The sequence below is a fragment of the Azotobacter beijerinckii genome (genome assembly GCF_900110885.1).
Lineage (GTDB): Bacteria > Pseudomonadota > Gammaproteobacteria > Pseudomonadales > Pseudomonadaceae > Azotobacter > Azotobacter beijerinckii.
The window spans coordinates 1-113,929 of record NZ_FOFJ01000006.1; the positions used below are offsets into that span (position 1 = coordinate 1).

The 113,929-nt window shown below is 68.1% G+C and carries 97 protein-coding genes (1 of these 97 cut by a window edge); 64 read left to right on the plus strand and 33 right to left on the minus strand.

Going from position 1 to position 113,929, the window contains the following annotated elements:
* The 3 genes from BMY22_RS04515 to BMY22_RS04525 all read left to right on the plus strand — a co-directional run.
* A partial coding sequence (locus BMY22_RS04515; RefSeq protein WP_244158797.1) for an OprD family porin occupies positions 1-1,344 on the plus strand: 1,344 nt, incomplete at its 5' end.
* A 640-nt stretch (positions 1,345-1,984) separates the two neighbouring features.
* Positions 1,985-3,316, plus strand: a complete 1,332-nt coding sequence (locus tag BMY22_RS04520; RefSeq protein WP_090619913.1) for a ferredoxin reductase family protein — start codon at positions 1,985-1,987, stop codon at positions 3,314-3,316.
* An 880-nt stretch (positions 3,317-4,196) separates the two neighbouring features.
* Entirely contained in the window at positions 4,197-5,555 is a 1,359-nt protein-coding gene (locus BMY22_RS04525; RefSeq protein WP_090619915.1) for an OprD family porin, read from the plus strand.
* 91 nt (positions 5,556-5,646) lie between these two features.
* Here BMY22_RS04525 and BMY22_RS04530 read toward each other — a convergent pair whose 3' ends face one another.
* Positions 5,647-6,771 carry a glycerol dehydrogenase gene (locus tag BMY22_RS04530; RefSeq protein WP_090619916.1) on the minus strand — a complete coding sequence of 375 codons (1,125 nt, stop codon included), beginning with the start codon at positions 6,769-6,771 and terminating at the stop codon, positions 5,647-5,649.
* Between the two features lie 280 nt (positions 6,772-7,051).
* Between BMY22_RS04530 and BMY22_RS04535 the strand changes: the two genes are divergently transcribed.
* Positions 7,052-9,754, plus strand: coding sequence for a winged helix-turn-helix domain-containing protein (locus BMY22_RS04535; RefSeq protein ID WP_090619918.1), 2,703 nt, complete (start codon positions 7,052-7,054; stop codon positions 9,752-9,754).
* Positions 9,755-10,158: 404 nt separating this feature from the next.
* Positions 10,159-10,752, plus strand: a complete 594-nt coding sequence (locus BMY22_RS04540; RefSeq protein ID WP_208599229.1) for a hypothetical protein — start codon at positions 10,159-10,161, stop codon at positions 10,750-10,752.
* Positions 10,753-10,858: 106 nt separating this feature from the next.
* Here the strand turns inward: BMY22_RS04540 and BMY22_RS04545 are convergent, their stop codons facing one another.
* The gene (locus tag BMY22_RS04545; RefSeq protein ID WP_090619919.1) at positions 10,859-12,178 is read right to left on the minus strand and encodes a TldD/PmbA family protein; all 1,320 of its coding nucleotides are present in this window, start codon (positions 12,176-12,178) and stop codon (positions 10,859-10,861) included.
* Complete coding sequence (locus tag BMY22_RS04550) at positions 12,178-13,620, minus strand: TldD/PmbA family protein (protein WP_090619921.1); 1,443 nt, start codon at positions 13,618-13,620, stop codon at positions 12,178-12,180. Before BMY22_RS04550 ends, BMY22_RS04545 begins: the two co-directional genes overlap by 1 nt.
* Before the next feature lie 257 nt (positions 13,621-13,877).
* On the opposite strand from BMY22_RS04550, the gene BMY22_RS04555 reads away from it, so the two are divergent.
* Positions 13,878-14,246: a calcium-binding protein gene (locus BMY22_RS04555; protein ID WP_090619922.1), complete on the plus strand. Its 369-nt coding sequence runs from the start codon at positions 13,878-13,880 to the stop codon at positions 14,244-14,246.
* A gap of 85 nt (positions 14,247-14,331) precedes the next feature.
* On the opposite strand, the gene BMY22_RS04560 is transcribed toward BMY22_RS04555, so the two are convergent.
* From BMY22_RS04560 to BMY22_RS04580, 5 genes are all read right to left on the minus strand, one after another.
* On the minus strand, positions 14,332-15,156 hold the full coding sequence (locus BMY22_RS04560) for a peptidoglycan DD-metalloendopeptidase family protein (protein WP_090619924.1): 825 nt from the start codon (positions 15,154-15,156) through the stop codon (positions 14,332-14,334).
* Positions 15,157-15,177: 21 nt separating this feature from the next.
* The gene (locus BMY22_RS04565; protein ID WP_090619925.1) at positions 15,178-15,942 is read right to left on the minus strand and encodes a M15 family metallopeptidase; all 765 of its coding nucleotides are present in this window, start codon (positions 15,940-15,942) and stop codon (positions 15,178-15,180) included.
* 4 nt (positions 15,943-15,946) lie between these two features.
* Complete coding sequence (xseA, locus tag BMY22_RS04570) at positions 15,947-17,317, minus strand: exodeoxyribonuclease VII large subunit (protein WP_090620115.1); 1,371 nt, start codon at positions 17,315-17,317, stop codon at positions 15,947-15,949.
* 72 nt (positions 17,318-17,389) lie between these two features.
* Positions 17,390-18,262: a DMT family transporter gene (locus tag BMY22_RS04575; RefSeq protein WP_090619927.1), complete on the minus strand. Its 873-nt coding sequence runs from the start codon at positions 18,260-18,262 to the stop codon at positions 17,390-17,392.
* Between the two features lie 88 nt (positions 18,263-18,350).
* Positions 18,351-19,328: a D-2-hydroxyacid dehydrogenase family protein gene (locus BMY22_RS04580; protein WP_090619929.1), complete on the minus strand. Its 978-nt coding sequence runs from the start codon at positions 19,326-19,328 to the stop codon at positions 18,351-18,353.
* A gap of 194 nt (positions 19,329-19,522) precedes the next feature.
* Here BMY22_RS04580 and BMY22_RS04585 point away from each other — a divergent pair, with 194 nt between their 5' ends.
* From BMY22_RS04585 to tadA, 6 genes are all read left to right on the plus strand, one after another.
* The gene (locus BMY22_RS04585) at positions 19,523-21,349 is read left to right on the plus strand and encodes a DEAD/DEAH box helicase (RefSeq protein ID WP_090619931.1); all 1,827 of its coding nucleotides are present in this window, start codon (positions 19,523-19,525) and stop codon (positions 21,347-21,349) included.
* A 63-nt stretch (positions 21,350-21,412) separates the two neighbouring features.
* A complete protein-coding gene (gene guaB / locus BMY22_RS04590) occupies positions 21,413-22,882 on the plus strand; it encodes an IMP dehydrogenase (RefSeq protein WP_090619933.1) in 1,470 nt (489 codons plus the stop codon).
* A gap of 93 nt (positions 22,883-22,975) precedes the next feature.
* Positions 22,976-24,556: a glutamine-hydrolyzing GMP synthase gene (guaA, locus tag BMY22_RS04595; protein ID WP_090619934.1), complete on the plus strand. Its 1,581-nt coding sequence runs from the start codon at positions 22,976-22,978 to the stop codon at positions 24,554-24,556.
* Positions 24,557-25,038: 482 nt separating this feature from the next.
* Complete coding sequence (locus tag BMY22_RS04600) at positions 25,039-25,407, plus strand: 2Fe-2S iron-sulfur cluster-binding protein (RefSeq protein WP_090619936.1); 369 nt, start codon at positions 25,039-25,041, stop codon at positions 25,405-25,407.
* 276 nt (positions 25,408-25,683) lie between these two features.
* Complete coding sequence (locus BMY22_RS04605) at positions 25,684-27,054, plus strand: multicopper oxidase family protein (RefSeq protein WP_090619937.1); 1,371 nt, start codon at positions 25,684-25,686, stop codon at positions 27,052-27,054.
* Positions 27,055-27,097: 43 nt separating this feature from the next.
* Positions 27,098-27,574 carry a tRNA adenosine(34) deaminase TadA gene (gene tadA / locus BMY22_RS04610; protein WP_090619939.1) on the plus strand — a complete coding sequence of 159 codons (477 nt, stop codon included), beginning with the start codon at positions 27,098-27,100 and terminating at the stop codon, positions 27,572-27,574.
* A gap of 12 nt (positions 27,575-27,586) precedes the next feature.
* On the opposite strand, the gene mltF is transcribed toward tadA, so the two are convergent.
* Entirely contained in the window at positions 27,587-29,053 is a 1,467-nt protein-coding gene (mltF, locus tag BMY22_RS04615; RefSeq protein ID WP_090619940.1) for a membrane-bound lytic murein transglycosylase MltF, read from the minus strand.
* A gap of 149 nt (positions 29,054-29,202) precedes the next feature.
* Between mltF and purL the strand changes: the two genes are divergently transcribed.
* Positions 29,203-33,099, plus strand: coding sequence for a phosphoribosylformylglycinamidine synthase (gene purL / locus BMY22_RS04620; RefSeq protein ID WP_090619942.1), 3,897 nt, complete (start codon positions 29,203-29,205; stop codon positions 33,097-33,099).
* A 116-nt stretch (positions 33,100-33,215) separates the two neighbouring features.
* On the plus strand, positions 33,216-33,533 hold the full coding sequence (cutA, locus tag BMY22_RS04625; RefSeq protein ID WP_090619943.1) for a divalent cation tolerance protein CutA: 318 nt from the start codon (positions 33,216-33,218) through the stop codon (positions 33,531-33,533).
* A 64-nt stretch (positions 33,534-33,597) separates the two neighbouring features.
* Here the strand turns inward: cutA and BMY22_RS04630 are convergent, their stop codons facing one another.
* Both BMY22_RS04630 and BMY22_RS04635 read right to left on the minus strand, forming a co-directional pair.
* Positions 33,598-34,101, minus strand: a complete 504-nt coding sequence (locus tag BMY22_RS04630) for a L,D-transpeptidase family protein (protein WP_090619945.1) — start codon at positions 34,099-34,101, stop codon at positions 33,598-33,600.
* A 24-nt stretch (positions 34,102-34,125) separates the two neighbouring features.
* On the minus strand, positions 34,126-34,692 hold the full coding sequence (locus BMY22_RS04635) for an NUDIX hydrolase (protein WP_090619946.1): 567 nt from the start codon (positions 34,690-34,692) through the stop codon (positions 34,126-34,128).
* 110 nt (positions 34,693-34,802) lie between these two features.
* Here BMY22_RS04635 and BMY22_RS04640 point away from each other — a divergent pair, with 110 nt between their 5' ends.
* The 3 genes from BMY22_RS04640 to purT all read left to right on the plus strand — a co-directional run bounded on the left by BMY22_RS04640 (position 34,803) and on the right by purT (position 36,902).
* Positions 34,803-35,405: a CoA pyrophosphatase gene (locus BMY22_RS04640; RefSeq protein ID WP_090619948.1), complete on the plus strand. Its 603-nt coding sequence runs from the start codon at positions 34,803-34,805 to the stop codon at positions 35,403-35,405.
* A gap of 75 nt (positions 35,406-35,480) precedes the next feature.
* On the plus strand, positions 35,481-35,669 hold the full coding sequence (locus tag BMY22_RS04645; protein WP_090619949.1) for a DUF1289 domain-containing protein: 189 nt from the start codon (positions 35,481-35,483) through the stop codon (positions 35,667-35,669).
* Positions 35,670-35,720: 51 nt separating this feature from the next.
* The gene (gene purT, locus BMY22_RS04650; RefSeq protein WP_090619951.1) at positions 35,721-36,902 is read left to right on the plus strand and encodes a formate-dependent phosphoribosylglycinamide formyltransferase; all 1,182 of its coding nucleotides are present in this window, start codon (positions 35,721-35,723) and stop codon (positions 36,900-36,902) included.
* Between the two features lie 249 nt (positions 36,903-37,151).
* Here the strand turns inward: purT and BMY22_RS04655 are convergent, their stop codons facing one another.
* Complete coding sequence (locus tag BMY22_RS04655; RefSeq protein ID WP_090619952.1) at positions 37,152-37,952, minus strand: cytochrome C assembly family protein; 801 nt, start codon at positions 37,950-37,952, stop codon at positions 37,152-37,154.
* Positions 37,953-38,108: 156 nt separating this feature from the next.
* On the opposite strand from BMY22_RS04655, the gene ffh reads away from it, so the two are divergent.
* The 11 genes from ffh (at position 38,109) to BMY22_RS04710 (ending at position 47,469) form a co-directional block, all read left to right on the plus strand.
* A complete protein-coding gene (gene ffh / locus BMY22_RS04660) occupies positions 38,109-39,485 on the plus strand; it encodes a signal recognition particle protein (RefSeq protein ID WP_090619954.1) in 1,377 nt (458 codons plus the stop codon).
* 194 nt (positions 39,486-39,679) lie between these two features.
* Positions 39,680-39,931, plus strand: a complete 252-nt coding sequence (gene rpsP / locus BMY22_RS04665) for a 30S ribosomal protein S16 (RefSeq protein ID WP_090619955.1) — start codon at positions 39,680-39,682, stop codon at positions 39,929-39,931.
* Positions 39,932-39,938: 7 nt separating this feature from the next.
* Positions 39,939-40,475: a ribosome maturation factor RimM gene (gene rimM / locus BMY22_RS04670; RefSeq protein ID WP_090619957.1), complete on the plus strand. Its 537-nt coding sequence runs from the start codon at positions 39,939-39,941 to the stop codon at positions 40,473-40,475.
* A 2-nt stretch (positions 40,476-40,477) separates the two neighbouring features.
* Entirely contained in the window at positions 40,478-41,221 is a 744-nt protein-coding gene (trmD, locus tag BMY22_RS04675) for a tRNA (guanosine(37)-N1)-methyltransferase TrmD (RefSeq protein ID WP_090619959.1), read from the plus strand.
* 42 nt (positions 41,222-41,263) lie between these two features.
* Positions 41,264-41,614: a 50S ribosomal protein L19 gene (gene rplS / locus BMY22_RS04680; RefSeq protein WP_090619960.1), complete on the plus strand. Its 351-nt coding sequence runs from the start codon at positions 41,264-41,266 to the stop codon at positions 41,612-41,614.
* Between the two features lie 146 nt (positions 41,615-41,760).
* Positions 41,761-42,192, plus strand: coding sequence for an acyl-CoA thioesterase (locus tag BMY22_RS04685; RefSeq protein ID WP_090619962.1), 432 nt, complete (start codon positions 41,761-41,763; stop codon positions 42,190-42,192).
* Positions 42,193-42,265: 73 nt separating this feature from the next.
* Complete coding sequence (xerD, locus tag BMY22_RS04690; protein WP_090619964.1) at positions 42,266-43,162, plus strand: site-specific tyrosine recombinase XerD; 897 nt, start codon at positions 42,266-42,268, stop codon at positions 43,160-43,162.
* A 67-nt stretch (positions 43,163-43,229) separates the two neighbouring features.
* Positions 43,230-43,970: a disulfide isomerase DsbC N-terminal domain-containing protein gene (locus BMY22_RS04695; protein ID WP_090619965.1), complete on the plus strand. Its 741-nt coding sequence runs from the start codon at positions 43,230-43,232 to the stop codon at positions 43,968-43,970.
* Between the two features lie 146 nt (positions 43,971-44,116).
* Positions 44,117-45,421 carry a homoserine dehydrogenase gene (locus BMY22_RS04700; protein WP_090619967.1) on the plus strand — a complete coding sequence of 435 codons (1,305 nt, stop codon included), beginning with the start codon at positions 44,117-44,119 and terminating at the stop codon, positions 45,419-45,421.
* An 86-nt stretch (positions 45,422-45,507) separates the two neighbouring features.
* A complete protein-coding gene (gene thrC / locus BMY22_RS04705; RefSeq protein WP_090619969.1) occupies positions 45,508-46,917 on the plus strand; it encodes a threonine synthase in 1,410 nt (469 codons plus the stop codon).
* A gap of 267 nt (positions 46,918-47,184) precedes the next feature.
* Positions 47,185-47,469 carry a DUF3509 domain-containing protein gene (locus BMY22_RS04710; RefSeq protein ID WP_090619970.1) on the plus strand — a complete coding sequence of 95 codons (285 nt, stop codon included), beginning with the start codon at positions 47,185-47,187 and terminating at the stop codon, positions 47,467-47,469.
* An 82-nt stretch (positions 47,470-47,551) separates the two neighbouring features.
* On the opposite strand, the gene BMY22_RS04715 is transcribed toward BMY22_RS04710, so the two are convergent.
* Positions 47,552-48,751, minus strand: coding sequence for a CaiB/BaiF CoA transferase family protein (locus BMY22_RS04715; RefSeq protein ID WP_090619972.1), 1,200 nt, complete (start codon positions 48,749-48,751; stop codon positions 47,552-47,554).
* Positions 48,752-48,892: 141 nt separating this feature from the next.
* Between BMY22_RS04715 and BMY22_RS04720 the strand changes: the two genes are divergently transcribed.
* From BMY22_RS04720 to BMY22_RS04775, 12 genes are all read left to right on the plus strand, one after another.
* The gene (locus BMY22_RS04720) at positions 48,893-50,038 is read left to right on the plus strand and encodes a GGDEF domain-containing protein (RefSeq protein ID WP_090619973.1); all 1,146 of its coding nucleotides are present in this window, start codon (positions 48,893-48,895) and stop codon (positions 50,036-50,038) included.
* Between the two features lie 67 nt (positions 50,039-50,105).
* Positions 50,106-50,645, plus strand: a complete 540-nt coding sequence (locus tag BMY22_RS04725; RefSeq protein WP_090619975.1) for a YaeQ family protein — start codon at positions 50,106-50,108, stop codon at positions 50,643-50,645.
* Positions 50,646-50,736: 91 nt separating this feature from the next.
* The gene (recJ, locus tag BMY22_RS04730) at positions 50,737-52,452 is read left to right on the plus strand and encodes a single-stranded-DNA-specific exonuclease RecJ (RefSeq protein WP_090619976.1); all 1,716 of its coding nucleotides are present in this window, start codon (positions 50,737-50,739) and stop codon (positions 52,450-52,452) included.
* Positions 52,453-52,523: 71 nt separating this feature from the next.
* On the plus strand, positions 52,524-53,624 hold the full coding sequence (locus tag BMY22_RS04735) for an NADH:flavin oxidoreductase/NADH oxidase (RefSeq protein ID WP_090619977.1): 1,101 nt from the start codon (positions 52,524-52,526) through the stop codon (positions 53,622-53,624).
* A gap of 90 nt (positions 53,625-53,714) precedes the next feature.
* Positions 53,715-54,810, plus strand: a protein-coding gene (prfB, locus tag BMY22_RS04740; RefSeq protein ID WP_143068455.1) for a peptide chain release factor 2 whose coding sequence is annotated in 2 segments (ribosomal slippage) — positions 53,715-53,786 and positions 53,788-54,810 — 1,095 coding nt in all. Because the reading frame shifts where the segments join, the coding sequence is not laid out codon by codon here.
* Positions 54,811-54,960: 150 nt separating this feature from the next.
* Positions 54,961-56,463 (plus strand): lysine--tRNA ligase, encoded by a 1,503-nt coding sequence (lysS, locus tag BMY22_RS04745; protein ID WP_090619979.1) that lies wholly within the window; start codon positions 54,961-54,963, stop codon positions 56,461-56,463.
* 184 nt (positions 56,464-56,647) lie between these two features.
* Complete coding sequence (locus BMY22_RS04750) at positions 56,648-57,361, plus strand: TetR/AcrR family transcriptional regulator (protein WP_090619980.1); 714 nt, start codon at positions 56,648-56,650, stop codon at positions 57,359-57,361.
* A 217-nt stretch (positions 57,362-57,578) separates the two neighbouring features.
* The gene (locus BMY22_RS04755; RefSeq protein WP_090619981.1) at positions 57,579-58,877 is read left to right on the plus strand and encodes a flavohemoglobin expression-modulating QEGLA motif protein; all 1,299 of its coding nucleotides are present in this window, start codon (positions 57,579-57,581) and stop codon (positions 58,875-58,877) included.
* A gap of 95 nt (positions 58,878-58,972) precedes the next feature.
* Positions 58,973-59,719: a TIGR00266 family protein gene (locus BMY22_RS04760; RefSeq protein ID WP_090619983.1), complete on the plus strand. Its 747-nt coding sequence runs from the start codon at positions 58,973-58,975 to the stop codon at positions 59,717-59,719.
* Positions 59,719-60,609 carry an alpha/beta hydrolase gene (locus BMY22_RS04765; protein ID WP_090619984.1) on the plus strand — a complete coding sequence of 297 codons (891 nt, stop codon included), beginning with the start codon at positions 59,719-59,721 and terminating at the stop codon, positions 60,607-60,609. The genes BMY22_RS04760 and BMY22_RS04765 overlap by 1 nt, the downstream gene beginning before the upstream one ends.
* Complete coding sequence (locus BMY22_RS04770) at positions 60,606-60,929, plus strand: PA3694 family proteiin (protein ID WP_090619986.1); 324 nt, start codon at positions 60,606-60,608, stop codon at positions 60,927-60,929. Before BMY22_RS04765 ends, BMY22_RS04770 begins: the two co-directional genes overlap by 4 nt.
* Positions 60,926-61,429 (plus strand): O-acetyl-ADP-ribose deacetylase, encoded by a 504-nt coding sequence (locus BMY22_RS04775; protein ID WP_090619987.1) that lies wholly within the window; start codon positions 60,926-60,928, stop codon positions 61,427-61,429. The genes BMY22_RS04770 and BMY22_RS04775 overlap by 4 nt, the downstream gene beginning before the upstream one ends.
* Positions 61,430-61,432: 3 nt before the next feature.
* Here BMY22_RS04775 and BMY22_RS04780 read toward each other — a convergent pair whose 3' ends face one another.
* The gene (locus tag BMY22_RS04780) at positions 61,433-61,777 is read right to left on the minus strand and encodes a pilin assembly protein (RefSeq protein WP_090619989.1); all 345 of its coding nucleotides are present in this window, start codon (positions 61,775-61,777) and stop codon (positions 61,433-61,435) included.
* A 211-nt stretch (positions 61,778-61,988) separates the two neighbouring features.
* Here BMY22_RS04780 and ppc point away from each other — a divergent pair, with 211 nt between their 5' ends.
* From ppc to BMY22_RS04805, 5 genes are all read left to right on the plus strand, one after another.
* Positions 61,989-64,625: a phosphoenolpyruvate carboxylase gene (gene ppc, locus BMY22_RS04785; RefSeq protein ID WP_090619990.1), complete on the plus strand. Its 2,637-nt coding sequence runs from the start codon at positions 61,989-61,991 to the stop codon at positions 64,623-64,625.
* A 240-nt stretch (positions 64,626-64,865) separates the two neighbouring features.
* Positions 64,866-65,513, plus strand: coding sequence for an adenylate kinase (adk, locus tag BMY22_RS04790; protein WP_090619992.1), 648 nt, complete (start codon positions 64,866-64,868; stop codon positions 65,511-65,513).
* A gap of 109 nt (positions 65,514-65,622) precedes the next feature.
* Positions 65,623-66,300: a tRNA (adenosine(37)-N6)-threonylcarbamoyltransferase complex dimerization subunit type 1 TsaB gene (tsaB, locus tag BMY22_RS04795; RefSeq protein ID WP_090619993.1), complete on the plus strand. Its 678-nt coding sequence runs from the start codon at positions 65,623-65,625 to the stop codon at positions 66,298-66,300.
* Positions 66,301-66,307: 7 nt separating this feature from the next.
* Complete coding sequence (locus BMY22_RS04800; RefSeq protein WP_090619995.1) at positions 66,308-67,153, plus strand: DUF72 domain-containing protein; 846 nt, start codon at positions 66,308-66,310, stop codon at positions 67,151-67,153.
* A 62-nt stretch (positions 67,154-67,215) separates the two neighbouring features.
* Positions 67,216-67,995, plus strand: coding sequence for a class I SAM-dependent methyltransferase (locus BMY22_RS04805; protein ID WP_090619997.1), 780 nt, complete (start codon positions 67,216-67,218; stop codon positions 67,993-67,995).
* Positions 67,996-68,004: 9 nt separating this feature from the next.
* Here the strand turns inward: BMY22_RS04805 and BMY22_RS04810 are convergent, their stop codons facing one another.
* The gene (locus BMY22_RS04810) at positions 68,005-68,682 is read right to left on the minus strand and encodes a DUF4197 domain-containing protein (protein WP_090619998.1); all 678 of its coding nucleotides are present in this window, start codon (positions 68,680-68,682) and stop codon (positions 68,005-68,007) included.
* Positions 68,683-68,997: 315 nt separating this feature from the next.
* Here BMY22_RS04810 and BMY22_RS04815 point away from each other — a divergent pair, with 315 nt between their 5' ends.
* The 4 genes from BMY22_RS04815 (at position 68,998) to BMY22_RS04835 (ending at position 72,972) form a co-directional block, all read left to right on the plus strand.
* Positions 68,998-69,918 carry an ABC transporter ATP-binding protein gene (locus BMY22_RS04815; RefSeq protein WP_090620000.1) on the plus strand — a complete coding sequence of 307 codons (921 nt, stop codon included), beginning with the start codon at positions 68,998-69,000 and terminating at the stop codon, positions 69,916-69,918.
* The gene (locus tag BMY22_RS04820; protein ID WP_090620001.1) at positions 69,915-70,649 is read left to right on the plus strand and encodes an ABC transporter permease subunit; all 735 of its coding nucleotides are present in this window, start codon (positions 69,915-69,917) and stop codon (positions 70,647-70,649) included. Before BMY22_RS04815 ends, BMY22_RS04820 begins: the two co-directional genes overlap by 4 nt.
* Position 70,650: 1 nt before the next feature.
* The gene (locus BMY22_RS04825) at positions 70,651-72,486 is read left to right on the plus strand and encodes a Gldg family protein (RefSeq protein WP_090620003.1); all 1,836 of its coding nucleotides are present in this window, start codon (positions 70,651-70,653) and stop codon (positions 72,484-72,486) included.
* 276 nt (positions 72,487-72,762) lie between these two features.
* A complete protein-coding gene (locus BMY22_RS04835; RefSeq protein ID WP_090620004.1) occupies positions 72,763-72,972 on the plus strand; it encodes a cold shock domain-containing protein in 210 nt (69 codons plus the stop codon).
* A 70-nt stretch (positions 72,973-73,042) separates the two neighbouring features.
* Here the strand turns inward: BMY22_RS04835 and BMY22_RS04840 are convergent, their stop codons facing one another.
* From BMY22_RS04840 to BMY22_RS04855, 4 genes are all read right to left on the minus strand, one after another.
* Complete coding sequence (locus BMY22_RS04840) at positions 73,043-73,417, minus strand: hypothetical protein (RefSeq protein ID WP_090620005.1); 375 nt, start codon at positions 73,415-73,417, stop codon at positions 73,043-73,045.
* A gap of 17 nt (positions 73,418-73,434) precedes the next feature.
* Positions 73,435-74,238 carry a putative RNA methyltransferase gene (locus tag BMY22_RS04845; RefSeq protein ID WP_090620006.1) on the minus strand — a complete coding sequence of 268 codons (804 nt, stop codon included), beginning with the start codon at positions 74,236-74,238 and terminating at the stop codon, positions 73,435-73,437.
* A complete protein-coding gene (gene dapE / locus BMY22_RS04850) occupies positions 74,232-75,389 on the minus strand; it encodes a succinyl-diaminopimelate desuccinylase (protein ID WP_090620007.1) in 1,158 nt (385 codons plus the stop codon). Before dapE ends, BMY22_RS04845 begins: the two co-directional genes overlap by 7 nt.
* Positions 75,390-75,508: 119 nt before the next feature.
* Entirely contained in the window at positions 75,509-78,100 is a 2,592-nt protein-coding gene (locus BMY22_RS04855) for a glycosyltransferase (protein ID WP_090620008.1), read from the minus strand.
* A gap of 244 nt (positions 78,101-78,344) precedes the next feature.
* On the opposite strand from BMY22_RS04855, the gene tcdA reads away from it, so the two are divergent.
* Entirely contained in the window at positions 78,345-79,157 is an 813-nt protein-coding gene (gene tcdA / locus BMY22_RS04860) for a tRNA cyclic N6-threonylcarbamoyladenosine(37) synthase TcdA (protein ID WP_090620009.1), read from the plus strand.
* 4 nt (positions 79,158-79,161) lie between these two features.
* On the opposite strand, the gene kdpE is transcribed toward tcdA, so the two are convergent.
* From kdpE to kdpF, 7 genes are all read right to left on the minus strand, one after another.
* Complete coding sequence (kdpE, locus tag BMY22_RS04865; protein WP_090620010.1) at positions 79,162-79,857, minus strand: two-component system response regulator KdpE; 696 nt, start codon at positions 79,855-79,857, stop codon at positions 79,162-79,164.
* Positions 79,858-79,863: 6 nt separating this feature from the next.
* The gene (kdpD, locus tag BMY22_RS04870) at positions 79,864-82,584 is read right to left on the minus strand and encodes a two-component system sensor histidine kinase KdpD (protein WP_090620012.1); all 2,721 of its coding nucleotides are present in this window, start codon (positions 82,582-82,584) and stop codon (positions 79,864-79,866) included.
* Between the two features lie 147 nt (positions 82,585-82,731).
* Positions 82,732-83,514 carry a transporter gene (locus BMY22_RS04875; protein ID WP_090620014.1) on the minus strand — a complete coding sequence of 261 codons (783 nt, stop codon included), beginning with the start codon at positions 83,512-83,514 and terminating at the stop codon, positions 82,732-82,734.
* A gap of 169 nt (positions 83,515-83,683) precedes the next feature.
* Positions 83,684-84,262 (minus strand): potassium-transporting ATPase subunit KdpC, encoded by a 579-nt coding sequence (kdpC, locus tag BMY22_RS04880; protein WP_090620015.1) that lies wholly within the window; start codon positions 84,260-84,262, stop codon positions 83,684-83,686.
* A 15-nt stretch (positions 84,263-84,277) separates the two neighbouring features.
* The gene (gene kdpB, locus BMY22_RS04885) at positions 84,278-86,356 is read right to left on the minus strand and encodes a potassium-transporting ATPase subunit KdpB (protein ID WP_090620017.1); all 2,079 of its coding nucleotides are present in this window, start codon (positions 86,354-86,356) and stop codon (positions 84,278-84,280) included.
* Between the two features lie 10 nt (positions 86,357-86,366).
* Complete coding sequence (gene kdpA / locus BMY22_RS04890) at positions 86,367-88,085, minus strand: potassium-transporting ATPase subunit KdpA (RefSeq protein ID WP_090620018.1); 1,719 nt, start codon at positions 88,083-88,085, stop codon at positions 86,367-86,369.
* Positions 88,082-88,174, minus strand: coding sequence for a K(+)-transporting ATPase subunit F (gene kdpF, locus BMY22_RS04895; RefSeq protein WP_090620020.1), 93 nt, complete (start codon positions 88,172-88,174; stop codon positions 88,082-88,084). Before kdpF ends, kdpA begins: the two co-directional genes overlap by 4 nt.
* A 312-nt stretch (positions 88,175-88,486) precedes the next feature.
* Between kdpF and BMY22_RS25195 the strand changes: the two genes are divergently transcribed.
* A complete protein-coding gene (locus BMY22_RS25195) occupies positions 88,487-89,710 on the plus strand; it encodes an alpha/beta hydrolase (RefSeq protein WP_090620021.1) in 1,224 nt (407 codons plus the stop codon).
* A 252-nt stretch (positions 89,711-89,962) separates the two neighbouring features.
* Here BMY22_RS25195 and BMY22_RS04905 read toward each other — a convergent pair whose 3' ends face one another.
* The 4 genes from BMY22_RS04905 to BMY22_RS04920 all read right to left on the minus strand — a co-directional run bounded on the left by BMY22_RS04905 (position 89,963) and on the right by BMY22_RS04920 (position 93,169).
* Positions 89,963-90,382, minus strand: a complete 420-nt coding sequence (locus tag BMY22_RS04905; RefSeq protein WP_090620023.1) for a SufE family protein — start codon at positions 90,380-90,382, stop codon at positions 89,963-89,965.
* The gene (locus BMY22_RS04910) at positions 90,379-91,584 is read right to left on the minus strand and encodes an aminotransferase class V-fold PLP-dependent enzyme (RefSeq protein WP_090620025.1); all 1,206 of its coding nucleotides are present in this window, start codon (positions 91,582-91,584) and stop codon (positions 90,379-90,381) included. The genes BMY22_RS04905 and BMY22_RS04910 overlap by 4 nt, the downstream gene beginning before the upstream one ends.
* Positions 91,585-91,738: 154 nt before the next feature.
* A complete protein-coding gene (dapD, locus tag BMY22_RS04915; RefSeq protein ID WP_090620026.1) occupies positions 91,739-92,773 on the minus strand; it encodes a 2,3,4,5-tetrahydropyridine-2,6-dicarboxylate N-succinyltransferase in 1,035 nt (344 codons plus the stop codon).
* Between the two features lie 39 nt (positions 92,774-92,812).
* Positions 92,813-93,169, minus strand: coding sequence for an ArsC family reductase (locus tag BMY22_RS04920; protein ID WP_090620028.1), 357 nt, complete (start codon positions 93,167-93,169; stop codon positions 92,813-92,815).
* A gap of 196 nt (positions 93,170-93,365) precedes the next feature.
* Here BMY22_RS04920 and BMY22_RS04925 point away from each other — a divergent pair, with 196 nt between their 5' ends.
* From BMY22_RS04925 to BMY22_RS04945, 5 genes are all read left to right on the plus strand, one after another.
* Entirely contained in the window at positions 93,366-97,040 is a 3,675-nt protein-coding gene (locus tag BMY22_RS04925; RefSeq protein WP_090620030.1) for an ATP-binding protein, read from the plus strand.
* Positions 97,040-97,681 carry a hypothetical protein gene (locus tag BMY22_RS04930; RefSeq protein ID WP_090620031.1) on the plus strand — a complete coding sequence of 214 codons (642 nt, stop codon included), beginning with the start codon at positions 97,040-97,042 and terminating at the stop codon, positions 97,679-97,681. The genes BMY22_RS04925 and BMY22_RS04930 overlap by 1 nt, the downstream gene beginning before the upstream one ends.
* Complete coding sequence (locus tag BMY22_RS04935; RefSeq protein WP_090620033.1) at positions 97,678-98,895, plus strand: phosphoenolpyruvate carboxylase; 1,218 nt, start codon at positions 97,678-97,680, stop codon at positions 98,893-98,895. The genes BMY22_RS04930 and BMY22_RS04935 overlap by 4 nt, the downstream gene beginning before the upstream one ends.
* Positions 98,883-99,710 carry a DUF7281 domain-containing protein gene (locus BMY22_RS04940; protein ID WP_090620034.1) on the plus strand — a complete coding sequence of 276 codons (828 nt, stop codon included), beginning with the start codon at positions 98,883-98,885 and terminating at the stop codon, positions 99,708-99,710. Before BMY22_RS04935 ends, BMY22_RS04940 begins: the two co-directional genes overlap by 13 nt.
* Positions 99,711-99,801: 91 nt before the next feature.
* Positions 99,802-101,436, plus strand: coding sequence for a Na+/H+ antiporter (locus BMY22_RS04945; protein WP_090620036.1), 1,635 nt, complete (start codon positions 99,802-99,804; stop codon positions 101,434-101,436).
* A gap of 42 nt (positions 101,437-101,478) precedes the next feature.
* Here the strand turns inward: BMY22_RS04945 and dapC are convergent, their stop codons facing one another.
* The 3 genes from dapC to map form a co-directional block, all read right to left on the minus strand.
* The gene (gene dapC / locus BMY22_RS04950) at positions 101,479-102,675 is read right to left on the minus strand and encodes a succinyldiaminopimelate transaminase (protein WP_090620037.1); all 1,197 of its coding nucleotides are present in this window, start codon (positions 102,673-102,675) and stop codon (positions 101,479-101,481) included.
* A gap of 69 nt (positions 102,676-102,744) precedes the next feature.
* Positions 102,745-105,444: a [protein-PII] uridylyltransferase gene (locus tag BMY22_RS04955; RefSeq protein ID WP_090620039.1), complete on the minus strand. Its 2,700-nt coding sequence runs from the start codon at positions 105,442-105,444 to the stop codon at positions 102,745-102,747.
* Positions 105,445-105,494: 50 nt separating this feature from the next.
* Positions 105,495-106,307: a type I methionyl aminopeptidase gene (map, locus tag BMY22_RS04960; RefSeq protein ID WP_279626345.1), complete on the minus strand. Its 813-nt coding sequence runs from the start codon at positions 106,305-106,307 to the stop codon at positions 105,495-105,497.
* Positions 106,308-106,563: 256 nt separating this feature from the next.
* Here map and rpsB point away from each other — a divergent pair, with 256 nt between their 5' ends.
* The 8 genes from rpsB to rseP all read left to right on the plus strand — a co-directional run.
* Positions 106,564-107,310 (plus strand): 30S ribosomal protein S2, encoded by a 747-nt coding sequence (gene rpsB / locus BMY22_RS04965; RefSeq protein ID WP_090620042.1) that lies wholly within the window; start codon positions 106,564-106,566, stop codon positions 107,308-107,310.
* A gap of 126 nt (positions 107,311-107,436) precedes the next feature.
* Entirely contained in the window at positions 107,437-108,306 is an 870-nt protein-coding gene (gene tsf / locus BMY22_RS04970; protein WP_090620043.1) for a translation elongation factor Ts, read from the plus strand.
* Between the two features lie 295 nt (positions 108,307-108,601).
* Complete coding sequence (gene pyrH / locus BMY22_RS04975; RefSeq protein ID WP_090620045.1) at positions 108,602-109,351, plus strand: UMP kinase; 750 nt, start codon at positions 108,602-108,604, stop codon at positions 109,349-109,351.
* The gene (frr, locus tag BMY22_RS04980; RefSeq protein WP_090620046.1) at positions 109,341-109,898 is read left to right on the plus strand and encodes a ribosome recycling factor; all 558 of its coding nucleotides are present in this window, start codon (positions 109,341-109,343) and stop codon (positions 109,896-109,898) included. Before pyrH ends, frr begins: the two co-directional genes overlap by 11 nt.
* Before the next feature lie 23 nt (positions 109,899-109,921).
* The gene (uppS, locus tag BMY22_RS04985) at positions 109,922-110,677 is read left to right on the plus strand and encodes a polyprenyl diphosphate synthase (RefSeq protein ID WP_090620117.1); all 756 of its coding nucleotides are present in this window, start codon (positions 109,922-109,924) and stop codon (positions 110,675-110,677) included.
* Positions 110,677-111,492 (plus strand): phosphatidate cytidylyltransferase, encoded by an 816-nt coding sequence (locus tag BMY22_RS04990; protein ID WP_090620048.1) that lies wholly within the window; start codon positions 110,677-110,679, stop codon positions 111,490-111,492. The genes uppS and BMY22_RS04990 overlap by 1 nt, the downstream gene beginning before the upstream one ends.
* Positions 111,486-112,676, plus strand: coding sequence for a 1-deoxy-D-xylulose-5-phosphate reductoisomerase (ispC, locus tag BMY22_RS04995; protein WP_090620118.1), 1,191 nt, complete (start codon positions 111,486-111,488; stop codon positions 112,674-112,676). Before BMY22_RS04990 ends, ispC begins: the two co-directional genes overlap by 7 nt.
* A gap of 129 nt (positions 112,677-112,805) precedes the next feature.
* Positions 112,806-113,929: the 5' portion of a sigma E protease regulator RseP gene (gene rseP / locus BMY22_RS05000; protein ID WP_090620049.1), read on the plus strand. Its footprint extends 229 nt past the window's final position; 1,124 of the gene's 1,353 nt are visible here — the first part of the coding sequence; its start codon is at positions 112,806-112,808; its stop codon lies beyond the right edge, outside the window.

Here is a 113,929-nt window from a genome sequence, read left to right on the forward strand (position 1 = left end):
AAGAAGAATCCAGCCTGTGCCGCGTCCCTGACCCTTGTCCTGGCGATCCCGGCCGTCGCCGCCGACGGAGAGGGCTTTCTCGAGGGGGCGACCGTGAATGTGCTCAACCGCAACATCTACTTCAGCCAGGACTTCCGCCATGGCGACACCTTCAACAACCCGCAGACCGGCGAGAAGAAGCACCTGCGCGCCGAGTGGGCGCACGGCGTGATCGCCAACTTCGAGTCCGGCTTCACGCCCGGGGTGGTGGGTTTCGGCCTGGACGTGCGCGGCCAGTTCGGCTTCAAGATGGACGGCGGCGACGGGCGGGTCGGCAACGGCATGGCGGGTAACGGCATCATCCCGCGGCGCGGCTACGACTTCGACGGCAAGCCCAAGAGCCAGTTCGGCCGTACCGACGTCGCGCTGAAGGTGCGCTTGTTCGACGATACCGTGCTGCGCTACGGCGACGTCCGCCCGCTCACCCCGGTGGTCAACACCAGCGACATCCGCCTGCTGCCGCAGAGCTTTCGCGGCGGCAACGTGATGAACACCTCGATCAAGGGCCTGACCCTGCAGGCCGGCAAGCTGGAATCCAGTGCCGACCGTACCGCCACCGCCCACGGGGGCGACCTGGGGACCGCCTACGGCGGACGTTTCAAGGACGCCAACGATTTCGTCTATTTCGGCGCCGACTACCAGGCCAACGACCGGCTGCTCCTGCGGGCGCACCACGGCCGGCTCGACGACGTCTGGAACCAGTTGTTCCTCGGCTTCGACTTGAAGCAGCCGCTGCGCGAGGGGCTGACCGCCAGGGCCGGCGCCAAGTACTACCGCACCCGCGACACCGGCCAGTCGCTGATGGGCGACATCAACAACGACTCCTGGAGCGCCCATGTCGGCCTCGATGTCGGCGCCCACCGCTTCACCGTGGCGCGCACCGAAATCCACGGCGACACGCCCTTCGACTACGTGTGGAACACCTGGGACTTCTACCTGGACACCTTCTCCCAGTCCTCCGACTTCAACAGTCCCAACGAGCGGGTGTGGATGGGCCGCTACGACTACGATTTCGCCGGCCTCGGGATTCCCGGCCTGACCTTCACCACCCGCTACATGCGAGGCACCAAGATCGACGGCACCGATGCCGGGTCGCACTATGCCGCCTACCAGAACACCAGCCACGGCCGCGAGTGGGAGAACGACATCTGGGTCGGCTACGTGGTGCAGAGCGGTCCGGCCAGGGATCTCAACTTTCGCGTCTGGCACGCCACCCACCGGGTCGGCGGCGACAACAGCGCCTCGGCCAACCTCAACGAGCTGCGCCTGATCTTCGAATACCCCCTCGACTTCAACCTGCTCTGAGCAGGCCCTTGCTCCTGCCGGCTGATCCCCTGCAGGAGACTTTTTCCCCAGGACTGCCGTTCGACCGAGCGAAGCCAGGGCCTGGGCATCGGCCCCATTCCGTCCCTACTTTGGGCGCGTGAAGTTTTCGGTATCGCCAGGCTTGCCAATCCCTTTTTCTGGGCTAAGTTGAAATCAGAGGGTTTGCCCCGTGTAGGGGGAATCCCATGTGCAAGTTAGATACGGAGATCTAAGCCATGCGCAATCTTTACCAGCCCGGAAGCGATTCAATCTCTGACGAAGAGTACGGATTTCAAGTCGAGGAGGAAGAGGAGGTGGAGGACGATCTTTTCTATCCCGATCTCGACTGTATAGCAAGGCTTAGCGATAACTAGAAAAGAAGGCCGCTTTTAGCGGCCTTCTTCATTGTTGTTACCCTCGTTTTCGAGGCACCTTCCGGGGCGGTAAGAGTTCGCGGCCCCTCGCGTCGCCGGCATTCGCTCCGGCGATCCCATCGAACATCCCATGCGACCGATGCGGCGACGAGAAGCCGGATGGCTCCGCTTGAGTCAATCGGCCGCACGGCCCGGCGGCGTCCCGTTCCCCCTATCATGACGACTTGGAATCGTATCCCGCGTCGAGGGAGAGGACTGCTGCCACCATGAAAAACATCCGGATCACCTGTCTTGCCCTGTTCGGCGGCCTCAGCCTGCTCTGGCTGCTGGCCGACAACCTGCTGGGCGCCCCCTACGAATTCTTCGCCCTGCGTCGCGCGCTGGTGAACTACACCGGCATTCTGGCGGTGGGCGCGATGAGCGTCGGGATCTTCCTGGCGATCCGCCCGGGGTTTCTGGAGTCCTTCCTCGGCGGGCTGGACAAGGGCTACCGCCTGCACAAGTGGCTGGGTATCTCGGCGCTGGCGCTGTCCGTCGTCCATTGGCTGTGGATCAAGGTGCCGAAGTGGATGGTCGGCTGGGGCTGGCTGGAGCGGCCGGCGCGCAAGGCGGCCGGCAGCGAGGAGGTGGGCGTGCTGGTGGGCTTTCTGCGCAGCCAGCGCGGGCTGGCCGAGCAGGTCGGCGAGTGGGCCTTCTACGCCGCCGTGGTGCTGATCCTGCTGGCCCTGTTCAAGCGCTTTCCCTACCGCTATTTCTTCAAGACCCACCGCCTGCTGGCCGTCGTCTATCTGACGCTGGTCTTCCACTCGGTGGTGCTGATGAACACGGCCTACTGGGCGTCGCCGCTCGGCGCCGCGATGGCCGCGCTGCTGCTCGCCGGCACCCTGGCCGCCGGCATCTCCCTGCTGCGCCGGGTTGGCGATAGCCGCCGCGCGCTCGGCCACATCGAGGCGCTGGAGCTGCACCGCGACAACCGGGTGCTGGGCGTCGACGTCCGCCTGCAGGATCGCTGGGCAGGCCACCAGGCCGGGCAGTTCGCCTTCGTCACCTTCGACCCGGCCGAAGGGCCGCATCCTTTCACCATTTCCTCCGCCTGGCAGGGCGACGGCCGCCTGCGCTTCCACATCAAGGGCATCGGCGACTACACCGAAACCCTGCCGCAGACCCTCAAGGTCGGCGATCCGCTCACCGTGGAGGGGCCCTACGGGCGTTTCGACTTCGCCGGCGGAAAAACGCGGCAGATCTGGGTCGCCGGCGGCATCGGCATCACCCCGTTCATCGCCCGCCTGCAGGCCCTGGCGCGCCAGCCGGACAGCCGCAGCATCGACCTGTTCTACAGCACCGCAGCGCCGGACCAGACGTTCATCGAGCGCCTGCAGCAACTGGCCGGGCAGGCCGGGGTACGCCTGCATGTGTTGGTCAGCGGTCGCGACGAGCGCCTGAGCGGCGAGCGCTTGCGCGAGCGGATGCCCGAATGGCACGCGGCCGATGTCTGGTTCTGCGGCCCAGCGGGCTTCGGCCGGGCGCTACGCGAGAGCCTGATCGGCAGCGGCCTGGCGGCGGCGGACTTCCACCAGGAGCTGTTCGAGATGCGCTAGGGCCTGTTAACACTACTCCACGCGGCCGCGACGGAGCCTGTTTTTGCGCGGGGTTAGGCGCGAGGAGAGAAGTTTGGTCATTCCACACGAACGACAAGCAACGACACACCGCGCAAAAACAGGCCCGTCCCTGCGGGTTGCGCGGCAAATGGCGCCATGCGTCGTTGCGGGACTTGGCAAGGGGATGCCATTCCCTGCGTCCCGCGCCTCGCCTGGCGCCATTTGGCGCGGCAACGCGGCTCGCGGAGAGTAGTGTTAACAGGCCCTGGGGCCTGTGCGGTTGGTTGACTCATCGAACCGATCAAACAGGCCCACTCACGAGACCGGCACCGGGACACGCGGGACGTCCGTCGAGACAGGGCGTCTCAGCGTCTCGCTGGTGCATCCGGCCGGGCGAGACGCAACGTCTCGCCGGCATTTCTGCCAACCCCCCGCAACTTTCCGCAAACCGCTCTGCAACGGGCGTTTCGTCCATCGTCAGGAGTCTGGCACCGACCTTGCTCTGGCTCGATGGCAGGGCGGCAGACCTCGCCAGCCCCCGCCAATAACAACAAGCAGAGGTGCGAAATGTCCGCGTCATTCCTTTCCGAATTCTTCCTGTCCGCAAGCGCCGCCTGGAATGCCGGCGACGGGTCCGGGCCCGGCGGCGTTTTGCGCTAGCCGCCGGGCGCGGCCGGCTCGACAGCAGGGATCGACGATCCCGGCCGCCGCGTCCCGCCCGCCCGGACTGAGCCGCCACGCCAGCAGCGTCGGCGCCTCCGCCCAAGACCTCGATCAGCACCTGCCGTGCAGCCACCGCAGGAGGCGGCCGCACTCTGCCCGTGCGCCGCCCGGCCGACGCCAGGGATGGTCGTCATGCTCCAGCAACGGGAATGAATCCATGCGTTTCGACAACAAGAAGAATCCAGCCTGTATCGCGTCCTTGTCCGCCCTCCTGGCCTTGCCGCTCGCCGCCCTTGGCGAGGAAGGCTTTCTCGAGGGCTCCCGCTTCCAGGTGCTCAACCGCAACTTCCATTTCAGCCAGGATTTTCGCAACGGCGACCGCGCCACCAACCCGCAGACTGGCGAGAAGAAGGGCATCCGTTCCGAATGGGCGCACGGGCTGATCGCCACCTTCGAGTCCGGCTTCACCCCGGGCGCGGTCGGTTTCGGCCTGGACGTGCGTGGCCTCTACGGCATCAAGCTGGACGGCGGCGACGGCCGGGTCGGCGACGGCAACGGCGGTCCCGGCCTGATCCCGCGGCGCGGCTACAACTTCGACGGCAAGCCCAAGGACGAGTTCGGCCGGGTCGACGTCGAGCTGAAGATGCGCCTGTTCGACGACACCGAGTTGCGCTACGGCGACGTCCGCCCCCTCAGCCCGGTGCTCAACACCAGCGACATCCGCCTGCTGCCGCAGAGCTTTCGCGGTACGACGGTCAAGAACACCTCGATCACGGGCCTCACCGTGCAGGGCGGCAAGCTGGACTCCAGTGCCGACCGCACCGCCACCGCCCACGGGGGCGACCTGGGCACCGCCTACGGTGGGCGCTTCAAGGAGGCCGACGATTTCATCTATGCCGGCGCCGACTACAACCTCGACGACCGCTTTCTCTTCCGCCTGCACCATGGCCGGCTCGACGACGTCTGGAACCAGTCGGCCTTCTATGCCGACTGGAAGCAGCCGCTGGGCGAGGGGCTGAGCCTCAATGCCGCCTTCCGCTACTACCGCACCCGCGACACCGGCCAGTCGCTGCTCGGCGATCTCCACAACGACTCCTGGAGCCTCCAGACCGGCCTCACCGTCGGCGCCCACGCCTTCACCGTGGCCCACACCCGGATCGACGACGATTCGCCCTTCGACTACGTGTGGCACACCTGGGATTTTTTCCTGAACACCAACTCGCAGGTCTCCGACTTCAACAATCCCAACGAGCGGGTGTGGATGGCGCGCTACGACTACGATTTCGCTGCCTTGGGGATTCCCGGCCTGGCGCTGATCACCCGCTACGTGCGCGGCACCGATATCGACGGCAGCAAGGTCGGGCCGGGCTATGCCGCCTACCAGGGCATCCGCGACGGCCGCCACTGGGAGCGCGACTTCTGGATCAGCTACGTGGTGCAGAACGGGCCGGCCCGGGACCTGAGCTTCCGGCTCCTGCAGGCCACCCACCGGGTGAACGGCGACCATACCGCCGAGTCCGACATCGACGAGCTGCGGATAATTCTTGAGTTTCCTCTCGACCTGCGCATGTTCTGAGCAGGCGTTGCCCCTGCGGTACTGACCGTCTCTTGCAGGGGCTTTTTTATTCCGGGGCGGCTGCTCAAGGCGGCCGCCCCTTTCCCGCCGTTCAGCCGAGGGCTGCCGCCCGGCACTCTCCGGCGCGGGTCCCGGCCAGGGCATCGGCCTCGCGGATGGCCCGGTAGACGTCGTCCGGCGCGACGGCGAAGGGCATGTTGCCCATGCTGTCGTGCTTCGCGCAGGCCCGTTCCGCGACCCGCCGCCACTGCGCTTCGGCGAAGGCCTTGACGCCGAGGTCCTGCAGGGTCAGCGGCAGGCCGACCGCCTGGATGAAGTCGAGCACCATCGCGATTTCCTCGGCTGGCGCCTTTTCCATCGCCAGCTGCGCGAGCAGGGCGAAGGCCATCTTCTCGCCGTGGCGGGCGTGCTGCAGGGCGGGCACCGCGAGCATGCCGTTGTGGATGGCGTGGGCCGCGGCGCGGCCGCCGCTGTCGGCGCTCACCCCGCTGAGGTAGACGACCGCCTCCAGCACCGCCTCCAGCGCCGGCGTGGAGCGCTGGCGCTCCAGGTCGAGGCGGGCCTGGGCGGCGTTCTCGAGCAGGCTGTCGAGGCAGCGGCGGGCGGTGGCCAGGGCGATCCGCGCGGCGCGGGTCGGCGCCCCGTGGTCGGCCTTCGCCCGGTAGCAGGCGCGCACCTCGAAGTAGGTCGCCAGGGCCTTGCCGATGCCGGCGACGAACAGCCGCGCCGGCGCCGCGGCGAGGATTTCGGTGTCGGCGAGGACGATCTCCGGGCTGCTGGTCAGCAGCATGCAGCTGTCGAACTCGCTGTTCAGGGTATAGATCAGCGCGCGGGCGGTGCAGGCCGCGTCGCTGGAAGCGGTGGTCGGGACGGTCAGCACCGGCAGCCGCTCCTGGCAGGCGACCGCCTTGGCGGTGTCCAGGGTCTTGCCGCCGCCGATGCCGACGATCAGGTCGGCCTTGACGCTGCGCGCCAGCTCGCGGTTGCGGTTGATCTCGATGCGCGTGCATTCGTGGCGGAACTTGCTGAACACCGCCTTGCCGCGGTCCTCGAACGACGGACCGGCCTCGGCGATCGCCCGCTCGAGGATGAACTTGTCGCAGATCACGTAGGCGTTGCTGCCGAAGGCCTGCGCATAGCTGCCCAGGTCGGCGAGCAGTCCCTTGCCGATGAAGAACTTGCCTGGGGGGGTGATGGAGAGTGCGCCGTTCGGCATGCTGGGTAGCCCTTCTTGTCGGATCTTGTAGGCGGGTTGCGCACGCCGGGTCCCGGGCCGGGGAGGGCATTCATCCAGGGTGAAGCGGGTGCGGAGGCTACGGTAGGGAAAGCCCGGGAGTCGGAATAACTACCCGGATGGGGGGCGCGGACGGACGGGATAGGGCATTATCCTTGGCGGGCGACGAGCCGCGCGGCTTCCGGCCCGTTCCGGGCGCTGCGCGGGCTGCGTCGGTGACAACAAGAACAGGTCGGAACAGACCGGCTTCGAGGTATGAAAGATGGATCGACGCCATTCCGAGCGCCGCTTCGCGCCCGTCTACAGCCAGGGCACCTGCGGCCTGCCGCTGATCGCCACCAAGTTCGTCCCGCCGCGCTCGCCCGGCGTGCTGCTGGTCCGCCCGCGTCTGCTGGCGCGCCTCGAACCGCTGGCCGAGCGCAGCCTGGCGCTGGTCTGCGCTGGCGCCGGCTTCGGCAAGACCACGCTGCTCGCCCAGTGGCGCAGCCAGCTCCAGGAGCGCGGCGAGGCCGTCGCCTGGCTGAGCCTGGACGAGGGCGACGACGTCCCCGAGTACTTCTGCCACTACCTGCTCGACGCCCTGCTGCCGCTGCACCCCGGCCTCGGCTGGCGGCTGGGCTTTCTCGCTGCCGGGCTGCCCTCCATCGACCGCGTGTTCGGCCACCTGATCAACGCGGTGCAGGCGGTGGAGGCGCCGCTCTACCTGATCGTCGACGACTACCACACGATCCGCGACCCGGCGATCCACCGCGCCTTCGCCTACCTGCTCGAACATGCGCCGGCCAACTTCCATGTGCTGCTCGGCAGCCGCAGCCTGCCGCCGCTGCCGCTGAGCCGCCTGCGCTCGCGCCACCAACTGATCGAGGTCGACACCAACGACCTGCGCTTCAACCTTTGCGAGGCGCGCCACTATTTCGCCGACTCCGCCGCCCTGGCCCTGAGCAACGCCCAGACCCAGCGCCTGCTGGAAGTGACCGAAGGCTGGATTACCGGCATGCAGATGGCCACCCTGTCGCCGTCGATCAAGGACAACCCGGCGCAGGTCATCGACAGCCTGAGCCACGGTGGCCGGCTGGTCGGCCGCTACCTCGAGGACGTGGTGTTCGAGCCGCTGCCGGCGGCGGTCGACGATTTTTTGATGCGCACCTCGATCCTCGACCGTTTCTGCGCCGAACTGTGCGACGCGGTCACCGGGCGCCACGACGGCCACGCCATGCTCGACTGGATCGAGCGGCACAACCTGTTCGTCGCCGCGCTGGACGACCACGGCCAGTGGTTCCGCTACCACCACCTGTTCGCCGAGACCCTGCAGACCCGCCTGCGCCGGCGTACCGACCTGGACATCGCGACCCTCCACGAGCGCGCCGGCAACTGGTTCGCCGGGCAGAGCCTGTGGGCCGAAGCGACCCGCCACGCGCTGGCCGCCGGCAAGGTGGAGAGCGCGCCGGGCCGCGCCGGGCTGGGCGCCCAGTCGCTGGCCGAGCGCGGCGACATCGACACCCTGCTGGGCTGGCTGCAGCAGCTGCCGATCACCGCCGACGAGCACCGCATCAGCCTGCAGCTCAACCTCGCCTGGGCGCTGGCCCACCGCTTCCGCTTCGACGAGTCGCGGCGCCTGCTCGGCGAGCTGCGCCGCTGGTTCGCCGTGCACCCGGCGCGTCGCGATCTGCGGGTCAAACTGGACGCGGTGGCGGCGATCTGCGAGGCCTTCGCCGAGAACGTCCAGACCGGCATCGCCCTGGCCGAGCCGCTGCTGGCGCAGATTCCCTGCGGCGACAGCTGGGTCGACGGCCTGGTCTGCAACGTCCTCAGCTACTGCCATCTGGTCCTCGGCCAGCACGAGCAGGCGCAGGCGGTGCAGCGCCACACCCTCTATCCGGGCGCGCCCACCGAGAACCTCTTCGTCACCGTCCACCGCGCCTTCATCCTCGGCCAGAGCCACCTGCGCCAGGGCGATTTGCGCACCGCCGAGGCCTGCTTCCTGCAGGCGATGGAGTCCGCCGACCGGCTCACCGGGCCGCAGTCCAGCGGCAGCGCCACCCTCGCCGCGTCGCTGGCCGAACTGGCCTACGAGCGCGGCGACTGGGAGCGGCTGGATGCGCTGGTCCGCCAGCGCGGCCTGCAGATCGACCGCGTGGCGCCCCTCGACGGCGTGCTGGCGGTCTACCGCGCGCTATGCCGGCGGGCGTTGGCCGAGGACGACGGGGTGCAGGCGCGCCTGCTGCTCCAGCACGCCCAGGAGATCGCCGGCCAGCGCCGCTGGAACCGCCTGCAGGCGGCGCTGCTCGCCGAACAGGTGCGCCTGCAACTGCAGCGCGACGACCTGGCCGGCGCCGAGCACATGCTGCGCCGCATCGAGCTGCTGAAGAGCGACGAGGGCGCGATTCCGGGCTGCCGCCACTACGCGCGGATCGCCCGCGCCCGGCTGCTGCTCGCCCAGGGCCTGGGCCTGGCGGCGGCCGACTGCCTGGCCGGGGTGGTGGCCGAGTTCGAGGCGCGCGGCCAACTGCTCGAAGCCGTGCGCCTGCGCCCGCTGTGGGCCATCGCCCTCTGGCAGGGCGACGAGCGCGACGCCGCCGCCGACGCCCTGCTGCCGGCGCTGCAGCTGGGCCTGCGGGAGAACCTGCTGTGCAGCCTGACCGACGCCGGCCCCGCGCTGCTGCCGCTGCTGACCCGTTGCGCCGCAGTGGAGGCGGGCAGCGGCGACCTGCCGGGCTACATCGCCCTCCTGCGCGAACGCCTCGGCGGCGAAGACTGCGTCGAACCGCCGTTCAGCCTCAGCGAACGGGAAAGCCAGACCCTGCGCCTGGTCGCCGCCGGCCAGTCCAACAAGGAAATCGCCCGCAGCCTGGACATCTCCGTGGAAACGGTGAAATGGCACCTGAAGAACCTCTACGGCAAGCTCCAGGTCACCAGCCGGACGCGGGCGATGAGCCGGGCGCGGGAGTTGAGTCTGTTGGAGTGAGGGTCCTGCTCGCCGGGCGGAAAATTGCGCAGCATTTTCCGCCGAAGCTCCACTGCGGAAGACGGGCCCTTGCGCTGTCGGCCTGCACTCGCTGAGTACCTTTCTTCCCGCCCCTGCTTGCGGTCGGGCCGATGGCGGGCCGCTTGCCCTAATCCGGGCGGCGCAGCAGATCGACGCGCATCGGTATGACAAAACGTGCAAACCCTCGAATTTTTCGCGCACGCTGTCGCAGTAGTTCCGGGCTCAGGCGCTGCTGCGTGTGGGTGACGCCAAGGATGCGGCGTTCGACTTCGAAGCGATTGCGGGGGTTGAATAAATATTGTCCTGCCAACTCCAGCGTACCCTGCTCGACCGCTTTTGCACGCAGGCGGCTCTCACCTTGTAACGTGTTGGACCCAATTATTGTGAGCCTGGAGAAAACCTTGGAGTCTTGGAGCGAAACGGCTTCCGCAGACTGGCGGCCCGTTACGGGGGCGGCGGTTATTGGATTGGCCTTATTGGTCGGCTATATCGTTTGGCAGCATTACTTCACCCCCGACCGGTGGGTGTTTCTGCTCGACAATACCAACCTGGCCATCCATGAGGCGGGGCATCCCATCGTTGGCGTGTTGGTGCCGGGGTGGGCGGTTTATGGCGGTACCCTTTTCCAGCTCCTGTTCCCGGCGATGTTTGCCGGTCATTTCTGGCGACAACGGCATGGCCTGGGCTGGTCGGTGGCACTGGTGTGGTTCGGCGAGAGCCTACTGAACGTCGGGCGTTACATGGCCGATGCCCGCGCCCATGAGTTGCCGCTGGTCGGCGGTGGCGATCACGACTGGACGGAGATTTTCAATCGTTGGGGGGTGTTGAGCGGGGATACCGGCATCGCCGGGGCGACCCGGTTGATCGGGCTCTGCGTGATGCTCTATGCCCTGTTCTGGTTGTGGAAACGCTGGCGCAGCGCTCGTGTTCCCTCGACAGCACGATTGATCCGTAGGTCGGGCGGCGGCAGGTCCTGAGCGCACGGGGGCGTTATCCCCGGATTTTGTCGCCGCCCTCTCGGTCGCCGGTGCGGATCGGCAAGAGCGGGGTGGCCGGCTTCGGTCGTGGGTTCCGGGGGCTTTTTCACAGCGTCAGGGTAAATCGTCCCAGCAACGCCCCCGGCAGCGTCCTGGAGCCGCTCTGCCGCGCGCCGTAGGTTCCTGTCGGCAGGATCGTCTCGGGCGCGCGGGTGAGGGCTTCCAGGTGCGGGCCGAGGAAGCCGAACACCGAGTCGTCGAAGCGCATGGTGTTGACCGGGGCCTGGAGGCGGCCATTTTCCACCCAGAAGGTGGCGAAGCGGGTCATGCCGGTCAGGCGGCCGGCCGGGCGGTCGGAGAAGTTGAGGTACCAGAGGTTGCCGATGTACAGGCCGGTGTCCAGGCGGCTGAGGATGTCGCCCTCGTCCAGGTCGCCGCCCGTCACCACCGGGGACAGCGGGTATTCGTGAGCGCCCGCGCCGTTGGCGGTCAGGCCGTATTCGGCGGCGCTGCGCGAGCCGACCAGGCGTTCGCCCGGAAGGCCTCCTGCGAGCAGGCGCAGGTCCCGGCGCGGGCCCTCGCCGGTGAAGGCCGGGGCCAGGCCGCCGGCGATCCGCTCGTCGAGGGTCAGCAGCGGGCTGAGCCGGGCCGAACCGGCGAACAGGCGTTGCAGCGGGCTGCCGCCGCTGGCCAGGGCCTGGGCCGAGAAGCCGCCGCTGAGCAGGTCGAAGATCTCGTCCAGCGCCGCCGGGGCCAGATAGGCCCGGTAGTCGCCCGGCGCCAGGGTCAGCGCCGGGCGGCCCAGGTATTCCAGTTGCTCGCGCGCCGCGCCCATGCGTCGGGCGAAGGCCTGGGCGTCCCAGCGCTGGCCGGCATAGGCGCTCTTGACCGCCTGGCCGTTGGCGTGGAACAGGCTCCAGTCGAAGTTGAAGCTGCTCGCCGCGTGCCAGCCAAGGGCACCCCAGGAACTGGCGAATCCCTGGTATTGCGGACCGGCGGCGTAGATGCCGGCCAGATCGAGGCCCGCGGCGGCGGCGACGATCTGCCCGATGACGGCCGTGTTGTCCGGCATCGTTCCCGGCTCGGCGCTCTCGCTTCGCCAGGGCTCCCGGTTGAGGCGCAGGTAGGGGTCGGGGACCAGCGCCGGCACCACCGCGCGCAGCCGTTCCAGGGCATGGCGCAGGCGCGTGCGGTCTTCCCCGGCCGTGCCGGTCAGGCCCAGCTCGAAGCGGGCGTGGCGCTCGCCGAGGTACAGGGCGAGGGTAGCGTACGCCTGCTGCACCTGCCCGGCCTGGCGCACCCGCGCCCGGTTGAAGCGTACGAACTCCGAGGCCTCGGCGCGGTAGTCGAGGGTGAAGCCTTCGTCGGCGTGCAGCAGTGGCCGCAGGCTGTCGAGCAGGGCGTGGAAATGCTCGCGGGCGTTCATCAGGCGGCCCCTCCGAATACGTCGATATTCTTGAATACGCAGGCCGGCGAGGCGTGCCCGACGCGCACCGCCTGGTTCGGCTCGCCCTTGCCGCAATAGGGCGTGCCGAGTACCTCGACGGTGGAGGCGTCGCCCACCGCGGCGAGGTTGCGCCAGAAGTGCGCGGAAATCCCGCGGTAGTTGGGGTTCTTCACCACGCCCTTGAGTTCGCCGTTCTCGATCAGCCGGCCCCATTCGCAGCCGAACTGGAACTTGTTGCGGGCATCGTCGATCGACCAGGAGCGGTTGGTGCTCATCAGGATGCCGAGCTCGATGCCGCCGATCAGCTGCGCGAGGCTCCGGTCGCCCGGTTCGACGTTGAGGTTGGCCATGCGGTCGATGGGCGCGCGGTTCCAGCTGCAGGCGCGGCTGTTGGCCACCCCCGGCAGGCCGCTGCGCAGCTGCGACAGGGCACCGCCCAGCGGGCGCTGCAGGATGCCGCGGCGGATCAGGTATTCGCGCTGCGCCGGGGTGCCATCGTCGTCGTGGCGGTAGCTGGCCAGTTCCTCGGGGCAGCCGGGGTCGAAAGTGACGTCGAGCAGCGGCGAGCCGTACTGGTAGCGGCCGAAGTCCTCCAGGCGGACGAAGCTGGTGCCGGCATAGTTGCGCTCGTCGCCGAGGATGCGGTCCAGCTCCAGCGGATGGCCGATGGATTCGTGGATCTGCAGCACCATCTGGTCGGGCATCAGCAGCAGGTCGAGGGGGCCGCTGGGGGTGTTGGGGGCGAGCAGCAGTTGCAGCGCCTCGTCCGCGATGCGCGGGGCCGCGCCCACCAGGCCGAGGCGGTCGACGACCTCGGCGCCGCCCTGCTGGCCGAAGTTGAAGCCGCCGAGGCTGCGGGTCTGGCTGTCGTGGCCGTCGCTGGCGGTCACGCTCAGGGCCGGGTAGACGAAGCGCTGAGCGCGCCGCAGGCAGGCGCCGGCGCTGTTGAGGTAGATCTGTTCCACACAGTGGACGCCGAGTCCGGCGCTCCAGTCCACCAGCCGCGCATCCCGGGGTACCCGCGTCGACTCGGCGCCCAGCACTTCGAACCAGTGCGACGGGCCGGCCAGCGGCTGCTCGTAGCCGGGGGCCACGTCGTCCGCCGTGCCGGTCGGCACCGGCAGCGCGCCCACCTCCAGCAGCGCGTGCCCGGCCAGGGCGCGGGCCATGCACTCGGCCCGCTCCAGGGCCGCCTGCAGCCCGGCCTGGGTGAGATCGCTGGTGGCCGCATAGGCTTCGACGCCGGCGATGCGTACCGTCAGCATGGCGCCGCTGTCCTCGCCGAAGGCGGGCGGCAGGGCGACGCTGCGGCGCACCCGGTAATGTTCGCTGACTTCACGGACATGCCGCAGCGACCAGAAATCGGCGCTGCTGCGCAGGGCGGCGAAGTGGTGCGACAGCTCGGGGGCGGATTCGAACATGCCAAGGGTCCTGTCTGGGCGGAGGGTAGCCGCATTGTAACGAGCCGGGGCGGCGAGGCGGGTATGGGAATGGGGCAGAATGCGCCGGCAGCCTTCGAGTTTCGGCTGTTCGCGGGGTGCTGGAGGCCGCTCGAGTCCGCATGGGTGCGCCGTTGTGTTCGGCTGCAGGCGACAGCTGTCCGTTCAGAGCTTTTCGAGTCCTGTTACAGTGATTCTCCGATGAAATCGTTTGGACAGCCGGTTCCCAAGGAGTATCCATGACGCAGACACCAGAGCAACCCGATCGCGAAAGACGCATTTCCGACGAAATTGTCGTGGATGCCTATGACGAAGTTGAATGCGCGATAGGCTGGCATTGCTACTTGCAGGACCGGCTGCACGTGCCGTTCGAGGCCTACTGCACGACGAAGCGCACGATTTCGCCGCTGAAGGTCGGCGAAGCGGTGCAGGTCGTCGGCATGGCGGAAGCGGACGACTGCATGTCCGAAATCTTCGTTCTCGTGCGGTACGGCGATTCCGAACTCGCGGTGCCTCTCGGCCAGCTGGAGTGCCAGTCGGGCGACGAGACGACCTGCGAGGCGGTTGCCGACTGGCACTACTGGCTCGCGCGCGGATACCGCTACTGAGTGGCTGGAGGACGCGCGACGCCTCTGGATCGCTCCGTAGTCCGTGCAGCAGGGCCGGGGATTCGCTCGATTGCCGCGTCCGCACTCACTTCTCGAACTTCCCGATGAAGATCGCCGGATCGACCCGCGCGTCGTTGAGGCTGACGTTCCAGTGCAGGTGTGGCCCGGTGGCCCGGCCGGTGGCGCCGACCCGGCCGAGCACGGCGCCGCGGGGCAGTTCGTCGCCGGCCTTCACCTCGACCCTGGAGAGGTGGCAGAACATGCTCACCAGCCCCTGGCCGTGGTCGACGAACACCGTTTGGCCGTTGAAGAAATAGTCGCCGACCAGCGTCACCCGGCCGGCCGCCGGGGCCTTGACCGGGGTGCCGGCCGGCACGGCGAAGTCCAGCCCGGAGTGGGGGTTACGTTCTTCGCCGTTGAAGAAGCGGCGCAGGCCGAAGGGGCTGGAGAGGGGACCGGCGACCGGCTTGTCGAACAGCAGGTTGCTCGGCGGGCGCGGCTCGAAGCGCCGGTAGGCGTCGGTCTGCTCGGCCAGCTCGCGCTCGATGCGCCGGAGGTCCTCCGGGTTCGGGTCGACCTGACGCTGGTTCTTCAGGGTGATGCGCTGCTCGCGGTAGTGGCGGGGCTCGACCCGGAAGCTGAGGCTGCGGCCGTCCGCCTCGATCCGCTGCTCGCCCGGCTTGACCGTCAGCGGGATGCCGACGATGGCGAGCCAGCGCTTGCCGTCCTCGCGGACCGTCAGTACCGGCTTGTCCTGGTAGGTCGCCTTTGGCGGCGTGGGGCCGTCGCCCAGGTCGACCACCGCCACGCCGCCGGGCACCGGCTTGTCCAGCAGGCGGGAGATGAAGCCGTCGGCGTGGACGGGCAGGGCGAGGAGCAGGGCGCAGCAGGCGGCGAACAGGCGTGGCATGGCGGATTCCGGCGGTCGGGTTCAGGTCGGGCGGGCGAAGCGTTCGGCCAGTTGCTGCTGCCACAGGCCTTCGAGGCTGGGCGGTGCGGTCGGGCCGTAGAGCGCCGCCGGCTGGCCGCGATACCAGGCCCACAGCTGGTCGCCGTAGTCGTAGTGCCACCACTCGCTCGGCAGGTTGCTGAAGCCAGCCTCGAGCATGGCGTTGTGCAGCAGGCGGCGGCGGTCGCGGATCGCCAGCGCAACTCTGTCGTCGGCGGCCGCGGTTTCGTAGTGGGCACTGAACGAGCGCGGGCCGACTTCGTCGAAGCGCGAGCCCATGTCCAGCCAGCGGCCCTGGGCGTCGCACAGGGTCACGTCCACCGCGCCGCCGGTCAGGTGTGGGCTCGGCGCCTGCGGATCGCAGCTGGGCGGCGAGACGAACTGGCGGGTCAGGCGCTGCAGGGCCGCCGCGTCGGCCTGCGGATGGTGGCGGGCCATGGCCGCTTCCAGGGTGCGGTACAGGTGCTGCTGCACAACCATCGGCCGCCAGCCGTCGAGCACCACCAGCACCAGGCCGGCGGGCAGGCACTCGGCGGCGCGCAAGAGGCGCTCGAAGACCTCCTGGCGCACCTGGCAGTCGTCGACCGCCTCGGGGATGCCGAGGTGGCGGTAGGCCGGGTAGACCCGCAGCGCGGGGGCCAGGCGCAGGCTGCTCAGCGCCTCGCCGCAGTCGGCCACGGGGATGCGGGCGACCTGCGCCCAGTCGGGTTCGGCGAAGGCCGGGATCGCCCGGTTCGGCTCGTTCATCGGTTCAGTCCGGCTGTGGCAGGGGGGAAGAAGGGGCTTCGACCCGCAAGTCCAGCCCGCCTTCGGCGAGGCGTGCGTGCAGGCGCTGGCCGGGAGCGGTCTGGGCAGCGGTGCGGATCGCCCGGCCCCGGTCGTCGAGGAGGATCGCATAGCCGCGGCTGAGGGTCGCCAGCGGGCTGACCGCCTGCAGGGTCTGCGCGGCGGCTTCGAGACGCTGGCGCCGCTCGCGCAGGGCGCCCTGCATGGCGCGCGGCAGGCGCTCGCCGAGGTGCTCCAGGCGCTGGCGCAGGAGGCCGAGCAGGCGTTCGGGATGCTGGGCGGCGAGGCGGGTGTCGAGGCGCGCCAGGCGCTCGGCGCTATCCTGCAGACGGCGCTGCATGGCACGCCTGAGGCGCAGCTCCAGGTCGTCGAGGCGCTGGGCCTGCTGTTGCAGGCGCTCGCCGGGATGGCGCAGGCGCCGGCGCAGGCCGTCGAGCTGCAGATGGCGGGCGGCGAGCAGGTGCTGCATGCGCAGCTGCAGGCGGCGCTGCAGGCTCTCGAGGCGGCGTGCGAGGTCGCTGCTGTCGGGGGCCAGCAGTTCGGCGGCGGCCGAGGGGGTCGGCGCGCGCAGGTCGGCGACGAAGTCGGCGATGGTCACGTCGGTCTCGTGGCCGACCGCGCTGACCACCGGCGTCGCGCAGGCGGCGACGGCGCGGGCCACGGCTTCCTCGTTGAAGCACCAGAGGTCCTCCAGCGAGCCGCCGCCGCGGGCCAGGATCAGCGCGTCGAAGCCCTGGCGGTCGGCCAGTTCGAGGGCGTGGACGATCTGCGCCACCGCCTCGCGGCCCTGCACCGCGGTGGGCACCAGGGTCAGCTCGACCTGCGGCGCGCGGCGGCGGAACACCGAGACGATGTCGCGGATCACCGCGCCGGTCGGCGAGCTGACGATGCCGATGCGCTGCGGGTGGGCCGGCAGCGGGCGCTTGCGCTCGGCGGCGAACAGGCCCTCGGCGGCGAGCCGCTCCTTGAGCGCCTCGAAGGCCAGGCGCAGGGCGCCGTCGCCGGCCGGCTCGAGCAGATCGAGGATCAGCTGGAAGTCGCCGCGGCCCTCGTACAGCGAGACCTTGCCGCGCACCCGCACCGCCAGCCCGTCGCGCAGCGCCTCGCGCACGCGCAGGGCGTTCTGCCGGAACAGCGCGCAGCGCACCTGGGCCTGGCGGTCCTTGAGGGTGAAGTAGAGGTGGCCGGAGGCCGGGCGGGCGAGGTTGGAGATCTCGCCCTCGACCCAGACCTGAGCGAACACGTCTTCCAGCAGCACGCGGGCGCGGCCGTTGAGCTGGCTGACGGTGAGGATTTCCCGGTCGAGGCCGAGACGCTGGAAGGGATCGTTGAGCATGGCCGGCATGATAAGCCGCCACGGCGGCGGCGGGAACCGCGCCGGCACCTGCGTTCCGGCCGGGCCGCGGCCTCACTCGAGGTCGTCGGCCCGCGGGGTGTGCCGGCTCAGGCGGGCGGAAAGCACCGTGGCCAGCAGGATCAGCGTGCCGCCGGCGAGCATCCGTAGTCCGGGCCGCTCGTCGAACAGCCACCAGGCGAAGCCGATCCCGTAGACCGGCTCCAGGGCGAACACCACCGAGGCGCTGCGCGCGTTGAGCACGCGCAGGCTGGCGACGAACAGGCTGTGCGCCAGGGCCGTGCAGAGCAGGCCGAGCAGGGCGATCCACAGCCAGTCGAGGGCGCGTACCGCCGGCAGCTGCGGCCAGGCCAGCGGCAAGCTGCAGGCGAGGATGGCGAGGTTCTGCCAGAGCGCGGCCTGCGCCGGCTTCACGCCGGGGGTGGTGGCGCGGTTGGACACCGACACCAGGGCGAACAGCAGGCCCGAGAGCACCGCCCAGGCCAGGCCGAGGGTGGCCTGGCTGCCAAGCTCCAGGCTCGGGCTGACCAGCACCAGGCCGAGGCTGACCAGCGCGACCACGGCCCATTCGGCCGCGCGCACTCGCTCGCGGAACAGCAGTCCTTCGAGCAGCACGGTGAAGGCCGGGAAGCTGGCGAAGCCCAGGGTGGCCACCGCCACGCCGGACACCTTCACCGCGACGAAGAAGCTCCACCAGTGCCCGCCCAGCAGCAGGCCGGCGCCGGCCAGCGCCAGGCGGTGGCGCCAGCTGGGGCGCAGCCCGTTTCCGTCCGTGCGGGCGAACGGGAGCAGGGCGGCCACGGCGAACAGCGCGCGACCGCAGACGATCGCCAGCGGCGCGGCCAGGGCCAGCTTGCCGAAGATGCCGGACAGGCCGAAGAGCAGGGCGCCCAGATGCAGGGCGAGCAGGGCGGAGCGGTGTCGCATGGGGATTCCACAGGAGAGTGGGCGGGGATGCTGCGGTGTGCGCAGAGCGTCGGCTCCTGTCTCTCACGACAAAAGCCGGGCCGGTCTTTTAGTGGTCTGCCAGCACCTGCGGATTGGCCAGATTGAGTGGCTCACCGGCGAAGAACGCCAGCAGGTTGTCGAAGGCGTCGCCGAAATACAGCTCGTAGCCGTGCTTCTCGACGTAGCCCAGGTGCGGGGTGCAGAGCAGCCGCGGGTGGTTCAGCAGCGGGTGGCCGGGGTCGAGGATCGGTTCCTGCTCGAACACGTCGAGGGCGGCGAAGCCGGGACGGCCGGCGTCCAGGGCGCGGAGCAGGGCGCCGGGGGCGATCAGTTCGGCGCGGCTGACGTTGACCAAGAGGGCGTCGGGCTTCATCCGCGCCAGGTCGTCGAAGCCGACGATGTGCCGGGTGGCGGGCGCCAGGCGCAGGTTGAGGGTGAGCACGTCGGCCTCGGCAAAGAAGGCCTCGCGGGAGGCGGCGGCGCGGTGGCCGTGGGCGAGCGCGGCCTGGCGCGAGGCCTCGCTGCCCCAGACCAGCACCGGCATCTCGAAGGCCTCGGCGTAGCGGGCCAGGCGCTGGCCGATCTTGCCGTAGCCCCAGATGCCGAGGGTCAGCCCGGCCAGGCGCTCGCCGAGGTTGGTTTGCCAGCGGCCTTCGTGGAAGGCGGCGATGGCCGGCAGCAGCCGGCGGCGGGCGTTGAGGATCAGCGCCCAGGCCAGTTCCGCCGGGGCGACCGGCGAGCCGCGCCCCTCGGCCACGGCGACGCCGTGGCGGGTGCAGGCGTCGAGGTCGAGATGGCCGGCGATCTTGCCGGTCTGGCTGATCAGCCTGAGCCGGGGCAGGCGGGCCAGCAGGGCGTCGTCGATGCGCGTGCGCTCGCGGGTCAGCACCAGCGCGTCGGCGTCGGCAAAGCGCGCGGCGAGGCGCTGCGGATCGCTCTCGGCATCGTGGAAGATCTCGACGCTGTGGCCGGAGTCGCGCAGCCGGGCGAAGCAGTCGAGTGTGCGGATGACGTCCTGGTAATCGTCGGGGATGACGATGTGCATGGCGGTGGTTCCTTGGCGGGTGGGGCCGATTTCTAGCAGAGATCGGCCGGGTCCGTCACGGTTGGGAAGGCGTTCAGTCCGGCTCGACCCCCGTGTTGAAGTGAGACGGTCGTGCGGAAAATCCTCTACCATTTGCGACCCCCGTCCTGCTTCGCCAGGGCGGCATTCGTCGCAACTGGACACCGGGAGCCCCCATGGCCGTACTCATTCCGCCGCTCGGCACCTGTCTTTCCCGCATGACGGCGGGGCAGCGGCGGGTCGCCCACGTGCTGCAGGATTGTCTGGAGGACGACTGCCTGGTTTGGTTCGACCTGCTCCCCGGCAGGACGCGCCGCCATCCCGACTTCATCGTCCTGCATTCCGAGCGCGGCCTGCTGTTCCTCGAGGTGCGCGGCTGGACGGCGGGCAGCCTCAAGCGGATCTCCCTCGCCACCTGCACCCTGGAAACCGCCGAGGGCCGCCGGGAGGTCGAGCATCCCCTGACGCAGGCGCGGCAGTTCGCCGGGCAGGCGGCGCAGGATCTGTTGTGCCTGGACGCCACCGGCAGGCCGGTCTGCCCGGTTGGCTGGGGCGTGGTCTTCAGTGGCATCGGTCGCGCCCAGATGGAGCAGGGCATGCCGCCCGAGGTGCGCGAGCGGCTGTTGCCGGAGCAACGGGTGCTCTACCGGGACGATTTGCACGAGGCCGAGCCGGAGGCCTTCCGCCAGCGCCTGTGGCGGATGGCCGAACCGGGCTTGCCCGGCCGGCTGACGCGAGCACAGATCGACGGCATCCGCTGGCAGCTGTTTCCCGAGCTGCGCATCGGCGACGACGGCCTGACCGCGCCGCCCGGACAGGCGACGGCCGGTGCGCCGCTGCCGGGGGGCGTGCGGGTCATGGACCTGCGCCAGGAGGTCCTCGCCCGCAGCCTGGGCGGGGGGCATCGGGTCATCCACGGGGTGGCCGGCTCGGGTAAGACGCTGATCCTCGGCTACCGCTGCCTGCAGCTGGCCGGGACGCTGGAGAAGCCGATCCAGGTGCTGTGTTTCAACGCCACCCTGGCGGCCGAGCTGCGCCGCTTCGCCGCCTCGCGCGGCATTGGCGAGCGGGTGCAGGTCCAGCATTTCCACGCCTGGTGCGAGCAGCAGCTCGAGACCTGGGGGCTCGAGGTGCTGGAGGGCGAGGACGAGTACTACTGGCGCGTCGCCGACTCGGTGATCGCTGGGCTGGCGCGCGGGCAGATTCCCGGCGGCCAGTACGGCGCGCTGCTGATCGACGAGGGCCACGACTTCGAGCCGGAATGGCTGCGCCTGCTCACCCGGCTGGTCGATCCCGAGAGCGGTTCGCTGTTGCTGCTCTACGACGACGCCCAATCGATCTACAAGAAGCGCTCGGCGCTGGGCTTCAGCCTGGCCAGCGTGGGCATCCAGGCCCGCGGCCGCAGCAGCGTGCTCCGTCGCAACTACCGCAACAGCCGGGCAATCCTCGAATTCGCCGCGCGTCTGGCCGGGGAGCATCTGCAGGCCGGCGAGGGCGACATTCCGCTGGTCGAGCCGCAGGCCGCCGGCGGTTCGGGGCCGCTGCCGATGCTGCGCCGTTTCGAGCGGCTGGCCGGCGAGCTGGCCCATGCCGCCGAGTGTCTGCGGCAATGGCACGCCGAAGGCATGTCCTGGAAGGACATGGCCGTGCTCTACCCGGCGGGCGGTGCCGGCCAGGCGATGGCCGAGACCTTGGCCGGGTTGGGCATTCCCCACCTCTGGCTGGACGAGCGCGCGGTCCGCGAGCGCTACTGCGCCGAGACGGATCAGGTGGCGATCATGCCCATCCAGGGCAGCAAGGGGCTGGAGTTTTCGGCGGTGGTGCTGCTCGACGCCTCCTTCGTGGCACCGGGCGAGGTGGCGGAAAGCGCGCTGCCCGAGCGGGTGCGGCTGCTCCATGTCGGCATCACTCGGGCGCGGCAGCGCTTGCTGATCGGCTTCCACCGCAACAACGCGGTCGCCCGGGCGCTGAGCGGAGACGATCTGCGTCCTTACGCTCATTGAGCCGGGGAGGGTGGCTGGGTATAATGTCGCGCTTCCATTTTTTCCCGCCTGGGAGCCCCCGCCATGCTGCGTATCAGTCAAGAAGCCCTGACTTTTGACGACGTTCTTCTCATCCCTGGATATTCCGACGTACTGCCCAAGGATGTCAGCCTCAAGACGCGCCTGACCCGCGGCATCGAGCTCAACATTCCGCTGGTGTCCGCCGCCATGGATACCGTCACCGAGGCCCGCCTGGCCATCGCCATGGCCCAGGAAGGCGGCATCGGCATCATCCACAAGAACATGACCATCGAGCAGCAGGCCGCCGAGGTGCGCAAGGTCAAGCGCTTCGAGGCCGGGGTGGTCAAGGACCCGATCACCATCGACGCCGACGCCACCGTCCGCGACCTCTTCGAGCTGACCCGCCAGCACAACATCTCCGGTGTGCCGGTGCTCTCCCAGGGTGATCTGGTGGGCATCGTCACCTCCCGCGACGTGCGCTTCGAGAGCCGCCTGGATGCCCGGGTGCGCGAGGTGATGACGCCGAAGGAGCGCCTGGTCACCGTCCGCGAGGGCGCCGACAAGGACGAAGCCCGCCTGCTGCTGCACAAGCACCGCATCGAGCGCGTGCTGATCGTCGACGAGGCCTTCCGCCTGAAGGGCATGATGACCGTCAACGACATCGAGAAGGCCAAGGCCTATCCGCTGGCCAGCAAGGACGATCAGGGCCGCCTGCGCGTCGGCGCCGCGGTGGGCACCGGCGCCGAGACGCCGGACCGGGTGGCCGCGCTGGTCGCCGCCGGGGTCGACGTGGTGGTGGTGGATACCGCCCACGGCCACTCCAAGGGGGTGATCGAGCGGGTGCGCTGGGTCAAGCAGAACTTCCCCGAGGTCCAGGTGATCGGCGGCAACATCGCCACCGGCGAAGCCGCCAAGGCGCTGGCCGAGGCCGGCGCGGACGGCGTCAAGGTGGGCATCGGGCCGGGCTCGATCTGCACCACCCGGATCGTCGCCGGGGTCGGCGTGCCGCAGATCAGCGCCATCGCCAACGTCGCCGCGGCGCTGGAGGGCAGCGGCGTGCCGCTGATCGCCGACGGCGGCATCCGCTTCTCCGGCGATCTGTCCAAGGCCATCGTCGCCGGCGCCTACTGCGTGATGATGGGCTCGATGTTCGCCGGCACCGAGGAGGCGCCGGGCGAGGTCGAACTGTTCCAGGGCCGCTCCTACAAGGCCTATCGCGGCATGGGGTCGCTGGGTGCCATGGCGCAGAGCCAGGGCTCGTCCGACCGCTACTTCCAGGACTCCTCGGCCGGCGCCGAGAAGCTGGTGCCGGAAGGCATCGAGGGGCGCGTGCCGTACAAGGGCGCGCTGGCGGCGATCATCCACCAACTGATGGGCGGCCTGCGTGCCTCCATGGGGTATACCGGCAGCGCCGACATCGAAACGATGCGCACCAAGCCGGAGTTCGTGCGCATCACCGGCGCCGGCATGGCCGAGTCGCACGTGCACGACGTGCAGATCACCAAGGAAGCGCCGAACTACCGGGTAGGTTGATTCCGCGCTTCGATCCTCGACACGGGGCTGCTGCTGTTGCGAAAAGACGGGGCAGCCCCGCGTCGTTTGTGAATTCCGTTACGAGAGACGGCCATGGCCCACCAAGACATCCACGCCCACCGCATCCTGATCCTGGATTTCGGTTCCCAGTACACCCAACTGATCGCCCGCCGGGTGCGCGAGATCGGCGTCTATTGCGAGCTGCACCCGTTCGACATGAGCAGCGAGGATATCCGCGCCTTCGCCCCGCGCGGCATCATCCTCGCGGGTGGGCCGGAGTCGGTGCATGAGGCCGACAGCCCGCGCGCGCCGCAGGCGGTGTTCGACCTCGGCGTGCCGCTTTTCGGCATCTGCTACGGCATGCAGACCATGGCCGAGCAACTCGGCGGCAAGGTGCAGGGCTCGGACCTGCGCGAGTTCGGCTACGCCCGCGTCGACGTGGTCGGCAAGGCGCGCCTGCTCGACGGCATCGAGGACCATGTGGACGACGATGGCGTGCTCGGCCTCGACGTGTGGATGAGCCACGGCGACAAGGTCACCGGGATTCCCCAAGGCTTCCACGTGCTGGCCAGCACTCCGAGCTGCCCGATCGCCGCCATGGCCGACGACAAGCGCGGCTACTACGGCGTGCAGTTCCACCCGGAGGTGACCCACACCAAGCAGGGCGGGCGCATCCTCACCCGCTTCGTGCGCGAGATCTGCGGTTGCGAGGCGTTGTGGACGCCCTCCAACATCGTCGACGACGCCATCGCCCAGGTGCGCGCCCAGATCGGCGGCGCCAACGTGCTGCTCGGCCTTTCCGGCGGCGTCGACTCCTCGGTGGTCGCCGCGCTGCTGCATCGCGCCATCGGCGACCGGCTGACCTGCGTGTTCGTCGACAACGGCCTGCTGCGCCTGCACGAGGGCGACCAGGTGATGGCGATGTTCGCCGAGAACATGGGCGTCAAGGTGATCCGCGCCGACGCCGAGGCGCAGTTCCTCGCCAACCTGGCCGGCGTTTCCGACCCGGAGCAGAAGCGCAAGATCATCGGCCGCACCTTCATCGAGGTGTTCGACGCCGAAGCCGCCAAGCTCGAGAACATCAAGTTCCTCGCCCAGGGCACCATCTACCCGGACGTGATCGAGTCGGCCGGCGCCAAGACCGGCAAGGCCCACGTGATCAAGTCCCACCACAACGTCGGCGGTCTGCCCGAGGACATGAACCTCAAGCTGGTCGAGCCGCTGCGCGAGCTGTTCAAGGACGAGGTGCGCAAGATCGGCCTGGAGCTGGGCCTGCCCTACGACATGGTCTACCGCCACCCGTTCCCCGGCCCGGGCCTGGGCGTGCGCATTCTTGGCGAGGTGAATAAGGAGTACGCCGACCTGCTGCGGCGCGCCGACCACATCTTCATCGAGGAGCTGCGCAACTTCGACTGGTACCACAAGACCAGCCAGGCCTTCGTGGTGTTCCAGCCGGTGAAGTCGGTCGGCGTGGTCGGCGACGGCCGCCGCTACGCCTGGGTGGTCGCCCTGCGTGCGGTGGAAACCGTCGACTTCATGACCGCACGCTGGGCGCACCTGCCCTACGAGTTGCTGGAGAAGGTCTCCAACCGGATCATCAACGAGATCGACGGCATCTCCCGCGTCACCTACGACGTCTCGAGCAAGCCGCCGGCGACCATCGAGTGGGAGTGAGGCGTCGGCCCGTGTGGCCGACGTCTGCCTGCTTCCCGTGCACTCTGCGCCATCCTGCCGCCGACCTCCTTCCGGACGTCGGCCGGCGGTTTCTTGTCGTTCGGAAAAGCCGGCCGGGCCGGCTTGCGTTTCTCCGGTGTGGTCGACATCGCGGGATGATGATGTTCGATATATCGTTCTCATTTGAGAATTTGATGCAATTAAGAAGTGTGTAGGAAGTTCCGCCGAGTCGGATGCAAGTTTGTTTTGATGTCTTGCTAATGATTTGGGTGGAAACTTTTCCGAAACTTTCTCGTGATTAAAATCATTGTGCTGGTGGAGTTTCGTAAGTACTATCGTCCTCACAGTCCCACCGTAAGGGGTTGTCTCTACAGTACTTTACAACTTCGCAAAGTTACTGTTTGTTGTTCGTGCATATTTGCAGTTATTGCGATATAGGCACGCGAGTTGGTTTGGTAATTAATTACAGAAAGGATTTTTGTATGGCTACGATCTATTTCTCCTCGCCGCTCATGCCGCACAACAAGAAAGTCGAAGCAGTCGCCGGCAAGCGCTCCACATTGCTGGGTGTGGCTCAGGAAAACGGCATCAAGATTCCTTTCGAGTGTCAGGATGGTAATTGTGGCTCCTGTCTGGTCAAGATCACCCACCTCGATGGCGAGCGTGTCAAGGCCATGATGCTGACCGACAAGGAGCGGAACGTGCTCAAGTCCGTCGGCAAGCTGCCGAAGTCCGAAGAGGAGCGCGCCAACGTGCGCGATATCCCGCCGACCTACCGTCTGGCCTGCCAGACCATCGTCACCGACGAAGACCTGCTGGTCGAGTTCACCGGAGAGCCGGGCGGCGCCTGATCGCTACCGCTTTCACCAACACCCCGGAACCCCATGGCCACGACGGCCATGGGGTTTTCGTTTTTCTGTCGGCCCCGATTTCGCCAGTCGGTGCGGGTTGTTCGCAGTTGCCCCGCCGTGCATCCGGCTCGTTGCCGGAAACGTTGTTCGGCACGGAATGCTTGATGCGGCGATGGTTGATCCCGATGGATAATGAGAAAATATTTCATCAATGGCGGGATGTCGTGCCGACGATCGACCGCCCGATGGCTGTGCCATGGGCAGGAGACTGACTCCATGAATTTTACCCGCAGACAGATCCTTGCCGGCTTGGCCGGCGTTTCCGTGCTCGGCCTGGGCGCCGGCGGTGCGCGCTATTGGCTGGGCCGGCCGGACGAGGCGAAAACCCACGACTACGAGTTGATCGCCGCGCCGCTGGACGTGGAGCTGGTGCCCGGGCATCGGACGTCCGTCTGGGCCTACGGCGGCCAGGCGCCGGGGTTGGAGTTGCGGGCGCGGCAGGGCGACTGGCTGCGGGTGCGTTTCGTCAACCGCCTGCCCGAGCCGAGCACCATCCACTGGCACGGCATCCGTCTGCCGCTGGAGATGGACGGCGTGCCCTATGTGTCGCAGTTGCCGGTGTTGCCGGGTGAGTATTTCGACTACCGTTTCCGGGTGCCGGACGCCGGCAGCTTCTGGTACCACCCGCACACCGCCAGCGGTGAGCAGCTCGGCCGCGGGCTGGTCGGTCCGCTGATCGTCGAGGAGCGCGAGCCGGCGGGGTTTCGGCACGAGCGCACGCTGACCTTGAAGAGCTGGCATGTCGATGCGCAGGGTGCCTTCGGCGCGTTCAGCGTGCCGCGCGAAGCGGCCCGCGGCGGTACGCCGGGGCGGCTGACCACGGTCAACGGCGAGGCGGTGCCGACCCTCGAGCTGCCGGCCGGGCAGATCGTGCGCCTGCGAATTCTCAACCTCGACAATACCCTCACCTATCGCTTCGGCCTGCCGGACGGCGAGGCGCGTATCTACGCGCTGGACGGCCATCCCGTCGCGCCGCGTCCGTTGGGCGAGGAGTACTGGCTGGGGCCGGGCATGCGCCTCGAGCTGGGCCTGCGGGTGCCGGCGGCAGGGGTGGAACTGTCCTTGCGCAACGGCCCGCTGCGCCTGGCGACCCTGAAGAGCGTGACCAGCGGCGAGGTGCCCGGCGACTGGCCGGCGGCCCTGCCGGCCAACCCCCCCGCCGAGCCCGATCTGGCGCAGGCCGAAACCCTGCGCTTCAACGTCGAGTGGGCCGGGGCCTTGTCGGAGAGCGTGACGCCGGGGGGGACCTTCAAGTTCTGGCAGATCAACGGCCAGGCCTGGGACATCGGCGACCGGAGCTGCGCCGAACGGCCCATCGCGACCCTGCGGCAGGGTCGCAGCTACCTCTTCGAGCTGCGCAACGTCAGCCAGTACCAGCACCCGATCCACCTGCACGGGATGGCCTTCAAGGTGCTGGACTCCAACCGCCGGACGATCGTCCCCTATTTCACCGACACCTACCTGCTGGGGCGCAACGAGACGGCGCGGGTCGCCCTGGTGGCCGACAATCCCGGAGTGTGGATGTTCCACTGCCACGTCGTCGACCACATGGAGACGGGGCTGATGGCGGCGATCAAGGTGGCATAGGGCGGCAGCCCCGGTTTTCTCATTCCCGACCCGATCCTTATCCATGAAGAACCTGCAGATCATCGACCGTAGCCAGGACGAACGTTTCATGCGCGAGGCACTGGTCCTGGCCGCCGAAGGGGCCGGACTGGGCGAGGTGCCGGTGGGCGCCGTGCTGGTGCGAGCGGGCGAGATCGTCGGGCGCGGCTTCAATTGCCCGATCTCCCGCCGAGACCCCAGTGCCCATGCCGAGATGGTGGCGATTCGCGCCGCCGCTGCCGCGCTGGACAACTACCGGCTGCCCGGCAGCACCCTGTACGTGACGCTGGAGCCCTGCAGCATGTGCGCGGGGCTGATCGTCCATGCGCGCATCGCCCGGGTGGTGTTCGGCGCCGCCGAGCCGCGTGCCGGGGTGGCGGTCAGTCGCGGGGAGTTCTTCGCCCAGGATTTTCTCAATCATCGGGCGCTGATCGAGGGGGGGCTGCTGGCGGAGGAGTGCGGGGCGATCCTCAAGGCCTTCTTCAAGGCGCGGCGCGGTTGAGGCGGGCGGGGACTACAGCTGCGGCTTGGCGGCCGGCGGCTCGCCCTTCGGCAGGCCGGGCACGTGCAGACCGCTTTCGGCAATGCGCGAGCCTTCCATCTGCGGCTGGGTCACCCAGGTGAGGATGTCGTAGTAGCGGCGGATGTTGGCGACGAAGTGCACGGGTTCGCCACCGCGGGCATAGCCGTAGCGAGTCTTGCCATACCATTTCTTTTCCGCCAGGCGCGGCAGCATCTTCTTCACGTCCAGCCACTTGTCGGGATTCAGGCCCTCGGCCTTGGCCAGCTTGCGGGCGTCGTCGAGATGGCCGTTGCCGACGTTGTAGGCGGCCAGGGCGAACCAGCTGCGGTCGGGCTCCTGGATGCTCTCCGGCAGGCTCTGGAGGACATGGATGAAGTACTTGGCGCCGCCGTGGATGCTCTGCTTGGGGTCCAGGCGGTTGGCCACGCCCATGGCCTCGGCCGTCCGCTGGGTGAGCATCATCAGGCCGCGGACCCCGGTCTTGGAGGTGACGCTGGCCTGCCACTGGGATTCCTGGTAGCCGATGGCTGCCAGCAGGCGCCAGTCGACTCCCTGTTTCTTCGCCGCCTCGCGAAAGTGCTGTTCGTAGCGCGGCAGGCGCTGCTGCAGATGCTGGGCGAAGGTGTAGGCGCCGACATAGCCGAGCACCTCGACATGCCCGTAGTAGCGCTCCTTCAGCTGCTGCAGGATGCCCTTCTTCTGGGCCTGGGCGAGGAAGGTGTCGACCTTCTCCAGCAGGCTGCGGTCGCTGCCGGCGGCCACCGCCCAGCTCAGCGCGCGGGCATCGCCCAGGTCGAAGGCCACGCGCACGTTGGGGAAGTACACCTGGTTCATCGCCAGCTCGTTGGAGTCGACCAGGGTCAGGTCGATCTGGCCTTCGTCGACCATGTTCAGCAGGTCGGCGATCTCCAGTTCGGCGGTTTCCTCGTATTTCAGCTCCGGCAGCTGCTGTTTGATCTCCGCCAACTGGTCGGCATGGCTGCTGCCCTTGAGAACCAGGATGCGCTTGCCGACCAAGTCCTGCGGGCGGGTGGGGCGGCGTTGGCCGTTGCGGTAGACGACCTGGGGAGTGATCTCCATGTAGGGCCGGGAAAACAGCACCAGGCGACTCTGTGCCTTGCCGGGGATCAGGCCGGGAGTGGCCAGTTCCGGGCCCTTGGGCTGGTTGAGCAAAAGGAAGATGGCCTCGAGGTTGTCCGCGGTCTCGATTTGCAGGCCGACGCCCAACTCGTCGGCGAAGCGCTTGACCAGTTCGTATTCGAAGCCGGTCTCGCCGTTGCGGTCCTGGAAATAGGTGGCCGGGCTGTTGCGGGTGACGACCCGCAACACGCCTTCCTCCTGGACGCGTTCGAGGGTCGACGGCCGGGGGGACTCGCTGCAACCCATGAGCGTCAGGAAAAGTAAGGTCGGCAGTAGCCGGTGGGCGCGGCGCCCGCGGAGCGCGGTTCGGTCGGTCATGGACGTAGTATACGCAAATCGGTAGGCGAATGGCGTGGCCGTCGGCGCGCGCTCCTGCGCGGCTTGCCGGCCTGGCGTCCTTAGCGTCCGGCGCCTCCATGGAGTAGAATGGACCGCTTCAATGCTCCCCCTTCGAGGCTGTTCCGACGATGTTGATCCTGCGCGGCGCTCCCGCCCTTTCCACCTTCCGTCACGGCAAGCTGCTCGATCGGTTGACCCAGAAGGTCCCCACCGTCAGCGGAGTGTATGCCGAGTTTGCCCACTTCGCCGAGGTGACCGCTGCCCTCGAGGGCGACGACGAGAAGGTGCTGGCCCGCCTGCTCCGGTACGGTCCCAGCGTGCCGGTGCAGGAACCCGTGGGGCGGCTGTTTCTGGTCCTGCCGCGTTTCGGCACCATCTCGCCCTGGTCGAGCAAGGCCACCGACATCGCCCGCAACTGCGGCCTGGACAAGATCCAGCGTCTGGAGCGCGGCATCGCCTACTATGTCGCCGGCGAGTTTTCCGAGACCGACGCCCAACTGATAGCCTCGCTGCTGCACGATCGCATGACCCAGCTGGTGCTGGACAGCCTGGAGCAGGCGGCCGGCCTGTTCAGCCATGCCCAGCCCAAGCCGCTGACCGTGGTCGACGTGCTGGGCGGCGGCCGCGCTGCGCTGGCAGCCGCCAACACCGGGCTGGGCCTGGCCCTGGCCGAGGACGAGATCGACTACCTGGTGAAGAGCTTCGGCGAGCTGGGGCGCAATCCCCACGATGTCGAGCTGATGATGTTTGCCCAGGCCAACTCCGAGCACTGCCGGCACAAGATCTTCAACGCCAGCTGGGACATCGACGGGCAGGCGCAGGAGAAGTCCCTGTTCGGCATGATCAAGAACACCTACGAGATGCATCGCGAAGGCGTATTGAGCGCCTACAAGGACAACGCCTCGGTGATTGAGGGCTTCACCGCCGGGCGCTTCTTCCCGCAGCCGGGTACCGGCGAGTACGCCGCCAGCCAGGAAGCGGTGCACATCCTGATGAAGGTGGAGACCCACAACCACCCGACCGCCATCGCCCCGTTCCCCGGCGCCTCCACCGGCTCCGGCGGCGAGATCCGCGACGAGGGCGCCACCGGGCGCGGCGCCAAGCCCAAGGCCGGGCTGGTCGGCTTCACCGTCTCCAACCTGCAGATTCCCGGTTTCGAGCAGCCGTGGGAGAAGGCCTATGGCAAGCCCGAGCGGATCGTCAGCGCGCTGGACATCATGATCGAGGGGCCGCTGGGCGGCGCCGCGTTCAACAACGAGTTCGGCCGTCCGGCCCTGACCGGCTACTTCCGCACCTTCGAGCAGGCCATCGACACTCCGCGTGGCGAGGAAGTGCGCGGCTACCACAAGCCGATCATGCTCGCCGGCGGCCTCGGCAACATCCGTGCCGAGCACGTGCAGAAGGGCGAGATCTCGGTCGGCGCCAAGCTGATCGTGCTCGGCGGCCCGGCGATGCTGATCGGCCTGGGCGGCGGTGCCGCCTCGTCGATGGCCACCGGCGCGAGTTCGGCCGATCTGGATTTCGCCTCGGTGCAGCGCGAGAACCCGGAAATGGAGCGCCGCTGCCAGGAAGTCATCGACCGTTGCTGGCAGCTGGGCGAGCAGAATCCGATCAAGTTCATCCACGACGTCGGTGCCGGCGGCCTGTCCAACGCCTTGCCCGAACTGATCAACGACGGTGGCCGCGGCGGTCGCTTCGAGCTGCGCAACGTGCCCAACGACGAGCCGGGCATGAGCCCGCTGGAAATCTGGTGCAACGAGTCGCAGGAGCGCTATGTGCTTTCCGTCGACGCCGCCGACTTCGAGACCTTCAAGGCCATTTGCGAGCGCGAGCGCTGCCCGTTCGCGGTGGTCGGCGAGGCCACGGAGGAGCGTCAGCTCACCGTGGGCGACAGCCACTTCGGCAACAAGCCGGTGGACATGCCGCTCGAAGTGCTGCTCGGCAAGCCGCCGCGCATGCACCGTTCGGTGAGTCGCGAGACCGAGCTGGGCGACGACTTCAGCGCCGCCGGCCTCGCGCTGGACGAAGCGGTCGAGCGCGTGCTGCATCACCCGGCGGTGGCCAGCAAGAGCTTCCTGATCACCATCGGCGACCGTTCGATCACCGGCCTGGTGGCCCGCGACCAGTTCGTCGGCCCGTGGCAGGTGCCGGTGGCCGACTGCGCCGTGACCGCCACCAGCTTCGACGTCTACACCGGCGAAGCCATGGCGATGGGCGAGCGCACCCCGTTGGCCCTGCTGGATGCCCCGGCCTCCGGGCGCATGGCGATCGGCGAGACCCTCACCAACCTGGCGGCGGCGAGCATCGCGACGATCTCCGACATCAAGCTGTCGGCCAACTGGATGGCCGCCGCCGGCCACCCGGGCGAGGACGCCCGTCTGTACGACACCGTCAGGGCCGTGGGCATGGAGCTGTGCCCGGCGCTGGGCATCGCTATCCCGGTGGGCAAGGACTCCATGTCGATGAAGACCCGCTGGCAGGAGGCGGGCGAGGACAAGAGCGTCACCGCGCCACTGTCGCTGATCGTCTCCGGCTTTGCTCCGGTACGGGATGTGCGCCGCACCCTGACGCCGCAGCTGCGTCTGGACAAGGGCGAGACCGACCTGATCCTGATCGACCTGGGGCGCGGCCGGAACCGCCTGGGCGGTTCGATCCTCGCCCAGGTGTACGGCAAGCTCGGTCGCGAGGTGCCGGACGTCGACGATGCCGAGGACCTCAAGGCCTTCTTTGCGGTGATCCAGGGGCTGAACGCCGACGGTCATCTGCTGGCCTACCACGACCGCTCCGACGGCGGCCTTCTGGCTACCGTGCTGGAGATGGCCTTCGCCGGTCACTGCGGTCTGGATCTCTGCCTCGATGCCCTGGCCGACGGCCGCGACGAGCTGGCCGGCGTGCTGTTCAGCGAGGAGCTGGGGGCGGTGATCCAGGTACGCCAGGACGTCACCCCGGAAGTGCTGGCGCAGTTCAGCGCTGCCGGTCTGGGCGACTGCGTGGCGGCGATCGGCCGGCCGGTCAACGGTGCCGAGGTGGCCATCGGCTTCGATGGCGAGACGGTGTTCGCCGCCGCGCGCCGCGTGCTGCAGCGCCAGTGGAGCGAGACCAGCTACCAGATCCAGCGCCTGCGCGACAATGCCGAGTGCGCCGGTCAGGAGTTCGATGTCCTCCTTGAGGAAGACAACCCCGGACTGTCGGTGAAGCTCTCCTTCGACGTCGAGCAGGACATCGCCGCGCCCTATATCAAGAAGGGCGTTCGCCCGCAGGTGGCGATCCTCCGCGAGCAGGGGGTCAACGGCCAGGTGGAGATGGCGGCGGCCTTCGACCGTGCCGGCTTCGCCGCGGTCGACGTGCACATGAGCGACATCCTCGCCGGGCGCGTCGATCTCGCCGAGTTCAAGGGGTTGGCGGCCTGCGGCGGCTTCTCCTATGGCGACGTGCTCGGCGCCGGCGAGGGCTGGGCCAAGTCGATCCTGTTCAACACCCGCGCCCGCGACGCCTTCCAGGCCTTCTTCGAGCGCAAGGACAGCTTCGCCCTTGGCGTGTGCAACGGTTGCCAGATGATGTCCAACCTCCACGAGCTGATCCCCGGCACCGAGTTCTGGCCGCACTTCGTGCGCAACCGCTCGGAGCAGTTCGAGGCGCGGGTGGCCATGGTCCAGGTGCAGGAGTCCGCCTCGATCTTCCTGCAGGGCATGGCCGGCTCGCGCCTGCCGATCGCTATCGCCCACGGCGAGGGGTATGCCGAGTTCGAGAGCGAGGAGGCCCTGCTCGAAGCCGACCTGTCCGGCTGCGTGGCGCTGCGCTTCGTCAACAACCACGGCAAGGTCACCGAGCGCTATCCGGCCAACCCCAACGGCTCGCCGCGGGGGATCACCGGGCTGTCCAGTCGCGACGGCCGGGTGACCATCATGATGCCGCACCCGGAGCGGGTGTTCCGCGCCGTGCAGAACTCCTGGCATCCGGAGGCCTGGCAGGAAGATGCCGGCTGGCTGCGGATGTTCCGCAACGCCCGGGTCTGGGTGGACTGACCGGGCGGCGACGCCGTTTTCCGGGGTGCGGTCGCCGAGCGCTGCACCTTTCAACCTGGGGGCAGTGCGCGAGACTGTGTCGGCAGCGGAGCCTGCCCCGCCTTCGGGAGATGCCGATGTACAAGCTGTGCTTTTTCGTACCGGAGAGTCATGTGGAAACGGTCAAGGATGCGGTGTTCGCCGCCGGAGGCGGGCGCATCGGGGCTTACGACCGTTGCTGCTGGCAGGCTCTGGGGCAGGGGCAGTATCGTCCGCTGGAGGGCAGCCAGCCGTATCAGGGGCAGGCCGGCGAGCTGGAGCAGGTGGAGGAGTGGAAAGTGGAAATGGCGGTCGCCGACGAGCGGATTCATGACGCCGTCAAGGCGCTGAAGAAGAGCCATCCCTACGAAACACCGGCCTTCGAGGTGTGGCGGCTGTCCGACATGCAGTTCTGAGTCCCTTCCGGGCACGAACGAAGCCCCGGCTCGTCAGCGGCGAGTCGGGGCTTGTCTTTTGTGCTCAGGGGCGGATTTCGATCAGGGTACCGTCTCTGACCAGGCTCCAGACCTCGCGGATGTCGTCGTTGCGCATGGCGATGCAGCCGTTGGTCCAGTCGAGTCCGCTGAAGTACCACTCGGGATACTGCTCATCCAGGGGCGTGCCATGGAGCATGATCATGCTGCCGGGCGGCACCCCCTCGGCCTCGGCGCGGGTCAGGTCGCGGATGTTGGGGTAGGAAATGTGCATGGACAGGTTGAACTTGTCGCTGGTCTTGCGCCAGTCGATCCAGTAGATCCCCTCCGGGGTGCGCAGGTCGCCTTCGCGCAGCTTGGGTCCCCTGGGCTGCTTGCCCAGGGACACCTTGTAGGATTTGAGAGGCTGCCCCTTGCTGAGCAGGAGCAGCTTGCGTTCGGATTTCACTACCAGCACCTTGTCGACGATTCGCTCGTCGCCGGCAGGGGGGACACTGGCCTGCGAGAGGCCGGCCAGAAACAGGCAAAGGAATGCAAGTAACCAGCGCATCGAAAGTTCCATATAAGTCAGCGGTCAGGTTTGTTTCAGGGGAGTTGTTGGGATTGCGCGCAAGGGCGCAAGTGGCTCGTTGCGCACCGGGTAGAGCTGGTGGAGCCGATCCTTGAAGAAATATTCTAGGGTATGACCGACGGTCGGGAAAGCCAGCTCCGGCCAGGGTATTTCGGCTTCGTGAAACAGTTGCACCTCGAGGCTTTCCTCGCCGACGGCGAAGTTCGCGTCGACCATGCGGGCGCGGAAGAATACATGCACCTGATGGATGTGTGGCAGGTCGAACAGGGTGTATAGCTCGAGTCCTTCCACTCGCGTGCAGGCTTCCTCCAGGGTTTCCCGGGCCGCCGCCTGTTCCATGGTCTCGTCGTTCTCCATGAACCCGCCGGGCAGGGTCCAGAGGCCGCGGCGCGGTTCGATGGCGCGCCGGCACAGCAGGACCTGCTCGCCCCAGAGCGGCAGGCAGCCGGCGACTATCCTGGGGTTCTGATAATGCACGGTGTGGCAGGCCGGGCAGACGAAGCGCGGACGATGGTCGCCGCTGGGCGTCTGCCAGTTCACCGGATGGCCGCATTGGCTGCAGAATTTCATAGGTTTTCCCGGGTGTCGTTGCCGGCCCGTCGCCGTAGGCGGGACTGGGGTTGGGAGGATTGTGCGGTTCGTGCCATGATGTTTTTATGGAGTAAAGATAGAGAATGACGATGCAGGAAGACCTACTCCGACGCGTGCGCAACTATTCGCCCCGCCCCCTGGATGCCGGCGGACGCTTTCCCGAAGCCGCGGTGCTGGTGCCGATTACCCGCAGCGACGACCCCGAGCTGGTGCTGACCCTGCGGGCCAGCGGCTTGTCCACCCATGGCGGCGAAGTGGCCTTTCCCGGCGGGCGCCGCGATCCGGAGGATTCCGATCTGGTCCGTACCGCCCTGCGCGAAGCGGAGGAGGAGGTCGGTCTGCCGCCGGGGCTGGTCGAGGTGCTCGGTCCGCTCAGTCCGCTGGTGTCGCGCCACGGCATCCGGGTGACGCCCTACGTGGCGTTGGTGCCCGACGATGTCGAATACCGGCCCAACGACGGGGAGATCGCCGCAGTCTTCTCGGTACCCCTGGCATTTTTCTGCGAGGACCCGCGTGAAACCACCCATCGCATCGATCACGAGGGGCACAGCTACTATGTGCCCTGTTACCGCTATGGCCCCTACAAGATCTGGGGGCTGACGGCGATGATGGTGGTCGAGCTGGTGAATCTACTGTTCGATGCGGGGATCGAAACCGGGCGGCAACCGGCGAGCTTCGTCGAGCTGAGCTGAGGATACCGCGATGAAACACCCTCTGCCGGGCACCCGGTGCGTGCGGAGTGTCCGGGATTTCGAGCCGGAAAATCGATGAGCGACGAACGGCCCGTCCCTTCGCCGTGCGTGCAATTGTGCGCCCTGGATGACGACGATATCTGCCTCGCCTGCCAGCGTACGGCGGATGAGATCAGGCGCTGGCGACGATCGGACAATGCCGAGCGTCGCCGAATACTGGCATTGTGCGCCGAGCGGGCCCGTGCCAAGGGCCTGCTCTCCTAGGCTGTCCCTGCCCGCGAATGCGGACAGGCCCCTCATGTTGAAGGAAAACTCATGTCCCGTATTGGAACTCCGCTGTCGCCGAGTGCGACCCGTGTATTGCTGTGTGGCTCAGGCGAACTGGGCAAGGAGGTGGTGATCGAGCTGCAGCGCTTCGGTGTGGAGGTGATCGCCGTGGATCGCTATGCCGACGCGCCGGCCATGCAGGTCGCCCACCGCAGCCATGTCATCAACATGCTCGATGGCGCCGCCCTGCGCGCGGTGATCGAGCGGGAGCAACCCCATTACATCGTGCCGGAAATCGAGGCCATCGCCACCGCGACCCTGGTCGAACTGGAGAGCGAAGGTTTCACGGTGATCCCCAGTGCGCGCGCTGCCCATCTGACCATGAACCGCGAGGGCATCCGCCGTCTGGCGGCGGAGGAACTGGGGTTGCCGACCTCGCCTTACCGGTTCGCCGACAGTTTCGAGGAGTACCGTGCGGCGGTGGAGACGCTCGGTTTTCCTTGTGTGGTCAAGCCGATCATGAGTTCCTCCGGCAAGGGGCAGAGTCTGGTCAAGGGGGCGGAGCAGCTGCAGGCTGCCTGGGACTATGCCCAGGAGGGCGGGCGTGCCGGCAAGGGGCGGGTGATTGTCGAGGGCTTCATCGACTTCGACTACGAAATCACCCTGCTCACCGTACGCCACGCAGGCGGCACCACCTTCTGCGCACCCATCGGCCACCGCCAGGAGAAGGGCGACTATCAGGAGTCCTGGCAGCCGCAGGCGATGACCCCCGAGGCGCAGGCCGAATCCGAGCGCATTGCCAGGACAGTCACCGAGGCGCTGGGCGGGCGTGGCCTGTTCGGTGTCGAACTGTTCGTCAAGGGTGATCGGGTGTGGTTCAGCGAGGTCTCGCCGCGCCCCCACGATACCGGCCTGGTGACGCTGATTTCCCAGGATCTCTCCGAGTTCGCCCTGCATGCGCGGGCCATTCTCGGCCTGCCGATTCCGGCAGTTCGCCAGTTCGGCCCGGCCGCTTCGGCGGTGATCCTGGTCGAGGGCCACTCCCGTCAGGCGAGCTTCGCCAATCTGGATGGAGCGCTCGCCGAGCCAGACACCGCTCTGCGGCTGTTCGGCAAGCCGGAGGTGGCGGGGCAGCGGCGGATGGGGGTGGCCCTGGCGCGGGACGCCTCGGTGGAGGCCGCGCGGCAGAGAGCGACGCGTGCCGCGCAGGCCGTCGAGGTGCAGTTGTAATGACTCCGGCCGCTCGGCTCATTCGGCCTCCGGTGCCGTCGATGATCCGGGCGCCGTTTTCCGGCGGCTGGTTGTCCGTACCCGAGCACGGCAGCGGGAAGACCGGCAGGTTCATCGGGAAAGCGGGGGTAGGTCTTTCGCAGGGTGCCTGGGGTCTGTCAGGGCAATGATGGGCGAGGCGCTTTGTCCTGCGGCCTTGCTTGAGGATGGGCGCTGTCCGCCCATGTCCGGACGATCTCGCGATCGGGGTTAGACATGCAGGATGAATTCGCGGACCAGTTTGCTGCCGAAGTAGGCGAGCATGAGCAGGCAGAAGCCGCTCAGGGTCCAGCGGACGGCCGTATGCCCGCGCCAGCCGAGCCGGTGGCGGCCGACCAGTAGGGCTGAAAAGACCAGCCAGGCCAGGCAGGCGAGCAGGGTCTTGTGTACCAGATGCTGGGCGAACAGGTCGTCGAGGAACAGCCAGCCGGAGAGCAGCGACAGCGAGAGCAGACCCCAGCCGGCCCAGAGAAAGCCGAACAGCAGGCTCTCCATGGTTTGGAGCGGCGGAAAGTTGCGGGTCAGGCCGGAAGGATGCTTGTGCTTCAGTTGATGGTCCTGCAGCAGGAGCAGCAGGGACTGGACCATGGCGATGGTGAGCATGCCGTAGGCAAGGATCGACAGCAGGATGTGGGCGAGAATTCCAGGCTCTTCGTCGATCCCGTGCAGGGTTCCGACTGGCATGAACTGGGCCAGCAGCACGGTGAGCGTGCTCAGCGGCAGCAATAGCAGCAGCAGGTTTTCCACCGGCATGTAGCAGCTGGCGAGCAGGGTCAGGGCCACCACCGCGGCAGCGATCAGGCTGGAGGCATTGAAGAAGTGCAGGGTCAGCCCGTTCGGTCCCAGCAGCTGCGGGACCAGGCTGAAGCCGTGGGCGACCAAGGCCAGGATGCCCAGCAGGATCAGCAGGCGCTTGTCCGGCAGGCTGCGTTTCGCCAGGCGCATGCCCTGGTAGAACGTGGCGGAGGCGTATAGACCGGCGGCGGCGAGGCTGGGCAGCAGTGGGTGCATGGGTCCGTGTCTGGCGGGGCCTAAAGCCCGGAGTTTGGCATATAACGGGCTTCTCACGAAAGTCTGCCGGCGGTGTCGGCTCGAGGCCCCTTCGTTTATAATCGGCGACCCGCTGCAAGCCCACCCTGGGTTCTCCAGAGCCTGAAAGGAACGCGCATGTTCGAAAACCTTACCGACCGTCTCTCCCAGACCCTTCGCCACGTCACCGGCAAGGCCCGGCTGACCGAGGACAACATCAAGGACACCCTGCGCGAGGTGCGCATGGCTCTGCTCGAGGCCGATGTCGTGTTGCCGGTGGTCAAGGAGTTCGTCAATCGGATCAAGGAGCGTGCTGTCGGCACCGAAGTCTCGAAGAGCCTGACCCCGGGGCAGGCCTTCGTGAAGATCGTCCGCGCCGAGCTGGAAGAGCTGATGGGGGCGGCCAACGAGGATCTGGCGCTGAATGCGGCACCGCCGGCGGTGGTGCTGATGGCCGGTCTGCAGGGGGCGGGCAAGACCACCACGGTGGGCAAGCTGGCACGCTTCCTCAAGGAGCGCCGGAAGAAGTCGGTCCTGGTGGTCTCCGCCGATATCTATCGTCCGGCGGCGATCAAGCAGCTGGAAACCTTGGCCGGGGAGGTCGGCGTCACCTTCTTCCCGTCCGATGCCAGCCAGAAGCCGGTGGATATTGCCCAGGCGGCGATCCGCGAAGCCCGGCTCAAATTCATCGACGTGGTGTTGCTGGATACCGCCGGCCGCCTGCATGTCGACGCCGAGATGATGGAGGAGATCAGGCTCCTGCATGCCGCCGTCAAGCCGGTCGAGACCTTGTTCGTGGTCGACGCGATGACCGGCCAGGATGCCGCCAACACCGCCAAGGCTTTCGGCGACGCCCTGCCGTTGACCGGCGTGGTGCTGACCAAGGTGGACGGCGATGCCCGCGGCGGCGCGGCCCTGTCGGTCCGCTACATCACCGGCAAGCCGATCAAGTTCATCGGCATGGGCGAGAAGAGCGAGGCGCTGGAGCCCTTCCATCCGGATCGCATGGCTTCGCGCATTCTCGGCATGGGCGACGTGCTCAGTCTGATCGAGGAAGCCGAGCACAAGCTCGACCGCGAGAAAGCCGAAAAGCTCAGCAGCAAGCTGAAGAAGGGCAAGGGCTTCGATCTGGAGGACTTTCGCGACCAACTGCAGCAGATGAAGAGCATGGGCGGGCTGGGCGGGCTGATGGATAAACTGCCGGCTATCGGCGGCATCAACCTGGCGCAGATGGGCAGCGCCCAGGGTGTGGCGGAGAAGCAGCTGATGCAGATGGAGGCGATCATCAACTCCATGACCCCGGCCGAGCGCCGCGATCCGGAGCTGATCAGCGGCTCGCGCAAGCGCCGCATCGCGCTCGGCTCCGGCACCCAGGTGCAGGATGTCGGCCGGTTGATCAAGCAGCACAAGCAGATGCAGAAGATGATGAAGAAGTTCACCGCCAAGGGAGGCATGGCCAAGATGATGCGCGGCATGAGCGGCATGTTCCCGGGAGGGCGGACGCCCAAGCTCTGATGGCGGGCTTGGTCGGCTCGATCGAGCCGTCGGTCGCGCCGACCATTGGGTGGCTCGGGGCGACGTTCGTCAAGCAACGGCCGAAAAGCCGTTTGCAAAACGCCGCATAACCTTTAGAATATGCGGCCTTTCGGGCTATGAGCCCAGTGCGCAATCTGGTTTTGCAGCACACCGACTACAGGAACGATGTTCACATGGTAACCATCCGTCTTGCCCGTGGCGGCTCCAAGAAGCGCCCCTTCTACCACCTGACCGTGACCAACAGCCGCAACGCCCGTGACGGTCGTTTTGTCGAGCGTATCGGTTTCTTCAATCCGATCGCTTCGGGTGCCGAAGCGAAGCTGTCCGTGGATCAGGATCGTGCCGCCTACTGGCTGAGCCAGGGTGCCCAGCCGTCCGAGCGCGTTGCCCAGCTGCTCAAGGAAGCTGCCAAGGCGACCGCCTGAGTCCGATATGGAAGCGACGCCAGCATCCGCCGATGAGCTGATCGTTCTCGGCAAAATCACCTCGGTGCATGGCGTTCGCGGGGACGTGAAGGTCTATTCCTTCACCGATCCGATCGACAACCTGCTGGAATATCGTCGCTGGACGCTCAGACACGGCGATGAACTGCGGCAGGTAGAGCTGGTCCGGGGGCGCCTGCAGGGCAAGGTTCTGGTGGCCAAGCTGAAAGGGATCGATGATCGCGACGAGGCGCGAGCCTTGGCGGATTACGAGATCTGTGTCCCTCTCGCTCAACTGCCCGATCTAGAAGAGGGCGAGTACTACTGGCGTCAGCTGGAAGGCTTGCGAGTGATCGATCAGGCGGGCCGGTTGCTCGGCAGGATCGACCATCTGCTGGAGACCGGCGCGAACGATGTGCTGGTGGTCAAGCCTTGCAGCGGCAGTCTGGACGCTCGCGAGCGCCTGTTGCCCTATACGGAGCAGTGCGTGTTGCAGGTCGATCTGGCGGCCGGCGAGATGCGGGTGGACTGGGATGCGGATTTCTGACCGTGCACGTCGAAGTCATCAGCATCTTTCCGGAAATGTTCGCCGCGATTCGCGATTACGGCATCACCAGCCGTGCGGTGAAGCAGGGGCGGCTCGAACTCAATTGCTGGAATCCGCGCAGTTTCACCGAGGACCGCCACCAGACGGTGGATGATCGTCCGTTCGGCGGCGGGCCCGGCATGGTGATGAAAATCCAGCCTCTGGAGCGTGCCTTGGCCGCCGCCAGGCAGGCGACCGGGGGGCGGGCGAAGGTGATCTACCTGTCGCCCCAGGGCCGTCCGCTGACGCAGCAGGCGGTGCGCGAACTGGCTCGCGAGGAGGCGCTGATCCTCATCGCCGGCCGCTACGAGGGCATCGACGAGCGTTTCATCGAGGCCCACGTCGACGAGGAGTGGTCGATCGGCGACTACGTGCTTTCCGGCGGGGAGCTGCCGGCGATGGTGCTGATCGATGCGGTGACGCGGTTGTTGCCTGGAGCGTTGGGGCACGCGGATTCCGCCGAGGAGGACTCGTTCAGCGACGGCCTGCTCGACTGCCCGCACTACACCCGCCCGGAGGTGTATGAGGGCAAAGGTGTTCCTGAGGTGCTGCTCAGCGGTAATCATGAACACATCCGGCGCTGGCGTTTGCAGCAGTCCCTTGGGCGGACCTGGGAGCGTCGCGCCGATCTTCTGGATAGCCGCTCGCTTTCTGGAGAAGAGCAAAAGCTGTTGGCGGAATATCTTCGCCAGCGGGACGATAGTTAACGTATCGATGGCAGGCCAGGAGCTTGCCTTAGGAGCATTCAGATGACCAACAAGATCATTCAGCAGCTCGAAGCCGAGCAGATGAGCAAAGAAATTCCGGCCTTCGCCCCGGGCGACACCGTGATCGTGCAAGTCAAGGTGAAGGAAGGCGATCGCCAGCGTCTGCAGGCTTTCGAGGGTGTGGTCATCGGCAAGCGCAACCGCGGCCTGAACAGCGCCTTCACCGTGCGCAAGATCTCCAGCGGCGTGGGCGTCGAGCGTACTTTCCAGACCTACAGCCCGCTGGTCGAGAGCATCTCCGTCAAGCGCCGCGGTGACGTGCGCAAGGCCAAGCTGTATTATCTCCGCGACCTGTCCGGCAAGGCGGCTCGTATCAAGGAAAAGCTTTCCTGATCGATGCTTTCTCAACGAAGAAGCAGCCGCAAGGCTGCTTTTTCGTTTGTACGCCTATCGATGGGCAGGTTAGTTCTGCCTTGCAGCGCACAACAACAACATCCCGCCAGTGGCAGCCATCTATTCTTTCATCGGGAAGTAGTGGCATGACCCCTAGAGAGCAAGAAATCCAGCGTCGGATCGAGTTGTCCGAAACCCGCATCACCAAAGCGGTCTTTCCGTTCACCACCAACCACCACAACACCCTGTTCGGCGGCACCGCGCTGGGCTGGATGGACGAGATCTCGTTCATCACCGCAACGCGCTTCTGCCGGCTGCCGACCGTCACGGTTTCCTCGGACCGGGTCGATTTCAAACACCCGATCCCAGGCGGCTCGATCGTCGAACTGGTCGGCCGGGTGGTGAAGGTCGGCAACACCAGTTGCAAGGTCGAGGTGGAAATCTTCGTCGAGGGAATGTATTGCGGTACCCGCGAGAAGGCGATTACCGGCGTGTTCAGCTTTGTCGCCATCGACGAGGAAAAGCGGCCGCGGGCGATACTGCCCGACTTTCCCGTGGGAAGGGACGAGGCGGCCTGACCGGGCTACCGCCGCCAGCGGGTCGTTAGGCTCCGCGGGCGGCGCTCTTTTGTTCGTGTTTGCAAGGATCAGCATGCCTGCCGTCGAACATCCGCAGATCGAGTGTTTCCTCGAATCCCTCTGGCTGGAGAAGGGGCTTTCGGCGCATACCCGTGCGGCCTATCGCAGCGATCTCGAGCTGTTCAACGGTTGGCTGGGCGAACGCGGTCTGGGGCTGGTCGAGGTGGGGCGCGAGCCGATCCTCGATCACCTGGCCTGGCGTGTCGATGCCGGCTACAAGGCCCGCTCCACGGCGCGCTTCCTCTCCGGCCTGCGCGGTTTCTTCCGCTACCTGCTGCGCGAGGGGGTGATCGCCAGCGATCCGACCTTGCAGGTGGATCTGCCGCAGCTGGGTCGGCCCCTGCCCAAATCCCTCTCCGAAGCCGATGTCGAAGCACTGCTGGCCGCGCCGGAAAGCGGCGATCCGCTCGGTCTGCGCGACCGGGCCATGCTCGAGGTGCTCTATGCCTGCGGGCTGCGCGTCAGCGAGCTGGTCGGCTTGCGCCTGGAGCAGCTGAACCTGCGCCAGGGGGTGGTGCGGGTGCTCGGCAAGGGCAGCAAGGAACGCCTGGTGCCGCTGGGCGAGGAGGCCATCGCCTGGCTTGAACGGCATCTGGCCGAGGCTCGGCCGCTGCTGCTGGGGGGCAGGCCGAGCGACGTGCTTTTCCCCAGTCTGCGCGGCGAGCAGATGACCCGGCAGACCTTTTGGCACCGCATCAAGCATCATGCTCAAGTGGCGGGAATCGGCAAGAGCCTGTCGCCGCATACCCTGCGCCATGCTTTCGCCACCCACCTGCTCAACCATGGCGCCGACTTGCGCGTAGTGCAGATGCTCCTCGGCCATAGCGACCTGTCGACCACCCAGATCTACACCCATGTCGCCCGGGCACGCCTGCAGGAGCTGCACGCGCGGCATCATCCGCGCGGCTGAGGGGCCGTCCGCCAGGCCCTGCCTGTGATAGGCTCTGCCCCATTCGCACCGTCCCTCCGGAGTACCCATGCGTGTTTCCTCCCTTTTCGCTGCCGCGGCGCTCGGCCTGGCAAGCACTCTGGCCCTGGCCGCCGACCCCGATCAGGCCATTCGCAAGGCCCTGCAGCAGATGCAACCGGGACTGCCGATCGAGGCCATCGCCGAAAGTCCGATGGCGGGGCTCTACCAGGTTCAGCTGAAGGGCGGACGGATGCTCTATGCCAGTGCCGACGGTCAGTTCGTCATGCAGGGTTACCTGTATCAGTTCAAGGACGGCAAGCCGCTCAACCTCACCGAGCAGGCAGAAAGCCAGGCCGTGGCGAAGACCATCAATGGCATACCGGCCAGCGAGATGGTGATCTTCGCGCCCCAGGAGCCGAAGACCCATATCACCGTCTTCACCGACACCGACACCGACTGCGGCTACTGCCAGAAGCTGCACAGCGAGGTGCCCGAGCTGAACCGGCTCGGCGTCGAGGTGCGCTATGTGGCCTTCCCGCGCCAGGGCGTCGGCTCCCATGGCTACGGGGATCTGGTCAGCGTCTGGTGCGCCAAGGACCGCCAGGCGGCAATGAACAAGGCCAAGGCGCGCGAGAAGGTGCCGACCGCCACCTGCGACAACCCGGTGGCCAGGCAGTTCGAGCTGGGCCAGATGATCGGCGTGCAGGGCACCCCTGCCGTGGTGCTGGCCAACGGGCAGATGATCCCCGGCTACCAGCCGGCGGCGCAGCTGGCCAAGCAGGCGCTGGCTGCCCAGGCGACCAACTGACCGGCCGGCCGCCAGGCCGCGATGCCGGTGCTCTGCGGGCGTCGCGCCAATTGACTAAAGTCTGAGCGCTTCGTAAGGTGCGGCTCTTTTCTCTGCGGCCGGGGTATGCTCGGCCGTTTTCTGCGGTGAAGATGGGGAGTTTCAGCGTGAAACCGGTCAAAGTAGGCATCTGTGGACTGGGTACCGTCGGTGGCGGCACCTTCAATGTGCTCAAACGCAATGCCGAGGAGATCGCCCGCCGCGCCGGGCGTGAAATCGAGATTGCCCAGATTGCCATGCGCAGCGCCAACCCGAAATGCGACATCGCCGGCACCCCCATCGCCGCCGACGTTTTCGAGCTGGTCGACAACCCGGAGATCGAGGTCGTCGTCGAGCTGATCGGTGGTTGCAGCCTGGCCCGCGAGCTGGTGCTCAAGGCCATCGGCAACGGCAAGCACGTGGTCACCGCGAACAAGGCGCTGATTGCCGTGCACGGCGACGAGATCTTCGCCAAGGCCCGCGAGAAGGGCGTGATCGTCGCCTTCGAGGCGGCGGTGGCCGGCGGCATCCCGGTAATCAAGGCGATCCGCGAGGGGCTGGCCGGCAACCGCATCAACTGGGTGGCCGGCATCATCAACGGCACCGGCAACTTCATCCTCAGCGAAATGCGCGAGAAGGGCCGGGCCTTCGCCGACGTCCTCAAGGAAGCCCAGGCGCTGGGCTATGCCGAGGCCGACCCGACCTTCGACGTGGAGGGCATCGATGCCGCCCACAAGCTGACCATTCTCGCCTCGATCGCCTTCGGCATTCCGCTGCAGTTCGACAAGGCCTACACCGAAGGCATCTCCCGGCTGACCAGCGCCGACGTCAACTATGCCGAGGCGCTGGGCTACCGCATCAAGCACCTGGGCATCGCGCGGCGCACCGCCGAGGGCTTCGAGCTGCGCGTGCATCCCACGCTGATTCCCGCCGACCGGCTGATCGCCAACGTCAACGGCGTGATGAACGCGGTGATGGTCAACGGCGATGCGGTGGGTTCGACCCTGTTCTGCGGCGCCGGTGCCGGCATGGAGCCGACCGCCTCGGCGGTGGTGGCCGATCTGGTGGACGTGGTCCGCGCGATGACCTCCGACCCGGAGAACCGCGTGCCGCACCTGGCCTTCCAGCCCGACTCGCTGTCGGCCCACCCGGTCCTGCCGATCGGCCAGTGCGAGAGCGCCTACTACCTGCGTATCCAGGCCCAGGACCATCCGGGCGTGCTGGCCCAGGTGGCGAGCATCCTGTCCGAGCGCGGGATCAACATCGAGTCCATCATGCAGAAGGAAGCCGAGGAGCAAGACGGTCTGGTGCCGATGATCCTGGTCACCCACCGGGTCCGGGAGTTCTGCATCGATGAGGCCATCGCCGCGATGGAGGCCCTCGAGGGCGTGGCCGGAAAGGTCGTCCGCATCCGCGTCGAACAGCTCAACTAAGTCAGCTACCAGCCGCCCGCCGCCCGCCGCAGGTATCCGAGTCGCTGCGGTCCGGGGCCTGCGGCTCGAACCGAAGGTTTGCACACATGCGCTACATCAGCACCCGCGGCCAGGCCCCGGCCCTGAATTTCGAAGACGTGCTGCTGGCGGGTCTTGCCAGCGACGGCGGCCTCTACGTGCCGGAGAACCTGCCGCGCTTCACCGTCGAGGAGATTGCCTCCTGGGCCGGCCTGCCGTACCACGAGCTGGCCTTCCGGGTGATGCGCCCGTTCGTCGCCGGCTCGATTGCCGACGCCGACTTCAAGGCGATCCTCGAGGACACCTACGGCGCCTTCGCCCACGGCGCGGTGGCACCGCTGCGCCAGCTGGACGGCAACGAGTGGGTGCTCGAGCTGTTCCACGGTCCGACCCTGGCGTTCAAGGACTTCGCCCTGCAACTGCTCGGCCGCCTGCTCGACCATGTGCTGACCAAGCGCGGCGAGCGCGTGGTGATCATAGGCGCCACCTCCGGCGACACCGGCTCGGCGGCCATCGAGGGTTGCCGCCGCTGCGAGAACGTCGACATCTTCATCCTCCATCCGCACCAGCGGGTATCCGAGGTGCAGCGCCGGCAGATGACGACCATCCTCGGCGAAAACATCCACAACATCGCCATCGAGGGCAACTTCGACGACTGCCAGGAGATGGTCAAGGCCAGCTTCGCCGACCAGGGCTTCCTCAAGGGCACCCGGCTGGTAGCGGTCAACTCGATCAACTGGGCGCGGATCATGGCCCAGATCGTCTATTACTTCCATGCCGCCATCCAGCTCGGCGCGCCGCATCGTTCGGTGGCTTTCTCGGTACCGACCGGCAACTTCGGCGACATTTTCGCCGGTTACCTGGCGCGCAACATGGGCCTGCCGGTCAACCAGTTGATCGTCGCCACCAACCGCAACGACATCCTGCACCGTTTCATGTCCGGCAACCGCTACGACAAGGACACCTTGCATCCGACCTTGTCGCCGTCCATGGATATCATGGTGTCGTCCAACTTCGAGCGCCTGCTGTTCGACCTGCACGGCCGTAACGGCGCCGCCGTCGCCGCGCTGCTCGACACCTTCAAGACGACCGGCAAGCTGGTGGTGGAAGACGACCGCTGGACCGAGGCGCGCCGGCTGTTCGACTCCCTGGCGGTGGACGATGAGGCCACCTGCCGGACCATCGCCGAGGTGTACGGCCAGTGCGGCGAACTGCTCGACCCGCACACTGCCATCGGCGTGCGGGCGGCCCGCGAGTGCCGGCGCAGCCTAGCGATTCCCATGGTCATTCTCGGTACCGCCCATCCGGTCAAATTCCCCGAGGCCGTGGAGAAGGCCGGCGTCGCCCAGGCCCCGGCCCTGCCGGCGCACCTGGCCGACCTGTTCCAGCGTCCCGAGCGCTGCACTGTGCTGGCCAACGACCTGAAGGCTGTGCAGGGCTTCGTCGGCCAGCACGGCAACCGCGGCAAGCCGCTGTGAGACGCGCCGCCGCGCTTGCCTAGAACGCGCCACCAGTCGGACCACGAAGCCGCTTCCCGGTAGGGGAAGCGGCTTTTTTCATTCCGCCGCCGCCTGCCGGCGCATCGCCTGGCCGGTCATGGCCGCTCCATCGATTGTCATCTTTCTCCCCTCAATATGGGCGAAGCGGCTCGATGCCCGGGTGTCCGGGCGGGCGGAAACTTTCCGTGCGCTGGCAAGTCATTTGCAGGCTATAAGCAGCCTTCTCATCACCTGAGGTGTTTGGATATGGAGAGCACGCGTGCATTGCTGGTCGAGGCGCTGGCGCCTTACAAGATCGACATGGGAGCGGTTCGCCCGGATGGAAGTTGGTTGCTGAGGTTGCAGAACGGGGTCGGCGAGATCCTGATCGAGCGCCTGCTCCGTCCGGCGCAGTTGACGGACAAGTGGTTGCTCATCGATGTGGTGGATGGCATCCATCGCGACCTGCGGATCCTCGAGGGGCGTCTCTCGCCCAAGGTGATCGCGGCACTGGAGCGGGGGCAATGCGCCAGGCAGAGCGCCACGTTCTGATCGTCGGCGAACCACGAAAGGCCCTGCGCAAACCGCGGGGCCTTTCGTTTGGCGGCCCGCCGCAGGCGGCGTGCTGTCGGTGTCAGATCGCCCCGTTTTCGCGCAATGCGGCGATCCGCTCTGCACTGTAACCGAGCGCCTCCAGCAGCTCGGCGGTGTGCTCGCCCAGTGCCGGCCCCACCCAGTCCGCCGAACCGGGCGTCTCTGACAGCTTGGGCACGATGCCCGGCATCCTGAACGGCTTGCCGTCCGGCAGGCGGGCGGAAAGGAACATCTCGCGGGCGAGGAACTGCGGGTCGGCGACCATGTCCTCCACCGAATAGATGCGGCTGGCCGGCACCTCGGCGCGATTGAGCAGGGCCAGGGCCTGGTCCGCCGGCAGCGTCGCGGCCCAGCGGTCGATCACTCCGTAGAGTTCGTCGCGACGCGCGTCGCGGCCGGCGTTATCGGCGAGCGTCGGATCGTCGGCCAGATCAAGACGGCCGATGGCCTGCATGAAGCGCCGGAAGATCGCGTCGCCGTTGGCGCCGATCTGCAGGTGGCGGCCGTCGGCGCAGGTGTGGATGGAGGAGGGGGTGATGCCGGGCATGATGTTGCCGCTGCGTTCGCGGATGAAGCCGAACACGTCGAACTCCGGCACCAGGCTTTCCATCATGGCGAACACCGCCTCGTAGAGCGCCACGTCCACCATCTGGCCCTGGCCGCCGCCGACCTCGCGATGGCGCAGCGCCATGAGCGCGCCGATCACTCCCCAGAGCGCGGCAATGGAGTCGCCGATGGAGATGCCGGTGCGCACCGGTGGGCGATCCGGAAAGCCGGTGATGTAACGCAGCCCGCCCATCGACTCGCCGACCGCGCCGAAGCCCGGCTGTTCCTTCAGCGGCCCGCTCTGGCCGAAGCCCGAGAGGCGCACCATCACCAGCTGGGGGTTGAGCGCATGCAGCGTTTCCCAGCCGAGGCCGAGCTTTTCCAGTACGCCGGGGCGGAAGTTCTCGATCAGGATGTCCGCCCCGGCGAGCAACTGCCTGAGGATCGCCAGACCGTCCGGGTGCTTGAGGTTGAGGGTGAGCGATTTCTTGTTGCGCGCCTGGACGAACCACCACAGCGAGGTGCCCTCGTAGAGCTTGCGCCACTTGCGTAGCGGATCGCCGCCATCGGGCGACTCGACCTTGATCACCTCGGCGCCGAACTCCGCGCAGAGGCGTGCGGCGAAGGGGCCGGCGATCAGACTGCCGAGTTCGATCACCTTCAGACCGGCGAGGGGTTTGGTTGGGCTGGGCATGGCGTGGCGTCCGTCGGACTGGCGATGGCGGCGACTCTAACCCGCAGTCCCGCCCCGGACCAGCCCAGGGGCGCTGCGAAAGGTGGCGGACCGTCACACGGCGCAGGTAGAGTGGATCATTCCGGATGTCCCTCCCTGCCCATGACCCTGCATCTGCCCACGCTCTTCCTGCTGGATATCTACATGCTCACCTTGCTGGGCGGTCTGATGCTGCATGCCTGGCGGCGCAGCAAGAGCGAGGCGACCCTCGGTTGCATGGCCGGCACGCTTCTGCTGGCGGCGCTGGGCGCGCTGGTCGTCGGCTTGCGCGGCATGGGGGTGGACATCCTGTCCATCCTGCTCGGCAATATGCTGCTGCAACTGGCGAGCGGAGTGGGCTGGGCGGCCATGCGCGTATTCGTCGGCCGGCGGCTCTGCTGGCCGGGAGTCGCTGCCGGCGCGCTGCTGTGGGGGCTGCTCGGCCTGTGGCCGTACTTCATGAGCTCGGTCTCGTTGCGGGTGACGATCAGCACCCTGCTGACCGTTCTCTACACCACGCTGACGGCATGGGAGCTGTGGCGCGTGCGCCGGCAGCTGGAGGTTGCCATCGCTCCGGCGCTGGCACTGCTGCTGGTGCACGCACTCTTCTGCGCAGGCCTTCTGCTGGTGAGCCGCGGGCCGGCCATCGAGCGGATGTGGGACGGGCTGGATCACGGTTTCCTGACCTGGCGGTTGCTGGAAACCTTCCTGTTCGCCATCAGCATTGCCTTCGTCATCCTGGCCATGGTCCGCGAGCGGGCCGAGCTGCGCTACCGGGCCGCGGCCGAGCGCGACCCGCTGACCAACATCGGCAACCGCCGGGCCTTCACTGGCAATGCCGAGGCCCGGCTGGCCCGTTGCGTCGCCGAGGACCGCCCGGCGGCCCTGCTACTCTGCGACCTCGACCACTTCAAGCAACTGAACGACAGCCATGGCCACGCCACGGGCGATGCGGCGCTGGTCGCCTTCGGCCGCCTGCTGGCGCTGGGCATCCGCCAGCAGGATGTCTGCGGGTGCATCGGCGGCGAGGAGTTCGCCTGCCTGCTGCCTGCGGCCGACGAAGCGGTGGCGTTGCAGGTGGCCGAGCGCATCCGCCAGGCGTGCAGCGAGCTGCTGCTGGAGCCGGAGGTACGGGTCAGCGTCAGCATCGGCGTCGCCTCCACGGAGCAGGCCGGCTACGACCTGTCCCGCCTGCTGGCGCTGGCCGACCAGGCGCTGTACCGGGCCAAGGCCGGCGGCCGCGATCGGGTCGAGCGCTTTGCCGGCTGAGCGCTGACGCCCGGTGTCCGGATTCGGGGTACACTTGCCGCCCCTCGGATCGGATCGGACGCCTGCCATGGCCCTGCAAGCCACCCCCTACAAAGTCGAACTCAACCTCACCGACCTGGATCGCGGGGTCTACGAGAACCTGCGCTTCACCGTCGCTCGGCATCCCTCGGAGACCGAGGAGCGTCTGGCCGTGCGGCTGATCGCCTATGCCCTGTGGTACGACGAGCAACTGGCCTTCGGACGCGGCCTGTCGGACGTCGACGAGCCGGCGTTGTGGCAGAAGAGCCTCGACGACCGCATCCTGCACTGGATCGAGGTCGGCCAGCCGGATGCCGAGCGCCTGACCTGGTGCTCGCGGCGCGCCGAGCGGACCAGCCTGCTGGCCTACGGCAGCCTGCGGGTGTGGCAGGGCAAGGTCGTCGACGCGGTGAAGGGCCTGAAGAACCTCTCCATCGCCGCCGTCGATGCCGAGGCGCTGGGTGCGTTGGCTCGGGACCTGCCGCGGAGCATCCAGTGGAGCGTGATGATCAGCGACGGCGAACTGTTCGTCACCGACGAGCGCGGCCAGCACGAGGTTCCCCTGGAGTGGCTGCTCGGCGAGCGCTGATCGCCGTTTCTTCGTAGGAGCAAATTCATTTGCGATCGGCTTTGCTCCCCAATGCGCTTACCGCCATAGAATTTGAGTCCCTTCCCCCGTCATGCGTATCGAACCCCGCCCGCTGCCCGAACGACTGCCCGACCTGGGCGACCTGCCGCCGCTGCTGACCCGCCTCTATGCCGCCCGCGGCGTGCAGTCCGCCGCCGAGCTGGACAAGGGGCTGGCGCGGCTGCTGCCCTACGGCCAGCTCAAGGGTATCGCGGCGGCGGTGGAGCTGCTGGTCGAGGCGTTGTGCGAGCGCCGGCGCATTCTCTTCGTCGGCGACTTCGATGCCGACGGCGCCACCGCCAGCACGGTCGGCGTGCTCGGTCTGCGCCTGCTCGGCGCGGCGCAGGTCGACTACCTAGTGCCGAACCGTTTCGAGTACGGCTACGGCCTGACCTCCGAAATCGTCGCCGTGGCCCTGGAGCGCCGGCCGGAACTCCTGGTGACGGTGGACAACGGCATCTCCAGCCTCGACGGCGTGGCCGCGGCCCGGGCCGCCGGTCTCAAGGTGCTGGTCACCGACCACCACCTGCCGGGCCTCGAGCTGCCGGCGGCGGATGCCATCGTCAATCCCAACCAGTCGGGCTGCGATTTCCCCAGCAAGGCGATGGCCGGGGTCGGGGTGATCTTCTACGTGCTGCTGGCGCTGCGCGCCCGGCTGCGCGAGCTGGGCTGGTTCGAGCGGGAAGGGCGGGCCGAGCCGAATTTGGCCGAGCTGCTCGACTTGGTCGCCCTGGGCAGCGTCGCCGACGTGGTGCCGCTGGATGCCAACAATCGCATCCTGGTCCACCAGGGGCTGGCGCGGATCCGCGCCGGGCGGGCGCGGCCGGGCCTGCGCGCGCTGCTCGAAGTGGCCGGGCGCGACCACCGGCGGATCACCGCTACCGATCTCGGCTTCATCCTCGGGCCGCGGTTGAACGCCGCTGGGCGGCTGGACGACATGTCCCTCGGCATCGAGTGCCTGCTCTGCGAGGACGAGGTGCTGGCCCGCGACATGGCGGTGCAGCTCGACCAGCTCAACCAGGACCGCAAGGCCATCGAGCAGGGCATGCAGCGCGAGGCGCTGGCCCAGCTCCGCGAGCTACCGGAGCAGGAGCTGCCCTTCGGCCTCTGTTTGTTCGAGCCGGACTGGCACCAGGGAGTGATCGGCATCCTCGCCGCGCGCCTCAAGGAGCGCTACCACCGCCCGGCCATCGCCTTCGCCGATGCCGGCGACGGCCTGCTCAAGGGATCGGCGCGCTCGGTGCCGGGCTTCCACATCCGCGATGCGCTGGATGCGGTGGCGGCACGCCATCCGGGACTGATCGACAAGTTCGGCGGGCACGCCATGGCTGCCGGACTGTCCCTGCCGCAGGAGAACCTCGGCGCCTTCGCCGCGGCCTTCGACGCCGAAGTGCGCCGCCAGCTCGGCGCCGACGATCTGACCGGGCGGCTGCTCTCCGACGGCCGGCTCGGTGTCGAGGAATTCCACCTCGAGCTGGCCCGCGCCCTGCGCCAGGCCGGCCCCTGGGGACAGCATTTTCCCGAGCCGTTGTTTCACGGGGTATTCCAGATCGTCCAGCAGCGTCTGGTCGGCGAGCGCCACCTGAAGCTGATGGTGCGCAGCGAGTGCGGCGCCGTGCAGCTCGATGCCATCGCCTTCAACGTCGATCGCGAGCGCTGGCCGAACCCCACGGTGCGCTGGGCCGAGCTGGCCTACCGGCTGGACGTCAACGAGTACCGTGGGCAGGAAAGCCTGCAACTGCTGGTGGTGTACATCGAGCCGCGCTGAACCACTGGCCTGGAAAGGGGCTTTAATGGAGGATGTCTCCGGTTTTTCTTCCATAGCAGACGAGGCCTTCCATGACCCAGCTTTTCCAGCCGTACACCCTGCGCCAGCTGACCCTGCCCAACCGCATCGTCGTCTCGCCCATGTGCCAGTATTCAGCGAAGGATGGGCTGGCCAACGACTGGCACCTGGTGCACCTGGGCAGTCGCGCGGTGGGCGGGGCCGGACTGGTGATCGTCGAGGCCACCGCGGTTGCTCCCGAGGGGCGGATCTCCGCCGAGGACCTCGGCCTCTGGTGCGACGAGCAGATCGAGCCGCTGCGCCGCATCACCGCCTTCATCGAGGCCCAGGGCTCGGTGGCCGGCGTCCAACTGGCCCATGCCGGGCGCAAGGCGGGCGTCTGGCAGCCCTGGCTGGGCCGGCCGGGCAGCGTGCCGCTCGCAGAGGGTGGCTGGACCCCGGTCGGCCCTTCGGCGATTCCCTTCGATCCCCGCCACGCGGTGCCTGAGGCGCTCGACGAGGCGCGCATCGGCGAGCTCGTCCGGTCCTTCGTGCGCGCCGCCGAGCGCGCCCTGGCCGCCGGCTTCAAGGTCGCCGAGCTGCATGCCGCCCATGGCTATCTGCTGCATCAGTTCCTCTCGCCGCTGTCCAACCAGCGGCGCGACCAGTATGGCGGTAGCTTCGACAACCGCATCCGCCTGCTGCTGGAGGTCACCGAGGCGGTGCGGGCGGTGTGGCCGCAGGCGCTGCCGCTGTTCGTCCGCCTGTCGGCCACCGACTGGGTGGAGGACGGCTGGAACCCGGAGGAGACGGTGGAGCTGGCGCGGCGTCTGAAAGAGCTGGGCGTCGATCTCATCGATGTGTCTTCCGGCGGCACTGCGGCGACGGCGGAAATTCCCATCGGGCCGGGCTACCAGACCCGCTTCGCCGAACAGGTGCGCCGCGAGGCGGGGATCGCCACCGGCGCGGTGGGCATGATCACCGAGGCGGCGCAGGCCGAGCACATCCTGCGCACCGGTCAGGCCGACCTGATCCTGCTGGCCCGCGAGCTTCTGCGCGATCCCTACTGGCCGTTGCACGCCGCCGATTTCCTCGGCGACAAGTCGGTGGCCTGGCCGGCGCAGTACGTCCGTGCGGCGCACCGCGACACGCCGATCCGCCCGCTGGCGGAGTGACAGGCCGTCTCCATTGCAGGCTGCCAGTGGCGGGCGAGTCGGGTATACTCGCAGGCTTTTCCCAAGTTCCACCTGCGAGTGCCGCCAGCCATGGAAATCAATCCTATCCTGAACAGCATCAAGGACCTGTCCGAGCGCACCCAGACCATTCGGGGGTATCTTTGACTACGATCACAAGCGTGATCGTCTGACCGAGGTCGAGCGCGAGCTCGAGGACCCGAACGTCTGGAACAACCCGGAATACGCGCAGAACCTGGGCCGCGAGCGCGCCCAGCTGGCGCAGATCGTCGAGACCCTGGACGAGATGAGCAGCGGGCTGGCCGACTCCAGCGACCTGCTGGAAATGGCTGCCGAGGAGAACGACGAGGGTGCAGTGAACGACGTCGCCGTCGAGGTTGAGCGTCTGCGCGGGATTCTCGAGGGGCTCGAGTTCCGCCGCATGTTCAGCGGCGAGATGGATTCGCGCAACGCCTACCTGGACATCCAGGCCGGCTCCGGCGGTACCGAGGCCCAGGACTGGGCCAACATGCTGCTGCGCATGTACCTGCGCTGGGCCGACAAGCACGGCTTCGATGCCACCATCATGGAACTCTCCGAGGGCGAGGTCGCCGGCATCAAGGGCGCCACCGTGCACGTCAAGGGCGAATACGCCTTCGGCTGGCTGCGCACCGAGATCGGCGTGCACCGCCTGGTGCGCAAGAGCCCGTTCGACTCCGGCAACCGCCGGCATACCTCGTTCACCGCGGTGTTCGCCTCGCCGGAAATCGACGACAACATCGAGATCGAAATCAACCCGGCCGACCTGCGCATCGACACCTATCGCTCCTCCGGCGCCGGCGGCCAGCACGTGAACACCACCGACTCCGCGGTGCGGATCACCCACCTGCCGACCAATACCGTGGTGAGCTGCCAGAACGAGCGTTCCCAGCACGCCAACAAGGACACGGCGATGAAGATGCTGCGCGCCAAGCTCTACGAGCTGGAGGTGCAGAAGCGCAACGCCGCCGCCCAGGCCCTGGAGGACACCAAGTCCGACATCGGCTGGGGCCACCAGATCCGCTCCTACGTGCTCGACCAGTCGCGGATCAAGGATCTGCGCACCGGCATCGAGAACAGCAACTGCGACGCGGTACTGGACGGCGATCTCGACGAGTTCATCGAGGCCAGTCTCAAGCAGGGACTGTAAGGCTGCTGCGCAGCCGGATCGGGCCTTCGATGTTTTGACTCTCTCTCCCGCTGGCGGGAGAGAGCGGGGGAGAGGATGCTGCAAGGCTGCTCCTCCTGACCCTCCCCGGCGGGGCGAGGGGATGCAACCCACCAGGAACATGACACGACCATGAGCGAACAACCGCTGAACCAGCATGCCCTCCACGAGGAAGAAAACAAGCTGATCGCCCTGCGCAAGGAAAAGCTTGCCGCCGAGCGCGCGAAAGGCAACGCCTTCCCCAACGACTTCCGCCGCGACAGCTACTGCGCCGACCTGCAGAAGCGCTACGCCGAGACGGGCAAGGAGGAACTGGAGGCGGCAGCGATCCCGGTCCGGGTGGCCGGGCGCATCATGCTCAACCGCGGGGCCTTCATGGTCATCCAGGACATGACCGGACGTCTCCAGCTCTATGTCGACCGCAAGGGGCTGCCGGAGGACACCCTGGAAGCCCTCAAGCACTGGGACCTGGGCGACATCATCGCCGCCGAGGGTACCCTGGCGCGTTCCGGCAAGGGCGACCTCTACGTGCACATGCAGAGCGTGCGCCTGCTGACCAAGTCGCTGCGTCCGCTGCCGGACAAGCACCACGGCCTGACCGACACCGAGCAGCGCTACCGCCAGCGCTACGTCGACCTGATGGTCAACGAGGAAACCCGCCACACCTTCCGCGTGCGCTCGCAGATCATCGGCTATGTCCGCAAGTTCCTCGCCGAGCGCGAGTTCCTCGAAGTGGAAACGCCGATGCTCCAGGTCATCCCCGGCGGCGCCGCGGCCAAGCCCTTCCAGACCCACCACAACGCGCTGGACCTGCCGATGTTCCTGCGCATCGCCCCCGAACTCTACCTCAAGCGCCTGGTGGTCGGCGGCTTCGAGCGGGTCTTCGAGATCAACCGCAACTTCCGCAACGAAGGTGTCTCGACCCGCCACAACCCCGAGTTCACCATGCTCGAGTTCTACCAGGCCTACGCCGACTACGAGGACAACATGGACCTCACCGAGCAGCTGTTCCGCGAGCTGGCGCAGCTGGTGCTGGGAACCACCGACGTGCCCTACCAGGGCAAGGTGTTCCACTTCGGCGAGCCGTTCGCCCGCCTGTCGGTGTTCGACTCGATCCTCCAGTACAACCCGGAGATCTCTGCCGAGGACCTGCGCGACGTCGAGAAATGCCGCGCCATCGCTAAGCAGGCCGGTGCCGGCGTCAAGGGCTTCGAGGGCCTGGGCAAGCTGCAGACGATGATTTTCGAGGAACTGGTCGAGCACCGCCTGGAGCAGCCGACCTTCATCACGCGCTATCCCTTCGAGGTTTCGCCGCTGGCGCGGCGCAGCGACGACGACCCGAGTGTCACCGACCGCTTCGAGCTGTTCATCGGCGGTCGCGAGATCGCCAATGCTTACTCCGAGCTGAACGATGCCGAGGACCAGGCCGAGCGCTTCATGCAGCAGGTCAGGGACAAGGATGCCGGCGACGACGAGGCCATGCACTTCGACGCCGATTTCGTCCGCGCCCTGGAGTATGGTATGCCGCCGACCGCCGGCGAGGGCATCGGCATCGACCGCCTGGTGATGCTGCTGACCGATTCGCCGTCGATCCGCGATGTGATCCTCTTCCCGCACATGCGCCCGGAACTCTGAGCCGGCGCCGCCCCCGTCGTTTCCCCCAAGCCCGCCCGATGGCGGGCTTTTCGTTGGCAGACTCCGCCGGCGAATTTGTGCGCGAAGGCTGCACAAGCTGGCATCAAGGTGCCATTATGGATTGCTTCCGGCGCCGAAAGCCCTAACAATGGGGGCAGGTCTTAGTTGGAAAAGGATGCCCGTCTTGACCCAGTTCCTTCCTCTGGACAGCGCCGCCCGCATGGCCAGCGCTGTCGCCCACAGTGTTCAGTATCACGGTCGAAAGACCAGCCGGCGTGGCAGCGAGCAGCGCCGTCAGGCGATCCTCGACGCCGCCATGCGCATCATCGTCCGCGACGGCGTGCGCGCCGTGCGCCACCGGGCGGTGGCCGCCGAGGCCGGTGTGCCGCTGTCGGCCACCACCTACTACTTCAAGGACATCGACGACCTGCTGACGGACACCTTCGCGCTGTTCGTCGAGCACAGCGCAGCCTACATGGCGGGCTTCTGGGAGCACACCCAGGGGTTGCTGCTGGAAGAGGTCGGCCGCCTGGACGACAGCGCCGAGTCGCGCCGTCGCCTGGCCGAGGAAATCGCCCGGCTGGCGGTGGGCTATGTGCGTCACCAGCTGCACTTCCGGCGCGACGAGCTGGTCGCCGAGCAGGCCTTCCAGCAGGAGGCGTTGATCAATCCGCGCTTGCACGATCTGGCCCGCTCCCACCGACGGATCCTTCAGCAGGGCGCCATCCAGTTCTTCCAGGTGCTCGGTTCGCAGCATCCGGAGCAGGATGCCAGCGTGATGACCGGGATCATCGGGCGCATGGAGTACCAGGGCCTGCTCGACGGCCCGGGGCGTCTGGATGGAGAGGAGATGCTGGCTATTCTCAGTCGTTATATGTACTTGGTGCTCGGACTCTGAGGGACTGACCCCGCTCGCCGCTGGCGTCGGGGCGGGAGCACGCGCGGCAGGCCGAATTCGCCGTGGCTTGGCAGGCGCGCCGCTGGTATCTTTCCCCGCCGGGCTGGCGGCCACCCCCGGCGGGGCTTGGGTCCGGTCGTCCGGGCGCTCCCGTTGCCCCGATGTTTTCAGCAAAGTGGTGCGCCATCGGGCCCGGCGCGCTGGCCAGTGAGAGTCGATGAGCAGACGCAGCAAGCCGCTGGACGATTACCAGCAGATCATCCGCAGCCTTTCCGACCGGCTGGTCGAGGCGCAGACGCCGATCCGCGTACTGGATGCGGTGAAGTGGGACGACGGGGTTCGCCAGAGTTTCTTCGCCGCCGGTTGCCGCAAGCTGCCGCCGGTGGACCGGGCCTACTACGAGAGTCGTCCGCTGTCCTTCGATCCGGTGGCGAAGAAGCAGGAATTCCAGAGCATCGAGCGGGACATCACCCGCCAGCTCGGCCAGTTCAGTCCGGTCGGGCAGATCATGCGGCGCATGTGCAAGGAGTACCGCATGGTCATCCGCATGCTCGAGGCGCGGGGTACCGCAGACTTCGGGCTGATTTCCGAGGAACTCTACGGTGCCGCCTCCGACGCCTTCCATGCCGGCGACCCGACCCTGGCCGATCTCGGCCTGATGCTCTCCGACTACCTGAACCAGATCGCCGGCCGCGGCGACCTCAAGGACGAGCCCAAGACCCTCAATGCCAGTGCCGCCGTGCAGATGCTCCAGGAGCGCCTGAACCGGGTGTTCGGCGGCAAGGAGGGGACGGTCCGCGTGTTCGAGTCCGACGGCATCGTCGCCGACGCTGCGGCCGGCGCCGACTACATCAAGATCCGCAGCGACGCGCTGTTCAACGAGCGCGACGTGCGGGCTTTGGAGGTGCACGAGGGGCTGGTCCATGTGGCCACCACGCTCAACGGGCAGAGCCAGCCGATCTGCACCTTCCTGGCCAAGGGCCCGCCGTCGTCCACGGTGACCCAGGAGGGCCTGGCGATCCTGATGGAGGTGATCGCCTTCGCCTCCTACCCGAGCCGCCTGCGCAAGCTGACCAATCGCACCCGGGCCATCCACATGGCCGAGCAGGGAGCGAACTTCCTGGACATCTTCGAATTCTTCCGCGACCAGGGGCTCGACGACGAGGACAGCTACACCAATGTCAGCCGCGTGTTCCGCGGCTCGCGGCCGGACGGCATGCCCTTCACCAAGGACCTGTCGTATCTGCGGGGCTTCATCCTGATCTACAACTACATCCAGCTGGCGGTGCGCAAGGGCAAGCTGGAGCAGATTCCGCTGCTGTTCTGCGGCAAGACCACCCTGGAGGACATGCGCACCCTGCGCCAACTGGTCGACCAGGGCCTGGTGGTGCCGCCGAAGTATCTGCCCGAGCAGTTCCGCGACCTCAACGCGCTATCGGCCTGGATGTGCTTCTCCAACTTTCTCAACCACCTCAGCATGGAGCGGATCGAGGCCGACTACGCGAACATCCTCTGAGCCGCGCGGCGTGCGGCGCTTTACGCCGCCAGGCGCCGTGCCGGCCGAGTCCGCGGGGTATCCTTGCGGCCTTACCGTCTCGATAAGGACTACCCATGGCCAGCCATCAGCTCGACTACGAAATCCTCGGTTCCCACGCCCAGTCGGTGGAGATCATCCTCGATCCCGGCGAAACGGTGGTCGCCGAGGCCGGCGCGATGAACTACATGACCGAGGGCGTGCGTTTCGAGACCCGGATGGGCGACGGCTCGGAAAGCGGCGTGCTGGGCAAGCTGTGGGGCATGGGCAAGCGCATGCTGACCGGCGAGTCGCTGTTCATGACGCACTTCTCCAATCACGGCAAGAAACAGGCTCGGGTCGCCTTCGCTGCACCCTATCCGGGCACCGTGGTGCCGGTGGACCTCGCCGCGATCGGCGGCACCCTGATCTGCCAGAAGGACAGCTTCCTCTGCGCGGCGCGGGGTACCGAGATCGGCATCAGTTTCAGCAAGCGCATCGGCGCCGGCTTCTTCGGCGGCGAGGGCTTCATCCTGCAGAGGCTTTCTGGCGACGGTCTGGCCTTCCTGCATGCCGGCGGTGCGGTGATCCGCAAGGAGCTGCACGACGAGACCCTGCGCCTGGATACCGGTTGCCTGGTGGGCTTCAGCGAGGGCATCGACTACGACATCCAGCTGGCCGGCGGGCTGAAGAGCATGCTGTTCGGCGGCGAGGGCATTCTTCTCGCAACCCTCAAGGGCACCGGTACCGTCTGGCTGCAGAGCCTGCCGTTCTCGCGGCTGGCCGAGCGGATCTACGAGGCGACCGTCAAGGCCCGCGAGGATGTGCGCGGCGGTGGCGACTGATGTCCCGTCCCGGGCGAGCACTGTGGCTGATGCTGCTCGGCCTGGCGCTGGTCGGTACCGGCTGCAGCGCCCTGCTGTTCTACCCCGAGCCCGGTCAGCCCATCACGCCGCAGGCGGCCGGGCTGGACTACCGCGACGTCTATTTCAGCGCTGCCGACGGCACGCGCCTGCATGCCTGGTGGTTGCCGGCCAAGGCCGGGACGACGGTGAAGGGCACCGTGCTGCACCTGCACGGCAACGGCGGCAACCTGGCCTGGCACCTGGGCGGCAGTTGGTGGCTGCCCAAGCGGGGCTGGCAGGTGCTGCTGCTGGATTACCGCGGCTACGGGCTGTCCGAGGGCTCGCCCGCCCTGCCCGAGGTATATCGCGACCTGGAGGCGGCCTTCGCCTGGCTGGAAAGGGAGCCGGCGGTGCGCGGCAAACCGCTCGCCGTGCTCGGCCAGAGTCTCGGCGGCGCCCTGGCGGTGCATTTTCTGGCGCAGCAGCCGCCGCGCCGCGCCCAGGTGTCGGCGCTGGTGCTCGACGGCGTACCGGCCAGCTACCGGGAGGTGGCCCGCCACCTGCTGGCCGGCGGCTGGCTGACCTGGCCGCTGCAGGTGCCGCTGTCCTGGCTGGTGCCGGACGGCGACAGCGCCGTCGCGGCCATGCCGGAACTGCAGGGGTTGCCCGTGCTGATCTACCATAGCCGCGACGACTCGCTGGTGCCCCTTGCCAATGGCTTGCGCCTGTATCAGGCGGCACTTCCGCCGCGACGCTTCCAGTTGACCCGCGGCGAGCACGTGCAGACTTTCGGCGAGCCGGCGTGGCGTGCGCTGATGCTGCGCTTTCTCGCCGATCCGCGGGGAACGAGCGCGCTGGCCAAACCTTCCCTCGATGAGATTTCCCGATGAGCGCGACCACTCCCGTCCACCTGATCCTCACCGCCGTCGGCAGCGTCGCCGCCACGGTGGTAGTGCTCGGCTACTACGGCTATCTGCATGTGGCCAAGCCGGAAGACGCCTTGCTGCTGGCGGACTTCACCATGCTCAAGACGGTCCCCGGCGAGGATTACCGGGTTTCCCTGAAGCCGGCCAGCCAGGTGGCGCAGTGCATCGACGGCGTGCTGGTGCTGTTCGACACCGAGCAGAAGGGCCTCACCGGTGTGCTGGTGGATAGACGCCGGCAGGCGGTGCGCTGCCTGGGCCAGGAAACTCCGCAGGTCGAGCGGTGAAGATCGAAATCTGGGAGGGCGATCTGACCCGCCTGGCGGTGGATGCGCTGGTCAATGCCGCCAATTCCAGCCTGCTCGGTGGCGGTGGGGTGGACGGCGCCATCCATCGCGCCGCCGGGCCGGAGCTGCTTGCCGCCTGCCATCGACTGGGCGGCTGTCCGACCGGCGAGGCGCGCCTGACCCCTGGTTTTCGCCTGCCGGCACGCTACGTGATCCATACCGTCGGTCCGGTCTGGCAGGGCGGCGGCCACGGCGAGGCGCAGCTGCTCGCCGCCTGCTACCGCAACAGCCTGACCCTGGCCGAGCGCCACGGGCTGGCCAGCATCGCCTTTCCGGCGATCAGCTGCGGCATCTACGGCTATCCGGCGGAGCAGGCGGCAGCCATCGCCGTGGCCGAGCTGCGCGGCCCGCGTCCGGTCGACAGTTCCCTGCGCCAAGCGCTGCTGGTGGCTTTTTCGGCGGAGATGGCCGCCCTCTATCGACGCCTGCTGGATGCCTGACCCTCAGTGGCTGGGGGCTTCGTTCCGGGCGACCATTTCCTGCAGGTAGCGGCGCGACAGGGCGAGAAAGCGCGGTGTCGGGCCGATGTCCTCGTAGAGTGGGTCGCCCTGCTCGTCGGTGGCGACGATCTGGCTGCCCTTCACGTAGGGCATGCTGGCCTCCAGTTCCTCAAGGGCCGCGCCGATCAGTTCGCCGAGCAGTTCCTCGGCGCTGCGTCTGGGATACATCTCGGCCAGCGCGGAAAGCCGTGCGGCGGATTCCAGATCGAGACGGATCTGGTAGCTGCTGGGCGTCAGACGGCCTCTGGCGCTGCGCTCCCAGTGCTGGATCAGTTCGCGGATCTTCATTGGGCACCTCATCCTGCTGCATGGGCTGCCGGACGACCGACCGGGCCATGGCGTGTCGTGCTCGGTATGAATTCAGCCTAGCTCAGCCGCGCCGCCCCTTGTCAGAAATCGGCATGCTGTGCACTCTAGCTCTCAAGCGATCCGGCCCGACGGGGAGAAGCCGCCGGTTGTCCGGTCGGCCCACATTCCCGGTGTGCTGCTGGAGGTTGCCATGGAGGAAATCGACGCCCGCCTGCGCGAGGAGGTTCGCCTGCTCGGCGAGTTGCTTGGCGAATACATCCATGCCCAGTGCGGCGAGCGCTTCTTCGACAAGATCGAGCGCATCCGCCTGGGGGCCAAGACGGGGCGCCTCGGCTCGGAGGAGGGCGCCGAACAGCTGACCAGCACCCTGGGCGAGCTGCAGGATGACGAGCTGCTGCCGGTGGCGCGGGCTTTCAGCCAGTTCCTCAACCTGGCCAACATCGCCGAGCAGTATCACGAGATTCGCCGCCGCGGCCCCGACGAGCCGGTCCCCTTCGCGCTGCGCGCCCTGCCCGAGCTGCTCGGCCGGCTGCTCGCCGGCGGGCATGCCGCCGACGCGCTGGCCCGCCAGCTCGGCCGGTTGGAGATCGATCTGGTGCTCACCGCCCATCCCACCGAGGTGACGCGCCGCACCCTGATCCGCAAGTACGAGGCGATCGCCGCCGAGCTGGCGGTGCTGGATCACAGCGACTTGCTGTCGGCCGAGCGCGAAGAGGTGCGCGAACGCCTGCGCCGGTTGATCGCCGAGGCCTGGCACACCGACGAGATCCGCCGCAGTCGGCCGACGCCGGTGGACGAGGCCAAATGGGGGTTCTCGGTGGTCGAGCATTCCCTCTGGCAGGCCGTGCCGGCCTTCCTGCGCAGCGTCGACCGGGCGCTGCACCAGGCCACCGGGCTGCATCTGCCGCTGGGGGCGGCGCCGATCCGCTTCTCCTCCTGGATGGGCGGCGACCGCGACGGCAATCCCAATGTCACCGCAGCGGTCACCCGCGAGGTGCTGCTGCTGGCGCGCTGGGCGGCCGCCGATCTCTATCTGCGCGATGTCGACCAGCTGGCCGCCGAGCTGTCCATGCAGGAGGCGAGCAGCGAGCTGCGCGCCCAGGTTGGCGAGGTCGACGAGCCCTACCGGATCCTGCTCAAGCAGCTGCGCGAGCGCCTGCTCGCCACCCGCGACTGGGCGGCGGCGGCCCAGCACGGCGAGCCACTGCGGTCGTCGGCGGTATTGCAGAGCAACCGCGAACTCCTGCAGCCGCTGGAGCTTTGCTATCGCTCGCTGCATGCCTGCGGCATGGGGCTGATCGCCGACGGTCCGCTGCTCGACTGCCTGCGCCGGGCGGCCACCTTCGGCCTGTTCCTGGTGCGCCTGGACATCCGTCAGGACGCCGCCCGGCATGCCGCGGCGCTCAGCGAGATCACCGAATACCTGGGGCTCGGTCGTTACGCCGAGTGGGACGAGGACGCCCGCACCGCCTTCCTGGTGCGCGAGCTGGACAATCGCCGGCCGCTGTTGCCGGTGCATTTTCCCGCCTCGGCGGAGACCGCCGAGGTCCTCGCCACCTGCCGCGAGGTGGCGCTGGCGCCGGCGGCCTCGCTGGGCTCCTACGTCATCTCCATGGCCGGCGCGCCCTCCGACGTGCTGGCCGTGCAACTGCTGCTCAAGGAGTGCGGCCTGCAGCGGCCGATGCGCGTGGTGCCGCTGTTCGAGACCCTGGACGACCTGGAGCAGGCCGCGCCGACGGTGGAGCGGCTGCTGCTGCTGCCGGGCTACCGCGCCCGTCTGCACGGTCCGCAGGAGGTGATGATCGGTTATTCCGACTCGGCCAAGGACGGCGGCACCACGGCCGCCGCCTGGGCGCAGTACCGCGCCCAGGAGGGGCTGGTGGAGGTCTGCCGCCGGCAGGGCGTCGAGCTGCTGCTGTTCCACGGCCGCGGCGGCACCGTCGGCCGCGGCGGCGGTCCGGCCCATGCGGCGATTCTCTCGCAGCCGCCGGGCTCGGTGGCCGGGCGCTTCCGCACCACAGAGCAGGGCGAGATGATCCGCTTCAAGTTCGGCCTGCCGGACACCGCCGTGCAGAACCTCAACCTCTACCTGGCGGCCGTCCTCGAGGCCACCCTGCAGCCGCCGCCGGCACCGGAGCCGGCCTGGCGGGAGCTGATGGACCGCCTGGCCGCCGACGGCCTGACCGCCTATCGCGGCGTGGTGCGCGAGCATCCGCAGTTCGTCGAGTATTTCCGCCAGGCCACTCCGGAGCAGGAGCTCGGCCGCCTGCCGTTGGGCAGCCGTCCGGCCAAGCGGCGGGCCGGCGGGATCGAGAGCCTGCGGGCGATTCCCTGGATCTTCGCCTGGACCCAGACCCGCCTGATGCTGCCGGCCTGGCTGGGCTGGGAGACGGCCCTGAGCAATGCCCTGGCCCGCGGCGAGGGCGAGCTGCTCGAGCGGATGCGCAGGTACTGGCCGTTCTTCGGGACGCGCATCGACATGCTGGAGATGGTCCTGGCCAAATCCGACGCCGCCATCGCCTGGCTGTACGACGAGCGACTGGTCGAGCCGCACCTGCGCGGACTCGGCCAGCAGCTGCGTGGCCTTTTGTCGCAAGCCTGCGACGCCGTCCTCGAACTGACGGGGCAGGAGCGCCTGCTCGGCCACAATCCGGAGGTCCGCGCCGCCTTCAGCGTGCGCAATACTTATCTGGATCCCTTGCACTTGCTGCAGGTCGAACTGCTGGCGCGCTACCGGCAGCGTCAGGAGCAGACCGGCAGCCCCGTGGAGCAGGCACTGCTGGTCAGCGTGGCGGGCATCGCCGCCGGTTTGCGCAATACTGGCTGAAAAGAGCAATGGAGCGGCGCGGGCGCAGAGGAGGTTCGGCATGCGGTGCGATCATGCTTTTCGCCGACAATTTCTGCCGTTTGCGTCCGTTTCGTTACGAATTTTGCCGACTTGTGCACCCGGGGGCGGCTGTGTATCTTGTGCAGCCTTTTGGCTGCCCGATGGCGCCGAACTCGTTGTTCAGATGATCGATCCCGAGACAATTCGAAGATTTTAATAATCACTCAAGGAGCTACATCGATGCGCATGATTCTGCTGGGGGCGCCCGGTGCCGGCAAAGGTACCCAGGCCCGCTTCGTTACCGAGAAGTTCGGCATTCCGCAGATCTCCACCGGCGACATGCTGCGTGCCGCGGTCAAGGCCGGCAGCCCCCTGGGGCTCAAGGTGAAGGGCGTGATGGACAGCGGCGGCCTGGTTTCCGATGACATCATCATCGACCTGATCCGCGAGCGCATCGTCCAGCCCGACTGCGCCCGGGGTTTCCTCTTCGACGGCTTCCCGCGCACCATCCCCCAGGCCGAAGCCCTGCGCGACGCCGGCGTGACCATCGACCATGTGCTGGAAATCGCCGTGGACGACGAGGAAATCGTCTCGCGGATGTCCGGCCGTCGCGTGCACCCGGCCTCGGGGCGGGTCTACCACGTCCTGCACAACCCGCCGAAGGTCCCCGGCAAGGACGACGAGACCGGCGAGGAGCTGATCCAGCGCGAGGACGACAAGGAGGAGACCGTGCGTCACCGCCTGGCCCTCTACCATTCGCAGACCAAGCCGCTGGTGGATTTCTACCAGAAGCTCGCCGTGACCACCGGCACGCCCCGCTACAGCCGCATCGAGGGCGTCGGCTCGGTGAGCGAGATCACCGCCCGAGTCCAGGCGGCCCTGGCCTGAGCGACCCCGCCTGCAACGGACGGCCCGCCCTGTGCGGGCCGTCCGCTTTTCGGCTTCCGGCCCGCCGGGCGTTTATAATGCCCGCCCTTTTTCTCGCCCGGATGACTCGATGACCACCCTGCTGGCCCTGGATACCGCCACCGAAGCCTGTTCCGTCGCCCTCCTGCACGAAGGCCGCGTGCTCGGCCGTTACGAGGTGATCCCGCGGCTGCACGCACAGCGCGTGCTGCCCATGGTACAGGAGCTGCTGGGCGAGGCGGGCATCGCCCTCTCGGCGGTCGACGCCATCGCCTTCGGCCGCGGCCCGGGGGCTTTCACCGGGGTGCGCATCGCCGTCGGCGTGGTGCAGGGGCTGGCCTTCGCCCTCGAGCGGCCGGTGCTGCCGGTCTCCAACCTGGCGCTGCTGGCCCAGCGCGCCCATCGCGAGCAGGGCGTTGGTCAGGTGGCGGCAGCCATCGACGCGCGCATGGACGAGGTCTACTGGGGCTGCTACCGCCTGGAAGCGGGCGAGATGCGCCTGGCCGGCGCCGAGGCGGTGCTGCCGCCGGAGCGGGTCGAGCTGCCGCGTGCGGCATCGGGCGACTGGTTCGGCGCCGGAACCGGCTGGGCCTATGCCGAGCGCATGCCGGCGGCGGTCGCCGCGCGGGATGCCGGTCTGCTGCCCGATGCCCGGGACCTGCTGACCTTGGCCGGCTTCGCCTGGCAGCGCGGCGAGGGCGTGCCGGCCGAGCAGGCCCAGCCGGTCTACCTGCGCGACAAGGTCGCCACCCCCAAGAGCGCCCGGTAGGCTCGCCATGCTGCCCTATCGGCTTGGCTGTCCCTCCTGGAGCGAGGCGGCCTGGCGCGGCGCCCTCTATCCGGAGCAGGCGTCGGCTACGGACTACCTGGCTCTCTATGCCCGGGTGTTCAACGCGGTGGAGGGCAACACCACCTTCTACGCCCAGCCCTCGGCGGCCACCGTGCAGCGCTGGGCGCAGCGCATGCCGGACGATTTCCGCTTCTGCGCCAAGCTGCCGCGGGAGATCAGCCACTCGGCCGATCTGCGTCGGCAACTGGGAGCTACCCAGTCCTTTCTCGAGCTGCTGGCGCCGCTGGGCGAGCGGGTCGCGCCGTTCTGGCTGCAGTTGCCGGCCGCCTTCGGGCCGGCGCGCCTCGGCGAGCTGGCGGATTTTCTCGTCCGCTTCGAGCCTCCGTTGGCGGTGGAGGTCCGCCATCCGGCCTTCTTCCAGCGTGGCGAGGAGGAGCGGGCGCTGAACCGCCTGCTGCGCGATGCCGGCGTCGAGCGGCTGTGCCTGGATGCCCGTGCCCTGTTCAGCTGCCGCGACGACACGCCGGCGGTGCGCCATGCCCAGGCGAAGAAGCCGCGCCTGCCGGTACGCCCGGCGGCCTTCACCGCGTTCCCGCAGGTGCGCTTCATCGGCCATCCCGAGCTGGCCGCCAACGATCCCTTCCTGGCGCCCTGGCTGGACAAGGTCGCCGCCTGGATCGAGGAGGGGCGGCGTCCCCATGTCTTCCTGCATACCCCGGACAACCGGCGGGCGCCCGAGCTGGCGCGGCGCTTTCACGAGCAGCTGGGGGCGCGCCTGCCGGGGCTGCCGGCACTGGCGGCGTTCGGCGGCAGCCAGCTCGACCTGCTGTAGGGACCGGCGCGCCGCGTTCTGGCAGAATGCGCCGCCTTTCCAATCTCCTGCGAGTATTGCCGATGAGCGACGAGCCGCTTCCCCCGCGCATCCGTGTCGAAGCCCTGCAGCCTGCCTTCGCCGCGCCGGCCGAGCAGTGGGCCGAGCGCCTCGGCCTGCCGCTCGGCGGCGAGGCGCAGTTCGCCCTGCAGCTCGGCGAGCAGGGTCTGCAACTGGCCGAGCTGGGGCCGGGGGCGCCGGGGCCGGTGCGGGTCGATTTCGTCGAGGGTGCGACGGCGCACCGGCGGCAGTTCGGCGGCGGCAGCGGGCAGATGATCGCCAAGGCGGTCGGCGTGCAGCCCGGCGTGCGCCCGCGGGTGCTCGATGCCACCGCCGGGCTGGGGCGCGATGCCTTCGTGCTCGCCTGCCTGGGCTGCGAAGTCACCCTGATCGAGCGCCAGCCGCTGATCGCCGCGCTGCTCGAGGACGGCCTGGCCCGTGCCGCTCTAGATCCCGAGGTGGCTCCGGTGGTCGCGCGGATGAGTCTGCGCGGCGGCGATGCCATCGCGCTGATGCGTGCCTGGGCGGAGGAGGTGCCGCAGGTGATCCATCTCGATCCGATGTTCCCCCATCGCGACAAGAGCGCCCTGGTGAAGAAGGAGATGCGCCTGTTCCGCCCGCTGGTCGGCGACGACCCGGACGCGCCGGCGCTGCTCGCGGCCGCCCTGGCGCTGGCCAGCCACCGGGTGGTGGTCAAGCGCCCGCGCAAGGCGCCCTGCATCGAGGGAGCGAAGCCGGGCTACAGCCTGGACGGCAAGTCCAGCCGTTACGACATCTATGCGCTGAAGTCGCTGAAAGGTTGAGGGCGCGCGCTACCGTGCGCCGAACACCTTCTTCGCCAGGCTGCTGGCGGCTCCGGCCGGGTTCTCGCGGATCTTCGCCTCTTCCTCGGCGATCACGCTGAACAGCCCGTCGAGGGCCTGCTCGGTGACGTAGTTCTCGAGGTTGGCGCTTTTCGCGTTGATCGCGCCGAGACTCGCCGCCTGGCCGGCGAAGGCATTGTACTTCTGGACCAGGCCGAGCCGGTCGGTCTCTTGCTTGACGATGGGCAGGAACTGGGTGCGGATCTGCTCGCGGCTGCTGCGGTCGAGGTACCGGGTGGCCGCATCCTGCGAGCCGGAGAGGATCTGCTTGGCGTCGGTCACGGTCATCTTGCGCACGGCCTCCAGCAGCAGGGCCTGGGCCTGCGGCACGGCGGCCTCGGCGGCCTGGTTCATGCTGGCCTCCAGTTGCTCGACCTCGCCGCCCATGCCCATCGCCTTCATGGTCTTGGCGACTTTGCCGAGCTTGCCCGGCAGCCCGATGTGCCGCTCGGGATCGTCGCCGAAGCCGCCGGGCTGGCCCAGTTGCTGCACGGCCAGCTGGGCGCCTTGGCTGAGCGCATCCTTGAGTCCGCCGCTGGCATCTTGCTGGCTGAGATCGGCAAGGGAGAGGGCGAAGGCGTTGGCGCTCAGTAGGAGGCCGGCGAGCAGCGGGGCGATGCGACGCATGAGGTCATTCCGTGCGGAAAAGTGAGCGGCCAGCTTAGCCGAGGCGGGCGGGGCGGGACATACTGGATTTCGCGCAGCGACCGCCTGCGTCGCGCCGCACGGCCTGGCGGCGTCTTGCCAGGCCGTCGGCGGACTCCTTATAGTCCGCCGGCATTCACCACCGGCGGTTGGAAAGTCTCCGCGCACGGCCACTGGGGCCGCGGACCGCTGCGAAGCGGGGCTGGGCATGCCAGGCTTTTTTCAACGGATCGAACGAGGCGCTTTCCGCGGGATGCTCTCCGCTGGCGGAAAGGTTTCATGCACGGATGAGAGGCCATGATCGAGATAAACAACCTGACCAGGCGCTTCGCGCAGCGCACCGTGGTGGACGACCTGTCCTTCCGCGTCCAGCCGGGGGAGGTGCTGGGCTTTCTCGGCCCCAACGGCGCCGGCAAATCCACCACCATGAAGATGCTCACCGGCTTTCTCGCGCCGACTTTCGGCAGCGCGCGCATCCTCGGCTTCGACATCCAGCGCCAGACCCTCCAGGCCCAGCGGCAGATCGGTTATCTGCCGGAGGGTGCGCCTTGCTACGGCGACATGCCGGTGGCCGGCTTCCTCGCCTTCATCGCCGAGGTGCGCGGCTTTCGCGGCGCGGAGAAGCGCCGCCGGGTCGACGCGGCGGTCGCCCGGCTGGAGCTGGAGAAGGTTCTCGGGCAGAGCATCGAGACCCTCTCCAAGGGCTTCAAGCGGCGGGTCGGCCTGGCCCAGGCGATCCTCCACGAGCCGCCGGTGCTGATCCTCGACGAGCCGACCGACGGCCTCGACCCCAACCAGAAGCATCAGGTGCGCCAACTGATCGGTGAACTCGCCCGGGACCGGATCGTCGTCATCTCCACCCATATCCTCGAGGAGGTGTCGGCGGTGTGCAGCCGCGCGCTGATCATCGCCTCCGGCCGGCTGGTGGCCGACGGCACGCCGCTGGAGCTGGAAAGCCGCTCGCGCTACCACCAGGCGGTGACCCTGGTCGGCGACGCCCTGGACCCGGCCGCGTTGGCGGCGCTGCCGGGGGTCGCCGGGATCGAGGCCAATCCCGTGGAGGGCAGTCTCACCGTGCTGGCCAGGCCCGGCGAGGTGATCTTTCCCCAGGTCAATGCGCTGATCCACCAGCGCGGCTGGACGGTGCGCGAACTGGACGTGGAGCGCGGCCGCCTCGACGAGGTATTCCGCGCCCTGACCCGGGGGGAGGCGGCATGAGACAGCTACCGGCGATTCTCAAGCGCGAGCTGGGCAGCTATTTCGCCACGCCCCTGGCCTACGTGTTCATCCTGATCTTCCTGGTCCTCTCCGGGGTGTTCACCTTCTACCTGGGGGGCTTCTTCGAGAGCAACCAGGCGAGCCTCGCGCCGTTCTTCAATTTCCATCCCTGGCTCTACCTGTTCCTGGTGCCGGCCATCGCCATGCGCCTCTGGGCCGAGGAGCGCAAGTCGGGCTCCATCGAGCTGCTGATGACCCTGCCGATCAGCCGCTTCGAGGCCGTGTTCGGCAAGTTCCTCGCCGCCTGGGCGTTCGCCGGCCTGGCCCTGCTGCTGACCTTTCCCCTGGTGCTCACCGTCAACTACCTGGGCGACCCGGACAACGGCGCGATCCTCACCGGCTACCTCGGCAGCTGGCTGCTGGCCGGCGCCTACCTGGCGATCGGCTCGTGCATGTCGGCGCTGGCGAAGAACCAGGTGATCGCCTTCATCCTCGCGGTCAGCGTGAGCTTCCTGTTCATCGTCAGCGGCTTCCCGCTGGTGCTCGATGCCTTCGCCGGCTGGGCGCCGCTGTGGCTCCTCGACGCGGTGGCCTCGTTGAGCTTCCTGGTGCGCTTCGAGGCGATCAGCAAGGGCGTGCTCGACCTGCGCGACCTGCTCTACTTCGTCTCCCTGATCGCCGCCTGGCTGACTGCCACCGCCGTGGTGGTCGATCTGAAGAAGGCCGACTGACATGAAGAAGACCCTCTATTCCGGCGCCGGGCTGCTGCTCATCGGCGTGGCGTTCCTCGCCTTCAACATCCTTTCCGGCCGGCTGCTCGGCAATGCCCGCCTGGACCTGACCGAGCAGAAGCTCTACACCCTCTCCGCCGGCACCGAGCGCATCCTCGCCGAGCTGGACGAGCCGCTCGACCTGTACTTCTTCTACTCCGACCGGGCCACCCGCGAGCTGGCGCCGCTGCGCAGCTATGCCCGGCGCGTCGGGGAAGTGCTCAAGGCCTACGAGCGGGTCGCGGGCGGCCGGCTGCGCCTGCACGTCGTCGACCCCGAGCCGTTCTCCGAGGACGAGGACCGCGCCGCCGAGTTCGGTCTGCAGGCGGTGCCGCTGGACCGGGGCGGCGAGCAGATCTACTTCGGCCTGGCCGGCCGCAACTCCGCGGGGAACACCCAGACGATCCCGTTCTTCCCCCCCGACCAGGAGGAGTTCCTCGAGTACGAGATCAGTCGCCTCGTGCAGAGCCTGGCCCATCCCGCGCTGCCGGTGGTCGGCGTGCTCTCCGGGCTGCCGCTGAACGGCGGCTTCGACGTGCTGGCCGGGCAGCCGACGCCGCCCTGGATGGTGCTCGAGGAGATCCGCCAGTTGTTCCACATCGAAAGCCTGGAGGCCGGCATCGACCAGATTCCCGAGGATGTCTCGGTGCTGTTGCTGGTACACCCGAAGCAGTTGCCGGAGCCGACCCTCTACGCCATCGACCAGTTCGTGCTGCGCGGCGGCAAGCTGCTGGCCTTCGTCGACCCGCTCAGCGAAGCCGACAGCGGCATGGACCCGTCCGGCGAGATGGGCAGTGGCCGGGCCTCCGATCTGGAGCCGCTGTTCAAGGCCTGGGGGGTGCGCCTGCGTCCCGGCGAGGTGCTCGGCGACGGTGCCTATGCCATGTCGGTGAGCGTCGACCGGGGGCAGCGGGCGGTGCGCCACCCCGCCTGGCTGAACCTGCCGCCCCCGGCGCTGGACGGCGAGGACGTCAGTACCGCCGGGCTGGAGAGCCTGACCGTCGCCAGCGCCGGTATCCTCGATCCCGTGGAGGGCGCCTCGACCCGTTTCGTGCCGCTGATCCAGAGTTCCTCCTACGCCATGCCGCTGGATGCCGAGCGCGTCGCGGCCACCGACGATCCGCAGGCACTGCTCGGCGATCTGCAGCCGACCGGCGAGCGCTACGCCATCGCCGCGCGGATCGGCGGACCGGCCAAATCGGCCTATCCGGACGGCATCGAGGGGCGCCGGGACGGCCTCAAGGCGGCCGACAACATCAACCTGATCGTGGTCGCCGACAGCGATCTGCTCAGCGACCGTATGTGGGTGCGGGTACAGGACTTCTTCGGTCAGCGCATTCCGCAGCCGTTCGCCGACAACGCCAGCTTCGCGATCAATGCGCTGGACAACCTGGCCGGTTCCGAAGCCTTGATCGAGGTGCGTTCGCGCGGGCGCTTCAGTCGTCCATTCGTGGTGGTCGAGGCGCTGCAGCACGAGGCCGAGGCGCGCTTTCGCGAGAAGGAGGAGGGCCTGCAGCGGCGTCTGGCCGATACCGAGCAGCGGCTCGCCGCCTTGCAGCGCAACGACGACCCGCAGCAGGCTCTGGAGCTGACCGCCGAGCAGCAGGCGACCCTGCAGCAGTTCCTGCAGGAGAAGCTGCGTATCCGCAAGGAACTGCGCGAGGTGCGCTACCAGCTCAACGCCGACATCGAGGCACTCGAGCGTACCCTCAAGTTCCTCAATATCGCCCTGGTCCCGCTGCTGCTGACCCTCGGGGTGCTGGCCGTCTGGCTATGGCGCCGCCGGCGCCGGATCTGAGCGGCGAATTGTCGATGAGGCGGACGGAAGGCTTTGAAATCAGTCGAAAATATTCGGATTTTCGAGCGTTTCATTGATCTGGGGGGCTTGCGGGGTGCGACAAAAAGTCCTTTCCAGAGCGGTTTGTTGCTTTATACTGGCCGAGCGGTGCTTCCAGGGATGCGCCTTCAACACCCTAGTGATCGAGCCTGTTTGAGGGTTTGGAGCACGTCCGCAGGGCCTTGTGTGGCCTCTGGTAAGGCAAACAAATAAAATTGCATGTCGGAGAGAGTGGTAATGGCTGATCGTGAGGTCGGAACCGTCAAGTGGTTCAATGATGCCAAAGGCTATGGATTCATTCAGCGCGAGAGCGGCCCGGACGTGTTCGTCCATTACCGCGCCATCCGCGGCGACGGTCACCGTTCCCTGATCGAGGGACAGAAGGTGGAGTTCTCGGTGATCCAGGGCCAGAAGGGCCTGCAGGCGGAAGACGTCTCCAAGATGTAAGACCCGACAGGCCCGTCGCCGACGGGCCTGTCTGCTCCAGGCCATCGGCGCTCGCCGATGCTTCCGGCCTTCACTGGGTCCGCCAGACGAACTCCTGCTCGCCCTCGCCGTTGATCTTGATCCAGCGGTCGGCGGCGTCGATGCTTTCCTCCTCCTGCCAGCCTCCCGGCGCACAGCGGATCTCCACGCCCAGTGCAGCATGGGCGGCTCGCGCGAAGGCCAGGTCGTCCTCCCAGGGCGTCTGCTCGCTCTCGATGAACAGGCTGTGCCACTTGCCCACCGCGTTCGGCAGCCAGGTGATCGGTGCGCCGTTGGCGGCCTCGCACTTGAAGGTCTGCCCCTTCTGTCGCCAGGGTGTGCAGGGACCGATCATGGCGTTCAGCCACTCGGCGACGGCCTGTTGCCCGCCATCCTTCAGGTAGATCTCGATATCGGGTTGGCGCATGGTGAATTCCCTGGCGGCTAGTTTCTTTCGATCCAATCGTAGCGTATGGCGACCGTGACCTCTAAGGGAGCGGCGATCACCGCGGCGCGCCGCTCGGCGCTGGCGCGCCAGCCGTGGGGAGTCATCGCCAGCAGGTCGGCGCGGTCCTCGGCGTTGTCCAGGTGCAGCCGGTAGCTCAGCGTTTCGCTGGCGGCCAGGCGCATACCCGGCGGAATCAGCGACAGGTGCTTGGCATCGTCGTATTCGCGCACTTCGTCATAGAGTTGGGCGCGCAGCTCCAGCAGGTGCTCGCGGGTCGGTCCCATGCGCAGCAGGCCGCTGCCGGGTGCCAGCAGGCGGCGGGCCTCCTGCCAGTCGAGCGGGCTGAACACGCTGGCCAGCAGCCCGCAGCTGGCATCGGCCAGCGGCACCCGCGCCATGCTGGCGACCAGCCAGGTCAGCTGCGGGGCGCGGCGGCAGGCCCGCTTGACCGCCTCGCGGGAGATGTCCAGGGCGTAGCCGTCGGCCGCGGGCAGGGCTGCGGCGAGCTGTGCGGTGTAGTAGCCCTCGCCGCAGCCGATGTCCAGCCAGTGGCGTGGCGCGCGCTCGGCGGCCAGTTCGGTCAGGCGCCGGGCCAGCGGGGCGTAGTGGCCGCCGTCGAGGAAGCGCCGGCGGGCCTCGACCATCGCTTGGTTGTCGCCGGGATCGCGGCTCTTCTTGTGCTGCACCGGCAACAGGTTCAGATAGCCCTGGCGGGCGCGGTCGAAGCGGTGCCCGGCGGTGCAGGCAACCCCGCGGTCGTCGGCGCTCAGGGCGCCGTTGCAGAGCGGACAGGTCAGCATGCGAGCAGCCGCACCAGGGTCTGGTAGTAGATTTCGGCGAGCAGGTCCAGGTCGCTGGCGAGGATGCGCTCGTCGACCTGGTGGATGGTGGCGTTGAGCGGACCGAGTTCGACCACCTGGGTACCCAGGGTGGCGATGAAGCGCCCGTCCGAGGTACCGCCGCTGGTCGAGGGGCTGGTTTCCCGGCCGGTCACCGCGCGGATGCTCGCCGACACGGCGTCGAGCAGCTCGCCCGGCTCGGTGAGGAACGGCAGGCCGGACAGCGCCCAGTCGATCTGCCAGTCCAGGCCGTGGCGGTCGAGGATCGCCGCGACGCGCTGCTGCAGGCCTTCCAGCGTGGATTCGGTGGAGAAGCGGAAGTTGAACAGCACCTGCAGCTCGCCGGGGATCACGTTGGTGGCGCCGGTGCCGGCCTGGATGTTGGAGATCTGGAAACTGGTCGGCGGGAAGAAGGCGTTGCCATCGTCCCAATGCTCGGCGGCCAGCTCGGCCAGCGCCGGCGCGGCCAGGTGGATGGGGTTTTTGGCCAGTTGCGGATAGGCCACGTGGCCCTGCTTGCCACGCACCGTCAGGGTCGCGCCGAGGGAGCCGCGACGGCCGTTCTTCACCGTGTCGCCGAGCACCGCGCTGCTCGACGGCTCGCCGACGATGCACCAGTCGAGGCGCTCGCCGCGCGCGCGCAGGCGCTCGACCACCGCCTGGGTGCCGTGCAGCGCCGGGCCTTCCTCGTCGCTGGTGATCAGGAAGGCGATCGCCCCGCGATGGCGCGGGTGGTCGGCGACGAAGCGCTCGACCGCGACCACCATCGCCGCCAGGCTGCCCTTCATGTCCGCCGCGCCGCGCCCGCGGAGCATGCCGGCAGCATCAATGCTGGCGCTGAAGGGCGGGCTTTGCCAGGCCTCGTGCGGGCCGCTCGGCACCACGTCGGTATGGCCGGCGAAGCACAGCACCGGGCCGTCGCCGGTGCCGCCGTCGCGTCGCGCCCAGAAGTTCTCCACGTCCTCGATGCGCATCGGCTCGAGGGCGAAGCCGGTGGCGCCCAGGCGGGCCATCATCAGCGCCTGGCAGCCTTCGTCCAGCGGCGTGACCGAGGGACGGTTGATCAACTCGCAGGCGAGCGCCAGGGTCGGGGAGAGGGCTGGGGCGGTCATTGCAGCTCCGGAGCGGCGGGAAAAGGGCGTCATTTTAAGACAAAAGCTGCAGCGGCTTTGGGAGAAACGGGAGAGGGCCGCATCGCTGCCGGGGCGGCGCCCGGCAGCGATGCCCGCTCTCAGGCGGCCTCGGCGAGCGGGGCTTCCTGGACCTTCTTCGGCAGCGACGACAGCAGGGCCATGATCAGCGCCGCCAGGTAGGGCAGCGACTGGATCAGCAGGACCGCCACCCAGAAGATCACGTCGTTGCTCGGGAAGCCCTGTACTAGGGCGATGCCGGCGGCCGCGCCCCACAGCACGAGCATGATCACGACCTCTTCGCGGGCTTCCGCCAGGGCCACCAGGATACCGTGGCTGGTCGCCATTTTCGGCGTGCGGAAGAACGGGATGCTGCTGGTGGCGAAGCCGTAGAGCACCGCCTTGGCGATGGTGTGCGACAGCGCCAGGCCGGCGATCGCGGCGTAGAAGGCATCCTTGAGGTTGACGCCCACCGCGCGGCGGTAGAGGAAGAGGATCTTGCCGACCTTGAAGGCGAACAGCGCCAGCGGCGGGATGGCGAAGATCATCAGCGGCGGATCGACCCGGTGCGGGACGATGATCATCGCCGCCGACCACAGCAGGGCACCGAGGGTGAAGAAGATGTTCAGCCCGTCGGCGATCCACGGCAGCCAGCCGGCCAGGAAGTGGTAGCGCTGGCCGCGGGTCAGTTCGGTGTCCTTGCCCCACAGCAGGCTGCGGGTGTGGCGCTTCATGATCTGGATGGCGCCGTAGGCCCAGCGGAAACGCTGCTTCTTGAAGTCGATGAAGGTGTCGGGCATCAGGCCCTTGCCGTAGCTGCGTTCCGAGTAGGCGGCGGAAAGGCCCTTCTCGAACACCCGCAGGCCCAGCTCGGCGTCCTCGGTGATGCACCAGTCGGCCCAGCCCAGTTCGTCCAGCACCGAGCGGCGGGTCATGGTCATGGTGCCGTGCTGGATGATCGCGTCGCGGTCGTTGCGGGTGATCATGCCGATGTAGAAGAAGCCCTTGTATTCGGCGTAGCAGAGCTTCTTGAAGGCGCTCTCCTTGTCGTCGCGGTAGTCCTGCGGCGATTGCACCACGGCGATCTTCGGATCGGCGAAGTGCGGCACCATGTGCTTGAGCCAGTCGGGCTCGACGCAGTAGTCGGAGTCGATCACCGCGATCACCTCGGCGTCCGGCGCGGTGTGCTGCATCACGTAGTTCAGCGCGCCGCCCTTGAAGCCGGCCAGCGGTGCGACGTGGAAGAACTTGAAGCGCGGGCCGAGGCGCGCGCAGTGCTCCTCGAGGGGCTGCCAGACCGCCGGGTCCTTGGTGTTGTTGTCGATCACCAGCACTTCATAGTCCGGATAGTCCAGACGGGCGAGGGCGTCGAGGGTCTGCTTGACCATCTCCGGCGGCTCGTTGTAGCAGGGCACGTGGATCGACACCTTGGGCCGGTAGGCCTCGTCGCCGGTGACCGGCGGGAACGGCCGGCGGCGCTTGAGCATCCATACCGTTTCGGCCAGTTCGTGGGCCTCGGTGAGCAGCACGATGAACACGCCGAGTGCGCCGAGGGCGAGGAGGAAGCCGACGGTGAGGCTAAACCAGGTGCTGTACTGCTGGCTGTAGTCGTAGGCGATCCATACCAGGATCGAGCCGCAGGCGAAGGCGACGAAGGTCAGGAAGGTACGCCCGCGCTGGCGCAGCGAGCTGCCGTCGATCAGTAGCAGGGCCAGGGCCAGCACGGCGAGGACTACCGAGCCGATGGCCAGCAGGCGCCACTGGGGAATCGCCACCACCGGCCCCTCGAAGGCGAACTTGGGCTGGCGCTCGAAGTTGTAGACGCCCCAGTAGGCGCCCACCGAGCCCTCGTCGTCGATCTTCCAGGGCTGGTCGAAGGCCTCGATGACGAAGTAGTTGTAGCCCTGGGCGTTGAGGGTGTTGACCAGGGTGCGCAGGTAGACCGCCTGATCGGCCTGCGAGGCGTCGGCGCCGCCGCGGGTGCGGCCGTTGCTCGGCCAGCCGACCTCCGAGAGCAGCAGCGGCTTTCTCGGGAACAGCTTCTTCAGGTCGCGGGCGCGATCGAGGGTGAACTGGACGGAGTCCTCCATCGGCACGAATTCCCAGTAGGGCAGGATGTGCGCGGCGATCAGGTCGACGTGGCGCCCCAGCTCCGGGTATTTCTGCCAGATGTGCCACTGCTCGGAGGTGGTCACCGGCACCTTGACCGCGGCACGGACCCGGTCGATGTAGGCGATCAGCGCCTCGGGAGTGACCTCGGTGCGGAACAGCGCCTCGTTGCCGACCACCACGCGCACCACGCTGCGCGAACTCTTCGCCAGCTCGATGGCCTTGGCGATTTCCCGTTCGTTGCGCTCCAGATCCTGGCTGATCCAGATGCCCAGGGTCACGCGCAGGCCGAACTCTTCGGCCAGGCGGGGAATGTCGGCCTGGGTACCCGCTACCGAATAGGTGCGGATGCTGTCGGTCTGATGACTGAGCAGTTCCAGGTCGGAGCGGATTTCCTCGTCGCTCGGGTAGATGCCCTCCTGGGGGTTTTGCCCCGGACGGAACGGCGAGAAGGAGTAGCCGGAGATTTGCTCGGGCCAGTCCGGTGCGGTGACCGGCAGGTTGTAGAGCGCCCAGAAGCCGGTGAAGAGCGCAGCGACTGCCACGACCACCACCAGGTTGAGTCCGAATTTATGCGATGACATGACTGATTCAGGTTCCAAGGGGTGGAGCAGGGGAAGCCGGCGAACGCCGTCGGCGCATCCTACTGTGCCATCCCTGGCCTGTATAGCTCCCGCCTGTCCCGCAACGCCAGGCCCGGCGCAGCTTGCGGGCCGTTAGGCAGCGGCGGGCCGGGCAAGTTCGCCGCACGCTCCGCGGGGGCCCGGCGAAGGCTTCAATCCCGCCTCGCCAGCGCCGATAATACGCGCCCGTTCGCGAGGTGCGTAAATGATTACAGAGGATCGACGTTTCGGCGGCATCGCCCGCCTGTACGGCCGCGACGGCCTGGCTCGTCTCGCCGCGGCGCACGTGGCGGTGGTCGGGATCGGCGGAGTCGGCTCCTGGGCGGCGGAAGCCCTGGCGCGCAGCGGGGTCGGCGAGATTTCCCTGTTCGATCTGGACGACGTCTGCATCACCAACACCAACCGCCAGGTGCATGCCCTCGACGGGGCCGTCGGGCGACTCAAGGTCGAGGCGATGGCCGAGCGCCTGCGCGCCATCAGCCCCGACTGCCGGGTGCATGCGGTGGCCGATTTCGTCACCCGCGAAACCATGGCCGAGTACATCGGCGAAGAGCTGGACTTCGTCATCGACTGCATCGACAGCGTGGCGGCGAAGGCGGCGCTGATCGCCTGGTGCAAGCGGCGCAAGATCGGCATCGTCACCACCGGCGGTGCCGGCGGGCAGATCGACCCGACGCAGATCCAGGTCGGCGACCTGAACAAGACCTTCAACGACCCGCTGGCCGCCAAGGTGCGCTCGACCCTGCGCCGCGACTACGGTTTCTCGCGCACCCCGGGACGCAGCTACAGCGTGCCCTGCGTGTTCTCCAGCGAGCAGCTGCGCTACCCCAAGCCGGACGGCACGGTGTGCCAGAGCAAGGGCTTCGTCGGCGAAGGGGTGAAGCTCGACTGCGCCGGCGGCTTCGGCGCGGTGACGATGGTCACCGCCAGCTTCGGCATGGCCGCCGCGGCCAGGGCGGTGGACAAGCTGGTGGCCGGCGCGCGACGGCCGGCGGAGCGGCGTGTTCCCTCCGCCTGAGGGCCTACTGCATCTGGAAGCGGTACCCCACTCCCGGCTCGGTCAGAATGAAGTCGGGGCTGCTCGGATCGTTCTCGATCTTCTTGCGCAGGTGGCCCATGTAGACGCGGACGTAATGGCTGTCCTCCGCGTGGGAGGGCCCCCAGACCGCCTTGAGCAACTGCCGGTGGGTCAGCACGCAGTCCGGGTTCGAGACCAGGTAGGCGAGCAGGCGGAACTCGATCGGGGTGAGATGGACGGGCTGGCCGTCCTTTTCCACCCGGTGTCGACCAAGGTGGACGGTCACTGAGCCGAAGCCGATCTGCTCCGCCCCCTCGCTACCGATCCGGCGTCGACGCCTGAGGTGCGCGCGGACCCGGGCCAGCAGTTCGGCGGCGCCGAAGGGCTTCGACAGGTAGTCGTCGGCCCCTGCATCCAGAGCCGCGACCTTTTCCGCCTCGGCGGTGCGGGCCGAGAGCACGATGACCGGGATCTCGGACCATGTTCGCAAATCCCGGATCAGCTCGATGCCGTCGCCGTCCGGCAGGCCGAGATCGAGGATCAGCAGGTCGGGTTGGCGGGTACCCGCCTCGATCAGCCCGCGCCTGACCGAGTCCGCCTCGTAGACTTCGCAGTCCTCGGCCTCCAGGGCCAGGCGCACGAAGCGGCGCAGGTTGGCTTCGTCCTCGACGACGATGACGCGCGGAGTTGGCGTAGACATGGTGGCTCACTTTCCGGCTGGCGGGGATTGCCCATCGTCCAGGGCGACGACCGGCGGATTGCCGAGGGGCAGGGTGATGACGAAGCAGGCCCCACCCCCCGGTCGCGGGCGGGCCAGGATGGCTCCCCGGTGCGCCTCGACGATGGCCCGGCAGATCGCCAGGCCGAGGCCGACGCCCGGCATGCTGCCTTCCGGTCGGCCCCGCTCGAACTTCTTGAATATCGCCTCTTCGCGTCCTTTCGGCAAACCCGGGCCGTTGTCCTCGACATGGATTTCCATCTGGCCGCCCGCGGTGAAGGCGCCGATCCAGATGCCGCTGCCGGGCGGGGTGTATTTCACCGCGTTCTCCAGGAGGTTGCAGAACACCCGCTGCATCAGCACCGAATCGACCTCGATCAGCGGCAGATCGTCCGGCAGGTCGACCTTGAGCCGATGTTCGGCCAGCCTCGGCTTGAGGCTCTGGATGGCGCTGCCGACCACCTCCTCGAGGGGCTGCCACTGCCGGTCGAGGTGGATGCGACCGGCCTGCAGGCGCGCCATGTCGAGCAGGTTGTTCACCAGGGCGTTGATGCGCAGGGCCTGCTCGCGCAGCTGTCGGGCAATGCCGGCATGCGCTTCGTCGAGGGGTGGCGGGGTGAGGAACATCGAGTCCGCCTGGCCGATGAGCACGCTCAGGGGCGTGCGCAGGTCGTGGGAGATCGCCGACAGCAGGGAGTTGCGCAGGCGTTCCGACTCCATCTGCACCATGGTTTCCTGGGCCACGCTGACGTAATGCACCCGCTCCAGGGCGATCGCGATGAGCGAGGCGAAGGTGTCCAGGAGCCGTCGCTGTTCGGGGCTCAGCAGCCGCGCCGGATCGCGCATCTCGAGGGCGAGGACGCCGCGAAAGCGCATCGGTGCCTTGAGCGGCAGGTAGAGAATCGGGCTGGCCGGCAGGGTGTTGGTGCCCTGGCCGGCTGCCTCGCCGTGGTCGAAGGCCCACTGGGCGATGCCCGGGTCGATCTCCGGAAAGCCGGCCGAGACCTGCGCCGGCACCTGCAGCCGATCCGCCGCGTCGGTCAGCAGGAAAGCCGCGCGCACGTCCATTTCCGTGGCGAGGAAGCGGCTGCCGATCGCGATGATCTGCTCCGCCAGCAAGGCTCCGGAAAGATCCCGCGACATCTCGTAGAGCGCCTTCACCCGGGCTTCCCGCCAGCCGGCGACATGCGCCTGATACTTGAAGCCGGCGGTGAGCTGGCCGATCACCAGCCCGACCACCAGCATCACCGCGAAGGTCATCAGGTACTGCATGTCGCCGACCGCGAAGGTGAAGCGCGGTGGAACGAAGAAGAAGTCGAAGATGGCCACGCCGAGGAACGAGGCGAGCACCGCCGGCCCGCGGCCGAAACGGACGGCGACCGCCACCACCGCGAGCAGGAAGACCATCACGATGTTCGCCAGGTCGAAGAAGGGATAGAGCGGCATCGCGACCAGTCCGGCCAATCCGCACACCGCGGCGCTCAGCACGTAGGCTGGCCAGTCCGCGGGGGTGGTCCGTTCCCGGGCGGGCCGCTCCTCCCGGGAGGTTGCCCGCTCGGCCCGGGCCACCTGGATCACGTCCAGGTCCGCCGCCAGGCGGCCGATCCGGTCGGCGACGGAGCGCCGCCAGAAGCGCCAGAGCGGCGGATCGTCGCGTCCCACCACGATCCGCGACAGGTTGTGCATCCGCGCGTAGCGGACGGCCTCGTCCTCCATGTGGGTGCCCGAGAGGGTGGCAGTCTGGGCGCCGAGCTCCTGGGCCAGCCGCAGGGTCTTCAGGAGGCGCTCGCGGCCGGCCGGGGGAAGTCGTTGCAGGTCGGGCGTCTCCACATGGACCGCATGCCAGGAGGTTTCCAGCCGCCCGGCGATGCGCGCCGCGGTGCGCACCAGCTTCTCGCTGCCCGCGCCGGCGCCGATGCAGACCAGCAGGGCATCGCGGGTCTGCCAGACCGGCGTGACCAACTGCTCGCGGCGGTATTGCTGGACGTCCTCGTCCACCCGGTCGGCGGTGCGGCGCAGGGCCAGCTCGCGCAGGGCCAGCAGATTGCCCTTGCGGAAGAAGTTGCGGATCGCCCGCTCGGCCTGGTTGGGCAGGTACACTTTGCCTTCCCGCAGCCGTTGCAGCAGTTCGTCCGGCGGCAGGTCCACCAGCACCACCTCGTCCGCCTCGTCGAACACCCGGTCCGGCACGGTTTCCCAGACGCGGATGCCGGTGATCCCGCTGACCACGTCGTTGAGGCTCTCCAGGTGCTGCACGTTCACCGTGGAGTACACGTCGATGCCGGCGGCGAGCAGTTCCTCCACGTCCTGCCAGCGCTTGGGATGGCGGGAGCCGGCGACGTTGGCGTGGGCCAGTTCGTCGACCAGGATGAGCGCCGGTCGCCGGGCCAGCGCCCGGTCGAGGTCGAACTCCCGGAGTATCCGGCCGCGGTAAGGGATTTCCCGCAGATCGATATGCTCGATCCCCTCGGCCAGCACGGCCGTCTCCTGCCGGCCGTGGGTCTCCACCACGCCGATGACCAGGTCCACGCCCTGGGCGAGCTGCTGGCGGGCGGCGACCAGCATGGCGAAGGTCTTGCCCACGCCGGCCGAGGCGCCGAAGAAGATCTTCAGGCGGCCCCGCCCGGCTTGTGCCTCCTCCTGCCGGACCCTGGCCAGCAGCTCGTCCGGGTCGGGGCGACGCAGGGCCGGATCGGAGGACACTGGCATGGCTTTTCCTTGTCTGCGAAAAGTGCGGGCGGTCGAGAGGAGAGGACGGGCATCTGCGCCGTCGGCCAGTGGAACCCGCCGTTGCCGCCGCCGGGTGGCGAATGCGCGGCACAGACAGGCATGGTCGGCCAGGGCCGTTCGATGCCTTCAGTAGCGCGTCGAAAAGCCCGTGTAGACCTGGACGTCCGGCGTGTGCCTGTTCAGGCCGAAATTCGCGCCGACGTCCAGCTGCAGCGTCTTGGCGACCGAATAGGCGGCGGCGAAGTCGGCCGAATACTGGCTGTAGGTCCCGTGCGGTTCGAAATTGTTCGCCATCCAGACTTCGCCGTACAGCGTGAGCCGGGGCGTCACCGCGCCGCTCAGGTTCAGGGGGTTGACCAGGTTGACGTGGTAACCGTTCCGGTCCTCGTCGAGCAGCGCATCGATCTCCGGGCCGAGGGTCAGGGTCAGGTCGTGCGGCAGGGCGATGGTGATCGGCACTGCGAGGCCGCCTTCGACCCGCTCGTTGCCGATCCCGCGTTTCGCCGTGGGAATCTTGACGTAGGGAATGACCGCCGTGCCGACCGCGGCGCCCTTCTCCGTCAGGGTTCGCTTGTAACGCAGGTAGATGTCGCCGACGCCGTCCAGCCGGTGTTCGTCGGTGGTCTTGACCGACACGTAAGGTGCCCAGTTGAGTTCGACGTCGGACTTGTCGTCCAGGCCGTACTTCAGCGTCGGGTTGGGAACCGCCCAGGTGTCGGTCGTGACCCCATCGTCCCGGTAGTGGGTGAAGCTGAAGGCATCGCTTTCGATCTGCCAGAAGCCCGCGGCCACGGTGCAGGTGTTGTTGGCCTTGGTCGGGCGATCCGTGCACATCGGCGGATCTTCCGCCAGGGCGGTCGTCGACAGGAGCATCGCCACGGATGCGGTGAGGTAGATTCGACGCGACATGGGGCGCCTCCCTGTTGAGTTGCTGGACAGTCCGTTTCGAATACGCCGGCCGCTTGCGGCCTGTCGGTTCGCGTAAGCGGTAGATGGAAGGTAGTTCAATCCGGAATGCCGGCGCGGGTCGTTGTCGGAATCGACGAGCCGGTCGGAAACCGGTCCGCCAGACGGGCCATCATGGCCCCAGGGCATCCAGCGCGAGGTTGAGCTGCAGCACGTTTACCCGCGGTTCGCCGAGCAGCCACCACTGGCGGCCTTCGGCATGGCTTTCCACCAGAGACCTGACCCGTGCTTCGGGCAGGCCGCGGGCACGAGCCACCCGGGGCACTTGCCAGAGGGCCGCGGCCGGGCTGATGTGCGGGTCGAGGCCGCTGGCCGAGGCGCTGACCAGCTCCACCGGCACCGGTTGGCGGTTGCCCGGATCGGCGGCGCGCAGCGCCTCGATCCGCGCCGAGGCCGCCTCGACCAGGGCCGGATTGAGCGGGCCCTGGTTGGAGCCGGAGGAGGCGGCCGCGTTGTAGGGCCGGGGGGCGGTCGCCGAGGGGCGTCCCCAGAAGTATTGCGGCGCGCCGAACTGCTGGCCGATCAGGGCCGAGCCGACCACCCGGTTGCGGTCGTCGCGGATCAGGCTGCCGGCGGCCTGTTCGGGAAAGACCGCCCTGGCGATGCCGGTCACGGCGAGGGGATAGGCCAGGCCGGTGAGGGCGCTGAGCAGCAGGAACAGGCTGACGGCGGGGCGAACGAGGGTTTTCATGGGAGGGTCTCCGGATCAGGCCAGGCCGCTGGCGGCCAGCAGCAGGTCGATCAGCTTGATGCCGACGAAGGGCGCCAGGATGCCGCCGAGGCCGTAGAGGGTCAGGTTGCGGCGCAGCAGCACGGCCGCGCCGAGGGGCCGGTAGGGCACGCCCTTGAGCGCCAGGGGGATCAGGAAGACGATGATCAGCGCGTTGAAGATCACCGCCGAGAGGATCGCCGAGGCCGGGCTGGACAGCCCCATCACGTTCAGCGCGGCCAGCTGCGGGTAGGTGCCGACGAAGGCCGCGGGAACGATCGCGAAGTACTTGGCGATGTCGTTGGCGATGCTGAAGGTGGTCAGCGAGCCGCGGGTCATCAGCATCTGCTTGCCGGTCTCGACCACCTCGATGAGCTTGGTGGGGTTGGAGTCCAGGTCCACCATGTTGCCGGCCTCCTTGGCGGCCTGGGTGCCGCTGTTCATCGCCACCGCCACGTCGGCCTGGGCCAGCGCCGGGGCGTCGTTGGTGCCGTCGCCGGTCATCGCCACCAGGCGGCCTTCGGCCTGGTACTGGCGGATCAGCGCCAGCTTGGCCTCCGGCGTGGCCTCGGCGAGGAAGTCGTCGACCCCCGCCTCGGCGGCGATGGCGGCCGCGGTGATCCGGTTGTCGCCGGTCACCATCACCGTCTTGATGCCCATCCGGCGCAGTTCGGCGAAGCGCTCCTTGATGCCGCCCTTGACGATGTCCTTCAGCTCGACCACCCCCAGCACCCGCTTGTCCTCGGCGACCACCAGCGGCGTGCTGCCGCGCCGGGAGACCTCGCCGACCTGGATGGCCACGGAGCGGGGCAGGCTGCCGCCGAGGCTTTCCACGTGCATGCGGATCGCCTCGGCGGAACCCTTGCGGATCTGCCGGCCGGCCAGGTCCACGCCGCTCATGCGGGTCTGCGCGGAAAAGTGGATGAAGTGGGCGTCCAGGGCGTGGATGTTGCGTTCCCGCAGGTTGTACTGCTGCTTGGCGAGCACCACGATGCTGCGCCCTTCCGGCGTCTCGTCGGCGAGGGAGGCCAACTGGGCCGCGTCGGCCAGTTCCGCCTCGCGTACCCCCTCCGCCGGCAGGAAGGCCGAGGCCTGGCGGTTGCCGAGGGTGATGGTGCCGGTCTTGTCCATCAGTAGCACGTCCACGTCGCCGGCGGCCTCCACCGCGCGCCCGGAGGTGGCGATCACGTTGGCCTGCAGCATGCGGCTCATGCCAGCCACGCCGATCGCCGAGAGCAGGCCGGCGATGGTGGTGGGGATCAGGCACACCAGCAGGGCGACCAGCACGGTGATGCCCACCGGGCTGCCGGCGCCGGTGGCGTCCACGGCGAACAGCGAGAAGGGCAGCAGGGTGACGGTGACGCCGAGGAAGACGATGGTCAGGGCCACCAGCAGGATGGTCAGGGCGATCTCGTTGGGGGTTTTCTGGCGCCTGGCGCTTTCCACCATGGCGATCATGCGGTCGACGAAGGTCTCGCCCGGATTGACGGTGACCCGCACGACCAGCCAGTCGGAGAGCACCCGGGTGCCGCCGGTGACCGCCGAGAAGTCGCCGCCCGACTCGCGGATCACCGGCGCCGATTCGCCGGTGATCGCCGACTCGTCCACCGACGCCACGCCCTCGATCACCTCGCCGTCGGCGGGGATCAGCGCGCCGGCCGGATCGCCGGCCTCGACCAGCACCACGTCGCCCTTGCGCAGCTCGCTGCCGCGCACCGACTGCCACTCGGCGCCGTAGTGCGGCTCGATCAGTTTCCTGGCCCAGGTTTCCTGCTTGATCCCGCGCAGGGAGGCGGCCTGGGCCTTGCTGCGGCCTTCGGCGAGCGCCTCGGCGAAGTTGGCGAACAGCACGGTGAACCACAGCCACAGGGTCACCGCGAGGATGAAGCCGGCCGGCGCCTCGCCTGCGCCGCTCAGGGCCTGCAGCCAGAGCAGGGTGGTGAACAGGCTGCCGACGTAGACCACGAACATCACCGGGTTGCGCCACTGCACGGCCGGATGGAGCTTGCGCAGGGCCTCGCCGATGGCCGGCAGCAGCAGGGCCGGGTCGTAGAGGGGAAAGGTCTTCTTGGTCATGGGGGTTTCCTCAGGCATCCATCCACAGCGCCAGGTGTTCGACGACCGGGCCCAGGGCCAGGGCCGGCACGTAGTTGAGCAGGCCGAACAGCAGCACGGTGCCGATCAGCAGGGCCACGAACAGGGGGGTATGGGTGGGCAGGGTTCCGGCGGTCGCGGCGATCCGTTTCTTGGCGGCGAGGGCGCCGGCCATGGCCAGTACCGGGACGATCACCCCGAAGCGCCCGAGCCACATGACCGCCGCCAGCAGCAGGTTGTAGAACGGGGTGTTGGCGGACAGGCCGGCGAAGGCGCTGCCGTTGTTGTTGCCCGCCGAGGTGAGGGAGTAGAGGATCTCCGAGAAACCGTGGGCGCCGGGGTTGGCGATACCCGCCCGGCCGGCTTCCGTGCTCACCGCGAGGGCCGTGCCGAGAAGCACCAGCAGGGGGGTGACGAGGATGGCGAGGGCGCTCATCTTCATCTCGTGGGTTTCGATCTTCTTGCCCAGGTACTCGGGGGTGCGGCCGATCATCAGGCCGGCGATGAACACCGCCAGGACGGCGAACACCAGCATGCCGTAGAGGCCGCTGCCGACGCCGCCGAACACCACCTCGCCGAGTTGCATGTTGGCCAGCGGCACCAGGCCGCCCAGCGGCGTGAAGGAGTCGTGCATGGCGTTCACCGCACCGCAGGAGGCGGCGGTGGTGATAGTCGCGAAGAGCGCCGAGTCGGCGATGCCGAAGCGGGTTTCCTTGCCCTCCATGTTGCCGCCGGCCTGCCCGTCGCCGGCCGCCTGATCCACGCCGAGGGCGGCCAGGCGCGGGTTGCCCTGCTGCTCGAAGCTCATTGCCGCCCCGGCGGCGACCACGAACAGCAGGGTCATCGCCGTCAGGACGGCCCAGCCCTGGCGGGTGTCGCCGACCATGCGCCCGAAGGTGACGCAGAGCGCCGCGGGAATCAGGAAGATCGCCAGCATCTGCACGAAGTTGGTCAGAGGGGTGGGGTTCTCGAAGGGATGGGCCGCGTTGGCGTTGAAGAAGCCGCCGCCGTTGGTGCCCAGCATCTTGATCGCCTCCTGGGAGGCCACCGGCCCCATCGCCAGCAGCTGCGGCCCGGACTGGGCCGGATCGAGGGTGGCTGCCTCGCGGTAGGCGTCGAAATTCTGGATGACGCCCTGGCCGACCAGAAACACCGCCATCGCCAGGGAAAGGGGCAAGAGCAGGTAGAGCGTGGCGCGGGTCAGGTCCACCCAGGCGTTGCCGAGCGTCGCCGCGCTGTGGCGGGCGAAACCGCGGATCAGGGCGATCGCCACCGCGATGCCGGTCGCCGCCGAGAGGAAATTCTGCACAGTCAGGCCGAGCATCTGCACCAGGTAACCCAGGGTCGATTCCCCGGCGTAACCCTGCCAGTCGGTGTTGGTGACGAAGCTCACCGCCGTGTTGAACGCCGAGTCCGGCGCGACGGCAGCCATCTGCTGGGGGTTCAGGGGCAGCACGGCCTGCAGGCGCTGCAGCCCGTAGACGGCCAGTACGCCGAGAACGTTGAACAGCAGCAGCGCCAGGGCATAGCGCAGCCAGCCCATTTCCTCGTCGGGACGCACGCCGCACAGGCGGTAGAGACCGCTCTCCAGCGGCCGCGTCCAGCGCAGCCGGCCCTCCATGAGGTGCGCGATGTAGAGGCCCAGGGGTTTCGTCGTCGACAGCAGGACGGCCAGGAAGGCCCCGAGCAGCAGCCAGGCATGCAGGCTCATGAAAAGTCCTCCGGCTTGAGGAGGGCTGCCAGCAGATAGACCAGCAGGCCGGCGGCCGCGACGCCGCCCAGCACATAGGGCCAGCTCATCGGCGGCCTCCCAGGCGGTCGCAGCCGACCGCCAGTCCCACCGCCAGCGCGAAGAGCAGGCCGATGGCGCCCAGGTAGACGAGATCCATGAATCCTCCTTGCGGATTCGCTCAATCGGTACTGGTCATGCTAGGCAGGGCGCTATCAAAAGGTTCGAAAAAAGACGGGGCGGCGGATAAAGAACCTATAAAAAACCGGCGAAAGCTTCGGCCGACGGGATTCTTTACCCGACGCTTACCCAATCCTGACCCCACCCTTGCGTCCCGACTGGCACCATCGGCGGTTGTTCCGATCGTTGCGGGAGTCGTGCAAATGCCGAAATCCATCTTCTTGCGTCTTTCCCTGCCGTTGGTCTTCGGTGCCGCGCTGGCCGCCTGCGCCGGGCGTCCCGAACCGCCCGGGCCGCCCGGTGAAAGCCTCGAGCGTTACCAGGAGGGCGCCTATAGGCCGGCCGCGCGGCTGCCGGTGCGCGGCTGGGATGCCGAGTGGCAGGTCGCCGGGCAGGTGGTCGAGGTCAGCTGGATGGTGCCGGAGCAGGCCCAGGGCGCACCGCTGATCCTCTACCTGCCGGGGCTCGGCGAGGGCAGCCGGGCCGGTGCGCAATGGCGCCGGGCCTGGGCCGAGGCCGGCTACGCGGTGCTCTCGGTACAGCCGCAGCCCTACGGTCGGGCGGTCTATTCCACTCCCGAGGCGCAGGCGGGGGTGTTTCGTTCCCTGGCGCAGAAAAGCTTTGCCGAGCCGGCCCTGGCGGCGCGCATCGCGGTGCTCGACCAGGTGCTGGCGGAGCTGCGCAGCCGGGCGAAGGCCGGCGAGCCGAGCCTGGCCGGCGTCGACTGGCAGACGCTGGCGGTGGCCGGCTTCGACCTCGGCGCGCAGACCGCCGCCGCCCTGGCCGGCGAGCGCGCGGCCGGGGAAGCGGCGCCGGTCGGCTGGCAGCCGAAGGCGGCGATCCTGCTCAGTCCCTACGTGGCCGAGGAAAGCGGAGTCGGGCGTTTCGGACGCATTGGCACGCCGCTGCTGGCGGTCACCGGGCCGCGCGACGAAGACCCCTTCGGCTGGGTGGACCCGCCATCCCGCCGCCAGCGGCTCTGGCAGGGACTGCGGGTATCCGGCAGCTATCAGCTGGTTGCCGACGAAGCCACGCACCGCGTGCTGGGCGGCTCGTTCGAGGTCATGCCGGGGCCGGGCGGCGGACGCGAAGGCGGACGTCCGGCGGGTGGGCGAGCTGAGGGCGGCGGAGGACCCGGCGGAGGCGGCGGCGGGCACGGAGGCGGAGCCCCAGGCGGTGGCGGAGAGGGGGGCGGGCGCGGCGGTCGTCCCGGCGGCAAGGGCGGCGGTCCCGGCGGGGGCAGTCGGCTGGGCCACGGCCAAGGGGCGGAGGAGCGCGTCGATCCGCGTCAGATGACCAGCCTGCTGACGCTCAGCCTGGCCTTCCTCGACGCCCGGGTGCGCGACGCCGCGCCGGCCCGCCTGTGGCTGGAGCGCGATGCCGCCCAGTGGCTGGAAGCGACCGGCCGGCTCGAACGGAAGCCATAGGGCCTGCTGACACTACTACACGGCCGCGACGGAGCCCGTTTTTGCGCGAGGCTAGGCGCGAGACGCGAAGTTTGGTCGTTCCAAATGAGCCGTCGAGCAACGACACATCGCGCAAAAACAGGCCCGTCCCTTCGGGTTGCGCGGCAAATGGCGCCATGCGTCGTTGCGGGACTTGGCAAGGGAGCGCCATTCCCTGCGTCCCGCGCCTAGCCTGGCGCCATTTGGCGCAGCAACGCGGTTCGTGAAGTAGTGTCAACAGGCCCTATCCTGGCCGGCCAGCTCGCGCATCCGCTGCAGCACGGCGTTCAGGCCGTTGCTGCGCGACGGCGAGAGCTGGCGGGACAGGCCGAGGCGGGCGAACCAGTCGGGCAGGTCCACCGCCTGCAGCTCTTCCGCCGTCAGCCCCTCGACCCGCGCCAGCAGCACGGCCAGCAGACCGCGCAGCAGGCGCGCATCGCTGCCGGCGCGAAAATGCCAGCGGCCGTCCTGCCGTTCGCCGAGCAGCCAGACCTGGCTTTCGCAGCCGTGCACCCGATGGGCCTCGCAGCGTTCCTCGTCGCCCAGCGGCTCCAGGCGCTCGCCCCACTGCAGCAGCAGGCGCGCGCGCTGCTCCCAGCCGGGGCATTGGGCGAAGGCTTCCAGGGCCTCGCATGCGGCGGCGGGCAGGTTCATCGCAGCAGCGCCAGGGCGTGGTGGAGGGCGGCGAAGAAGCGCTCCAGATCGTCCCCTTCGCTGTACAGACCGAGCGACACGCGCAGCGCGCCGGTCCGGCCGAGGCAGCGCAGCAGCGGCATGGCGCAGTGCTGGCCGGCGCGCACGGCGATGCCCTGTTCGCCGAGCAGCTGCGCCAGGTCGGCGTTGTGCACGCCCTCCACGACGAAACTGGCCAGCGCGGTGTGCGGCTCGGCGAGCAGCTGCAGGCCGTCGAAGGCGCGCAGCCCGGCGAGCAGGCGCGCGTGCAGGGCTGCCTCGTGGGCGGCGACGGCTTCGCCGTCCAGTCCGTCGAGATAGTCGAGGGCGGCGCCGAGGGCGATGGCCGGACCGATCGCCGGGGTGCCGGCCTCGAAGCCCAGCGGTGCGGGGCGAAAGCGCGCGCTGTGGTAGTCGGCCTGCTGGACCATCTCGCCGCCGAACTGCCAGTGGCGCAGGCGCTCCAGCGCCAGCGGGCGGCCGTAGAGCACGCCGATGCCGTCCGGGCCGTAGAGCTTATGCGCGGAGAACACGTAGAAGTCGCAGGCCAGCGCCTGCAGGTCGTGGCGGCCGTGGACCACGCCCTGGGCGCCGTCGACCACGCTCAGCGCGCCTTGGGCGCGGGCCAGGGCGAGCAGCGCCTCGAGCGGCTGCCAGCGGCCGAGCACGTTGGACAGCTGGCTGACCGCGAGCAGTCGGGTGCGCGGGCCGATCAGTCGCTCGGCCTGCTCCAGGTCGATGTCGCCGGCGGCATCCAGCGGCAGCACCACCAGCTCCAGGCCGCGACGCTGCGCCAGCTGCTGCCAGGGCAGCAGGTTGGCGTGGTGCTCCAGGGCGCCGACGGCGATCTGGTCGCCCGCGGCGAACAGGTGTTCGAGGCCGTAGGCGAGCAGGTTGATCGATTCGGTGGCGCTGCGGGTGAAGACGATCTGTTCGGCGCTGTCGGCATTCAGCCAGGCGGCGACCTTCGCCCGTGCGCCCTCGAAGGCCAGGGTGGCGCGCTCGCCGGGGGCGTGCTGGGCGCGGTGCACGTTGGCCGCGCCGCCGGCGTAGTAGCCGAGCAGGGCGTCCAGCACCGCCTGCGGCTTCTGCGCAGTGGCGGCGCTGTCCAGGTAGGTCTGGCAGTCCCGGCCGAAGGCGGCGAAGGCCGGAAAGTCGGCGCGCCAGGGTGAAGGAAGGGACATGGTCGGCGCTGCTGTGATGATGAAGGAAATCGGCAAAATCGCCGGCGATCACTGATTGGAGCGATGCAATCCAGTGTAGGAGCGAGCCTGCTCGCGATCCAGGCCGTTCGGGCACATCGCCAGCAGGCTGGCTCCTACGTTCGGGCGCTGCGAATCAGTTGTGGGCGTGCAGCGCTTCGTTCAGCTCGATGGCCGACTTGTGGGTCTTGCACTCCACCGCGCCGGTCAGCGAGTTGCGGCGGAACAGCAGATCCGGCTGGCCGGCCAGCTCGCGGGCCTTGACCACCTTGACCAGCGCGTCCTTGCCGTCGAGCAGGTTGACCTTGGTGCCGGCGGTGACGTAGAGGCCGGACTCCACGGTGTTGCGGTCGCCCAGCGGGATGCCGATGCCGGCGTTGGCGCCGATCAGGCAGCCCTCGCCGACGGAGATGACGATGTTGCCGCCGCCCGACAGGGTGCCCATGGTCGAGCAGCCGCCGCCGAGGTCGGAGCCCTTGCCGACGAACACCCCGGCCGAGACGCGGCCCTCGATCATCCCCGGACCTTCGGTGCCGGCGTTGAAGTTGACGAAGCCCTCGTGCATCACCGTGGTGCCCTCGCCGATGTAGGCGCCCAGGCGGATCCGCGCGCTGTCGGCGATGCGCACCCCGGACGGCACCACGTAGTCGGTCATCTTCGGGAACTTGTCCACCGAGAAGACTTCCAGCAACTCGCCCTTCAGGCGCGCTTCCAGCTGGCGGGCCGGCAGTTCGGCGAGGTCGATGGCGCCCTGGCTGGTCCAGGCCACGTTGGGCAGCAGCGGGAAGATCCCGGCGAGGTTCTGCCCGTGCGGCTTGACCAGCCGGTGGGAGAGCAGGTGCAGCTTGAGGTAGGCCTCCGGGGTGGAGGTCGGCGCGGTGTCCTCGGCCAGCAGGGTGGCGACCAGCGGCTTCTGGGCCTCGGCCAGGCGGGTGAGTAGCGCGGACTGGACCGGGTCGATGCTCTTCAGCGCCTTGGCCAGCTCGGCGGCCCGGTCGGTGTCGATGGCGATCGCCTGGTTGCCGCCTTCGTAGCCGAGGATCGGCGCGGCCGCGGCGACCAGCTCGGCGGCCGGCGTGAGCAGCGGCAGGGCGTAGAAGACTTCCAGCCAGGCGCCCTGGCGGTTCTGGGTGCCGATGCCGAAGGCCAGGCTGAACAGGGTAGTGGACATGGGGGCGTTCCTTGTTGCTGATTCGTGAGGGCGCGGGCTTCAGGCCAGCGCGGCGGAGTAGAGGTCCGGCTTGAAGCCGACCAGGGTGCGCTCGCCGAGATCGAGCACCGGGCGTTTGATCATCGAGGGCGCGGCGAGCATCAGCTCGATGGCCTTGGCCTGATCAAGATCGGCCTTCTGTGTGTCATCCAGTTTGCGGAAGGTGGTCCCGGCACGATTGAGCACGACCTGCCAGCCGTGCTCGGCACACCATTTCTCCAGATGGGCGCGGTCGATGCCGGCGCTCTTGTAGTCGTGGAAGCGGTAGGTCACACCCTGCTCGTCGAGCCAGGCGCGGGCCTTCTTCATGGTGTCGCAGGCCTTGATGCCGTAGAGGACCGGGGTTCCGTCTGTCATCTGGAGATCGTGTCGTCGGGAAAGAGGGCGGGAATTATGCCACGTCGAGTCCGCGCCGGCCGCAGATTGAAAGTGAACGCGAAGAAGCCGGCCGGGGGAAAAGACCCGGCCCCTTCGCAAATCCCGTTCAGACGCTACACTTCGTCCCCCCCTTTCGGTTCGCGACCGCACTCCACCGTTTCCCTGAAGGACCCGCATGCCCAGCCTGAACCGCATCCTCCTGATCAATACCCACCTCCAGGGCGTGGTGGAACTGGTCGTCGACGACCACACCAACATCTGCGGCACCAACGCCTCCGGCAAGACCACCCTACAGCGGCTGGTGCCGGTGTTCTACGGCGAGTACCCGAGCCGCGTGGTGCCGGCCACCCGCGACAGCTTCGAGCGCTGGTACCTGCCCACCGAGCAGAGCTTCATCGTCTACGAATACCAGCGCATGGACGGCCAGCTGTGCCAGAGCATTCTCGCCGCCAGCAGCGACGGCCGCGGCGTCGACTACCGGGTGGCGCACAAGGGCTTCGAGCTGGACGACTACATCAGGAGCCGCCAAGGCGACAGCATCGTCTGCCGCAGCATGAGCGAGCTGGGCCGCCACTTCCGCCAGAGCGGGGTGGCGGTCAGCAACCAGCTGAACACCCGCCAGTACCGCGCCATCATCCAGAACGACCGCAGCCTGCTGGCCGCCGACAGCCAGCGCAGCGAGCTGCGCCAACTGGCCCGGCAGTTCTCCCTGTGCGCCGGCGAGCACAGCCTGCGCCACATCGAAAAGCTGGTGCGCGCCGTGCACTCGCGCGAAGGCAAGATGGAGACCGTCAAGTCGATGGTCGCAGCGATCCTCGAGGAGGACGGCGTGGCGCCGCCGACCACCGGCCTCAGCCCGCAGAAGGTCGAGGACTGGATCCGCGACAGCCAACTGATCCAGGGCTTCGCCGCGCTGCGCCCGGAGTTCGCCCGCCTGGAGCACGACTTCGAGGAGCTGCAGGGCTGCGAGACGCGCCTGTCCGGCCTGCTGCAGGCCTTCCAGACCGATCAGCCGCTGCTGTTCGCCCGCCAGGAGCAGTTGCGCCTGAGCCTCGAGCAGACCGGCTTCGAGCTCAAGCTGCTGGAGGACAACTGGAAGGACGAGCGCGACGCCCTGAGCCTCGAACTGTCCCAGGTGCAGGGGCGCATCGAGAGCGCGGAAACCCAGCTCGAGCACATCGAGGAGCAGTACCAGGGCTACCTGGAGGCCGACATCGACCAGGCCAAGGCCGATCTGGAGAAACTCGACGGCTGGCGGCTGGAGCTGGACAACCACAAGGAGCGCCTGCGCCTGCTCACTGAGCAGCACGCCGACGTGCAGAACGCCTACCTTGAGCGCAAGCAGATCATCCAGGAGCGCCAGCAGGAAGCCCTCGACCGCCTGCACGAGCAGGAAGGCCGGGTGCGCGACGAACTGGCCGAGCGCAACCAGCAGAAGCACGACGCCCTGGCCCAACTCGACCGCTCCTTCGCCAATCGCCGCCAGGAAGCGGAAAGCGCCAGCCGCGAGCGCCGCCATGCCCTCGAACTGGAGCGCAAGGGGCTGGAGCAGCTGATTGACAGCTTCGCCTACAGCGAGGAGGAGGCGCTCAGCCTGGAGATCTTCGATCGCCGCCTGGAGGAGGCGGATGAGCAGCGCGACGCCGCCGCCCAGCAGCTGGAGGATCTGTCCCGGCAGGAACGCCTGCTGCTGCGCCAGCGCGAGGAGGCTGCCCAGCAGCTCGCCCAGGCCAGCCGCCGGGTCGCCGAACGCCAGCGCGAGCTGGACGCCGTCGAGCGCCTGCTCTACCCCGGCCAGCACAGCCTGCTGGAATTCCTGCGCCGCGAGCAGCCGGGCTGGGAGCAAAGCCTCGGCAAGGTCATCGAGCCGAGCCTGCTGCAGCGCAGCGATCTCAAGCCGACGCTGAGCGAAGCGCCAGCCGACAGCCTGTATGGCGTGCAGCTCGACCTCGCCGCGCTGGCCACCCCGGAGCACGCCGCCGGCGAGGCCGAGCTGCGCCACCGCGTGCAGCTGGCCAGCGACAACCTGCAGGATGCCCGCAACCAGCAGGAGCAGGTGGAGAGCCAGTTGGGCGAGCACAGCGCCGTGCTGGAGGAGCTGAACACCCGCCTGGTGGTGGCGCGCACCGCCCTGCTGACCTGCAAGGACAACCGCCAGCGCCTCAAGGAAGAGCGCGTCGCGCTCAAGGAACGCCTCGACGCCGCGCTCGCCGAGCGCCGCCAGGCCGCGCGCAAGCAGCTCGCCGGCCTCGATGCCGCCCTCGCCCAGCTCAAGCTGGAGCACGCGAGCCTCTTGGAGGAGCTGGACAGCCAGCACCGCGAGGCGCGCCTGGACACCAGCGCGCACTGGCAGCAGGTGATCGGCGATCTGGAGCAGCGCCTGACCCAGCTGCGCGGCCAGGTGGAGGAACAGCGCGCCCAGGGCAAGGCCGAGCTGGCCGCCTGCGAGCAGTGGTACCGCAACGAGCTGAAGTCGCGCGGCGTCGACGAGGCGCAACTGATCCAGCTGAAGAGCGGCATCCGCGAGCGCGAGCAGCGCATCCGCGACACCGAGGCGCGCCGCGCCGAGGTGCACCGCTACGAGGAGTGGTACGCGGTCACCTGGCTCAAGCGCAAGCCGCAGCTGCAGGAGGATCTGGTGGAGCGCAAGCGCGAGGCCACCGACCTCAAGCTGCGTCTGGATACCGCGACCCAGACCTTCAGGACCACCCGCGAAGGCCTCGAGCAGCAGCGTCGTCAGGCCCTGCAGGCCCAGGGCCAGGTCGGCGACCAGCTGGACGGCCTCAAGACCCTGATCAAGCGCCTGGGCGAACTCAAGCTGCCGCGCGACGGCCAGACGCCCGCCGGCGAGCTGGACGAACGCCTGCGCCTCGGCCAGGAGCTGTTGCAGGGCCGCGAGAACCTGCTCGGTGCCATCCGCCAGCACGTCGAGCGCTTCGACAGCCTGATCGCCGGCAAGTCTGGCTCCAGCCTGACCGAGACCTGGGAACGCAGCCGCGAGGAGTGCACCCTGGCCAGCGAGCGCGGTGTGCCGAGCCTCGACTACCGCCGCCTGGTGCCGGCGCTGGCCCAACTGCTCAACGAGTTGGTGCCGCAGAGCATCACCGCGCTGCGCGAGCAGGGGCGCATCTTCGGCAAGGATCTGTTCGACTACTTCGCGGTGCTGGCCGACATCGACCGGCGCATCGCCAGCCAGAGCGCCCGCATCACCCGCGAGGTCGGCGAGGAGCTGTTCCTCGACGGCGTGTCCAACTCGGCGGTGACCATCCGCTCGCGGATCACCGAACTGGAGTTCTGGCCGGAGCTGCGCGCCTTCGTGGCCGCCTACCGGGAATGGGAGGACAGCGGCTTCGCCGAACTGCCCGGCGAGGACTACACCGGCAGCATGCGCCGCGCCCTCGAGGTGCTCGGCCGCTCGGCGCTGACCAGCGGCATCGCCGGCCTGCTGGAGATCGAGCTGCGCCTGCGCGAGGGCAACAGCGATCTGGTGATCCGCACCGACCGCCAGCTCAACGAGTCGTCCAGCCATGGCATGGCCTACCTGATCCTCTGCAAGTTCCTGCTGGCCTTCACCCGCCTGCTGCGTGGCCCGTCGCCGGCCACCATCCACTGGCCGATCGACGAGCTGGGCACCCTGCACCACAGCAACGTGAAGAAGATCTTCGACGCCTGCGCCAGCAACGCCATCCGCATCCTCGGCGCCTTCCCCAACCCGGATTCCGAGGTGCTGGCGCTGTTCAAGAACCGCTACATCGTCAACAAGCAGACCCGCCGGCTGCAGGTGGTCAAGCCCCGCCTGGACGTGATCGGTGAGCGTCTGAAAGCCCGCCTGAGCGAGGAGAGCGTCTGATGCTGTCGAACAAGGGCAAAGTCATCGAGCGCCTGCTGCAGGGCGCCTTCATCTGCCGCACCAGCGATGAGGAAGCCTGGCGCTTCCTGAAGAATCCGGCCAACCGCGAGCAGGTCGACGACTACCTGGCCACCCTCAACCGCAGCGTGGCCACGGTTGGCGGCGGCGCCGAGGCCGAGGTGTTCTACTGCGCCTATCGCCAGCTCGGCGAGAGCGAGCGGCGCGTGGTCGGCCAGCAGTTCCGCGACGTGTGCAACGGCCTCACCCCGCTGGTCGAGTGGCTGCTGCTGGTCCAGGAGGCTGGTGCCCAGGACGCGCCGCTCACCGAGGGCAGCCCGATCCGTCTCAACGAGCTGCTGAGCATCGTCGAGGACACCCCGGCGTTCCGCGAGCAGCTGGCGCGCATCAGCCGCTACCGACTGTTCGGCTCCACCAGCTCGAGCGTGGACGCGCAGATCAAGCAGGTGTTCAAGAAGCTCTGCGAACTCGGCTACCTGCTGCGACCCAACCCGGAGAAGCAGATCTACCTCGGCACCGGCAAGCTGGACTACCTCTATGAGGTGATACGCTTCATCGACGAGGCCGAGGGCCTGGCGCTCGAGGAACGCGCCGAGCTCGCCAGCCAGGGGAGCCTGCTGTGAGCGGCAACCTGCACCAGGCCGGAGTGCGCTTCCTGCGCCAGCTGGGCCGCCACGCCGAGCCGATCATGGACGCCTACCTGTCCGGCTCGGTGCCGGACCAGGCGCTGGAGCCGGCGGTCGAGGAGCGCCTGGTCAAGGACGGCATCCTCTACCGGCCCGAGCCCGGCGCCGACCTGCACCTGCGCCGGGCGGTGCGCGCGCTACTGGAGGAGGCCCTGCGCGACGACCGCAACCGGCAGATCGACGCCAACACCGGCTCCGCCCTGGCCACCGTCAAGACCCTCGCCGCCCATTACAAGGAGGCCCGCCACCAGGGCGACTACGCCGCGGCGGACGCCTACCTGGTGGACCTCAAGGAGCACGTCTACAGCTTCAGCGAGGGTCTCGGCCACAGCGTCCGCGTGCTGTGGAGCCGGATCAACAACGAGTTCGGCTACGTCGGCAGCCTCGCCGCCAAGATCCGCGAGAACGAGCTGGCCCAGTCCCAGGTCAGCGAGTTGCTCGCCGGCCTCGAGCTGATCGACTTCAGTGAGCTGGCGGAAACCGCTGGCGAGCTGCGCGAGCTGCGCCGCCTGCTGGTCACCGGCCTGCAGCGCAACGTCAGCAGCTGCTGCCAGGAGCTGGGCGTGGTGCAGGGCCGCCTGCTCGAGCTGCTCGGCCGCTTCCGCAAGATCCAGGGGCGCACCCGCCTGCTGCGCGGCTGGCTGCTGCATGTCGAGCAGCAGCCCGACTATCGTCCCGGCAGCCACGCCGCGCTGCCGCAGATGCCGCAGCTGCTCAACCTCGCCGAGCCGCTGATCTCCCCGGCGGCGGTGAACATCCACGACAGCAGCCAGGAGGCCGAACTGCTCGCCCTCGCCGCGCAGATCCGCGCCCAGCGCGAGGAGCGCGCGAGCGCCCCGCTGGCCGAGGCCGGCGAGCTGGTGCTCGATGCGGTGGAAAGCTTCGAGGTGCAGCCCAGCCCGATCCAGCTTGCCGTGCAGGAGTACCTCTGCGAGGTGATCGTGAGCGGCAAGCCGGTATCGGGGCTGACCTGGTGGCACGCGCGCGCGCTGCCCTGGGACCCGGAAACCTGGCTTTACCAGGTGATCGGCGGCTACGAGGCGCTGCCCGACGAGCAGCGCGCCTGCTTCCAGCTCGACCCCGACGGCGAGGCGCATCCGGTGTTCAGCGGCAACTTCATCGTGCGGGATATCTCACTGTGGCTAGCCTGACCCGCAGCCACCACAACGCCGTGCACCGGCTGCTGCGCGAGCGTCTGGACAGGGTGGAGCTCAACCGCACCTGGCAGCAGCTCCACGCCCACTTCGAGCTGGGCCGCCCCGCGGGCAGATGGCTGCACTTCGACGCCGAAACGCGCCGGCTGCTGCAGCGCATGGCGCGGGATGAATGGGGCTTCGACCCGCTGGAGGGCGTGCCGGACGGCAGTCGCCGCGAAGTCGCCGCCCGTGCCGTCGACGAGAAGATCGCCCGCCGCCGCCCCGACGACGACTTCGTGCTGGTCAAGGGCACCTTGCCGGCACCGCTCCCGCCCCTCGCCCCCGGCCTCAGCCTGCGCGTGGCGCTGGAACGCCTGGACACCGCCGCCATCGTCCGGGTGGTGCTGATCGAGAACCTCGACAGGTTCGACGACTGGGAGGACTATCCGGCGCCGCCCGAACTGGCCGGCAGCCTGATCGTCTACCGCGGTCATCGCGGCCTGGCCCGGGGTGCCCGCCAGTTGCTGGAGGGACTGCCGCCCTCCACGCGGGTAATTGTCTTTCCTGACTATGATCCGGCCGGCCTGGCCATCGCCGCCGCCTTGCCACGCGCCGCTGCCCTGCTGCTGCCAGAGCTGGATGAAGCGCTGCTGGCCACCGGCAACCGTGCCCACTTCACCCGCCAGTTCCGTCAGGCGCGTCAGTTGGAAGATGCCGATCTGGAGGACTGGCAGGACGAGTGGCAGACAATGAAACGTCATGCGGTCAGCATCAAGCAGCAGCACATGCTGGCGCTCGGCGCTGTCCTGCGGCAGGTGCCACGTCGCTGAATCGAAAAGGTTTCCACCTCGACCATCGCACGGTCTCGCCGCTTCGCTCGGGGGAGTAGACTGGTCACCCCCTGGCTTCTCCCTCTCGCCCATGCAACTTCTCTACACCATCCTGATCATGCTGCTGGTCGTCGGCGGCACGCGCATCACGGCGCAGTTCATCCCGATTCCGCTGCCGCTCATCCAGATCCTCATCGGGGCCCTGCTGGCGCTGCCGGGCTTCGGTCTGCACGTGCGGCTCGATCCCGAGCTGTTCCTGCTGCTGTTCATTCCGCCGTTGCTGTTCGTCGATGGCTGGCGGATGCCCAAGGGCGAGTTCTGGCGGCTGCGCACGCCGATCCTGCTGTTGGCCTTCGGTCTGGTGCTGTTCACCGTGCTCGGCGCCGGCTGGCTGATCCATCTGCTCCTGCCGCAGATTCCCCTGGCGGCGGCCTTCGCCCTGGCGGCGGTGCTGTCGCCCACCGATGCCGTGGCGGTGTCGGCGATCGTCCACGGCCGCCTGCCGCGCACGCTGATGAACATCCTCCAGGGCGAGGCGCTGATGAACGACGCCTCCGGCCTGGTGGCCTTCAAGTTCGCCGTGGTCGCCGCACTGACCGGGGTGTTCTCTCCGGCCGAGGCCGGCCTGGAGTTCGTCCTGGTAGCCCTCGGCGGGCTGGTGGTCGGGATGGTCCTGAGTTCCGCGCTGGGGCGCTTTCGCGCCTGGATGATCGGTCTCGGCTGGGAGGAGCCGGCACCGCACGTGATGTTCATGCTGCTGCTGCCCTTCGCCGCCTATGTGGCGGCCGAACACCTGGGCGTCTCCGGGATTCTCTCGGCGGTGGCGGCGGGGATGCTGCAGAGCCGTCTCGACCTGCTGCCGCGGCAGACCACCACGCGGCTGCTCAACCGCAGCGTCTGGGCGCTGCTGGAGTTCACCTTCAACGGGCTGATCTTCCTGTTGCTCGGCCTGCAGCTGCCGGACATCGTCAAGGTTTCGGTCGGGGAGGGCGAACTGCTCTGGAGCAGCGCCGGACAAATGGCGATCTACGTGGGCCAGGTGTACCTGGCGCTGATGCTGCTGCGCTTCGTCTGGACCTGGCTCTACTGGCTGGTGTCCGGGGCGCTGCGCCGCTGGCGCGGCCTGCCGAGCGGCTTCGCCGGGCAGTCGTCGCTGCGCCTGGCCGCGCTGATCACGCTGAGCGGGGTGCGCGGCGCGGTGACCCTGGCCGGCGTGCTGTCGTTGCCGCTGCTGCTGGGCAGCGGTGCGGCCTTTCCGCAGCGCGACCTGCTGATCTTCATCGCCGCCGGGGTGATCCTGCTGTCCCTGGTGGTCGCCAGCCTGGGCCTGCCGCTGCTGCTGCGCGGCCTGCCGGCGGACAACGAGGAGGCGCGCCAGCTGGAGCTGCAGCGGCATCGGACGCGGACCGTCGAGGCGGCGATCCGCGCCCTGGAGGCGCAGAGCGATGAGCCCAGTCTGAACGCGGAGGGAATGGCGCTGGCGGCCGAGGTCAAGGCGAAGATCATGGCCGAGTACCGCCAGCAGCTGGCGCACGACGACTCCGGGGAAGCGCGGGCGCGGCTGCGCCAGATGAACGCGCTGGAACAGCGCCTGCGTCTGCAGGCGCTGCGCGCCCAGCGTCTGGAACTGTACCGCCTGCGCCACCGCCATCAGGTCGACGACGACCTGCTCGGCGAAATCCTGCGCGAGCTGGACATCAGCGAGGCGCGGCTGTACCGCGGTTGAGGGGCGGGGCGGAGCGCTGTGCGGTCCGCCCGCGAGGGCGGTTCAGCCCGCCCGGACGAAGTCGCGGATGCGCTCGGCGGCTTCCACGCACTCGGCCAGCGGCGCGACCAGCGCCATGCGCACGCGGTTGGCGCCGGGGTTGAGGCCGTCGACGCTGCGCGACAGGTAGCTGCCCGGCACCACGGTCACGTGCTCGCGGGCGAACAGCTCGCGGGTGAAGCTCTGGTCGTCCATCGGCGTGCGCGGCCACAGGTAGAAGCTGCCGTCCGGGCGCTGCACGTCGAGCACCGGCTGCAGCAGGCCGAGCACCGCGTCGAACTTCTCCCGGTACAGCACCCGGTTGGCACGCACATGGATCTCGTCGTTCCAGGCGGCGATGCTCGCCAGCTGGGTCGGTACCGGCATGGCGCAGCCGTGGTAGGTGCGGTAGAGCAGGAAGCTCTTGAGGATCTCGGCATCGCCGGCGACGAAGCCCGAGCGCAGGCCCGGCAGGTTGGAGCGCTTGGACAGGCTGTGGAATACCACGCAGCGGCGCAAATCGCTGCGACCCAGTTCGGCGCAGGCGGTCAAGAGGCCGGGCGGCGGGTTCTGCTCGTCGAAGTACAGCTCGCTGTAGCACTCGTCGGCGGCGATCACGAAGTCGTGCTCGTCGGCCAGGGCGATCAGTTTCTTCAGGGTCTCCAGCGGCACCAGGGCGCCGGTGGGGTTGCCCGGCGAGCAGAGGAACAGCAGCTGGCAGCGCTGCCAGACCTCGCTCGGCACCGCGTCGAAGTCGGGGTTGAAGCCGTTTTCCTCAAGGCACGGCAGGTAGTGCGGGGTGGCGCCGGCGAGCAGGGCTGCGCCCTCGTAGATCTGGTAGAAGGGGTTGGGGCTGACTACCAGGCCGTCGGCCTCGCGGTTCACCAGGGTCTGGGTGAAGGCGAACAGCGCCTCGCGGGTGCCGTTGACCGGCAGCACGTGGCGTGCCGGGTCCAGCCAGCCGGTCGGCACCCGGAAGCGCCGCTCGCACCACTGGGCGACGGCCTCGCGCAGTGCCGGCAGGCCGAGGGTGGTGGGATAGACCGACAGTTGCTCGAGGTTGGCGGTCAGGGCCTCGGCGACGAAGCTCGGCGAGCGGTGCTTGGGTTCGCCGATGGACAGGGCGATGGCCTTCTTGTTGGCCGGCGGCTGTACGCCGGCGAGCAGTGCGCGGAGCTTCTCGAAGGGGTAGGGTTGCAGCAGGTTCAGGGCGTCGTTCATGGGGCTTTCCTGGTGACCGCAGGCGGCGGGCCGTCCGTGAAGCGGGACGACCGCCGCCTTGTTCAAGGTTCAGATGCTGATGCGGCTCGGCTGGAGCTGGTTGTCGCCGTCCGACAGCTGCTCGACGATCGCCTGCTGCAGGCGGGCGCAGAACTCCGGATCGGACAAGGGCTGGTGGCGCGCGTCGGTGACGAAGAACACGTCCTCGACCCGCTCGCCGAGGGTGGCGATCTTGGCGTTCTGCAGCGACAGGTCGAACTCCAGGAAGATCTTGCCGATCCGCGCCAGCAGGCCCGGGCGGTCCGGGGCGATGATCTCGAGGATGGTCACCGGGCGCAGGGCGTCGTTGTGGATGGTGACCTGCGGCGCGAAGGCGAAGTGCTTGAGCTGGCGGGGCACGCGACGCTGGATGATGGTCGGGTAGTCGGCCGGATTGCGCAGGGCTTCCACCAGTCCCCGGCGGATCTCCTGGATGCGCGCCGGGTTGTCGCCGATCGAGCCGCCGTCGGCGTCGAGCACGATGTAGGTGTCGAGGGTGAACTGGCTGGTCGAGGTGATGACGCGGGCGTCGTGGATGCTCAGGTTGAGCTGGTCCATGGCGGCCACGGTCACGGCGAAGAAGTCGTGCTGGTCCGGCGCGTAGATGAAGATCTGGGTGGCGCCCTCGAACTCGCGCTGGGTGGTCTCCTTGATCAGCACCAGCGGCCCGGCGCTGTCGGGGTGCTGGAGGATCGCCTCGGTATGCCAGGCGATGTCGCTGGAGGTGTGGCGCAGGAAATAGTCGTCGCCCAGCTGCGACCACAGCTGCTCGGCGTCGTCGGGGTCGGTGCCGCTGCGCACCAGGATGTCCAGCGCGGCGCTCTGGGTCTGGAGGATCTGCTCCTCGCGGCCGACCGGATGCTCCAGGCCGCGGCGCAGGGCGTGCTTGGTCTCGGTGTAGAGCTGGCGCAGCAGGCTGGCCCGCCAGGAGTTCCAGAGGGTCGGGTTGGTCGCGTTGATGTCCGCCACGGTGAGCACGTAGAGGTAGTCCAGATAGGTCTGGTCGCGGACCTTCTGGGCGAAGTCGAAGATCACCTGCGGGTCGGAGAGGTCCTTGCGCTGGGCGGTGGTGGACATCAGCAGGTGGTTGCGCACCAGCCAGGCGATCAGCTGGGAGTCCCAGGTCGGCAGCTGGTGGCGCTGGCAGAAGGCCAGGGCGTCGGCGGCGCCGAGTTCCGAATGGTCGCCGCCGCGGCCCTTGCCGATGTCGTGGTAGAGCCCGGCCAGGTAGACCAGTTCGGGCTTGGGCAGCTTCTCGATCAGCTTGCTGGCCAGCGGGTATTTCTCCGCCAGCTCCGGCCAGAAGAGTTTGCGCAGGTGCTTGATCAGGTTCAGGGTGTGGGCATCGACCGTATAGATGTGGAACAGGTCGTGCTGCATCTGCCCGATGATATGGCCGAACTCCGGCAGGTAGCGGCCGAGGATACCGTAGCGGTTCATCCGCCGCAGGTTGCGGTGGATGCCCTGGCCGCTCTTGAACAGCTCGATGAACAGGTCGGTGTTGTGGGGATCGCGGCGGAAGGCGTCGTCGATCAGGTAGCGGTGGTCGCGCAGCAGGCGGATGGTGTCGGCGCGCACGCCCTTGATGGCCGGGTGCCGGGCCAGCAGCACGAAGATCTCCAGGAGAGCGGAGGGGGCTTCCTCGAAGACGGTCTCCTGCGTGACCTCCAGATAGCCGTCGCGCACCTGGAAACGCTCGTTCAGCGGCTGGACCTGGCCGACGGCGTCGCCGGCCAGGATGACTTCCTCGAAGTGCTGGAAGACCAGCTCGGTCAGCTCGGCGATGCCCATCACCACCCGGTAGTACTTCTGCATGAAGCGCTCGACCGCCAGCTTGACGTTGCTGTCCTCGTAGCCGAGCAGCCCGGCGATCTGCCGCTGGTGGTCGAACAGCAGACGATCCTCGGCGCGCCCGGCGAGCATGTGCAGGGCGTAGCGCACCTTCCAGAGGAATTCCTGGGATTCGGCGAGCAGGCTGTACTCGCTTTCCAGCAGGAAGCCCTGGTCGACCATGGCGTGCAGGTTGAGGGTGCCGAACTGGCGGCGGGCGATCCAGAGGATGGTCTGGATGTCGCGCAGGCCGCCGGGCGAGCCCTTGACGTTGGGTTCGAGGTTGTACTCGGTGTCGTTGTAGCGAGCGTGGCGGGCCTTCTGCTCGGCGCGCTTGGCGAGGAAGAAGGCCCGGCTCGGCCACATCCGCTGCGCGCTGGTGACTTCCTGCATGCGCTGGCGCAGGTGCTCGGGGCCGGCGATGACCCGGCTTTCCATCAGGTTGGTGATCACCGTCAGGTCGGCCTGCGCCTCCTCGGCGCATTCGGCCAGCGAGCGCACGCTCTGCCCGACCTCCAGGCCGATGTCCCAGAGCAGGGTGAGGAAGCCCTCGATCGGCTCGCGGAAGATCTCGTGATCGGCACCGTCGAGCAGGATCAGCAGGTCGGTGTCGGAGAAGGGATGCAGTTCGCCGCGGCCGTAGCCGCCGACGGCGACCAGGGCAATGTCGGCATCTTCGCTCCAGTCGAAGCGATTCCAGGCCAGGGCGAGGATCTGGTCGACGAACCAGGCGCGGTCCTCGATCAGCCGGCGGATGTCGCGGCCTTCCCGGAAGCGTGCGTCGAGCACCTCCCGGGCGCGACGCAGCGCCTTCTTGAAGGCGGCGATAGGGCTGGACTTGAGGGCCAGTTCCGCCTGGAACTGCCCGGGATCGAACAATTCGGGATCGACCTGCGGCATGGCGTCACCTTCCGGGGAGCGAGAGAGCGATGTTCATGGGCACGCTCGGATCAGCGCGGGGTGCGCGCAATCGTGTCGTCGCGACGCAGGGTGAGGATCTCGTAGCCGTCGGCGGTGACCAGCAGGGTGTGCTCCCACTGGGCGGACAGCTTGCGGTCCTTGGTGATGGCGGTCCAGCCGTCGCCGAGCAGGCGGGTTTCCGAGCGGCCCTGGTTGATCATCGGCTCGATGGTGAAGGTCATGCCTTCCTTGAGTTCCAGGCCGGTGCCGGCGCGGCCGTAGTGGAGCACCTGGGGCTCCTCGTGGAACACCGCGCCGATGCCGTGCCCGCAGTATTCGCGGACCACCGAGAAGCCGTTCTTCTCGGCGTGCTTCTGGATCGCCTCGCCGATGTCGCCCAGGTGGGCGCCCGGGCGGACCAGTTCGATGCCCCTGTACAGGCACTCCTGGGTCACTTGGCACAGGCGCTTCGCCCAGTCCGGCACGTTGCCGACCAAGAACATCATGCTGGTGTCGCCGTGGTAGCCGTCCTTGATCACCGTGATGTCGAGGTTGACGATGTCGCCATCCCTCAGCGGCTTGTCGTTGGGAATGCCGTGGCAGACCACGTGGTTGACCGAGCTGCAGATCGACTTGGGAAAGCCCTTGTAGTTGAGCGGCGCGGGGATGGCGCGCTGCACGTCGACGATGTAGTCGTGGCAGAGGCGGTCCAGCTCCTCGGTGGTGACGCCGGGCTTGACGTGTTCGCCGATCATTTCCAGCACCTCGGCGGCCAGGCGGCCGGCCACGCGCATTTTTTCGATTTCCTCGGGCGTCTTGATGGTGACGGTCATGCGGGTTCTCTCTCGGCGCCTGAGGCGCAAGGCATTCAATCGGAAAACGGCGATGATAAACCAAATCGCCCGGGCGCCGCGCGGCGGGACGCCGCGGATGGACTGGCCGCTTGGCGGTCGGCCGGTAGCCGGCGCCCGGCTTTTGTGCTATAAAACGCGCCGCTTGGCGGGCCCCCGGTCCGCGGGCATGAACCCCACACACGTATCGGCACGGTATCCTGGGTGCCCGCAAGGGTTGGATATCGGGATGCGTGGAGGCCTAACCCGATTCGATCGAGGAATTGAAATGTCCCAAGTCAACATGCGCGACATGCTGAAGGCTGGCTGCCACTTCGGCCACCAGACCCGTTACTGGAACCCGAAGATGGGCAAGTACATCTTCGGCGCGCGCAACAAGATCCACATCATCAACCTGGAAAAGACCCTGCCGATGTTCAACGAAGCCCTGAGCTTCGTCGAGAAGCTGGCCTCGGGCAAGAACAAGATCCTGTTCGTCGGCACCAAGCGTTCCGCCGGCAAGCTGGTCCGTGAGCAAGCAGCCCGTTGCGGCATGCCCTACGTCGACCACCGCTGGCTGGGCGGCATGCTGACCAACTACAAGACCATTCGCGCCTCCATCAAGCGCCTGCGCGAACTGGAAATCCAGTCCCAGGACGGCACCTTCGCCAAGCTGACCAAGAAAGAGGCGCTGATGCGTTCTCGCGATCTGGAGAAGCTGGAGCGCAGCTTGGGCGGCATCAAGGAGATGGGCGGTCTGCCGGACGCGATGTTCGTGATCGACGTCGACCATGAGCGCATCGCCATCACCGAAGCCAACAAGCTGGGCATCCCGGTCATCGGCGTGGTCGATACCAACAGCAGCCCCGAAGGCGTCGACTACATCATCCCGGGCAACGACGACGCCATCCGCGCCGTGCAGTTGTACCTGAGCGCCGTGGCCGACTCGGTGCTGAGCGGTCGTCAGAATGCCGGCATCGGCGCCGCTGACGAGTTCGTCGAGGAAGTCGCTGGCTCCGAGGCCGCGGAAGGCTAAGCGGGACGCCAGCTGGTACCCGCTGCGCAAAAAGGGGGCTAGGCCCCCTTTTTGCCACCTTCATATCCGAATATCTGAGACGCCCGATCCAGCGGGCGGAAAAATCTATTCAAGAGGATTGCGAACATGGCAGAGATTACTGCGGCGCTGGTCAAGGAACTGCGCGAACGTACCGGCCAGGGCATGATGGATTGCAAGAAGGCCCTGACGGCCGCCGGTGGCGACATCGAGAAGGCCATCGACGACATGCGTGCCGCCGGTGCGATCAAGGCGGCCAAGAAGGCCGGCAACATCGCTGCCGAGGGCTCCATCGCGGTCAAGGTGGCCGATGACGGCAAGGCGGCGGTGATCGTCGAGGTCAACTCCCAGACCGACTTCCTGGCCCTGCAGGACGATTTCAAGGCCTTCGTCGCCGCCAGCCTCGAGAAGGCCTTCGCCGACAAGCTGACCGACGCCGCTCCGCTGATCGCGGCCCAGGAGTCGGCGCGCGAGGCTCTGGTGGCCAAGTGCGGCGAAAACGTCAACATCCGCCGTCTGACCCGTGTCGAGGGCGACGTGGTGGGTGCCTACCTGCACGGTCACCGCATCGGCGTTCTGGTCACCCTGAAGGGCGGCAGCGTCGAGCTGGCCAAGGAAATCGCCATGCACGTGGCGGCCAGCAACCCGCAGTTCCTGAGCCCGTCCCAGGTTTCCGAGGAGGCGATCGCCAAGGAGAAGGAAATCTTCCTGGCGCTGAACGCCGACAAGATCGCCGGCAAGCCGGAAAACATCGTCGAGAACATGGTCAAGGGCCGTATCGGCAAGTTCCTCGCCGAAGCCAGCCTGGTCGAGCAGCCGTTCGTCAAGGATCCGGAAGTCAAGGTGGGCGATCTGGCTAAGAAGGCCGGGGCCGAAATCGTCTCCTTCGTCCGTTACGAAGTGGGCGAGGGCATCGAGAAGGCGGAAGTCGACTTCGCTGCCGAAGTGGCCGCCCAGCTCGCTGCCAGCCAGCAATAAGACGGCTTCGATTCCGTCGTTCCGACCAGAGGCTGCCCGCTCGCGCGTGCAGCCTCTTTGTCGACTGGCGGCGCGGTTTGCCGGCCCGGCCCGTGGAGCAGGGCGTGGCGATGGGGCATTCCCGACCGCGATGCCAGAGTCGAGCGCTACAGCCGATTTACACGGGCTGTCGGGTGGCGCAACCGCTCGCCGGGTTGCCTCCCGACTGCCGGTCCGCGCGGGTGCCGGCGCGGAGCAACGACAGGCACGCGTGCCTGCCCCGATTGATTAGATAGAGCCGCAGGAGAGATACGCAATGGCCCAGCAGGTGAGTGGTCGTCAACCTCGCTATAAACGCATTCTGCTCAAGCTCAGCGGCGAAGCTTTGATGGGCTCCGAGGAGTTCGGCATCGATCCCAAGGTGCTGGACCGCATGGCGCTGGAGGTCGGCCAACTGGTCGGCATCGGCGTGCAGGTCGGTTTAGTGATCGGGGGCGGCAACCTGTTTCGCGGTGCCGCGCTGTCCGCCGCCGGCATGGATCGGGTCACGGGCGATCACATGGGCATGCTGGCCACGGTGATGAATGCCCTGGCCATGCGCGACGCCCTGGAGCGCTCCAATATCCCGGCGACCGTCATGTCGGCGATCTCCATGGTCGGCGTGACCGACCACTACGACCGGCGCAAGGCCATGCGCCATCTGGTTTCCGGCGAGGTGGTGATCTTCGCCGCCGGAACCGGCAATCCCTTCTTCACCACGGATTCCGCGGCCTGCCTGCGCGCCATCGAGGTCGACGCCGATCTGGTGCTCAAGGCTACCAAGGTGGACGGTGTCTACACGGCCGACCCCTTCAAGGATCCGAATGCCGAGAAGTTCGAGCACCTGACCTACGACGAGGTGCTGGATCGCAAGCTGGGCGTGATGGATCTGACCGCCATTTGTCTGTGTCGCGATCACAAGATGCCGCTGCGCGTCTTCAATATGAATAAGCCGGGTGCCCTGCTGAACATTGTGGTTGGCGGCGCCGAAGGAACCCTGATCGAGGAAAGCAAGCATGATCAATGAGATCAAGAAGGACGCGCAGGCGCGCATGAAGAAGAGCCTGGAGTCCCTGGAGCACGCCTTCGCCAAGATCCGTACCGGGCGTGCCCACCCGAGCATCCTGGACGGCGTCATGGTTTCCTACTACGGGGCCGACACGCCGTTGCGCCAGGTCGCCAACGTGGTCGCCGAGGATGCCCGCACCTTGGCACTGACCGTGTTCGACAGAAGCATGATCCAGGCGGTGGAGAAGGCCATCATGACCTCCGACCTGGGCCTCAACCCGGCGACTGCCGGCACCACCATCCGCGTACCGATGCCGGCACTGACCGAGGAAACCCGCAAGGGTTATACCAAGCAGGCGCGTGCCGAGGCGGAGAACGCCCGGGTCGCGGTGCGCAACATCCGCCGCGATGCCTTGGCCCAGCTCAAGGATCTGGTCAAGGAGAAGGAGATCAGCGAGGACGACGAGCGCCGCGCGGCCGACGAGGTGCAGAAGCTCACCGACAAGGCCGTCGCCGAGGTCGACAAGGCTTTGGAGGCCAAGGAGGCCGACCTGATGGCCGTCTGATGGCGGCCGCTACGGGGAACGCCATGGACAAGTACGAGAGCGCTGCTCCGGCCGTGGTGCCGCGCCATGTCGCAATCATCATGGACGGCAACAACCGCTGGGCGAAGAAACGCCTGCTGCCCGGCATCGCCGGGCACAAGGCGGGGGTCGACGCGGTGCGGGCGGTGATCGAGGTATGCGCCGAGGCGGGGGTCGAGGTGCTGACCCTGTTCGCCTTCTCCAGCGAGAACTGGCAGCGCCCGGCCGCCGAGGTCGGCGCCCTGATGGAGCTGTTCCTGACGGCCCTGCGTCGCGAGGCGAAACGGCTCCGCGAGAACGGCGTCTGCCTGCGGATCATCGGCGATCGCTCGCGCTTCAGTCCGGAGCTGCAGGCCGCCATGCGCGAAGCGGAGTTGCAGACCGCCGGGCAGAAGGGGCTGCTCCTGCAGGTCGCCGCCAACTACGGCGGACAGTGGGACATCGTCCAGGCTGCGCAGTGTCTGGCGCGGGAGGTACAGGCCGGCCATCTGCAGCCGGATGACATCACGCCGCAGCTCCTGCAGAGAAGCCTGTCGACCGGCGACCAGCCGCTGCCGGACCTCTGCATCCGCACCGGCGGGGACCACCGCATCAGCAATTTCCTGCTCTGGCAGCTGGCCTATGCCGAGCTGTACTTCATCGATCTGTATTGGCCGGATTTCAAGCAGGAAGCCATGCGCCGGGCGCTGGCCGACTTCGCATCCCGCCAGCGACGTTTCGGCAAGACCAGCGAGCAGGTGGAAGCAGAGGTACGGACCTGATGCTCAAGCAACGAATTCTCACCGCGCTGGTGCTGTTGCCCCTCGCCCTGGCCGGTTTCTTCCTTCTCGAGGGCGTGGCGTTCGCGCTGTTCATCGGTGCGGTCGTCACCTTGGGCGGTTGGGAGTGGGCGCGGCTCGCCGGTTTCGCCGGACAGCCGGCCCGCCTGGGCTTCGCGGCGTCGGTTGCGGCACTGCTCGTGCTGCTCTACTGGGTGCCGGTGCTGGCGGCCGGGGTCATGCTGCTCGGCATTCTCTGGTGGCTGCTGGCCGTGCCGCTGGTCCTGAACTATCCGCAGAGCGCTCCTTGCTGGGAGGGCGCGGGGCGCCGGTTGGCGATCGGCCTGCTGATCCTCCTGCCGGCCTGGCAGGGGTTGCTGCTGCTCAAGCAGTGGCCGCTGGGCAATCAACTGATCCTGGCGGTGATGGTGCTGGTCTGGACCGCGGATATCGGAGCCTATTTCGTTGGCAGGGCCTTCGGTCGGCGCAAGCTGGCGCCGCAGGTCAGTCCCGGCAAGAGCTGGGAAGGGGTAGCGGGCGGCCTGCTGGCCTGCCTGCTGCTCACCGTCGCCGTCGGGCTGGTCCGCGGCTGGTCGGCGGGCGAGCAGGTGCTGGCCTTGGCGGGTGCTGCCCTGGTGGTGCTGATCTCGGTGGTCGGCGATCTGACCGAGAGCATGTTCAAGCGCCAGGCCGGTCTCAAGGACAGCAGTCATCTGCTGCCCGGACACGGCGGCGTGCTGGATCGTATCGACAGCCTGACGGCGGCCATCCCGATGTTCGTCGTCATGCTCTGGCTCGCTGGTTGGAGGTCATTTTGAATCCGCAACAGATAACCGTGCTGGGTGCCACCGGCTCCATCGGCTTGAGTACCCTGGACGTGATTGCCCGTCATCCCGACCGCTATCGGGCTTTCGCGCTGACGGGGTTTGCCCGACGGGACGAGTTGAAGGCCCTCTGTCTGCGCTTCGCTCCCCGCTATGCCGTGGTGCCCGAGGCGCTGGAGGCGCAACGACTCGAGGGCGAGTTGCGTGCCGCTGGCCTGACTACTCGGGTGCTGGCGGGCAGCGAAGGGCTTTGCGAGGTGGCGGCCCATCCCGAGGTGGATGCGGTGATGGCGGCGATCGTCGGCGCCGCCGGGTTGCGCCCCACACTGGCGGCGGTGGAGGCGGGCAAGAAGGTCCTGCTGGCCAACAAGGAGGCGCTGGTGATGTCCGGTGCCCTGTTCATGCAGGCGGTGCGCCGCAGCGGCGCGCAGTTGCTGCCGATCGACAGCGAGCACAATGCGATCTTCCAGTGCCTGCCTCCTGGTTACGGGGACGGCCTGGCGGCGGTCGGGGTGCGGCGCATCCTGCTGACCGCCTCCGGCGGGCCGTTCCGCGAAACCCCGGCGGCCGAGCTGGTCGAAGTGACGCCCGCGCAGGCTTGTGCCCATCCCAACTGGTCGATGGGGCGGAAGATCTCCGTGGACTCGGCGAGCATGATGAACAAGGGGCTTGAGCTGATCGAGGCCTGTTGGCTGTTCGATGCGCGCCCCGCGCAGGTCGAGGTGGTGGTCCATCCGCAGAGCGTGATCCACTCGTTGGTCGATTATGTCGACGGCTCGGTGCTGGCCCAGTTGGGCAATCCGGACATGCGCACGCCGATCGCCCATGCCCTGGCCTGGCCCGAGCGCATCGATTCCGGGGTTGCTCCCCTGGACCTGTTCGCCATCGCCCGCCTGGACTTCCAGGCTCCCGACGAGGCACGTTTTCCCTGCCTGCGTCTGGCTCGCCAGGCAGCCGAGGCCGGCGGCAGCGCGCCGGCCATGCTCAATGCCGCCAACGAGGTGGCCGTTTCGGCCTTTCTCGACGGGCGCATCCGCTTCCCGGAAATCGCGAGTATCATCGGAGATGTCCTGCAGGGCGAGCCGGTGGTCGCCATCGGCGATCTCGAGACGGTGCTGCTCGCCGATGGTCAGGCGCGTGCCGGGGCCGAAGGCTGGCTGCGGCGTTACGATCGCTGAGCCTGTTCGCGCGGCGAAGGGCGACGAGGACCTTTTCGGCAGGGGCGGTGAGGCGGGTTCGCCAACCGACCCGAGCGTCCACACCGAGACTTGAGTTCGGCGCGCTGATCGCCGACCCGGAGGAGTTCGATGAGTGCTCTGTACATGATTGTCGGCACCCTGGTAGCGCTCGGGGTGCTGGTCACTTTCCATGAGTTTGGCCATTTCTGGGTTGCCCGTCGCTGTGGCGTCAAGGTGCTGCGCTTTTCCATCGGTTTCGGCACGGCCTTGCTGCGCTGGCACGACCGACAGGGAACCGAGTTCGTGATCGCCGCGGTTCCGCTGGGCGGCTATGTCAAGATGCTCGACGAGCGGGAGGGCGAGGTGCCCGCCGAGCTGCTCGACCAGACGTTCAACCGTCAGGGCGTCGGCCGGCGTATTGCCATCGTTGCGGCCGGCCCTGTCGCCAACTTTCTCCTGGCCCTGCTGTTCTTCTGGCTGCTCGCCATGCTCGGCAGCCAGCAGTTGCGACCGGTGATCGGTGCGGTGGAGGCAGGCAGTCCGGCGGCGGTTGCGGGGTTGCAGGCCGGAGAGGAAGTCCTGGCGGTGGATGGCGAGGAGACGGCCGACTGGTCGGCGGTCAACCTGCAGCTGGTGCGGCGTCTGGGCGAGAGCGGAGCCCTCGAGGTCACCGTGCGCGAGCCAGGCTCCAGCGTGGATGCCCAGCGCCGGCTGGTTCTCGAGGACTGGCTGAAGGATGTCGAAGAGCCCGATCCGATCGCTGGTCTCGGGATTCGTCCGTGGCGTCCCGCCTTGGCGCCGGTACTGGCCCGGCTGGACCCGAAGGGGCCGGCACAGGCGGCGGGCCTGCGGGGCGGCGACCGCCTGCTGACGCTCGACGGGCAGGCGCTGGACGACTGGCAGCAGGTGGTCGATCGGGTGCGCGCCCGTCCCGGCGTGCGGGTTGTCTTCCTGATCGAGCGGGAAGGGCAGCGGATCGAGCTGCCGGTCGAGTTGGCGGTGCGTGGCGAAGGCGAAGCGCGCAGCGGCTATCTCGGGGCCGGGGTGGAGGCTGTCGAATGGCCTCCGGAAATGGTTCGTGAAGTCCGTCACGACCCGCTGGAGGCGGTCGGCGAAGCCCTCCGGCGGACCTGGAGCATGAGCGTTCTGACCCTCGATTCGCTGAGGAAAATGCTCTTCGGCGAGCTCTCGGTAAAAAACTTGAGCGGGCCGATAACCATTGCTAAAGTGGCGGGCGCTTCAGCCCAGTCAGG

Coding starts and splice junctions, on each gene's coding strand:
- BMY22_RS04520 (WP_090619913.1), top strand. CDS start 1,985: ATGAAAAACATCCGGATCACCTGTCTTGCCCTGTTCGGCGGCCTCAGC.
- BMY22_RS04525 (WP_090619915.1), top strand. CDS start 4,197: ATGCGTTTCGACAACAAGAAGAATCCAGCCTGTATCGCGTCCTTGTCC.
- BMY22_RS04530 (WP_090619916.1), bottom strand. CDS start 6,771: ATGCCGAACGGCGCACTCTCCATCACCCCCCCAGGCAAGTTCTTCATC.
- BMY22_RS04535 (WP_090619918.1), top strand. CDS start 7,052: ATGGATCGACGCCATTCCGAGCGCCGCTTCGCGCCCGTCTACAGCCAG.
- BMY22_RS04545 (WP_090619919.1), bottom strand. CDS start 12,178: ATGAACGCCCGCGAGCATTTCCACGCCCTGCTCGACAGCCTGCGGCCA.
- BMY22_RS04550 (WP_090619921.1), bottom strand. CDS start 13,620: ATGTTCGAATCCGCCCCCGAGCTGTCGCACCACTTCGCCGCCCTGCGC.
- BMY22_RS04555 (WP_090619922.1), top strand. CDS start 13,878: ATGACGCAGACACCAGAGCAACCCGATCGCGAAAGACGCATTTCCGAC.
- BMY22_RS04560 (WP_090619924.1), bottom strand. CDS start 15,156: ATGCCACGCCTGTTCGCCGCCTGCTGCGCCCTGCTCCTCGCCCTGCCC.
- BMY22_RS04565 (WP_090619925.1), bottom strand. CDS start 15,942: ATGAACGAGCCGAACCGGGCGATCCCGGCCTTCGCCGAACCCGACTGG.
- xseA (WP_090620115.1), bottom strand. CDS start 17,317: ATGCTCAACGATCCCTTCCAGCGTCTCGGCCTCGACCGGGAAATCCTC.
- BMY22_RS04575 (WP_090619927.1), bottom strand. CDS start 18,262: ATGCGACACCGCTCCGCCCTGCTCGCCCTGCATCTGGGCGCCCTGCTC.
- BMY22_RS04580 (WP_090619929.1), bottom strand. CDS start 19,328: ATGCACATCGTCATCCCCGACGATTACCAGGACGTCATCCGCACACTC.
- BMY22_RS04585 (WP_090619931.1), top strand. CDS start 19,523: ATGGCCGTACTCATTCCGCCGCTCGGCACCTGTCTTTCCCGCATGACG.
- guaB (WP_090619933.1), top strand. CDS start 21,413: ATGCTGCGTATCAGTCAAGAAGCCCTGACTTTTGACGACGTTCTTCTC.
- guaA (WP_090619934.1), top strand. CDS start 22,976: ATGGCCCACCAAGACATCCACGCCCACCGCATCCTGATCCTGGATTTC.
- BMY22_RS04600 (WP_090619936.1), top strand. CDS start 25,039: ATGGCTACGATCTATTTCTCCTCGCCGCTCATGCCGCACAACAAGAAA.
- BMY22_RS04605 (WP_090619937.1), top strand. CDS start 25,684: ATGAATTTTACCCGCAGACAGATCCTTGCCGGCTTGGCCGGCGTTTCC.
- tadA (WP_090619939.1), top strand. CDS start 27,098: ATGAAGAACCTGCAGATCATCGACCGTAGCCAGGACGAACGTTTCATG.
- mltF (WP_090619940.1), bottom strand. CDS start 29,053: ATGACCGACCGAACCGCGCTCCGCGGGCGCCGCGCCCACCGGCTACTG.
- purL (WP_090619942.1), top strand. CDS start 29,203: ATGTTGATCCTGCGCGGCGCTCCCGCCCTTTCCACCTTCCGTCACGGC.
- cutA (WP_090619943.1), top strand. CDS start 33,216: ATGTACAAGCTGTGCTTTTTCGTACCGGAGAGTCATGTGGAAACGGTC.
- BMY22_RS04630 (WP_090619945.1), bottom strand. CDS start 34,101: ATGCGCTGGTTACTTGCATTCCTTTGCCTGTTTCTGGCCGGCCTCTCG.
- BMY22_RS04635 (WP_090619946.1), bottom strand. CDS start 34,692: ATGAAATTCTGCAGCCAATGCGGCCATCCGGTGAACTGGCAGACGCCC.
- BMY22_RS04640 (WP_090619948.1), top strand. CDS start 34,803: ATGCAGGAAGACCTACTCCGACGCGTGCGCAACTATTCGCCCCGCCCC.
- BMY22_RS04645 (WP_090619949.1), top strand. CDS start 35,481: ATGAGCGACGAACGGCCCGTCCCTTCGCCGTGCGTGCAATTGTGCGCC.
- purT (WP_090619951.1), top strand. CDS start 35,721: ATGTCCCGTATTGGAACTCCGCTGTCGCCGAGTGCGACCCGTGTATTG.
- BMY22_RS04655 (WP_090619952.1), bottom strand. CDS start 37,952: ATGCACCCACTGCTGCCCAGCCTCGCCGCCGCCGGTCTATACGCCTCC.
- ffh (WP_090619954.1), top strand. CDS start 38,109: ATGTTCGAAAACCTTACCGACCGTCTCTCCCAGACCCTTCGCCACGTC.
- rpsP (WP_090619955.1), top strand. CDS start 39,680: ATGGTAACCATCCGTCTTGCCCGTGGCGGCTCCAAGAAGCGCCCCTTC.
- rimM (WP_090619957.1), top strand. CDS start 39,939: ATGGAAGCGACGCCAGCATCCGCCGATGAGCTGATCGTTCTCGGCAAA.
- rplS (WP_090619960.1), top strand. CDS start 41,264: ATGACCAACAAGATCATTCAGCAGCTCGAAGCCGAGCAGATGAGCAAA.
- BMY22_RS04685 (WP_090619962.1), top strand. CDS start 41,761: ATGACCCCTAGAGAGCAAGAAATCCAGCGTCGGATCGAGTTGTCCGAA.
- xerD (WP_090619964.1), top strand. CDS start 42,266: ATGCCTGCCGTCGAACATCCGCAGATCGAGTGTTTCCTCGAATCCCTC.
- BMY22_RS04695 (WP_090619965.1), top strand. CDS start 43,230: ATGCGTGTTTCCTCCCTTTTCGCTGCCGCGGCGCTCGGCCTGGCAAGC.
- thrC (WP_090619969.1), top strand. CDS start 45,508: ATGCGCTACATCAGCACCCGCGGCCAGGCCCCGGCCCTGAATTTCGAA.
- BMY22_RS04710 (WP_090619970.1), top strand. CDS start 47,185: ATGGAGAGCACGCGTGCATTGCTGGTCGAGGCGCTGGCGCCTTACAAG.
- BMY22_RS04715 (WP_090619972.1), bottom strand. CDS start 48,751: ATGCCCAGCCCAACCAAACCCCTCGCCGGTCTGAAGGTGATCGAACTC.
- BMY22_RS04720 (WP_090619973.1), top strand. CDS start 48,893: ATGACCCTGCATCTGCCCACGCTCTTCCTGCTGGATATCTACATGCTC.
- BMY22_RS04725 (WP_090619975.1), top strand. CDS start 50,106: ATGGCCCTGCAAGCCACCCCCTACAAAGTCGAACTCAACCTCACCGAC.
- recJ (WP_090619976.1), top strand. CDS start 50,737: ATGCGTATCGAACCCCGCCCGCTGCCCGAACGACTGCCCGACCTGGGC.
- BMY22_RS04735 (WP_090619977.1), top strand. CDS start 52,524: ATGACCCAGCTTTTCCAGCCGTACACCCTGCGCCAGCTGACCCTGCCC.
- lysS (WP_090619979.1), top strand. CDS start 54,961: ATGAGCGAACAACCGCTGAACCAGCATGCCCTCCACGAGGAAGAAAAC.
- BMY22_RS04755 (WP_090619981.1), top strand. CDS start 57,579: ATGAGCAGACGCAGCAAGCCGCTGGACGATTACCAGCAGATCATCCGC.
- BMY22_RS04760 (WP_090619983.1), top strand. CDS start 58,973: ATGGCCAGCCATCAGCTCGACTACGAAATCCTCGGTTCCCACGCCCAG.
- BMY22_RS04765 (WP_090619984.1), top strand. CDS start 59,719: ATGTCCCGTCCCGGGCGAGCACTGTGGCTGATGCTGCTCGGCCTGGCG.
- BMY22_RS04770 (WP_090619986.1), top strand. CDS start 60,606: ATGAGCGCGACCACTCCCGTCCACCTGATCCTCACCGCCGTCGGCAGC.
- BMY22_RS04780 (WP_090619989.1), bottom strand. CDS start 61,777: ATGAAGATCCGCGAACTGATCCAGCACTGGGAGCGCAGCGCCAGAGGC.
- ppc (WP_090619990.1), top strand. CDS start 61,989: ATGGAGGAAATCGACGCCCGCCTGCGCGAGGAGGTTCGCCTGCTCGGC.
- adk (WP_090619992.1), top strand. CDS start 64,866: ATGCGCATGATTCTGCTGGGGGCGCCCGGTGCCGGCAAAGGTACCCAG.
- tsaB (WP_090619993.1), top strand. CDS start 65,623: ATGACCACCCTGCTGGCCCTGGATACCGCCACCGAAGCCTGTTCCGTC.
- BMY22_RS04800 (WP_090619995.1), top strand. CDS start 66,308: ATGCTGCCCTATCGGCTTGGCTGTCCCTCCTGGAGCGAGGCGGCCTGG.
- BMY22_RS04805 (WP_090619997.1), top strand. CDS start 67,216: ATGAGCGACGAGCCGCTTCCCCCGCGCATCCGTGTCGAAGCCCTGCAG.
- BMY22_RS04810 (WP_090619998.1), bottom strand. CDS start 68,682: ATGCGTCGCATCGCCCCGCTGCTCGCCGGCCTCCTACTGAGCGCCAAC.
- BMY22_RS04815 (WP_090620000.1), top strand. CDS start 68,998: ATGATCGAGATAAACAACCTGACCAGGCGCTTCGCGCAGCGCACCGTG.
- BMY22_RS04820 (WP_090620001.1), top strand. CDS start 69,915: ATGAGACAGCTACCGGCGATTCTCAAGCGCGAGCTGGGCAGCTATTTC.
- BMY22_RS04825 (WP_090620003.1), top strand. CDS start 70,651: ATGAAGAAGACCCTCTATTCCGGCGCCGGGCTGCTGCTCATCGGCGTG.
- BMY22_RS04835 (WP_090620004.1), top strand. CDS start 72,763: ATGGCTGATCGTGAGGTCGGAACCGTCAAGTGGTTCAATGATGCCAAA.
- BMY22_RS04840 (WP_090620005.1), bottom strand. CDS start 73,417: ATGCGCCAACCCGATATCGAGATCTACCTGAAGGATGGCGGGCAACAG.
- BMY22_RS04845 (WP_090620006.1), bottom strand. CDS start 74,238: ATGCTGACCTGTCCGCTCTGCAACGGCGCCCTGAGCGCCGACGACCGC.
- dapE (WP_090620007.1), bottom strand. CDS start 75,389: ATGACCGCCCCAGCCCTCTCCCCGACCCTGGCGCTCGCCTGCGAGTTG.
- BMY22_RS04855 (WP_090620008.1), bottom strand. CDS start 78,100: ATGTCATCGCATAAATTCGGACTCAACCTGGTGGTGGTCGTGGCAGTC.
- tcdA (WP_090620009.1), top strand. CDS start 78,345: ATGATTACAGAGGATCGACGTTTCGGCGGCATCGCCCGCCTGTACGGC.
- kdpE (WP_090620010.1), bottom strand. CDS start 79,857: ATGTCTACGCCAACTCCGCGCGTCATCGTCGTCGAGGACGAAGCCAAC.
- kdpD (WP_090620012.1), bottom strand. CDS start 82,584: ATGCCAGTGTCCTCCGATCCGGCCCTGCGTCGCCCCGACCCGGACGAG.
- BMY22_RS04875 (WP_090620014.1), bottom strand. CDS start 83,514: ATGTCGCGTCGAATCTACCTCACCGCATCCGTGGCGATGCTCCTGTCG.
- kdpC (WP_090620015.1), bottom strand. CDS start 84,262: ATGAAAACCCTCGTTCGCCCCGCCGTCAGCCTGTTCCTGCTGCTCAGC.
- kdpB (WP_090620017.1), bottom strand. CDS start 86,356: ATGACCAAGAAGACCTTTCCCCTCTACGACCCGGCCCTGCTGCTGCCG.
- kdpA (WP_090620018.1), bottom strand. CDS start 88,085: ATGAGCCTGCATGCCTGGCTGCTGCTCGGGGCCTTCCTGGCCGTCCTG.
- kdpF (WP_090620020.1), bottom strand. CDS start 88,174: ATGAGCTGGCCCTATGTGCTGGGCGGCGTCGCGGCCGCCGGCCTGCTG.
- BMY22_RS25195 (WP_090620021.1), top strand. CDS start 88,487: ATGCCGAAATCCATCTTCTTGCGTCTTTCCCTGCCGTTGGTCTTCGGT.
- BMY22_RS04905 (WP_090620023.1), bottom strand. CDS start 90,382: ATGAACCTGCCCGCCGCCGCATGCGAGGCCCTGGAAGCCTTCGCCCAA.
- BMY22_RS04910 (WP_090620025.1), bottom strand. CDS start 91,584: ATGTCCCTTCCTTCACCCTGGCGCGCCGACTTTCCGGCCTTCGCCGCC.
- dapD (WP_090620026.1), bottom strand. CDS start 92,773: ATGTCCACTACCCTGTTCAGCCTGGCCTTCGGCATCGGCACCCAGAAC.
- BMY22_RS04920 (WP_090620028.1), bottom strand. CDS start 93,169: ATGACAGACGGAACCCCGGTCCTCTACGGCATCAAGGCCTGCGACACC.
- BMY22_RS04925 (WP_090620030.1), top strand. CDS start 93,366: ATGCCCAGCCTGAACCGCATCCTCCTGATCAATACCCACCTCCAGGGC.
- BMY22_RS04930 (WP_090620031.1), top strand. CDS start 97,040: ATGCTGTCGAACAAGGGCAAAGTCATCGAGCGCCTGCTGCAGGGCGCC.
- BMY22_RS04945 (WP_090620036.1), top strand. CDS start 99,802: ATGCAACTTCTCTACACCATCCTGATCATGCTGCTGGTCGTCGGCGGC.
- dapC (WP_090620037.1), bottom strand. CDS start 102,675: ATGAACGACGCCCTGAACCTGCTGCAACCCTACCCCTTCGAGAAGCTC.
- BMY22_RS04955 (WP_090620039.1), bottom strand. CDS start 105,444: ATGCCGCAGGTCGATCCCGAATTGTTCGATCCCGGGCAGTTCCAGGCG.
- rpsB (WP_090620042.1), top strand. CDS start 106,564: ATGTCCCAAGTCAACATGCGCGACATGCTGAAGGCTGGCTGCCACTTC.
- tsf (WP_090620043.1), top strand. CDS start 107,437: ATGGCAGAGATTACTGCGGCGCTGGTCAAGGAACTGCGCGAACGTACC.
- pyrH (WP_090620045.1), top strand. CDS start 108,602: ATGGCCCAGCAGGTGAGTGGTCGTCAACCTCGCTATAAACGCATTCTG.
- frr (WP_090620046.1), top strand. CDS start 109,341: ATGATCAATGAGATCAAGAAGGACGCGCAGGCGCGCATGAAGAAGAGC.
- uppS (WP_090620117.1), top strand. CDS start 109,922: ATGGACAAGTACGAGAGCGCTGCTCCGGCCGTGGTGCCGCGCCATGTC.
- BMY22_RS04990 (WP_090620048.1), top strand. CDS start 110,677: ATGCTCAAGCAACGAATTCTCACCGCGCTGGTGCTGTTGCCCCTCGCC.